This is a genomic window from Saccharopolyspora sp. NPDC050642 (genome assembly GCF_040654735.1).
GTDB lineage: Bacteria > Actinomycetota > Actinomycetes > Mycobacteriales > Pseudonocardiaceae > Saccharopolyspora > Saccharopolyspora elongata.
This window is the reverse complement of sequence record NZ_JBFAIN010000010.1, coordinates 1-114,725: the sequence shown is the minus strand read 5'-3', so window position 1 is coordinate 114,725 and position 114,725 is coordinate 1. Positions and strand designations below refer to the sequence as shown.

Sequence of the window (114,725 nt, the reverse complement as noted above, 5' to 3'; positions counted from 1 at the left end):
GGTTCAGCGCAAGAAGGTAGCCGGGATCACTGAACCGACCGGGTGCGCGCGACGTACACCCGGGCGCGGAGAATGCGGCTGACGCAGGACGGAGTGCGATGAGTGCGAACGAGCGACTGCTTCGTGCGATGTACGAGGAGTACGGAGGCATGCTGACCGCGTTCGTCCTGAGGTACACGGAAGACCGGCAGCGGGCCGAGGACGTCGTGCAGGAGACGCTGCTCCGCGCGTGGCGCAACCTCGATTCGATCGATCCCGCCCGCGGTGACCCCCGGTCGTACCTGTTCTCGATCGCGCGGAACATCCTGATCGACGACTGGCGCGCCGAGCAGCGCCGCCCGCGCCTCGTCCGCGACGATGGGGTCGTCGAATCGCTGCCGGTGGCCGACGACCTGGACCGGCTGCTGGACGGCTGGCTCGTCGGCGAAGCGCTCCAGCGGCTGTCGGCCCAGCACCGCGAAGTCGTGGTGGCGTTGTACTTCCAGGGGCGCAGCGTTGCCGAAGCCGCGGAACAACTGGGGATTCCACAAGGGACCGTGAAGTCCCGCGCCTACTACGCGGTGCGATCGCTGCGAACGGCTTTGGAGGAGATGGGAGTGGTCCGGTGAACGAGGGGCACGCGGAAGTTCGCAAGCTGCTGGGGGCTTACGTGCTCGGCGGTCTGGACCCGGAAGAGCGCCGGCGTTTCGAGGAACACCTCGGCCACTGCGCGGAATGCAGGGAAGAACTGTCCGGTTACGCGGGGCTGCCCGGGTTGTTGCACCGCGCCGGTCCACCACCGGAGCCGATCGAACCATCCGAGCCGGAGTGGGCGAAGCTGATCGAGAAAGCCCGCACCGAACGAGCGGCGCCACCGCGGAAGCGGAAGTGGCTGCTGGCCGTCGCCGCAGTGGTGCTGCTCGGCGTGGGAACCCTCGGCGGCATGGCCGCGGTCTCGTGGGAACCGCAGGGATCCGAGCTGGTGGCAGCTGCGGGCGTGACATCGCACGGGCACGGCAAGCTGGAGAGCCGGCCATGGGGGACGGCGGTTTCGCTGCACGTGGAGAACCTGCCGCCGGACGAACGCTTCGTGGCCTGGGTGGTGGCCCGCGACGGCCGAGCGGAGCAGGCTGCCACGTGGTCGCGGACTCCGACCAGTGAAGCCCGGCTGTCGGGAGCGTCCGCGATTCCCCGGGACCAGGTGTCGCTCCTGCTCGTCACCACGGGAACCGGCCGCCCACTGCTGGAGATGCGCGTATGAACCAGGCACTCGCCCGTCCCAGGGCGAGTGCTCCGCAATGTCAATCGGACCACTTCAACGTCCATCGTCCACATCAGATCGACCAACACCCGCCGGCACACGATCCGACGGCGATCCCATCCGGCGCCGCGAAGTCCTCAACGGACTGACCAACGAGTACACCCGAGCCGCCTGACTCCGATCAGCAAGACACCGGGTCACCCCATGCACCGAGTTATGGCACCGTACGAGGAGCGGGGCAGGGCTGGTCAGGGAGCGGTGTATCCCCCTGACCATCCCGGCGCTCTCAGCCCGACACCTCGCGCAGTGCCTTGCGGCGCCCGTGCCGCCCGACCGACTTGTCCTTCAGGTCGATGCCCTTCGTCTCCGGCAGCGTCAGCACGACGAGGCCGCTGATCAGGCCGAGCGCAATGCTGTACCAGGTGAACGCGCTGGAGATGCCTTGGCTGGCGAAGAACGTCTGCAGGTAGGGGGCGGTGCCGCCGAACAGCGCCACGGCGATCGAGTAGGGCACGGCCAGCCCGATCGCCCGGATCCGGGTCGGGAAGATCTCCGCGTAGACGGCGGGCCCGATGGACGTCGACATGGCCAGGAAGATCAGCGCGATCGACATCGCGAAGAACAACGACCACGCCGACTCGTTGAGCATCGCGTTCAGCGGGAAGCTCAGGATCGAGAGACCGACGACCGCGGTCAGCAGGATCGGCTTGCGGCCGATCCGGTCCGAGAGCGCGCCGAACAGGGGGACGGCGACCAGGAAGACGATCTGCGCCCCGACGCCGGCCCACAACGCCTGAGCCGCCGGCACCTTGATCACGCTGATGGCGTACGCCGGGGCCGAGATCGCCCACACGTAGTAGAGGACGGTCGCACCCACGGTCATGCCGATGACCTGGAAGAGCAGCTTGGGATGCGCCTTGACGGTCTGCCAGATGGCGCCCTTCTCGGTGTGGAGGTGATCCTCGTCCTCGTTACCGGTGGGGTCGTCGTGGATGGCTTCCTCGACGAAGACCTCGGTCTCGTGCATGCGCAAGCGCATGAACAGTGCGTAGAACCCGAACACACCACCGATGATGAACGGAAGCCTCCAGCCGTAGGCGTTCATCGACTCGGGGGTCAGCATCGTGGAGAGCACGGCGGCGAGCAGGGTGCCGGTGAGCTGCCCGATGGTGCCGGAGAAGTAGATGAGGCTGGACCACAGTCCGCGCTTCTCCTTGGGAGCGGTCTCGGCGATGTACGTTTGTGCGGAGGGCAGTTCGCCGCCGTGCGCGAGGCCTTGGGCGAGGCGGGCGAGGACCAGGATGAGCGAGGCGCCGATGCCGATGGTGGCGTAGTTCGGCGAGATGCCGATCAGCAGGCTGCCGCCCGCGGCGAGCGCGACGCACAGCGACATGGAGAGCTTGCGGCCCATCTTGTCGGCGATCCAGCCGAACAATGCGCCGCCGAACGGGCGGGCGATGAACCCGACCGCGAACACGATGAGCGTCTTCAACACGTCGGAGACGGGGTCGCCGCTGTGGAAGAACTGTGAGGCGAAGAACGGAGTGAAGGTGGTGTAGACGCCCCAGTCGAACCACTCCATCGCATTGCCGGAGCCGATGCCGAAGAGCGTGCGGGCCTTGCTCTGGTCAGCGGAAGTCTGGATGTGGCCGCTGGACTGAGGCGTGTCGCTCACGATGTCGCCTCCTCGGCGAATGCGTCCAGCCTGCGGGAGGCGAGGCCGGCGTAGATGGCGGCCGCGTCGGAGAGCACGGCCGGATCGAAGTCCGCGCGTGGCGAGTGGTTCATCGGGGCGGCATCCGGGTCTAGCCCCGGCGGGGTAGCGCCGATGCCGAGGAACGCCCCGGGAACGGCGGCTATGACCCGGGAGAAGTCCTCCGACCCTGACACGGGGTGGGGCATCTCCTGGTAGCGCTCCTCGCCGAGGACGTTGCGGACCACGTCGGCGCCGAAGTCGACCTCGGCAGCCGTGTTGACGGTCGTCGGGTACTCGCTTTCGAACCGGTACTCGACGTCGACGCCGTGCGATGCCGCGACGCCCTCCAGCGTGCGCTGGATCGAGGAGGCGAGCAGGTCCGCGTTCGCCTCGCTGTAGCAGCGAACGGTCGCTTCGAATGTCGCGGTGTCCGGGATGACGTTGCGTTTCGTGCCACCGGCGAACCTCCCGACGGTGATCACGACGGGGTCGAAGATGTCGAAGGTGCGGGTCACCATCGTCTGCAGTGCGGTGACCATCGCCGCTGCCGCGACGATCGGGTCCTTCGCCCGGTGCGGAGCCGACCCATGGCCACCGGCTCCGCGGACGGTGACGGAGAGACCGTGCGACGCGGACATGACCGTCCCGGCCTTGCTGGTGAACAGCCCCGACGGCAGCTGACTGGAGAACACGTGCATGCCGAACGCGGCGTCGACGCGCTTGCCGGCAGCGTCGAGGACGCCTTCCTCGATCATGACACCAGCGCCGTCGAAGCCCTCCTCACCGGGCTGGAACATCATCACCACGTCGCCCTTGAGCGTGTCGCGATGCTGGCACAGCAGTTTCGCGGCGCCGACGAGCGAGGTGGTGTGCAGGTCGTGCCCGCATGCGTGCATCGCACCGTTCGTCGCGGCGAAGTCCAGCCCGGTCTCCTCATCGACCGGCAACGCGTCCATGTCGCCGCGGATCAGCACGGTCTTCGGGTCCGCTGCCTCCCGTCGCCCACCGCGGAGCACCGCGGTGACCGACGTCGTCCTCGTGCCCGTCGTGATCTCCAGGGGGAGTCCCCCGAGCGCGGAGAGCACCGCCTCCTGGGTACGTGGCAGCTCGAGCCCGATCTCCGGATGGCTGTGCAGCCGCTTGCGCAGCTCGGCCAGGTCACCCTGCATCGCCGTGGCATCTTCGAGGAAGGTCATGCCCTGCTCCTTGCCTACTCGCGAATGTCGGTACATCGGATTTGTCTGAATTCGACGGATTTTGATCCTGCGCAAGCCGTTCCGACCCACCGGAGCCGGACCCTTCCGGGGGACGGGCCGCAGCTGTCCGACCGGACGGTATGGGATGCGGCGACCAGTGTCCAGAGTGAAGTGCTGACCTACTCCGCGGTACGCGCGAACGCCGTCGGAGACGGCTTTGACGCGGTGAAGCTCGACCCGTCGCACGCAACGAGTCAGGCATCTGGATGGGGTGGAAGACGATCGAGATGCCGACCCGCCACCAGCTGTCGAGCGGCCGGCTGCGGTTCGCGAGGCCGGCGGCGATCAACTCGACATCCTCCTGGATCTGCACTCGATCGCCAGTGCTGATACGACGATCCCGGTCATGCAGGTCGTAGAGCATCTCGGGATCATGTATTGCGAGGAGCCGACCCGGCCATTGAACCGGGTCGTTCCGGACGCGCGTTGAAAGTTCTTATTTCTTATTCCCAGAACACTTTTGGTTCGGCTTTGCTGTCCACCCGGCCAGATGCATTTCCGGCACGACAGGGTTGGGTCATTCGTGCGAATCTTCGTCGTCGTCCTCATGGGCGACGGTGTGGTCGCCGATGATCGGCTGTGGTTCCGGGCCAATTCGCTGGGGAACGGGAGGAACTTCCACTGGGGCAGCCGAGGCACGGGCAGGTCTCCCTCTATTCGGGGTTTCACCCGTCGCATTGCCGACTTTGCCGGGATTGGATTTGGTGCTCGGGGGCACGGGCCGGGCCGACGCCACCATCGAGTAAGGCCGTGCCGCCACCGCCACCAGTCGTCACCGATCTCATGCACGCCCTGCGGGCGAGGGCCGAACAAGCCCGAGGAGCCAGGGAATCACGCATGCGGCACGTTGGAGGACCTAGACTGCACGGCGTGCCTCGCCTCATCCATCTCAATGGGCCGCCCGGCATCGGCAAGTCGACGCTCGCGCGACGTTATGTGGACGATCACGTCGGTGTGCTCAATCTTGACATCGACCAGCTGCGAGGATTGATCGGTGGCTGGCGCGATCGGTTTGCGGAGACCGGAGAGATCGTTCGGCCGATGGCCTTGAGCATGGCGGGCACGCACCTGCGATCCGGCCGCGACATCATCATGCCGCAGTTCTTGGTGCGATTGAGCGAGATCGAGCGCTTCGCGGCCGTCGCGCACGACAACGGCGCCGAGTTCTGCGAGATCGTGTTGATGGATACCAAGGAACGGTCTGCGGAACGCTTCGCCCGCCGCGGCGGCGACGACGATCCCTGGCACCGCCTGGTCAAGGAGATCGTCGATCGCGAAGGTGGCCCTTCGCGCCTGGCGGCTATGTACGACCAACTCACTGACGTGCTCAGACTGAGGCCGGCAGCCGTCGTCGTAACGAGCGTGGCAGGTGCGGTCGAGCAGACTTACGAGGACCTGGTGGCGGTTCTCGGCTCGAAGCCTTGAACGCGCCTGGCGCCGACCCGATGTTTCCTCTCCCGCACGGGGAGGCGCTCGCGCGAGTGATTCCAGGAGCCCGGCTCATGCGCCTAGCGGGAGTGGGTCATGAGATCCCACCTCCTGCGGTGTGGGATGTGGTCGTGCCGGAGCTGCACAGGCACCTGCTGCGCACCTGACGGGATTGCGCGGGAAGGACCAGATCGAGGGCGCGAAGCATCGTTCGCCACCAAGTGGTTCTTGGAACTCGACCGCAGCATCCCGAGCGCAGACGACCGGGAGTCCGGGATTCAGCCGGGTTCCGGGCCGACGACCGAAACGAACGACACGCACTCGCCCGGGCCGCCACCGAGGTTGTGGGTGAGGCCGTACCGCTTGCCCCGGTGCCGGACTTGGCGCTCCGGTGGTGCTTCGCCGCGCAGCTGCAGCCAGCATTCGAACAGCATTCGGAGGCCTGAGGCGCCGATCGGGTGGCCGAAGCTCTTCAACCCGCCGTCGGTGTTCACCGGGAGGTCGCCGGTGAGGGTGAACCGGGAGTTCAGCGTGTCCTGCCAGGCCTGGCCGCGGGCGGAGAATCCCAGGTCTTCCATCAGCACCAGTTCGGTCGGGGTGAAGCAGTCGTGCACTTCGGCCATCATCAGGTCGTCGGCAGCGGACTCGATGCCGGCCTGGGCGTACGCGTCCTGCGCGGAGCGCACGACCTCTTCGAAGGTGGTGTAGTCGTAGTCCGGGTCGAAGGTGCCGGTGCCCGGCCCGGCGGCGAATGCCAGTGCCTTGATGAACAGGGGCCGGTCGGTGAACCGGTACGCGTCCTCGGCGCGCACGATGATCGCCGCCGCGGCGCCGTCGCTGACTCCGGAGCAGTCGAACACGCCGAGGTCGCCGGCGACCGGGGCGGCGGCCGCGATGGTCTCCTCGGCGACCTCGGAGCGGAACTGGGCGCGCTCGTTGCGCGCTCCGTTGTAGTGGTTCTTCCACGCCACGCGGGTCATCGCGCGTTTGAAGTCTGCTCGCGACACGTCGTACTTCGCCTGGTATGCGGGTGCCAGCAGGGAAAATCGGGCGGGCGCGGTGAGGGTTGTGGCGGTGCCGTCCGACGGCGGGTTGGCGCGGGTCAGGCCCGAGTAGCCGGAGTCCTTGAGCTTCTCCACGCCGAGCGCCATCACCATGTCGTAGGCGCCGGAGGCCACGGCGTAGCACGCGTTGCGAAAGGCTTCCGACCCGGTGGCGCAGAAGTTCTCCACCCTGGTCACCGGCTTGTAGTCGATCTTCAGCGCGGTGGACAGGGTCATCCCGGAGAAACCGGAGTTCATCGTGCCCAGCCAGAACGCGTCGATCTCCGGCTGCTCGACGCCTGCCGAGGCGAAGGCATCCGCGGCGGCGTCGATCACCAGGTCGGAGGTCGAGGCGTCCCACCTCTCGCCGAACCGGGTGCACCCCATGCCGACGATCGCGACCTTGTCCTTGATTCCACGGGAACTCATCGGTGCTGCCCCTCGCTGATCGGCCGGGCCTTCCAGAAGTAGTTGTGCACTCCGTCCGTTGTGGACAACTTGCGGAACGTCATCTCGACCCGGTCGCCGACGGCCGGGGCCGACGGATCGAGGTCGGTCAGCTCGCAGCTGAACCGGCCTCCGCCGTCGAAGTCGACGACCGCGCCGATGACCGGTGGTGCGGGGGAGAATGCGAGGTGGTCCACCGTGAAGGTGACGATCGTGGCGGGCACGTCGGCCATGCGTTCCGGCCGCATGCGGTCGGTCGCGCCGCACCGCAGGCACACCCGCTGCGGCGGGAGGTGCCGCGTGCCGCATTCGGTGCACCGGCTGCCGGTGAACCCGAACTTCCACTCCACCATCCGGCGTGATGCGGGCGCGGCCGCCCGGTCGGGCTCCGGTCTGCGCGGCTCCGCCCGGCGCACCGCGCCGCGCCAGGTGAGGAAGTCCAGGTAGCCGGTCGAGTCGTTGCCGCGGGCGATCTGCTCCGCTACCGGGCGCCGGTGGCGGTGCGTGGAGATGGCTTCGGTGGTGCGGAAGATCAGCGTGTCGGCGCCGTCGGCCAGGACGGTGATCGCCAGGGTCTGCCCCGGCTGCGCCTGGTCGAGCATGGCCGCGAGCAGGATGCCGAGGTGGGCGGTGCCGGTGTAGCCGATCGTGCCGGTGAGATCGTCGGCCACCACGCCGGCGGGGAACCCTGCACTTTTGACGAATGCCTTCACGGCGCGGGGCGCCGAACCGGCGACCGCGACGCGGTCGAGCTCGCCGGCGCTCAGGCTTGTCGATTTCAGCGCATTCTCCAGCGAGGCCGTCGCCGCCGACGTGTATTGCTGCTCGCCGAAGCGCTCCTCCCAGGTCGCCGACCACGGCTGGCCGGGAGCACGCCAGCGGTCGAGGAACTCCGCGCTGGCCGAGCCGCTCCCGAGGAACTCGGCGAGCACTGGCTCGCTGCCGCCGGAGCCGACGACAAGTGCGGCCGCGCCGTCGCCGCTGGTGCGTTCGTCGATGCTGCCGCTCGGACCGCTGCGCAGGTCGGCCAGGGTCACGAGCGAGCGGCCGGGGTGGTGCAGTCCGGCCAGCAGCGCGGCCACGCCGGAGCGCACCGCGCCGTTCAAGTCCGCGGCGATTGCTCCGCGTGCCAGGCCGAGCGCGGCGTGGACGGCGGTGGCGTTCGTCTTGTCCGCATAAGCCGGTGCCGCCGTGGCCAGGAATAGCGCGTCGAGGCGCGTCGGGTCCGAGATGGCCGTGCGGGCCGCTTCCACGGCCATCGTGGTGGAGTCTTCGTCGAAGCCGGCCACCGCGCGGGATCCTGACCCGCTGCCGCGTCCCAGCGCAGCGTTGATGGTGCTGTGCCGTAGCCGCCAGTAGGGAATGTGGGTGCCGTAACCGAGGATGCCGATGCTCATGTCACCTCCGTGACTGATGCAGGCCTTGGTTCAGGAAAGTACATATTCGTTAACTGAAGGGCAAGGGTTCCGGAGGCTCGGTGGCTCGAAGAAGCCTTTTCTGCGCAGGTTTTGGTCGACGAGTGAAGCTCATCTGGATTTGAAGGATGAGTGTTCGTCGGTTAACGCAAGATTCGTGGGCGCCTGCCGTCCGGGGCTGGAGCGCCGTCAGTTGGCGGGGGCCTCGAGGATGGCCGTGGCCAGGGCGGTCAGTTCCCCGGCCAGGTGCGGTCGCCGGGACAGCGCATCGTCCATCGTCACCTCGTTGACCAGGGCGAAGGCGGCGTTGGACCGGAGCCGTGTCTCGTCGGCGGACAGTTCCGGCCGCGCCCTGGTCAGCACGTGCCGGAGTTCGTCGATGTACATCCGCTGCCCGCGCCGGCGGCGGGCGCGCTCGGCCTCGGGCAGCGAGTACATCTGGGTGGCGTTGATGATGATCAGATCGCGGTAGTCGATCGCCAGCCCGGTGTAGGTCTTGATGATCTCCACCGCGGCGGAAGCCGGGTCGGGGGAGCGGCGCAGCGCGCTGCTGATGGCCGCGGCGATCTGCGCGGCTGCCCGGTCGAAGATCGTGACCAGCAGCTGTTCCTTGCTGTCGAAGTGCCGATTCACCGCGGAGGCGGTGATGCCGACCGCGGCGCCGATGTCCTTCAGCGAAACCCCGTTGAAGTCGCGCTCCCGGAACAGCACGGTGGCGGCGGCCAGGATCGCTTCGCGCCGAGACGCGGGCACGAGGTGCGCCGGCTCGCCCGGCCGGTCGGGTTCGGCCGGGGTCGGTTCGTCGCCGGACGGCGGGAGCTTGGCCTCCAGCACGGCCAGGATCAGCGGTTCCACCAGCGGGTCGTACGGGGCGGGCCAGGAGGATCGGGCGAAGGCCGAGCCGATCAGCGCCCCGGCGCAGGCCCGCAGCCGCAGCGCCTTGGCCGGATGCGACCGGCCCGTTTCGGCCGCCGGCAGCAGGTCGTCCCACGACGCGAGCAGCTGCTTGCTGCGGGCCTGGATCCGTGCCTGCTCCTCGGGGGCGAGCTGCGGCATCTGCCGCAGGTGGACGACCAGGCCGTCCGGATCGTTCAGGGCGGCGGCTATCGATGCCCGCGCGATCGAGGCCGGCTGCCGGTCGCCCGCCGCGGTCAGGCGCTCGTGTTCGGCCAGCAGGCGGTCGAGGTAGCCGTCGATGACCTCGGTCAGCAGGGCCTGCTTGCTGGGGAAGTGCCGGTAGACGGCGGGGCCGCTGATGCCGACTGCGGCCCCGATGTCGTCGATGCCGACGCCGGAGAACCCGCATCGGCGGAACAGTCGCGCCGCCGCAGCAAGGATCTCGGCCCGCCGGGCGTCCTTGCGCTGGCTTCGGGTCTGGTTCACTCGCCGCCGTCCTTTCGGGTCGACGCCTGCAGGGTAGCCGAGCGCCACGACCAGCCGAGACCTCGGCCCGGCGCGGCCGGGTGCAAAATCAGTTAACGAGTATTGACCTCATCTTGAGGCGGGGTTACCGTCGATCACGACGCCCGATTCTGGCAGAAGATCATTTATACGACCAGAACTTTGCACTGTTGATGCATCGGCGGTTCACCTCAGAACAAGGGTGGTTAACGTATGTCGACATTGGGAGGCCGGACTGCGGTCATCACCGGAGCCGGCCGCGGCCTGGGGCGCGCGCACGCGCTGCTGCTCGCCGAACTGGGTGCCCGGGTAGTGGTCAACGACAACGGCGCGGATCCCGACGGAACGGGCGCGGACGGCGGCCCGGCCCAGCAGGTCGTCGACGAGATCAAGCGCGCGGGCGGTGCCGCGGTCGCCCACATCGGCAGCGCGTCGAACTGGAACAGCGCGGCCGAGCTGATCGACGTCGCCGTCGACACCTTCGGGAGTCTGGACATCCTGGTCAACAACGCGGGCATCCTGCGCGATCGGACCCTGGCCAACATGTCCGAGCAGGAATGGGATTCCGTGATCGACGTGCACCTCAAGGGGCACTTCTGCCCGCTGCGGCACGCGGCGGCGTACTGGCGGTCCCGGCACAAGGCCGGTCATCCGGTGGACGCCGCTGTCGTCAACACCTCCTCCGGTTCCGGGCTGCGCGGCAATCCGGGCCAGGTGAACTACGCATCGGCGAAGGCGGGCATCGCGATGATGACCCTGGTCGCGGCGCGCGAACTGGAGCGCTACGGGGTGCGGGTGAACGCGATTGCGCCGGTGGCCCGCACCCGGCTGACGATGTCCACTCCCGGCCTGTCCGACCGGCTGACCGCGGCCGACGGCGGCTTCGACAAGTGGGCGCCGGAGAACATCTCGCCGCTGGTGGCCTGGCTGGCCGGTGGTGATTGCCAGGTGTCCGGCCAGGTCTTCAGCGTGATGGGCGGCCACATCGGCCGGCAGCGGGGCTGGGACGAGCAGGAGTCGTTCGACACCGACCGGCGCTGGACCCTCGACGAACTCGACCAGGCGTTGCGCAAGCTGCCCGCCGGCCCACCGGCCTGGGTCGGGTCGGCGTGAGGACCGGAGAACAGCAGGAGGTCACCAGGATGAACGATCCGACGTCGCTGGTCGGCCGGGTGCTGCCGGCCTTCTCCACCGCAGCCGAACGCGGGCAGTTGGCGCTGTTCGCACAGGTGATCGGCGAGGACGACCCGGTGTACCTCGAGGTGGGTGCGGCGCGCGCGGCGGGTTTCCCGGACCTGCCGATCCCGCCGACGTTCCTGTTCAGCCTCGAACTGCGGCGCCCCGACCCGCGAGGTGCGCTGCGCGAACTGGGCGTCGACCTGCGGCAGGTCCTGCACGGCGAGCAGGTCTTCGACTACCACCGGCCCGCCTTCGCCGGTGAGGTCCTGGACTTCGAACCGCGGATCAGCGACTACTACGAGAAGAAGGGCGGCGCGCTGCGATTCCTGGTCCGGCGAACCGAAGTCAGCCGTGCGGGCGAACCGATCGCCGCACTCACCAACACACTCGTCGTCCGCGACTTGGAGTTGACCTGATGAGCACCGCCACCAGCGCCACGATCGAAGTCGGCCACGAACTCCCACCGCTGGAACTGCCGCCGATCAGCCGCACCACGCTCGCGCTGTTCGCCGGCGCCTCCGGTGACCACAACCCGATCCACATCGACCTCGACGTGGCACGCAGCGCTGGTCTCGACGACGTCTTCGCGCACGGCATGCTGTCCATGGCATACCTGGGCAGGCTGCTGACCCGCTGGGTTCCGCAGCACGCGATCCGGACCTTCAACGTGCGGTTCGCCGCGATCACGCCCGTGCACGCGCAGCCCACCTGCACCGGGCGGGTCGTTGAAGTGACCGATGTGGACGGTGAGCGGCGTGCGGTGCTGGAGCTGGCGGTCACCCTCGCGGACGGCACCGCCACCTTGCGAGGCGAGGCAGTGGTGGCCCTTCCGGCAAGTGAGGTGAACTCCCGATGACCACCCGCCTGCCCCGTTGGATGACCGACGACGTGGCGCAGTCGTACGAATCGGCGCGGGCATTCTTCGCCGCGGAGGTCGGTGCCAACGCCCTGCGGTGGGAGGAGCAGCGCCACGTCGACCGGGGGTTCTGGGAGAAGGCCGGCGCACTGGGCTTCTTGTGCGCCTCGATCCCCGAGGAATACGGCGGCGGTGGCGGCACGTTCCTCCACCACGCGGCGATCGCCGAGGCCTACGCCCGCACCGGTGATCGCGCGTGGGGCAACTCCGTCCACAGCGGAATCGTGGCGCACTACCTGCTCGCCTACGGAAGCGAGGTGCAGAAGCGCACCTGGCTGCCGCGAATGGCGTCCGGTGAACTGGTGGCCGCCATCGCGATGACGGAGCCGTGCGCCGGATCGGACCTGAAGGCGATCCGCACCCGTGCGGTCAGGGACGGGGACAGCTTCGTCATCGATGGCAGCAAGACGTTCATCAGCAACGGTTCCAGCGCGGACCTGGTCGTGGTAGCTGCCAAGACCGATCCGTCCGCCGGTGCCAAGGGGATCTCGCTGATCGTCGTGGACACCCGTGAGTGCCCCGGTTTCCGACGTGGCCGGGTGCTGGACAAGATCGGTCAGCACGGTGCGGACACCGCCGAGCTGTTCTTCGACTCCGTGCGGGTGCCTGCCGACGCCCTCCTCGGCACCGAAGGCCAGGGCTTCGCGATGATGATGAGCCAACTGCGCCAGGAACGCCTCATCATCGGCATCAGCGCGGTGGGCGCCATCGAGCGCGCGGTGGAGCTGACGGTCGAGCACGTCAAGCAGCGGGAAGCATTCGGCGCGCCGCTGATCACGCTGCAGAACACCCGATTCCAGCTGGCCGAGTGCGCCACGCTGGCGAAGGTCGCGCGCGTGTTCCTCGACGACTGCATCGTCGACCACATGGCCGGCCGGCTGGACGCCTCGGCCGCCGCGATGTGCAAGTGGTGGCTGACCGAAGTGCAGTGCCAGGTCATCGACAAGTGCTTGCAGTTGTTCGGCGGTTACGGCTACATGCGGGAGTACCCGATCGCGCGGATGTACGCCGATGCGCGGGCGCAGAAGATCTACGGCGGCGCCAACGAGATCCAGAAGGAACTGATCGCCCGTTCGCTTTAGGACATCCGCACGGATGGGAGTGACCGGTGTACTTGACCCAGGGACTGCACCGCAGCCTGCAACAACATCCCGACCGGCCGGCACTGGTCAGGGAGGGCCGGGAGCACACGTTCAACGAGCTGGTCGACCGGGTCGCGCGGCTGGCAGCAGGCCTGCTCGAGCTCGGTCTGCGACGTGGGGACCGGGTGGGCATCCTGTCGGCCAATTCCGCGGCGTTCGTGGAACTCGCGCTGGCCTGCCCGTGGGCGGGGCTGGTGTTCGCTCCGGTGAACGGCCGGTGGAGCCTCGAGGAAATGGCCTACCAGATCGACGACGCCGAGATCGCGGTGCTGGTGGCTGACGAGGCATCGCTGTCCACCGCGTGGCGGCTGCGTGCGCGATGCCCGGCGCTGTCCACTGTGGTCGCCGACGCGCGTACTGCCACAAGCGGGGACACCGTGCACTACGAGACGCTCATCGCGGGCAGCGCGCCGGTGCCGGACTGCCGGATGGGCCGCGACGAACTCGCCGGGATCCTCTACACCGGCGGGACCACCGGAGAGCCCAAGGGCGTCATGATCAGTTCGGGCGGCATCATGACGTCGACCCTCGGCACGATGGCCTCGACCGGCATCGTCAGTCCGGAGCGCTTCCTGCACGTGGCGCCCCTGTACCACCTGGCTGCGCTGGGCGGGGTGTACCAGCAGGTGGCCGTCGGCTCCACGCATTTCGTGCTACCGGGATTCACCGTCGAGTCGCTGGCCGAGGCGATCGAGCGATTCCGCATCACCGGCACCACTCTGGTGCCGACCATGATCCAGCGGTTGGCGGAGCACGCCGAGCGGACCGGTTGCGACCTGTCCAGCCTGCGACACCTCGGCTACGGTGCCTCGCCGATCAGCGAGGCGTTGCTGCGGCGCGTAGTCCGCCTGCTTCCGCAACTGGATCTGTGCCAGCGGTACGGCATGACGGAACTCGGCCCGGTGGCCACCGTGCTCAGCCCCGCGGATCACCGGGACGACGAGCACCCCGAGCGCCTGCGTTCGGCCGGGCGAGCCGCGCGGCACGCCGAGGTCCGTGTGGTCGGACCGGACGACGACGAGCAGGCGGTGGGCGAGATCGGTGAAATCGTGGTCCGCGGCGAGAACGTGATGCTCGGCTACTGGAAGAAACCCGAGGAAACCGAGCGCGCCCTGCGCGGCGGCTGGATGCACACCGGTGACCTGGGCTACTTCGACGAAGCCGGCTATCTCTACGTGGTGGACCGGCTCAAGGACATGATCGTCACCGGCGGTGAGAACGTCTACAGCGCGGAGGTGGAACGGGTGCTGTCGCTGCATCCGGAGATCTCCGCATGTGCGGTGATCGGAGTGCCCGACCTGGAGTGGGGGGAGCGCGTGCACGCGGTCGTCGTGACCGCGCCAGGCGCTCGGCCGAGCGCCCAGGAGATCCGGGAGTTCTGCGCCGCGCGGATAGCGCGGTACAAGGCACCGCGCACTGTGGACTTCGTCGCGGAACTGCCGCGGTCCGCAGTGGGCAAGATCCTCAAGCGCGATCTCCGCGCTCGTTGCGCGACAGGAGAACGCGAGGAGCAGCCTTCCTGATCGATCGCGCACTGCCCGCAGCGCGGTTCGCTGCGTGGTAGTCGGCTGCTCTCAGCTGCCCGCCTTCGACCGGTGCCGCGACATGACGGCGCACGCATCACCAACCCACCTCGAAGGGATGGCTTTTCCGATGACGGCACCGAATACCGGAACAGCGCAGGCGGTGTTGGGCGACGCCACGCGGGGATCGCGGGTGAGGGCGTGGAGCATGACCTTGCTGCTGGTCTTGCTCTACATCGTCAACTGGGCCGACAAAGCCGTGTTCGGCCTGGTCGCCCAGCCGCTGGCCGCAGAGCTCGGGTTGACCGCGTCGCAGATCGGGCTGATCGGCAGCGGCTTCTTCCTGACCTTCACCGTCGGCGGGTTCTTCGCCGGGCTGCTCAACCGGTGGCTGACCATGCGGTGGGTCATGGTCGCGCTGTCGCTGGCCTGGGCGTTGACCATGTTGCCGCTGGTCGTGGTGGCCAGTTTCGCGGTCCTCCTGGTGAGCCGGTTGGCCCTCGGGCTGGCGGAAGGACCGTCCAGCGCACTCATCCACACCGCCGTCTATTCCTGGCATCCGCAGGAGAAGCGGGGCCTGCCCGGGGCGTGGATCTCGTCCGGCGGTTCCATCGCGAAGATCGCTGTCGCGCCGGTGCTGGCGGTCGTGGCTGCGCAATGGGGATGGCGAGCTGCCTTCATCGCGTTGGCCGTGGTCGGCGTCCTTTGGTGCGGATTGTGGTTGTCCTCTTGGAAGGATGGCCCGTACGGGGAAAGCCGAGCCGGTGCCGCGGGGGCGGACGAGGCTACTGCTGTCCCATCGCACGCGGTGCCCTGGACCAAGATCTTCTTCACGCCCACCTTCCTCGGCGGTGGTGTCGCGGTGTTCGCCATGTACGCCCTGGTATCGGTGGTGCTGACCTGGCTGCCGTCGTACTTCGAGGTCGGGTTGGGCTACAGCCGGTTGCAGGCAGGCGCCATGTTCGGCTTCCCGAGCATCGCCGCCATGGTGGCGTTGATGGTGTCCACCTCCATCAGCGATCGGCTGCTCAGCCGTGGCGCGAGCGCACGCGCCCTGCGCGGCGTGCTGCCGGGTGCCGGGCTGCTGCTGTGCGGCATGGCGATGGTGGTGCTGCCGGCGGTCGCGGTTCCGGCAGCGGCGGTGCTGCTGGTTTCCGTCGGGTACGGGCTGGGGGCGATCGTCCTGCCGCTGTTCAACGCGGCGATCTCGCAGATCTGCCCGCCCCGCCAGCTGGCCGGCTCGCTCGGTGTGTTCCTGGGCGTGATGTCGGCCGGCGGACTGATCGCGCCGTATCTGACGGGCGTGATCGTCGATGCGGCCGAGTCCCCTGCTTCTGGATACGCCGCGGCGTTCCAGATCTTCGGTGCGGCCGCCGTCGTCGCCAGCGTGATCGCGCTGGTCGCCGTGAACCCCGAACGCGACGCCGCGAAGGTGCTCGGTCCACGGGACCCCCAGCGAGTTGCCGATCCGGCTCACCGACACCCGTGATGGGACAAGCGCGTACCGATCTGGGAAGGACGGTGGACCCACCATGACCACTGCACGCGGACCTCTGACCGGTATCAGGGTGCTCGAACTCGGCGGAATCGGGCCCGGCCCGTTCTGCGGGATGATGCTGGCCGACATGGGCGCCGACGTCATCCGCGTCGACCGGCCCGGTAGCTCCGGTCATCCCGTCCTACATCGAAACCGCCGCTCACTGGCCATCGACCTCAAAGCCCGCGACGGCGTGGTGGCGGTGCGGAAGCTGGTTGCGACCTGCGACGCCGTCCTGGAGGGATTCCGGCCGGGCGTGGCCGAACGCCTCGGCCTGGGCCCGGACGAACTCCTCGCGGCCAACCCGGGGCTGGTCTACGGGCGGATGACCGGATGGGGGCAGGACGGGCCACTGGCCCAGACGCCCGGCCACGACATCAACTACATCGCCATCGCCGGCGCTCTGCACCCCATCGGCACGGCAGCGGATCCGGTACCGCCGCTGAACCTCGTCGGCGACTTCGGTGGCGGCGGAATGCTGCTGGCCTACGGCCTCACCTGCGCCCTGCTGCATGCCAAGACCACCGGAGTCGGCCAAGTCGTCGACGCCGCCATGGTGGACGGCGCCGCCGCTCTCATGGCCATGACCTACGGCTTCCTGGCCACGGGCACCTGGCAGGACCAGCGCGCCGCCAACCGCCTCGACGGCGCCGCCCCGTTCTACCGCGTCTACCGCTGCGCCGACCAGAAGCACATGGCCGTCGGCTGCATCGAACCGCAATTCTTCGCCGCGTTCCTGGACGTCCTCGGGCTCACCGACGATCCCGACTTCGCCGCCCAGAACGACCGCACCACCTGGCCCACCCAGCACCGCCGTCTCGAAGAGATCTTCGCAGAACAGCCCCGCGACCACTGGGCTGAGCGCTTCACCGGCACCGACGCCTGCACCACTCCTGTCCTGTCGCTGCACGAAGCGCCCGAGTACCCGCACAACACCAGCCGCGGCACCTACCGGGACACCAACGGCATGGTGCAACCCATGCCCGCGCCCCGGTTCACCACCACTCCCGCGGAGTGCCCGAGACCCGCACCGAGGCCGGGACAGGACACTCGAAAAGTCCTCGCCGACGCTGGGCTCACCGACCAGGACGTCGACACGCTCATCAACACCGGCACCGCCATCCAAACCTGAACCCGCAGGCTGGCGGACTCACCGTCAAAGGCAGGTGGCCCGGGCGATGCGGTACTGGTCGTAACGCCGGCGGCGGGCGTGGTTCACGCGCGGCCGTGGAGAGGTTCCAGCTGTGCCGGTGCTTTCTGGGGTGCGGTCGCGGGCTGCGGACTTGGCGCCGCCTCCATGACTTCCCGGCCTCGGGCGTCGACGACCTTCGTGAACAGGTGCTGCGCGGCTCCGAAGATGACGGCCCAGCCGATGATCTGCGCCGACGAATCGAGGGACGTCAACCCGGGTACGAATTCGCCGCGCATGAGCAGGAGCCCGAGCACGGCTGTCAAGGCGCCGGTGGGAAGCTTGAGGCACGCGAGCGCGAGCGGCACGTTGGACGCGGTCGGACTGCCCCGGAGCTGGTGCAGCGCTGCGGCAGCCGTCACCGCCGCCGCGATGAACCCGACTGTTTCGACGACTGCGTAGTCGCCACTCGATGCGGCTAATTCCGAGCTCAAGTCCAGATTTCCGGTGAACGGATGCTGGCCGAGAGGACACACGACTATCAGTCCGCGGGGTGGCTCGACTATTTCTGCGGACGGCACGTTGGGAGTGGGCCCGAAGCAGATCGGCAGCAGTGTCGGGATGAAGGCGGTGAAGAACGCGATCGTGATGGCTATGCCCAGCAGGCCGATGGCCCAACACCACACGAGTTGTGCGAAACTGCGCTCGCGGACGACCTCACGCCGCTGAACCCGGTACGCCTCGCGCACGGCATCGATCACGGTCTGTCGCTGCGACTGGGTAAGTCTTCCGCCCTCGGAGCTCTTGAAGGTCCGTTCGACGGCCAATCGGCGTCTGTCCTCGGGCGGCAGGTTCGCCTCGATCAGCATGAGGAGGTCGGCCAGCATGCTGTGGAGATCTTCGAGCGAAACGATCTGGAGAATGAGGACGTGGGCCGCGTGGATGTGGGCGAGCGAGCTGTCCACCCCGTGAGCCCGCCGCGGCCACCAAGTGCCGCGGACATCTCGCTGAGCGCACTCCAGGTGGGTGCGGGCATGGGCCGCCAACTTCTCGGTGCACAGCTCGCTCGGCGCGGAGCAGTTCTCCGCCCAGTCCGCGAATGCCCGCAGCTCGTCTATGCGGGCGAGCGCTCTGAACCCCCAAGGCCATCGCAGATCAGAGCCTCGTCGTGAAACGGCGTCCTGACCGGTGTTTCGCGCGGAGTTCACGGCTCTCACCTGCACAGCGATCGAGCGGCCGAGGCCGCAGCCCACGCCACCTCCGGATGCCGGATGTCGCAGTGAGCCTGGGCGAACCAGGACAGGTTCCGCTTGATGACGTCGTTGGCGTCGAGGCGGTAGAACACGCCCGGCTGGAACCCGTAGTCCGTGCCCTGCTGGGCCATCGTGACGGTCTGGGCTCCGCTCTGCTGGTAGCCGTCGTAGCCCATCGCTCCCCAGCGGTAGTTGATCCGGTCCGCCAGCTCGGCGCCCTGCCAGGCCAGCCTGCTGGCGTTGGGATACCACCAGCCGACCGCGCGGTCGGCCTCGCTGAACGTGCACACGAGCGGGCCGTCGACCCGGTCGGCGCAATCGGCCAGCACGCCGGCGCCGTCCCGCACCGGAGCTCGCGGTGCGAACGCGAAGTGGCTGAAAGCGCCCTGCAACAGGTACAGGGATTTGACCGGGCTGTTCGCACCACGCCGCTCAGGCGGAAGCCCCCTGAGGGCGAACGAAACGAGCCGGGCGCCGAAGCTGTGGCCGAGGAGGTGCACGCGCACGCCGGGGATGGTGTGCGCCACCTGTCCGAGCAGGGGGCCGAGGCCGTCGCGACCGACCACCCCGGCGCGTTCCTTCATCTCGTAGTAGCTGAGGACCCGCAACGCCTCTCGAGCTCCCCGCCACATTCGCCCGAACGGATTGAACGCCTGTTCACTTCCACCGTCGACGGGTGCGAGGGCCGCCATCGCGTCGAACACCCGTCCCGGTGGTGCGCTCATCACCGCTGCTTCTCCCGCGTCTTCCGGGGCGTTGCTCGAAGTGGTCACGAGTCCTCTCGCCAGGCGTAGGAACTCCAGGAGCCGGTCCCGGTCCTGCGGCTGCCGGTCGAGCAGCTGGCCGATCTGCTCCAGCCGCTCCTCCTGGCTCGGAAAGGCAGGGGAGAGCGATTTCGCGAGGTCGGCGCCGGTGGACATCTCTCCGGTGGGCTGTGGGGACGCCAGAGCCCCCAGGTCGTGCGTCGCCGATGACCGCGGGACCGGTGGGCCGGTGTCGGCCGGGGCATCCTCGGGGAACAGCAACGCGGGCCACAGCACGCCGACGAACCCCGCATGCGCCCTCTGCTCGGTCGAGAGCATCCCCGCGATGAGTCCGAACATCGTCGAGTACAGGTCGCGTGCGCCGCCGAAGGAGCTGTTCCAGCCATGGCTGAAGACGAAGAGCTCGCGCAGCCCCGCGGTTGCGCTGGTCGCGGGCAGATTTCCACCCTGGCGGACCACGCCCTTCGCATCGAACTCGACCTCCCAGTACGGCACATCGCCGAGATGTGACTCCATGTCTCCTCCCCGAGTCGCAGGCGACGTCACACCGGGCCGACCACTCCCATCGCGAAGAGGCGATTCTCGAGGAACTAGAAGGGATCCAGCAGGTCCAGCACGCGGCCCACGGCTCGCGCCGGACTTCAAGGGCTGGACCCGGTGGGGCTAGCGGTCGGTCGGTACGGCGATTTCGCCGTCCTCTCGCATCAGTCGATCCAGGACCTCGTCCGGCATCCACACCCGGTGCGGGTAGTCGGTTCCCCAGGAGTTCAGGATCGGCACGGCACCGAGCTCGTCCGCGCGGGTGTTGCCGAGCACGGCATGCACGTCGTCGACCGATGCCGCCCAGCGGAACACCTTGATGCCGTCGGCCGCGTCGGCGACGTAGCGGGCGCGCTCGGTGTGGTCGTCGTTGGCCTGGGAGTCCGCCCAGTCGACGTGCCCTGCCGAGGCCAATACCTCGGCCGCGGCGCGACAGGATGTTCCGTTGGAGTCGCCCGGGTTGGTCTCGGGCCACTGATCGCGGTCCTTGGCCCGATCCCACAGCCACCAGGCCGTGTACAACTCGTCGTTCAGGATCGTCATGCACCGGGTCCAGGCGAATCCGACGCAGGCGCCCTCGCTTCCCTGGTCGTAGAACTTCCACCACTGCTCGCGGTCCGGTTCGCCGCCGGGTTCCAGGCACACGGCGTGCCCGCCCCGGATCCTGGTGAGCGACTTCGCCCCCTCCCGGGCCACGAACGCAACGCCGTCCTTGCCCGCTTGGGGCCGGTCGAATTCGGTGTACCAGTTGACACCGATCACCACCGGTACCTGTGCGGGTCGGCTCGCGGCGGTCAACGGGTAGTTCTCGACGTGGCGCCAATCGTCGGGGAGGAAACGCCCCAGGCGCTCGTCGTCTGGATCTCGATCGATCGGGCGGTATCGCATGGTTCCTCCACTCGCGCTGTGCAGCTGCCCGTTCGCCCGAACGCGGGCGGGCACGACCAGTAAGCCGGTGGCGCGTGAGCGACATCAATGAGCACATCGATCCAGACAGGATTCAGGCGTGTTCACCTTTCGGCGCCCGTCCCTCGATCTAGAGCACCAGGTTCGAGTAGTCGTCCTTCAACGGCACGCTGTGCGCTCGCGCTTCGAGCCGACCGGACGCCAAGGGGGTTTCGTGCGGTTCGAGGTACTGGAAATCAAGACCCGCGCGTTCTCGCAGTCGTTCCAGCGAGATGCGGTACGTTCCGGCATCGAAGACGGCTTCGAAGGGGAGCATGTCTTCGATGAGTTGCGTTTGCTCGAGCAGGTACGCGGAGACGCGAAGCGCGCCATCGGGTTTGCAGTAGCCGACGACCTTCCAGAACGCCAGGGGGAGCCGGGCGCCCTTGTACAGCGGGTCGTCATCGGTCATGACCGGGCCGGTGAACACGGTCATCTTCTTGTCCGCGAGGTCGGCGTTCTCGAGCACGAAGTTCTCAAGACCCAGCCAGAGCTCTGTCCCCTGGTTGAACTTCTCGTGCTGCGGCGCGCAGTTCGTGAAGTGGAAGGTGTCGTCGTTCGCTCGTGCCAGGTCGTCTCCCCAGACCGGATCGAGCCGCCGGACGAGATGCCCCCGGTCCAGCGCGTTGCGCCGGTAGAGGGACTCGCCGATCTGCTCTGATTCCGCGATGCGGGAGTCGAAGTACCACTTGTCCGCCTGCCGTTCGAAATCGACGCTCCTGCTGCCGTCGATGTTCACCACCGTGTAGTAGGCGAGTTGGCGGCGCCGGTTCACGACGATGCTGAAGTGCGTGTACGGGAGGACGGTGGGATCTCCGCCGGGCGGGGCGTTGTCGATCTTCGCGGCATTGCGGCGCTGTTCGTCGGAGAGTTCCGGTAGCGGTAATTCGGGCCCGAGGAATTCTGGGTCGTACCCGGTGTAGCCCTCGTAGTAGGAGCGGGGGCGGGCGATTTCGAGCGGCGCGCCATCGAGGTACGCGGCCTGAGCGGTCTCGGCGGTGGCCGATGCTCCTACTTCGATCGTGATGTTGAGCGGAACGGACAGCTTGTGTCGAGGTTGCATGATCAGGCCTTTCGATTCGTGGTCCGGTGGCAACCGGCTGCGCCGTGAAATTCCCTCCCGAGGGCTAATCCGGGCGGCAGTCGGAGTGGTGTCTGCCGTTGGGCGGAAAGGCCTGGTGCAGCGTGGAACGAACGAGCACGGAGTGATCCAGGCGTTGCTGTCGGGCCCAAGCAGCGGCCGCGGCACGGCCCCGCAACCCCAGCTTGTCCAGGATGTTGTGCACGTGGTTCTTCACAGTCGCCAAGGCGATGCACAACTGCCGGGAGATCTCCTGGTTGGACAATCCCTGCTCCAGCAGCACGGCGACCTGCGCTTCCCTGCGACTCAGGACCTCCGCGTTCGGACTGGGCTGCAACTCCGCCGACAGCTCGGCCACCCTGCGGCACAGGGCGGCGGCAACGCGCGGCGAACACCGCAACTCCCCATTGGCAACGCTCTCTATCGTCCGAATCAGTTCGGAGATCGAATGTTCCCGGGTCAGGTAACCTGCCGCGCCCAACTCGGCATACGCAAGGACGTCATGTTCCTGATCGGACACGCCCAAGGCAATGATCCGCAGTCCGGGATTCCTCGCCAGCAAGGAGATCACGACACTGGGACCGTCCGGCAAGTCGGCGATATCGAGCAGTACCACTGCGTGCTTGCGCGCGGTCAGATCCGGCTCCAGCTCGTCCGGTCGCGCAAGGGTGGAGAGGACCGCGAATCCGTCGACGTTCTGGAGGACAAGGGCCAACCCTTCCCGGTAGAACCTCGTCGCGGCGACGATGATGAGCTCGATCATTGTGAACCACCCCAGCGCCGCGCCACCGCGGCACTTGGCCGAGAACCCTTCAGTTGGCCGCTAGGCATCGCACGCCCGATTCAGGTTCACGATACCGGGCCGAGGCCTGTGGCGGGTATGGCAATTGGTCCTCGACCGTCGCAGTGAGATCAGGACAGCCACGACTCCACGGCCTCGCGGCCGCTCGGTCTGCCGCAGTCCAGAGCGAGATTATCATTATCTTGCAAAGGGTTTCGGACAACGCGGCCAGGACCTTCGACCGTTGCGCCAGCGCTGGACGTGGTGCCATGTTCGAAACGCATCTGGGCTGGAAAGGAATATTCCAGACCTTGTCGAATTTCCTATTCGCGGAGGATGTTTTCGCCATGACGAAAAGTGCGACGGGTATTCGTGCGGTCTACACCGCCCGTGCCGATGCGGGTCAAGCGAAGGCGATTGCCGCAACCGCGTCCCCGTTCACCATCGAGGTCCGGTTCCTCGGCGGGCTGACCGAGGTGCAGCAGGCCGCGTTCACCCAGGCCGCGGACCGGTGGGTCCGCGTCATCGTGGGTGATCTGCCGGAGGTCGAAATCGATGGTGACGTCATCGATGACGTCCTCATCCTCGCTCAAGGAGTGCGCATCGACGGTCCCGGCAGGATCCTCGGCCAGGCCGGCCCGACGCACATCCGGACGGCCGGCTCAGGCGCCTCGGCCTTCCTGCCCGCGAAGGGCGCGATGTCGTTCGACACCGATGACCTGGAGAAGATGGAGGAAGAGGGCACGCTCGACGACGTGATCACCCACGAGATGGGTCATGTGCTCGGCGTCGGCGGCCAGCTGTGGTCCCGCAAGGAACTGCTCGCCGACGAGGACAGCGACAACCCCACGTTCACCGGCCGGGCCGCGAAGCAGGAATACGGCCGTTTGCGCGACGGCCGACCGAGGGCTGTTCCGGTGGAGAACACCGGCGGAGCCGGCACTCGCGGCAGTCACTGGCGCGAGACCGTCTTCCGCAACGAACTCATGTCGGGGTTCATCGCGGCGAAGAACAATCCGCTCAGCAGGGTCACGGTAGCCAGCCTGCAAGACCTCGGCTACGAGGTGGACATGGGCGCCGCAGAGGCCTACACCCTCCCGAACCTGCTAGAGCTCGCCGAGGAGGGGACGCTGGTCCCGCACGCCGCCCCGGTCGACCTGGGCATCATGCTTCCCACGGTCCCGATGGAACTACCGGCCGAAAGCCTTCGGAGGTAAGGGCCCGTCCGACCGCGGGGAGCGGATCCGGTCGGTGCTCGCCTCGAAGGGGGGATCACCTTGACCGCTGCGATCTTCGGGCTCGTGGGCGTCATCATCGGCGGGCTCCTGACCGGCCTCGTCGATTTCATGCTGGAGCGGCGCAGGGAGCGCAATGACGCCCGAGCAGCGAGCAAGCTCTTGCGGTCCCAGCTCAACGACGCGCGCACTGCGGTGGTGGTCGCGCTGGAAGGTCGGGAATGGCCGCTGGGCTGGAACGACAAGGCTTGGGCTCAGTCGTGGTCGGTCTACTGGTCGGCCTTGGCGGGCCGCATGGCGGATGATGCGTTCCTCAAGCTCGCCGAGGCCTACAACTACATGGAGTTGTTGCAGAGAGGCCTCGCCGATGGCGGCCGGGCGCTGAGCGGCAACGACGAGGAATTCCTGAACGACGTGCGGAAGAGCATCGATGCGGCCGAACCGTTGCTAGCGCGTTGAACAATGCCCGGCTGGTGCGGCACACCGGCCGTGTTCGTGGCCAGATGGATCCTCAATGGATCCGGCTGCTCATTGTCGCAGCACGCGGGCTGCGCCTTACATGGACACGAGGAGCCTGTGCGCCGAGCGCGCAGCTAACCACGAGGAGGCTGAGCAATGACGAACTGCAACACCTACACGGTGCAGGAGGGCGACACGCTCTCCGAGATCGGCGAATGGTTCCACGTTCCATGGAAGGAACTCCAGCGCATCAACAACATAGAGAACCCGAACCTCATCTTCCCCGGCCAAGCGCTGCGCCTGTCGAAGAACGCGAACGTGTGCAAGACCTACACCGTGCGGGACGGGGACACGCTCTCCGAGATCGGTGAGCGGAACCACGTGAAGTGGCAGCGCCTGGGGTACTACAACCACATCGCCAATCCGGACGTCATCCACATCGGGCAGACGATCTGCATTCCGCTCCCGAGAGGCGCATCGACGGCCGAGGCGGAGTGAACGGCTGCAACCTCGTCGGCCGGCGACATCGCCGCACGTGCACCGCCGGCCGACCGCGTGAAGTACCGAATACGGGAGATCAGCTGCCCTTCCTGGCCGTCGATCCCGCGTTCGGGGACCGAGAGCAGGTCGTCGAGCCGGGAACCCTGGGGGTCGTGCGCGCAGCCACTGCACATCGTCTCCCCCCTGGGGCGCTGTGGGGCGGGTGGCGTCGGCTCGCGCGGCCGGACGGTCGCCGTGGGTCGAGGTCGTAGGGGCGACGAGCCGCGAGGGCGGCGAAGAGGAGCTGCAGGAGGCAGAAGAACAGGAGGGCGGCGAGCGCCCAGTCAACGGTGCCGGTGATATCGCGGAGGGTGCCGGTGAGGGCGGGGCCGACCGCAGCGAGCAGGTAGCCATAGCCCTGGGCCATCGCGGACAGCCGGGTCGTTTCGTCGTCTCCGGTGGTGTGCGCGGGTATGGCGGCGAGGGCGGGGGCGAGGGCGGCCATGCCCACGCCGAGCAGCGCCGCCCACAGGAAGGGAGCGGTGGTCGCAGCGACGAGGAGTCCCAGCAGACCGAGACCTCCGCTGCAGGTGGTCAGCACCATCCACATGCCGATGCGCGTGGTGCTGCGGTAGCAGGACGCGGTGATGACCACGGAGGCGACGATGCTGACCACGAGACTGCCAGCACTGAGAGCGCCGGCCTGAACGGCGCTGGCTCCGGTGGCTCGTAGGAGGACCGGCTGCCAGGACAGCAGGGAAAGGGCTTGCAGCGACTGCAGACCCATGAACAGGGTCAGGTACCAGGCCCGAGCGCTTCTGAGGAGAGAGCGGCGCCGGCGGGGCGTATGTGGTGGGGGTGCGGCGTGCGTCGTTCGGGCCAGTGACAGCGGTATCCAGAGGAAGAGTGCGGCCGCGACGGGGAGGATCCAGATCCCCAGTCCCGTGCGCCATCCGAGGATGGTGGTCAGCCAGGGAGTGATCGCGGTCGCCGTGGCCGCTCCGACTCCGATCATGCTGGCCGACAATGTCGTGAGCGCGGCGGTGCGCAGGCCACCGATCTGTCGGCAGACGGCGGGTAAGAGGACTTGCAGGCCTCCGATCGCGCAGCAGGCCAGGATGGTTCCTGCGAGCAAGAGCCACTGTCCGTGGGTGATGCGCACTGCTTGGCCGGCGAGCAGGATGCCGAGGAACACCACGACGCTGGTCTGCGTGCCGCTGCGGCGGCGAAGGGGCGGCACGAGGAGTGTCGTCGCGGCGATGCAGAGGCAGGGCAGTGCTGTGAGGATCGCCACCGCCGTCGTGCTGAGACCCAGCGTCGTGCGGATCTCGGGCAATGCCGCGCCGACCGCGGTCACCGCGATGCGAGCGTTGAACGCGGCCAGCGCGAGTGCCGCGACCGCCAGGACTTGCCACCATATCGGGCGCACCCGAGGTTCGGCGACGGTGGGGATCGGCAGTGTCCGCTCGTTGGCGGACACGGTGGAAGAGGACATGCGCCCCTATGCCTAGGCTGATGGCTGGATGTGCCGGCGCGAGATGTTTGCTGCGCCGGGTGCGGTGGCGAAGAGCTGGTCGGCTCTCGGCTCAAGATCATCATAGGGCTGCCGGTACGAGCGCCTGCCCCGGCCCGACTCCACTGTGGAGGCCCGCTGCGCCGTCGGGTAGGTGGGTGATGATCAGCCCGGTCCGCTCATTCCGCCTCTGCGGTCTCGCTTGAGCACCACGACGTGCAGGTGTGGTTCCCTGAAGCTGGGAGGAAACCCCGAACCGGCGATTCGTCCCCATGGCCCTGACGCGAGCGCTGGAGGTCTCGGGCGCCAGGTGGGGCCGCCTGGTAACACGGTTCGCAGACAGTCCCTGACGCGAAGAGCTTGATTCGCTGGTCGCGGACGCGACATCTCGGATCTGCGATGTCGCGGCAGATGTCGTGGTGTCCGACTTGGCTGCACAGACAGGCGCAGAGCATGGTCGTCCACCTTTCGTTTTATCGTTTTGTGACTTCCTGAGCGCCGATCACCTTCGCCAACGCCCGCGCGGTCGACGGCGCGTCCGTGCAGTGCAACGCCTCGTCCGAGAGGTGCCCCGCCTTGTCCGCACCCATCGACAACGCCTTGCGAATCGCATCCGTGGGCGCTTCGACCTCAGTTCTGCGCACTTGTTCGGGGCCCGCTGCCGCCACGGCGTTCCCGTGACCGTGGCGACAGCGGGCTGCTTCTGCAGGACGGCCAGCGACGTTGGAGCGGAGCCGCTAGCCGCCCTGCGGGTCATCGACGGACGAAGCGGGGCAATGCCGCTTCTGCTCGGTTTCGTGGAAGACCACCTCGACGGGATCGCCGATCGCGACATCGTCCGGGTTGCAGTCGACGATGTTGGTCAGCAAGCGCGGGCCTTCTTCGAGTTCCACGTAGGCGAGCATGTACGGACCCACGCCTCGGTAGCCCTGGCCACGGCGGACCACGGTGAAGCTGTAGATCATTCCCCGGCCGGATGCCGGGAACCACGTGGTCGCGGTGCTGGAGCATGCCGGGCAGACCTGCCTCGGGTACCAGATCACGGCTTCGCGGGAATCGCACCGCTTGAGCAGCAACTCGTGCCGGGTGGTGGCTTCCCAGAACGGCTTGGTCTCCGGATTGACCGCCGGAACCGGTGCGGGAAGTGAACTCATGCGTCCTGCCTCCCGAGGATCAGCGTGCTGCCCGAACGCGACGTGGCACTTGCCCGCGGCGATGGCCGTTGCGGCATGACCGACGTGGGCGAGGTAGGACGATCCACCGGTCTCAGTCGAGTCCATGTAGGACAATCGCAGGCCGAGGTGGTCGGCCATCGAGATCGCACCGAAGCCGGGTGCGTCACCCGCGCAGAAGTACCCGTCGACGTCGGCCATGGTGAGACCGGCATCGGCCACCGCCCCGAGGGCCACCTCGGCGTGGACCTGGGCCAACGACTTGTCGGGGATCTCCCGCAGTGGGTGCTCGTAGGCACCGGCGATCAGTGCCGCTCCCTTGATGCTCAAGTTGATCGGGTTTCCTTCCTGGAGGAGGGCGGACGCGGTTCCGGCTTCGCCTGGAGTCGGAAATCAAGTCGTCGCCTGACCGTTTCCTGCCGCATCAGAGCTTCGCGGGTCGCCTGCTCCTTGGAATTTTTCGGGCTCCAGTGCCGACGGTGCCGCTTCGCGTTCGGGTGCCTTTTGGGGCTCCCGTCATGCCAGCTGTCGCCGCAGCTCGCGCTTGAGGACCTTGCCGGTCGGGGTGAGGGGCAGTTCGTCGACGAGCCGGACCTCCCTGATGCGCTGGTATGGCGCGACGCGCTCGGCGACGAAGGCTGCGAGCCGCTCGGCGAGGTCGGGGTCGGGGGCCGGGGTTCGGGGCACGACGAACGCGATCGGGATCTCTCCCACGCCGGGCTGCGGCGCGCCGACGACGGCGCTCTGGGCGACCTCGGGGTGGCTGCCGAGGATCTCTTCCAACTGCACCGGGTACACGTTGTAGCCCTTGTAGATGATCATGTCCTTGCAGCGGCCGACGACGTGGAGGTTGCCGCGGTCGTCGAACCTGCCGAGATCGCCCGTGCGCAGCCAGCCGTCGACGAACTGGGCGGCGGTCTGCTCCGGGGCGTTGTGGTAGCCGTCGGCGATTTGCGGGCCGTGGGCCCATATCTCGCCGGCTTGCCCGGCCGGGACCGGTTCGCCCTCCTCGTCGCGCAGCTCGACGACCGTGTTGGGTGCGGCGATGCCGACGCTGCCCACCGGTGCGGGGGCTGCTCCGGGGCGGGGGTCCTGCATCGTGAGGATCGTGGTCGCTTCGCTGAGTCCGTACACCTCGGTGACCGTGGCGCGTGGGAACGCTTCGGCGATCCGCCGCAGTGTGGTGGTGTCGATCGGGGCTGCGCCGGACATGATGAACCCGACGCTGGAGAGGTCGCGCGTCGCGATGCCGGGGCTGGACAGCAACGCGTGGAACAGTGCGGGTACCCCGAAAATCCTCGTGACGCCGTACTTCTCGATGTGCTCGAGGAACAGCTCCGGTTCGAAGCGGCCCTCGATGATGCAGGTGAATCCCATCAGCGTGCCGGCGAGAAGTCCGACGAGGCCCGCGCCGTGAAACAACGGTGCCACGGCGAGGGCCACGCCCCGGCCGAGCTCCGATCCCGGCGGCACGGTGCCGGCGACCGGGTCGTAGTAGACGCCTCCCGCGGTATCGAGCGCGGGCACTCCGCCGCACCGGGGGTGGCTGGACAGGAAGAGGTTCGCCACGAGGTTGCGGTGCAGGATCCGGACGCCCTTCGACCGGCCGGTGGTTCCGCCGGTGAGCTGGAGGTGGGCCAGGGAATCCGGGTCGAGCGGGTCGGCGTCGAGCGGCTCGTTGGCGAGCAGGCCGGTGAAGGGGATGGTGCCCGCCGGCGGGCCTGCGTTGTCGGGGGCCGGGGCTGCGTGCGTCGGCGGGACGACCACCGTGAGCCGGACGTCCGGGGTGCGGGCTTCGACGGCAGAGGGGGCGAACGCGGGGTGGGTGACGACCGCGGTCGCTCCGAATCCGGCCAGCTGTTCGGCGAGGACGGCGGTGGGCTGCAGCGGGTTCACCGCACATGCTGCTGCCCCGGCTAGCAGCACGCCGCAGTAGGCGACGGGGAACCAGATCGTGTTGGGCAGGTGAAGTGCCACGACGTCGCCGGGCGCGACGCCGTGGCGGCGCAGGCCCTGCGCGACCCGGCGCGCGCGGTCGTACACCTCGGCGTGGGTGAGGGTGGTGTCCCCGTCGCGCAGGGCGATGCGGTCGGGGTATGCGCGGGCAGCGCCTGCGAGCACTGCGTCGAAGGCGACGTCGGGATGCTCCAGGGTCCAGGCCGGTCGCCTCGGCTGCTGCGTCATCGGCTGCTCCTCGTCGTCAAAGGCTGGCGTACGTGAAATGTTGCATCCCTAGGTTTCAAATACAAGAGGCTTGACAAGTGCGACGATGGGATTAAAAGTAAATTGACATTCGCTTAGTTAGGCAAGTTTGGAGGGACGATGGGGCGCAGGGTCCACGTCGCGGGCGTCGGGATGATCCCGTTCACCAAGCCCGGGAAGAGCGACGACTACCACGTGATGGGCGAGCGGGCGGTGCGCGCGGTGCTCGCCGATTCCGGGGTGTCCTACGACCAGGTGCAGCAGGCGTACGTGGGGTACGTGTACGGCGATTCGACGAGCGGCCAGGCGGCGCTGTACCGGGTCGGGATGACCGGCATTCCGGTGGTGAACGTGAACAACAACTGCGCCACCGGATCGACGGCGCTGTGGGCAGCCCGCCAGGCGGTGGACAGCGGTGCTGCGGAGTGCGTGCTCGCGCTCGGCTTCGAGCAGATGCAGCCGGGGGCGTTGCAGCCGAAGTGGACCGACCGGCCGATCCCGACCGAGCGGTTCAGCGACCTGCTCGACGAGCTGCACGGCGTCGACGACACGTTGCCGCGGGCGGCGCAGTTGTTCGGCGGCGCGGGGATCGAGTACGTGAACAAGTACGGAGTGGACCCGTCGCTGTTCGCGAAGATCTCGGTGAAGGCTCGTCAGCATGCGGCGCGCAACCCCTACGCGGTGTTCCGGGAACCGGTGACCGAGCAGCAGGTGCTGGAGTCGCCGAGTCTGTTCGGTCCGGTCACGAGGCTGCAGGCATGTCCGCCCACGTGCGGGGCGGCGGCCGCGATCGTGTGCAGCGCGGAGTTCGCCGCAAAGCGCGGGTTGCGGACCGACGTCGTGATCAAGGCGCAGGCGATGGCCTCGGACCTGCCGTCTTCGTTCGACGACAAGAGCATGATCCAGCTGGTCGGCGCGGTGATGACCAAGCAAGCGGCCGGGAAGGTGTACGAGGAGTCGGGCGTCGACCCGCGGGACATCAAGGTCGTGGAGCTGCACGACTGCTTCACGGTCAACGAGGTGCTCTGCTACGAGAGCCTCGGGTTGGTGGACGAGGGCGAGTCGGAGAAGTTCGTCCAGGACGGGGACAACACCTACGGCGGGCGGGTGGTCGTCAACCCGTCGGGCGGGCTGATGTCGAAGGGGCACCCGCTCGGGGCGACCGGGCTCGCGCAGTGCACCGAGCTGGTGTGGCAGCTGCGCGGGCAGGCCGAAGACCGCCAGGTCGATGGCGTGACGCTCGCGTTGCAGCACAACCTCGGGCTGGGCGGGGTCGGTGTGGTCACGCTGTACGAGAAGGTCTCATGACGCCCTCGCTCGAGGAGTTCCGGGCAGAGGCGGTGGCCTGGCTCCAGGAGCACGCCGAGCGCCGCCAGGTCGGCGAGGAACCGGTGTGGGGCAAGGGTTCTGACAGCGTCTCGGTGTTCCGCGACAGCTCGCCCGAGCAGGAGCGGGCTTGGATCGAGGCGTTGCGCGAGTGGCAGCGCCGCAAATTCGACGCGGGTTATGGGGCGATCTCCTGGCCGGTGGAGTACGGCGGCCGCGCGCTGCCGCAGGAGTACGCGGACACGTTCGCCGATCTGGAGGGCGGGTTCGTCACCCCGGAGCCGCTCGAGGTGGCTTCGATCAGCCTGAACATCGAGGCGCCCGTCGTGCTCACGGTGGGCACGCAGGAGCAGAAGGAGAAGTTCCTGCGCGGGATCCTGCGGGCCGACTTGCTGGTCTGCCAACTGTTCTCGGAGCCGGGAGCCGGGTCCGACCTCGGGTCGATCGCCTTGCGCGCGACACCGGACGGTGGGAGCTGGGTGCTGGACGGGCAGAAGGCGTGGACGTCGGGAGCGCAGTTCGCCGACTACGGCGTCGTGATCGCTCGCACCAGTACCGACCTGCCCCGGCAGCAAGCGATGACCGCGTTCCTCGTCCCGCTGAAGGCGGCAGGTGTGGACGTGCGCCCGCTGCGGCAGATGACGGGCGGCTCGAACTTCAACGAGGTGTTCTTCGACCGGGTCCGGATTCCGGACTCGTTACGCCTCGGCGAGGTGGGCGAGGGCTGGTCGGTCGCGATGACAACGCTGGGATTCGAGCGGGCATCGTCCTCGCGGGGGGCGTTCGGCGCGTTCGACCACTCGGGTCGCCTGGTGCTGCTGGCCAGGCACCTGGGTCGGCACGAGGACCCGGCGATCCGCCGCGCGATCGTCGACCTGTACGCGCGCAACCGGATGCGTGCGCTGAGCGCGCAGCGGGCCGCGGCGCGTCTGCAGGCCGGCGGTGTGCCCGGCCCCGAGGGGTCGATCGCGAAGCTGACGCTGACCAGGGGTTTGCAGCAGGCCGGCGACATCGCCACCGAACTGCTCGGCCCCGCGCTGGTCGCCGACACCGGCGAGTGGGGCACCTACGCCTGGTCGGAGCTGCTCTGCGGGGCGCCGGGTCTGCGGCTGGGCGGGGGCACCGACGAGATCCAGAAGAACACGATCGCGGAGCGGGCGCTGGGCCTGCCCCGAGAACCACGGGTCGAGAAGAAAGCGGGAAGCTGATGGGAATTCTGGACGGACGAGTCGCGGTGATCACCGGAGCCGGTGGTGGCCTCGGCCGCGAGCACGCGCTGCTGTTCGCCGCGGAAGGGGCGAAGGTCGTCGTCAACGACCTGACCGGCGCGAAGGACGTCGTCGAAGAGATCGAGCAGGCCGGCGGGAAGGCCGTCGCCGTCGAGGGCAGCGTCGCCGAGATGTCGGTGGGGGAGGAGCTGATCTCCACGGCGGTGGACGCGTTCGGCGACCTGCACGTCGTCGTCAACAACGCCGGCGTCATCCGCGACGCGATGCTGTGGAACATGACCGAGGACCAGTTCGACACGGTGACCTCGGTGCACCTCAAGGGCGCCTTCTCGGTTGCCTCACCCGCGGCGCGGTACTGGCGGGCGCAGAGCAAGAAGGGCGAGACCACCGACCGGTCGCTGATCAACACCAGCTCCGGCTCCGGCGTCTACGGCAACGCGGGCCAGTGGAACTACTCCGCCGCCAAGGCGGGGCTGGCGATCCAGGCCGTGGTCGGGGCGGCCGAGTTGGGCCGCTACGGGGCGCGGGCCAACGCGATCTGCCCGGTCGCACGCACCACCCCGGTGATCGCGACGCCCGGGCTCGGCGAGGCCGTGCGCGCGCCTGAGAACCCGGACGAGTTCGACCGCTACCACCCCAAGCACATCGCCCCGCTGGTCAGCTACCTGGCCAGCGCGGGTTGTCCCTTCACCGGGCAGGCCTTCACCGTCTACGGCGGGCACGTCGGCCTGCTCACCGGGTGGGCGCACGGACACGCGATCGATGCCGAGTTCCAGTGGACACCGCAGCAGCTGGCGGAGGAGATGGGCGCGGACTCGTTCCCGAAGTCGATCCCGGTCAACCGCAACCGGATCAAGCGAGTGGGGGCGGCATGAGCTACGAGATGCCGATCGATCGGAGCAAGGTCCGGAGTTCGCCCGCGCGGTGAAGTCGGAGCACCCGGCGCACGACGGCCCGTCCCCGACGATCCCGCCGACGATGCTGACCAGCGCCCGGATGATCTGGGAGCCGGCCGAGCAGTCCGGATTCGCCAAGCTGGGCTTCGACCGGCGGCGGATCCTGCACGGCGAGGAGGAGTACGTCTTCTTCGGCCCGCCGCCGCGGGCCGGTCAGAACCTGACCGCCGAGACGAAGATCGTCAACCGGTACGAGAAGCCCGGCAAACGCGGCGGGAGCATGAAGTTCGCCGTGCTCGTCACCGAGTTCCGGGATGAGAGCGGCCGGTTGGTCGCCCAGCAGAACAGCACGGTCCTGGAGACCGCGCGTCCGCCGAAGGAGGAGGCATGACCGCCCAGAGCACTGTCGTGCCCGAGGCCGGCCAGGAAGCGCCGCCGCGGGTCTTCCCGTCGCTGACCCGTACCGATTTCGTCAAGTACCAGGGCGCCTCGGGCGATTTCCACCCGCTGCACCACGACGAGATCTACGCCCGGGAGAGCGGCTTTCCCAGCGTGTTCTCCGTCGGCATGCTCCAGGCCGGGATGCTCGCCACCTACGTGACCGACTGGTTGGGGGTGGAGGAGATCCGCCGGTTCAAGGTCCGGTTCGTCGAGCAGATGTGGCCGGGGGACGAGCTGCACTGCTCGGCGAAGGTCACCGCGGTATCGCCGGAACCGGGCGGAGGGACCAGGGTCGTCGCAGAGCTTCGCGCCCTGCGCCAGAACGGCAGCCCGGCGCTGACCGGCGAAGCCGAGTTCGTGCTGCCATGACCACGACCGGTTGCCAGACCACGGACTGGCTGCACAGCGACGAGCAGGAGGAGCTGCAGCGCACCGTGCGCCGGTTCCTGCAGAACACGTGCCCGACCACCGAGGTCCGCCGAATCATGGAGACCGACCTCGGCCACGACCCCGCGGTGTGGGCGAGGATGGCTGACGAGCTCGGCCTGCAGGGGCTGATGATCCCGGAGGAGTACGGCGGAGTCGGGCTCGGGGCGGTCGAGCTGGCACTGGTCATGGAGGAGATGGGGCGGGCCCTGCTGCCCGCCCCGTTCCTCGCCAGCTCCGTCCTCGCCGCCGGCGCACTGCTCGCCTCGGACGACGAGGCGGCAAAGCGGAACCTTCTCCCCGGCATCGCGTCGGGGCGCAGTATCGCGACCGTCGCCCCCGTCGACGACCGCGGCGGCTGGGGCCCGGACGGCGCGCGCATCCAGGCGCGCCGCCGCGGGTCGGGTTTCGCGCTCGACGGGGTCGTGACGTTCGTGCTCGACGGGCACGTCGCCGACCTCGTCCTGGTGCCGGCTCGCACCGACAACGGCGTGTCGCTGTTCGCCGTGACGGCCGACGGGCCCGGTGTGACTCGGACCAGGTCGACCACATTGGACAGGACGCGTCCGCAGGCGCGGATCGAGCTGGCCGGCACCCCGGCCTCGCTCATCGGCGTTGAGGGCACCGCCACGTCCTGGCTCGCTCGGGCCGTGGACCGGGCGGCGGTCGCCCTGGCCGCCGAGCAAATCGGGGGCGCGCGGCACTGCTTGGAGGCGAGCATCGGCTACGCAAAGGAGCGGGTGCAGTTCGGCCGGCCCATCGGCTCGTTCCAGGCGGTCAAGCACGCACTGGCCGACCTGTTCATCGAGATCGAGCTGGCTTCGGCGGCCGTCCAGCACGCGGCATGGGCCGCTGAGCACGCATCCGGCGAGCTGCCCGCCGCCGCGGCGCTGGCCAAGGCCTACGCATCGGATGCCTACTGGCACACGGCGGTCGCGAACGTGCACGTGCACGGCGGTATCGGGTTCACCTGGGAACACGACGCGCACCTGTACTTCAAGCGCGCCAAGTCGTCCCAGGTGCAACTCGGGGAACCGGCGGTGCTGCGAGAGCGGCTGGCCCGGGAGATCGGGCTGGCCGCCTTCGCAGGTACCGCGAGGTGAGTCCCGGTCAGCACTCCGGCGGGGTCGTCAGGACGATCTCGCCGGAGTGCAGCCGGGTGATCTCGTCCGGTTCGTACCCCACCTCCGCGAGCACTTCGGCGGTGTGGGTGCCGAGGCCGGGCGCGGGGCGAACCGGTGGTGCGGGCGCGTCGCGGTAGCGCGGTGCGGGAGCGGGCTGGCAGCGACCGGCGACGTCGATGTAGGTGCCCCGGGCGGCGTTGTGCGGGTGTGATGTCGCCTCGGTGAGCGTCAGGACCGGGGCGGTGCAGGCGCCGCGGCCCGCGAACCGCGCCGTCCACTCGTCACGGGTGCGAGCGGCGAGCACGGCGGCGATCCGTTCGGCCATGGCGGGCCAGGCGGCGCGGTCGTGCTGCGCCGCGAAGAGCGGGTCCTCGGCGAGCCCGAGCACGTCGAGCAGGTTGGCGTAGAACTCGGGCTCGACGGCGCCGACCGCGAGGTGGCCGCCGTCGGCGCAGCGGTACGTCCGGTAGTACGGCGCCCCGCCGTCGAGGAGGTTCGTGCCCCGCTCTTCACGCCACGCCCCACGGGAGATGAGTTCGAGGACCGGTCCGAGTTGCAGGGCGGTGCCATCGACCATCGCGGCGTCGACGACCTGGCCGCGGCCGGTCCGAGCGGCGTTCAGAAGGGCCGATGTGAGGCCGAGCGCGAGCAACATGCCACCACCTCCCATGTCGGCGATGAGGTTGAGCGGGACGACCGGGTCGCCGCCTGCCGGCCCGATCGCACCGAGTGCGCCCGCGACGGCGATGTAGTCGATGTCGTGCCCGACTTCTTCGGAGAGCGGCCCGTCCTGCCCCCAACCCGTCATGCGGGCGTAGACCAGGCGGGGGTTGTGCGCCAGGCACTGGTCGGGGCCGAGCCCGAGTCGCTCCGCCACGCCGGGCCGGAAGCCCTCGACCACGGCGTCGGCGGAGCCGATGAGGCGCAGCGCGACCGCCACGCCTTCGGGGCGCTTGAGGTCGACCGCGACGGATCGGCGGTTGCGCAGGAGGGTGGCGGGATTGGCCAGGCCGCGGGATGCCGGCGGGTCCAGTCGGATGACGTCGGCGCCGTGGTCGGCGAGCAGCATTGCGCCGAACGGCGCAGGACCGATCCCGCCGAGTTCGACGACGCGGATGCCGGCGAGCAGACCGCTCGGCGTCGTCGCCGCATCCCCGGTGTTGAATCTATGTTTTCCCATAGATGAAGACGTTAGCACTTGACACCTGCTGCATTGATGATGAAAGTAAATATATATTCGCCTCGAATCGGGAGTTGAGACATGGAGCGAACGGTCTACGACGAGAGCCACGAGTCGTTCCGCAAGGTGATCAGGGAGTTCAACGAGAAGGAGGTAGTGCCCGTCTTCGCGGAGTGGGAGAAGGCGGGCGCGGTCCCCCGGGATTTCTTCCGCCGGCTCGGCGAACTGGGCGTCCTCGGCTTCGACGTCCCGGAGGAGTACGGCGGGCCCGGCCCGACCAGCTTCAAGTACCAGGCGGTCATCAGCGAGGAGATGGCCCGGGCAGGAGTGGCCTGGGGCCACTACGGCGTCAACACCGGAATCGTCCTGCCCTACCTGTTGCGCCTGGCCACCGAGGAGCAGAAGAAGCGGTGGCTGCCCGGGATCGTCAGCGGCGACCTGCTGCTCTCGATCGCGATGACCGAGCCGGGCACCGGCTCCGACCTGGCCGGGATCCGAACCGTCGCCCGTCGTGACGGCGACGAGTACGTCATCGACGGAGCCAAGACCTTCATCACCGGCGCCACGTTGTCCGAACTCATCGTCACCGTCTGCCGCACCTCACCGCCGACGCCCACGGACCGGCGCGCCGGGCTCTCCCTGATCGTTGTCGAGCGCACTCGGGAAGGCTTCGACGTCAGCCGCACCCTCGACAAGATCGGGATGAAGGCCAGCGACACCTGCGAGCTGTCGTACACCGGCGTCCGGGTGCCGGCGGCGAACCTGCTGGGCGAGGAGGGGCAGGCGTTCCGCCACTTGACGGCGAACCTGCCCCGGGAGCGGCTCTCGATCGGGGTGAACGCGACGAGCATGGCGACCGCCGCGCTGCGGCACACGCTCGCCTACGTCACCGACCGCACGGTGTTCGGCAAGCCTCTCGCGTCGTTCCAGAACACCAAGTTCGTGCTCGCCGAGTGCGCAGCCGAGGTCGAGGCCGCACAAGCGCTCGTCGACAAGGGGCTCGAACTCGACGATGCGGGAACCCTCGTCCCCGCGGATGCCGCGAAGATCAAGCTGATCGGCACCGAGACCGCGGGTCGCGTGATCGACAAGTGCCTCCAGCTGCACGGCGGCTACGGCTACGTCCTCGAGTACCCGATCGCGCGGCTCTACGCCGACACCCGCGTCACGCGCATCTTCGGCGGCACGAGCGAGGTCATGAAGACGATCATCGCCAGGTCGCTCGGACTCTGAACCGCCCGGCCGCCCGCGGCGCAATTCCGGTTCACCGTCGAAGAGAACTCCGATGTCGGTCGATCGCACCGCATCACCGCCCATGCTCCGCCGGGACAGCGCGCGGATCAGGGCACGCCCACCTACCTGACCGGTGGGTATGCTGGGCAGGCTGTGGCACACGGGTTGGGAGAGAGATGGTGGCGAGCGCGGAAAGCGGCGGGGCGCGCCCGGCCCGCCGTCCCCGGGACCGCAAGGAGCAGATCGTCCTCGCCGCTGCCACGCTGTTCCGGGAGAAGGGTTTCCACAACGTCGCCCTGGCCGATGTGGCGGGTGCCGTCGGGATCACGGCAGGGGCGCTCTACCGGCACTTCCGCGGCAAGGAGGAGCTGCTCCTGCACGCCGTGCTCAACGGCATCGAGACAACGGATGCGATGGTCCGATCCTCGGCCGGCATCGAGGATCTCATCCAGCGCGCCGGCAGGGCCGCGATCGAGCGCCGCGGGCTCGCCGCGCTGTGGCAGCGAGAAGCCCGCCACCTCGACGACGACAATCGGGCGGACCTGCGCAAGCGGACCCGGGCCACGGCTGATCGGCTCGTCGACCTGGTCGCTGCGGACCGGCCCGACCTCGCCCACCCCGACCAGGAAGTCATCGCATACGCGCTGCTAGCGGTGTTCGTGAGCTTCGGGATGCACCGCATCACCGTCTCGAAGCGCGAGTTCGAGCGGATTCACCGCACGGTGTCGCTCACCATCGCGCGATGCGCATTCCCCACCGAGATCCCACCCGTGCTGCCGGCGCGCCCCGCCGAGCAGGGCGCCGGCGTCGGGCTGCCCCGACGCGAACTGCTGCTGGCCGAGGCCACCCGCCTGTTCGACGAGCGCGGCTTCCAGTCGGTCAACATGGCTGACATCGGAGCCGCAGCCGGAATCGCCGGCTCGACGGTCTACAAGCACTTCCCCAGCAAGAACGACCTGCTCAGCGCCGCCCTGATGCGGGGCAGCGAGCGAATGCACGGCGGGATGGCCCGCGCTCTCGCCGACGGCAGCACCCCACGGGAGACCCTCGACCTGCTCCTGCGCTCGCACATCGACTTCGCGCTGGAGCACAGCAGGTTGATCGGAATCCTGGTCAGCGAGCGCGAGGAACTGCCGGACAAGGAACGGCTCGCCTCCTACCGGGCGCAGCGCGACTACTTCGCGGTCTGGGCGAAACTGCTCACCGAGGTCCAGCCGAACCTCTCGGCGCCGGTCACGAAGATGATCATCGACACCGTGTTCGCCGTCGTGAACAGCCTCGCCCGCATCCGCAGGCTCGCCGAACGCCCCGAGCTGCGCTCCCGCCTGATCGACCTGACCTCGGCGTTGCTGTACCTGCCGGTCACCGTCGACTGACCGACCTATGTGGACGACTTCGTTGAGTTGGTCTCCATTCGGCTGGTTTTCGTTGACATGTGGGGAGAAATCCTGTCCGCGGTAGATGCTGCGGACCGGTGAAAGATTCGATAGAGGTCCAGGAAGCCGTGACCGAGCCGGCAACCGGCTTGGGCGCCAGAACTCGGCTTCACCACCCGCAGAAGAAGTCCATTGTGGAGCAGGTCTCGTTCGTGCCGACCTGCCAGGGGCTTTGCGGGTGCAGGGGTGGAAGGCCAGGCCGCATCGACGCGCAGCTGGGCGTGTTGGTCATCTCGGCTCCCCGGTCCCATCCAGCGTCCGGAACTACCGTCACCTGTTCCATTTCCGCGTGACAGCTGCGTTCGAGCGCGGCTCTGTTGAAGGGACATCCGCATGTCGATGAGGAAGTTGCGCGAGGCTCGCACAACGGCTGCCGGGGCCTCAACCGCCACCCGGCCGGCGATGGCATGGGTCATCACCGGCATGCTCGTCGGGTTGATGATCATCAACTGGGCTGACAAGACGTTGTTCGCCATAGCTGCGCAGCCATTGCGGGAGGAACTCGGACTAACGCCGGCTCAAATCGGCTTCATCGGTAGCGCGTTCTTCTTCCTGTTCGGCATCACCGGGCTCGTCGTAGCCTTTATCGCTGACCGAATGAAGGCGAAGTGGGTGTTGCTGACGCTCGCCTTGCTGTGGTCGGTCACGCAGGTTCCGGTTCTGGTGTCCGCAACCGCAACGGCGCTGCTGGTCAGCCGCATCGCCCTGGGGGCGGCGGAGGGGCCGGCCGGAGCTATGACATCGGTGGCCGCTTTTCAGTGGTTTCCCAAGGAGAAGAGAGCCCTGCCCGCCGCGTGGCTCGCGTCCGGCGCATCGATCGCGAAGATCGCGGTCGCTCCAGTCCTGGCACTGATCGTTGCGGCCTACGGGTGGCGGGCGGCGTTCATGGCCATGGCGCTGGTCGGCGTCGTGTGGTGCGCGGCTTGGCTCCTGATCAGCAGAGAAGAAGGACCATACGCGGCATCGAACGTCGAATCCGCGGACGGCGAGGCCGACGGTCGTCGCGTGCCGTTCCGGCGAATCGCGCTCACCCCGACCTTCCTGGGGGGTACGGTCGGTCTGTTCACGTTGTACGCGGTGGTGGCCGTCGTGCTCACCTGGCTGCCGTCGTATTTCGAGGTAGCACTGGGATTCAGCCGAGTTCAATCCGGATTCATGTTCGGACTGCCGAGCATCGCAGGAATTGTGATCCTCATCCTGGTCAGCTGGTACACCGATCGTCGCTTGGCTCGAGGATCCAAATCGAGGGTCATGCGGGGGTTCGTGGCTGCGGGAGCGCTGGTGGTCGGCGGGATCTTCTTCGCTGTCACGCCGTACGTCGACAATCGGATGCTGGCTGTGGCTGCGGTCGTCCTCGGTTATGGTGTCGTGTCGGTCTCCTACCCGCTGATGGCGGCTGCGATATCGCAGCTGGCGCCGGTGCGGCAGCAAGCGAGCACTCTTGGTGTTTTCAACGCCCTGTTCACGACCGGAGGGTTGGTGGGACCTGCTCTGACCGGAATGCTCGTCGGGGCGGCCAACACGCCTGCCGCCGGGTACGCACTGGCCTTCCAGGTCTTCGGGTTCAGCGCGATGGTCGGCGGCCTGATCATCGCGCTGACGGTGCATCCCGAGCGGGACAGTGCCAAGCTCGCAGAGTAGATCTGTCGTGCCGGCGTCGGCTCCAGCGACTTCGGCCGCCGGCGCACAGGTGGTGGCCACGTCCCGGGACGGCCATCTTCCCCATCCTTGTTGGACGAAGAGGATGGCCGTCCAGGGGGGATCCCTGGTGAAGTCCTTTACTCCGCCAGCTCGGCATCGATGGCGTTCGTGAGTTCCTGGTAGGAGTTCGGGGTGAACTGCTCGCCGTTGAGGAAGAAGGTCGGCGTGCCTTCCACTCCGGCGGCGAGCCCGTCGAGTTGGTCCTTCCGGACGCGTTCGGCTGTGGCCGGATTGTTCAGGTCGGCGCGGAACCGGTCCATGTCCAGGCCGATGTTGCGCGCGTAGTCCAAGAAGAGTTCTTCCTGGGACTCCTGCTTCTCGCCCCACAGCCGTTGGTTCTCGAAGAGGGCCTGGTACATCGGCTCGAACTCGCCTTGGACGGCGGCGGACTCAGCGGCGCGGGCCGCGAGCTCGGCGTTGCGGTGGCTGGGGACCGGGAAGTATCGGACGACGTAGTTGATTCGCCCCCCGTAGTCCTGTCGAAGCTGCTCCAGCGCCGGGTATGCCGCACCGCACGCCTCGCACTCGAAGTCGAGGAATTCGACCAGCGTGACTTTCCCGTCGGCGGACGTGGAGAGGTGATGGCTGTCCGGGTGGACCAGCACTTCCGCGGGCACCGCGCCGGCGACCGGCGGTGAGGATTCCGCAGGGGGAGTGGGCCGGTTCACGACCAGCAACGTGAAGATCACCACGGCGGCCACCCCGATGACAACGAGGGTCAGCTGGAGGTTCCTGCTCATTACCTACCTTTCGGCGGTCGGGCGTGTGCCTCGATCGCGCCCCGGCGGAAGAGGTGTCCAGCCGGACGGGTGCGGGCGTGGGAGCGTTCGGGTTCCGGTCAGCTCTCATCGCGGCACTGCCTGTGGTCGTATCTAACTAAGCTGGGTAGTAGAGTAGCCCATCGAGTCCGGGATGTTCGTTATGCCCCGTTTGGCGGGTGTGGTCACGAGAAGACCGTCGGACGCCGAGGATCGACAGCGCGCTCGGAAATACTGGTTGCCTGGCCAATCGGTTGGTCGACGTTGTCCAGCCTCGCCAGTAGTCCATAGTGGAATTTTGATAGCGATGGATCATCGTACTAAGAGGCATCGTAGACATGGCCGGATCGATGTCGTAACCTTGCCGCGACCTTCTGCGGGTTGCTGTCGGTGACGGTTCGGGGGCTGTTCGAGTGAGTCGTGGTTGTCGGGCGCCGTGTGCTTCGACTGTGGGTCGCTAGGTGATGGGCGCAGGGAGGCGCCGGCCAAGACGAACTCGACGACCTGAACAAGAGCGTGCGCATGGGGGAGCAGCGTGCGGAGGCGGGCGGCCGAAGCGGCCCGGCAGCGGGAGGCGGCGGAGCGCGAGGCGCAACGCAAGCGCGTGGTGTGGCCGGTTGAAGGGCGGATCACGTCGAAGCCGGGCGCTCGCTGGGGCACCACGCAGGCCAGCGGGTTCGGGCTGTGGGTTCGGGTGCGGCACGAGGACGGCACGATCACGGTTTACGGGCATATCAACCGAGCCCTGGTGACCGAAGGGGAGTGCGTCGAAGCGGGCGATGTCATCGCCGAGGTCGGCAACCGGGGGCAGTCGACGGGCCCGCACCTGCACTTCGAGGTGTGGGACGCCGACAGCCGGAAGATGAACCCTTTGAGGTGGCTGCAGAACAACGGCGCCCGGCCGTAATGCCCGAACGCGGTCATTCGAGGTTCGATGTCACCTGCTGGGCGTTGGTGGCCTTGCCGCGGCCGATTCCGGGGAGGAATCTACCGACCCGGGCGGCATAGCCGGTGTACGCGGCTCCGTGGACGCGAGCCAGGTAAGGCTCTTCGACCGCCCGGACCTGGATCTCGATCGCGGCCACCAGGCTGATGAATCCCAGCAGCTGCAGCCAGGTCGGGGTCATCAGGCTCAGCCCGGCGAAGGCGGCGATCATCGCGGTGAAGATGGGGTTGCGCACGAGGCTGAAGGCGCCGCCGGTAACCAGAGCGGTGCGTTCGGTGTTGTCCACGCCGACCCGCCACGAGGACCCCATTCCCGTCTGGGCGGCGATGACACCGAGGAACCCGACGACCGCGACCACGAGCCCAAGCAGTTCGATGACCGGGTCGCGCAGGATCGTCAACGGATCGAGGATGCCGGCGACCGCGAGTGCTGGGGCAGCCGCGCCGAGCACGAGTGCCGCCGCGAACAGCACCGTTCCCCACCAGGTCGCGGATCCGATGCGAGCTGCGGGGCGGCGGAAGCCGCTATCCCCGGTGCGACGTACCTGCAGCCACGTGCGTATCCCGAAGGTCGCCACGAGTCCGAGCAGGTACAGGGTCAGAGCAAGGGCGGGCATGCTGCGTTCTCCGTTTCTTGCCGATCACCAATCGGCTTCCGGGCAGCCGCGGTGATCGGTCGGTTCGATCTGGATGGTCGGGTGCGGATCCCGGTAGTCCTGGCGAAGCAGGTTCTGGGCGCGGTCGAGCACGGCGTGGTGATCGCTTCCCCGGTGCACGCCAGGTGGACCGACGCCACGTCCATCTCGGACGTGAGGGTCCAGACGTGCAGGTCGCGGACGTCCTGCACGCCCGGGGTCTTGGCGAGGTCCGTTCGCGGCGCTTCCGCGTCGAGGTGAGCCGACCACCTCGACGATGAGGTAGGTGGCGGTCAGTGCCAGGGCCGATCGCAATCGTGGCAGGTGACGGGCGCCCGCCCGTGCTGCGGCAATTCCGTGCCCGTGGCCATGCCCACGGCTCATCGCCTACCTCCAGGATCGAATCACATATGCACGCATCACTATGTATTTATGAGTCTGGCGGAGGCTGGCGGAGCGGTCAACCCCGGGGCGCCCAGTCGCCTGTTGCCGCAGGTGCGTGTGGCGCCTTGCGCCTAAGGGCGGTAGTAGGTCCCGGTGGGCGAGGCGGCCACCCCTAGTTCGCGAGATATCGCGAGGATGCTCATGAAGCGTTGGAACCGGCGGGCGCGGTCGCGTACACAGGGGAGAGGTAGTTCCACGATCGCATCAGAAAGGGTTGTATGACATCTCGACGGCAAGAGCCCGACCAGAGCGGCTTGGATGAGCAGCCGGAGAACGAGGATTCGGGGAACTCTGCGTCCTCGGATGATCACCCGGTGTTCGCCGAGGCTGAGGAGGTCGAGCCACCAGCCCACGAGCAGCCGGAAGAATCTGATGCGACCCCCGCAGCGGGAAAGAGGAAGACCGGGCTGATCGTCGGCGTTGCTGCGGCGGTCGTGGTTCTGGCCGGCGGCGCCGGCGTTGGCCTCATGGTCTTCGGAGGTGGTTCGGCGCAATCGGCCGCCGAAGACTACGTGGCGCTTTCGATGAAGGAGACCAAGGACCCTCGAAGCGTCACGGCGGATGATTACCGGCCCATCGTGTGCGAGCAGGCCATGCCGCAGATCGAACAGCTGCAGCAGGTGAAGGAAGAGTTCCTCAAGACAGCGAAGCCAGAGGACCTGGAGCAGCTCAAGGCGGTTCAGGTCTCGGTGAAGAGCGTCCAGGAGAACGGGGACTCCGGCAGTGCCACCGTCGAGTCGGCTTTTCCCGGGCAGCCGCCGGAAAGCTCAGACCTGAAGCTGGTCAAGGAGAACGGCGACTGGAAGCTTTGCGTCTGAGGGGCCTGGATATCCGAGAGGCGCCTCAGGTGTAGTGGTCGTCTGCCGGTCGCATCGCGGGATGGAGCGGGGCCTGGCCTTCTTGAAGGCCGGGCCCCGCACCGCATATCGGGTGACTCAGCTGTCCTCGTGGGGTTGGCCGCTTGCCTCCCGCTCGGGTGACCGGGTGTCCTTTGTCGACGGCGCGGCGTGGCTGAGGGGCTTGCCGGTGAAGCTCATATGCGACGGAAAGGAGCGCGTGTGTTTGTTCTCCGCCTCGATGGCGTGGCATAGATCACCCCACTATGGCTGTTCTGAAACGTCGGTGGTGGGTGCGGCGGGATGCTTGATCTGCTCGCGGAGGATGTCGCCGTGGCCGGCGTGACGCGCGAAGTCCTCGATGATGAGCAGGTAGATGAACCGAAGGTTGACGTCGCCGAGGTCGGGGTGCGTTGTGGTGTCGTCGAGGTCGAAGTCGGCGGCGATCACGCGCGAGCGCTCGCTGGCGCGCTCGAATTCGGCGATCACGTCGGCCAGGGTCTCGTTGTCGTCGACGATGAAACTGGCGTCGCCCGCCGTCGTGCCGCCGTCGCATTCGCTCTTGGGCAGGCGCGCCAGGACGTGCTGGAACCAGATCCGTTCGGCGACTGCGGCGTGCTTGAGCAATCCGATCGGCGTGGTCGGCGACGCAACGAGGCGGCAGCGGGCCTCTGCTTCGGGCAGACCGCGCACCGTGTTGATCAACTCGGCCCGGTTGCGGTCGAGCGTGCTCTCGAGCAAACGGCGTTCAGCGCCGGTGGTGATTCGTGGTATCGACCATGTCATTGTCGGCTCGATTCTGTTGGTGGGGATGGATCTGCCCGTTGTACTTGTGGTTTCGGTTGTCGGCGCCCCGTTTCAGCAGGGGCCGATGACCGCGTTGCGCCGTGGGAGGCGTGTGATCGACGTTCTGGCGCCCTCGTCAGCCGCCTGACGCAGGCGGGTGATTTCCTCGTGCTGGGCGGCCAGGCGCGCGGAAGTCGGTGATTTCGTCGATCGTGCCGGTGGCCTCGGCGAGCCGCTCGCTGACTGCGCGGTTGTCGGCTTTGAGTCGCAAGATCTGCGCGTCGCGGGGGTCCGGGATGTCGCCGGTCTACTGGACCGCGCGCAGGCGTTGCTCGAATCCTACCCCAAGGTGGGCGTAGGGGCGAGCGCCGTAGAAGGCGGTGCGATCGACACCGGCTTCTACGGCAAGGGTCTTGGCATCGCAGCGCCCGCCGGATGGGATCTCGCCGCGCAAGAGTCGGTCGATGGCGGCGCGGATCCGATTCTCGTTCTGGAGACGTTGGGCGGCAGTGATTCTCACGTGCCGACCTCGTTGTCCGCCTTGGGTGTGGTGGCGGCGCCGATGTCGGCGATCACACGCGATGCGCGGTCGTAGTCGGCTTGCAGCCGGCTCTTTCGGTTCATCGGCGCGGCCGAACTACGCCCCTCCGCTTCGTTCTCCTGCGGGCGTGGTCGGCTGGTCCGGCGCTCATCGTCCGCGGAGGAGGGCCACGAGGAAGCTCGAATCGTCGGAGAACGGACGCAGGTCCCAAGTGGACAGCAGCAGGTCGGGCTCGAGTGCTGCTGCCGCCACGTCCTCGAAGAAGTCGGTGAACTCGTAGCCGCGGTCGGCGCCGAAGCCGATCGCGACCCGGCCGCCCGGCGCGAGGTGCGCACGGAGCCGTTTCAGCACAGCACCGCGCGTGGTCGGTGCGAGGAAGGTCATCACGTTCCCGGCGCAGACGATCGCGTCGAACGGTGCGGTGGTGCCCCGGGCGGGAAGGTCGAGTTCGGCCAGGTCGCCGACCATCCAGAGCGGCCCCGGGTGGTCTTGCTCGGCGGCCTCGATCAGGACCGGGTCGACGTCGATGCCGACGACGTCGTGGCCGGCTTCGGCCAACAGACCGCCGACTCGGCCGGGACCGCAGCCGGCGTCGAGGATGCGGGCGCGGCGCGGCACCAGGGCGTCCACGAGGCGGGCTTCCCCGGCGAGGTCGTCGCCGGCGCGAGCCATGGAACGGAAGCGTTCGACGTACCAGGTGGAGTGCCCGGGGTCGGCGGTGACCTTCTGCATCCAGATGCTCTGCTCAACCATGCCTGCATTCTTCCGGAACCCAGTGGGTGCCCAGCGATCGCCGACCGGATGATCACTTCCCGCGCGACGCCCTACTCGGGTGGTGCCGCGCTACCCGCCCTCCACCTCGGCGGCCCAGGGCCTGCGGCTCGCCGAGTTCGCCGTGTTCGGCGTCGTCGCGGTGCTTCTGCCGGCGGGAACAGCGTGGACGTTGCGGCGACAGCATCGAGCCGGCTCTCCCTGGTCACGCGCTCGGGGAAGCCGCGGCGTTTATGCTGAGCCGTATGATCGAGTTCCGGATCGACCGTCGTTCCGGGGTCACCACCTACGTCCAGATCATCCAGCAGGTCAAACAGGCCATGCGGCTGGGCCTGCTCGGGCCCGGTGATCGGCTGCCCACTGCGCGTGAGGTGGTGGAGGCGACGGCGGTCAATCCGAACACGGTGCTCAAGGCGTACCGCGAACTCGAGCGCGAATCGCTGGTCGAGGCCCGGCGAGGGGTCGGCACCTTCGTGACGCGTTCGCTGGCGAGCGACCAAACCTCCGCCGAGGCCCCGCTGCGGCGCGAACTGGCAGACTGGATGAGCCGCGCCAAGAGCGGCGGCCTCGTGATCGACGAGGTCGACGCGCTGTACGCGGCCGTCCGAGACGAGCACTTTCACCCTGGAGGACCCCACGCATCATGATCGCGCTGAGCACCATTGGACTGTCCAAGAACTACGGCGGTCGCCGGGCGCTCCAGGAATGCGCGGTCGATTTGCCCGAGGGCAAGGTGGTCGGGCTGGTCGGCTCGAACCGCGCGGGCAAGAGCACGCTCCTCGCGCTGGCCGCCGGGCTGGTGCGGCCCTCGGCCGGGACGGTCCGGGTGTTCGGGGACGAGGTGCGCGGCCGTTCGCACCCGGAGGCGGCGTATATGCCGCAGCATCGCCCGCTGTACAAGGACTTCACCGTCAGGGAGATGCTCCGGGCGGTCGGCGCCATGAACCAGCGGTGGTCGCGCGACCGCGTGGAGGAAGCGCTGGCGGCCACCGAACTGGACCGCGACGCCCGCGTCGGCTCGTTGTCCCAGGGAACGCGCACGCAGCTCGCGCTCGCGCTCAGCCTGGGACGGCTGCCGAAGCTGCTGCTGCTCGACGAGCCGCTGGCGGACCTCGACGTGCTGGCCCGCGAGGACGTCCTCCGGCTGGTGATGACGGACGTCGCCGATCGCGGGATGACGGTCGTGCTGTCTTCGCATCTGCTGGCGGACCTGCGGGGCGTCTGCGATCACCTCTTGCTGCTGCACGAGGGGCGCGTACTGCTGGACGGCGACATCGAAGGGCTCCTCGATGAGCACAGCGACATCGTCGGCCCCGTCGACGACGGAACCTCGATCACCGGCACGGTGATCCGCACGAGCCGGGCCGGGCGGCAGCAGCGCATGCTGGTCCGGGCCCCTGGCTCGCTCGCGCCGGGCTGGGAGGCGCAGCCGCCCGATCTCGAAGGGCTCGTGACGAACTACCTCCGCGCCAGTCGCGAAACCGCCTGACACCGTTCCGAAGCTCCGTCGTCCCGAGATACCGGGTCGGCGGAGTTCTTTGTGCTCTCAGGCCGAATCGGCGGACATTCGGCGTCGGTTTTGTCGCTCCGCAGCGTGTTGGTCCTACATCAGGAGGGACACAGCTGATCCATGGGACGGGGAGCGCTGACCGGCTCGTGACCGCGCTCGCGGTCGGTTCATCGCCGAAGTGCTAGGGGACCAGGACGCGTCCTGCGGCGAGCACGGAAGCCAGACCACCACCGAGCACTACGGCCGAGGCGGCGACGATGGGCGCCCGCCGGGTCCAAGCGCGTAGCGTCGGCGAGTCGGCGGCGCGGGTCAGCAGTTCGTCGCGACCCCGGAGCACGACGAGCCCGGCAGCGGTCAGGGTCAACGCCATGCCGAGTCCGAACGCGGCGACCATCAGCACCGCAGTGCCGACCCTGCCGGTGAGCAGTCCGCTGAGCAGGACGAGGAACGCCGATGGCGAGGGGAGCAGGCCTCCGGAGGTGCCGAGCAGCACGATGCCGCGCCAAGTGAGCAGGGATTCGCCGGGGAGCGGATGGGAGTGGCCGTGGCCGTGTCCATGTCCATGTCCATGCGGGTGGCCACGGTCGCTCAGGTGGTGCCGGAGCAATCCCACCCCGACGCCCACCACGACGAGGGCCGCGATCAGCTGCAGCCAGCCCGTCAGCGCCGTGATGTCCGGGGCGTTCTCGCTGGCGAGCCACCATCCGACAGCGAGCGTGGCGACGGACGCTGTGTGCATCGAGGCGACGATGATGCCCAGCCATACTGCATCCCGCGCCCGTCCCCGGCCGCCCACGAGAAAGCCCGCGGCGAGCGTTTTCCCATGTCCTGGAGCGCATGCGTGAAAAGCTCCCGCTGCGGCTGAGACGAGGAGCGCCAAGGGCAGTACGACGTGGTGTTCCAGCAGTCCGGAAAGGTCCGTGGTCCAGATCTTGAACGGCTCCCGCGGTCCTGCTGCCGCGCTCGTGTCGCTGCCGCCGCGCGGGCCGAGCGCGAGTGCGCGGGTCGGTTCACCGGCGGTGTGCAGGCCTCCGCCGCCCGACTCGGTGACGGAGATCGTGCGGTACTCCGGGGCGACGTCGTTCAGCACCGTGATCGTCAAGTCGACCGCGGCCACCGGATTCTGGCAGCGGTAGCGGAGGCGGGCGCCGTCCTGGGCGAGGCGCGTGGTGTCCGCGTGGTCCAGCGGGCAGGGCCGGCCGTCCTGGCTCGGCTGGATGTGCGAGCCCAGGTACTGCGCCTCGGACGTGTTGGCCGCGTCCGCCGTTTCGCGGAGTACGGCCAAGTCGTCGTTCGCGGCTGACCAGATGACATCGACCGCGTTGCCGTCGGCGGCGATCCTGGCGACCGGAGGGGTGCCAAAGGGGTGGGCGTCCGCCGAACCGGCGAGGCCGAGCAGCGCCCATGATGCGAACGCGCCGGCCAGCAGGAGGCGAACCGCCTTGGAACAGGCGAGGTCGAGGAAGTGCACGGCAGTATTCCGATCAGGAGTGCCCTGCGGGCTGCTCCACTGCGAGCAGCCCGCAGGGCGGGAGTGGTGTACCGGTTGACCTGTCAGCTGCCGTGACCGCTACCAGCCGGGTGCCGGGCCGCCAGGGCGTGGATCGTGCCGTCGTCGGTGAGGGCGAACACCCAGTCGCCGCTGATGGACAACGCCGAAGCCACGCCGCCGCCGAGGTTGTACTCGGTCAGCTGCTTGCCGGTGGCGCGGTCCAGGACGACCAGGCGTCCGTCCCAGGTGCCCGCGTACAGCAGGTTCTCGGTGACCACGGCGTGCATGGCAGGAGAACCGGGCCCCTCGGTGCACCCCTTCGCCACCCGCCATTCGTCGTCCAGGGGGCTTTCCCCAGGCAGATAGCCGACTGGGGTCTCCCACAGCGGCTTGCCGGGTTCGGCCGCGCTGGTGTCGTAGGCGCGGATGACACCGTCACGGCTCGCGATGTAGGCGATGTCGCCCCAGACGGCGGGACTGGTCAGCGGAGCGGGGCCGGGTTCGCAGGTGCTGGCGCCGCCCACCGGGGACTGCCACAGGACCGCACCGGTCTTGAGATCGTGCCCGCGGGCACCGCTCGCGGTCATCGTCACCAGCTTCGGGTCTCCTCCGGCCGGATCGGTGAGGGCGGGGGAGGAGTGGCTGTCGATGCCGCCCTGGGTGTTCTGGACCCAGAGCTGGCTGCAGCTGGCGAGGTCCATGGCGACCAGCGTGCTGCTGGAGTCGGTGTGCAGGTAGGCGGTGTTGGAGCCGGGCTGGCGGACGGCAGTGCTGTGGAACTGGCCCCAGCTGGTCGCTCCGTTGAAGCCGCCCAGCAGGTCACCGCTGCGAGCGTCGCGGCACTGGATCTTGTTCCAGTTCTGGTAGACAGCGACGGTGCGGTTCTCGCCCTGCAGGTCGAAAACGCTGACCGGGCCGCCGGCGCGGCCGTAGCGGCGCACGGTGTCGCCGTGCCGCTCCTCGTTCTCGATCGTCTGCCAGACGACGTGGCCGTCCTTGGTGTCGAGGGCGTAGATCCGGCCGACGGCGGTGGTCAGGTAGACCTTGCCGTCGTGCAGGGTGGGCGCCGACTCGGCGTCGCCGTCCAGGTAGGTGCGCCAGATTTCGCGGCCGGAGGTGAGGTCGTAGGCGAGCATCATGCTGTGCGGGGAGTCGAACGCCCGTGAGGAGACGATCACCTTGCCGTCGGCGATCACCGATCCGTCGAGGTTGAACTGCTCACCGGTGTTGGCGGCCCAGCGCAGGTCGAGCTCGGCGCCCGGATCGTCCGCGCTCGCGGAGCGCCCCGCCTCGTCGCGCCCCTGACGGGTCCAGTCCTGGCCGCTCTTCGGCTTCGCCGGCTCGTCTTCCGGCACCACCGTGAACGTGTTCTTGATGGTGGGCCAGGCCTGGCCCTTGGTGTCCACTGCGGTCATCTCCGCCGTGTACGTTCCCGGCCGCAGATCGTCGAGGTGGTCGCTGACCCGGGTCCAGGAGATCCGAGCGTCCGGACAAGGCTCCGGGGTGCCACCGGGCGGCGTGTAGCAGTTCTGGATGCCTGTCCGCTTGTTGTCAAGGCCGAACTTCAGCCCGCTTTGCCGCCGCACCGTTCTGCCGCGGTCATCGCGGATGGTGAGGGTTGCCGCGGCCGGAGTGCGGCCGTTGTCCTCGGCGTAGAGCTCGACCCGGATCTTCCCGCCGGCGGCGTGGACGCTGCCCTGGGCGGGACTGACGAGCGCGGCATCATCATTGATGTCGAACTGGCGGTGCGTCCCCATGACGTAGCCGATGTCTTCGTTGCGAGGGGTGCGCGGGTCGTCGGTGATGGACTCGAAGTCGAGGATCTTGTAGTCCGGGCGGGCGCCGTCGATGCCGTAGGTGCCCTGGTTGTTGACCTCGACCGAGCGGTCGAAGGCTCCACGGCGGTACTCAGCTTGCTGGTTGTGACCGGCGGCGAACATCCGCACGTCGTACTTGGCGAGTTCGTCGATGGTCGGCTGCATGCCCGCGCCTGGTCCCCACACCGTGAACAGCGACCGGTGAGCGAAGACGAGCACCTGCTTGCCGGCCGCGTGGCGCTTGAGGTCTTCTCGCAGCCAATCCAGCTGCGGTTTCAGGCCGCTGGAGTCGTAGTTGTCCTCCAGGACGACGATGTGGCGGCCGTTGCGGTCGAAGCTGTACCACTCGGGGCCCATGTTCCGGCGGTAGTACTCCAGGCTGCCGCCGTAGCCCTGGGAGGTTGCGGTGCCGCCGACGTCGTGGTTGCCGATCGTCGGGTAGAAGGGCATGCCGAGCTTTCCGTCGGTGAGGCCCTTCCGCAGGATGTCGTAGCCACCCTGGCGACGTGGCTCCGCGGCGTAGTCGGTGACCGTCAGGTCGCCGGTCGCGATGGCCATCGTCGCACCGTCGACCTCGGACATCGCCTCGACCTGACCGGTCCACTGCGGCAGCGTCGAGCGCGCCGCCTCGTCCCTGGTGTTGGAGACCTCGATGTCGGAGTCCATCACCCATTTCTCGGTGGGGTTGGCGGCGTTCTCGTCCGGCACGAGGGCGAAGTCGATGCCGGTGTGCGGGCCGGCACCGTCGGGCACCTCGTGGAAGAACTGCGGGACGTAGTCCTCGCGCAGCGCTGGGGTGAAGCCGTTGGGGGAAACGATGCTGACGAGATCGGTCTCCCGTCGGGTCGGGTCCATCCACAGGGTGTACGAGCCGTCGGCGCCGGTGGTCGTCCAGACGGCACCGTCGGTGACATCGACGCCGGACATGGGGGCCTCGCCCGGGTCCCGCGCAGCATTTCGGTTGACATCCTCGAAGACCGTGCCCTGCACCGGCACCGGATCGGCGGTCACCGCCGTGTCAGCGGCGAACGATGTGCCGGCAGCGGCCGGCACCAGCGCCGCCGACACGGCGGCACCGGCCGCCACCAGCCGCTTGCGGCGTCGAATCGGGCCGCGCGCCAGCGGCTGCTCGGGCTGCGAGCGGCGGCGGAGCACCCAGCGGATGACCTGCAGCGCGACGACGGCGAGGGCGATGCCAAGCGCCGCGGTGAGCCACGGGAAGGCGAGGCTTGAAGGTGGGGGATGGGCGCCCGACGCATCGACGACCGGGGTTTCCGCGGTCGCATCGACCGTGTTGCCGTCGAACTCGACGACGGCCTGGGTCAGTCCCCCTCCTGAAGCATCGAGGTCAGGTCGAGCTCGTCGACATGACAGCCCCACGCCAGTTCGACCACCACACCACCGGGAACTCCGCCGCCGTCGCCCGCAACACCGGAGCCGGTGGCCGGGCAGGAGGAGGACAGCAGGCGCGCTGCCCAAGCCCCCGCGTTCTCGGGCGACACCACGTCGCGATGGACGATCAGCCGCCCGCTGGTGACGTCGTCCTTGGTGGCGACGACGAGTTCGGCGTGCTGCGGCGACACATGCGCATGTGCGGGCTGCGCACCGAAGCCCAGTGCGAAGAGCAGCAGCACAAGACCGGTCCCGGCTGCTGCACGGATTGGTTTCATGTGCAGGAAGGGTGCAGGTCCAATGAGTCCGGTAGCGGAACAACCGGCGAAACTTCTCCCTCACGACAACCAACTTGTACCGGGAGCGACTCGCGCGAACGAGAGCTCTCCCGAGGAGGTGAACGCAGAAGGCGCTGCCGAATCGTCGGCCTCCATCCGTTGTGGACCTGTCCGCCGCTCAGGGCTTTTCCACGACGGGCAGCAGGAACCCCCGGGAAAGGTCGTCGTTCGGATCCACCACGAGGGTGTTGTACCCGGTCAGGTAGGCGGTGCCTTCCACTGCGGGGATGATCGCAGGCTGTCCCCGCACCGAGGTGGTGCCGACGATCCGGCCGATGAAGGTGGTGTCGATGATGCTGTGGTTCACGAGTTCCCCGGTGACGTCGAGTTCGTCGCGCGCAGCCAGGTCGGCGAGGCGGGCGCAGGTGCCGCTGCCGCACGGTGAGCGGTCGACCTGGCCGTCTGCGAAGACGGTCACGTTGCGTTCCTCGATGCGACCCTCCGCGCTGGAGAGGCGATCGTAGAAGATCACGCCGTAGAGGCTGTTGATCCGCTCGTCCTCGGCGTTGGTCAGGTCGTGGCGAGCGAGGATCTCCGCCTTGATCTCGGCGCTCAGCGCGATGAGCCGGGGCAGGTTCGAGGGGGTGACCGGCAGGCCGAGCCGACCTGATTCGACCACGGCGTAGAAGGCGCCGCCGTAGGCGATGTCGGCTCGGGCGGTTCCCCGGGACGTGGGCACTTCGACGTTCAGGGAGTGGGCGTAGGAGGCGATGTTGACGAAGCGCACGGACGGGTGGCCGCCGTCGTCTTGGATGTGGCAGGTCACGCGCCCGGAAGGGACGTCGAGGACGATCTTGTTCCCTTCGCGTGGGGTGACGTACCCCGTGGTGTAGGCCCAAGTAGCGGCTGCGATGGAACCGTGGCCGCAGGCGGTGCTGAAGCCTTCGCGGTGGAAGAAGATCAGGCCGAGGTCCGCACCGTCGTCGTCGGGCTCGGTGACGAAGCAGCCGTACATGTCGGCGTGGCCGCGCGGTTCGAGGGTGAGCATCGCCCGCGCATCGTCGAGACGAGCGATCGCGTCGTCCCGCTTGTCGAGGATGGTCGAGCCCCGAGGGGGCTGGACGCCGCCCAGCACGATCCGGAAAGGCTCGCCGGCGGTGTGGTAGTCGACGGTGCTGATCAGCTTCGGCCGTCCTGTCACAGGTGTCTCCTTCCTAGGTGGAGCGCGCAACGAGGTACCAGCTGGATCAGGAGGACGCCGCGGGTCGCAGCGGGCGCGTCATCTCGTGCAGCCAAGAGGAGACTTCCGGTGCCAGCAGGTTCCGGAGTTCGTCCTCGACCCTCTCGTGGTACTCGTCGATCCAGTGGATCTCCTCGTCGGAGAGGGCGTCGAGGTCGATCAGCCGCCGGTCGATGGGGGCGAGCGAGATCACTTCGAACCCGCACATCGGGAGCTCGCCTCCCGGCGGCACGACCGGTTCCCCGATGAGGAAGGTGTTCTCCACCCGCACGCCGAACTCGTCGGGGCGGTAGTAGCCGGGTTCGTGCTCGATGATCATTCCGGGCAGCAGCGGAACCTCGTTGCCCCGCTTCCAGTGCATGTACATCGGACCCTCGTGCACCTTCAGGAAGGAGCCGATCAGGTGCGCCGTGCCGGGGCCGTAGTCGAGGCCCGCACGCCAGAAGTGCTGGCGGGCTACGGCGTCGATGTGCATCGCGCCGATTCCGGGCGGGAAGTGCAGCACGGCGTGCGCGATGTGGGCCTTGAGGGCGAGCGTGTGCGCGTGGACGTGCTCCGGGCGAGGCGTGCCGATCGGCACCGTGCGGGTGATGTCGGTTGTTCCGTCGTGGTACTGGGCGCCGCCGTCGATCAGGAACACCTCGCCCGGTTCCAGCGGGACGTTGCTCTCGCTCGTCGGTGCGTAGTGCGGGTACGACGAGTGCGCCCCGACGCAGGCCGCCACCGGAAAGCCCAGTCCCCAGTAGCGTTCGTCGGCCTCGTGCAGTTCGCGATACCGCTGGGCGACGGCGAGTTCGTCCACACTTCCGGTCGGGCCGTTGGTGTCGATCCAGTGCAACAGCTGGACCAAGATCGCACCGTCGCGCCGATGCACGTCGCGCGCCCCAGCGATCTCCTGCTCGTTCTTCACCGCCTTGGCCAGGTGGCACGGATCGCTGCCGTGCACGACCTGCGCGCCGGCCTCGCGCAGCTGGGATTCGATCGCGACCGAGGTGGTCGCGGGGTCCACCAGCGCGCGAGATCCCGCCAAGGTCTTGAGGTGGTCGGCGAACATCGCCGGTGGGTGGATCCGGATGTCGTCGCCCAGTTGTTCGCGCGCTCGGTCGTCCACGGATCCCGGTTCCACGAACAGGTCCACACTCGCATCGTTGTGCAGCACGGCCCGGCTGGGCGGGGCCGGGAGGAAGGGCAGTCCACCGCCGCGCATGTTCACCAACCACGCCGTGTTGTCGCAGGTCGCGATCACCGCCGCCGAGCATCCGCCGCTGAGCTCCCCGGCGATCCGGTTGCGTTTCGAGGCGGAGCTCTCGCCTGCCAGGCGAACCGGATGCACGTGGGCCGGCAGCACCTCGACGGCCGGCCGGTCCTGCCAGATCCCGTCGATCAGGTTCTCCGGCACCGCAACGGTTTCGAAGGACGATTCTCGGCTCAACGCGCGAAGCACTTCGAGCGAGGCGATGGAGTGCAAGGCGGGATCGAAGCCGATCGCACCGCCATCGGCATGCCGGGCGACGTAGCCCTGCCACGGGAGGCCGACCAGGTCGTGGACCTCGAAGAGGTCCTCGGCGCACTGCTGCGCGGCTTGCCTGGTGTAGCGGGCATCGGTGAGCAGCGCGGCTCGATCCAGCAGTACGACCGCGATGCCGGCCGAGCCGCGGAATCCGGTCAGCCACTCCAACCGGCATTCGGCGGCGGGCGTCCATTCGTTGAGGTAGTGGTCTTCGTGCGGGATCAGGTAGCCCGTCAGATCGCGTCGAGACATCTCCGAACGCAGACGAGCAACCCGGTCGCGGTGGTCGGGTGCGCGCAAAATGATCTCCTCGATGCTGTGCGGTGCAGGTCGGGTCAGCCGGTCGCCTCGCTCGACGTGCTGCGCCCGAGTGCCGACCGCGACGGCGGTTGCTGCGGGCTAGCGCCACCGCGACTGGCACGGCACAGGCGCAGGAGCCTGTTCTCGTTGCAAGGAAGGTCATGTGCTGCCAAGCGGTGCGCCCCCCTGCACGACCAGTCGTGGCCGTTGCTGGTCCCAAAGCGCGGCGGGGTCGGCGAACGGATCCCCGTCCAACAGCAGGAGGTCGGCCCGGGCGCCGACCGCGATCCGGCCCAGATCGGCGCGCTGGATGAGTGCGGCGTTGACCGAAGTAGCGGACCGGAGGCAGGCGAGCACGCCTGCGACCTCGGTCTGCAGTCGCAGGCCCAGCAACTGCTCGTTCTCCAGGTCACCCATCAGGTCGGAACCGAAGCCGACTGGAACACCGGCGGCGAGCGCGCGCTCGATCGCCACTCCGCCTGCTTCGAGCACCTCCCGGTTCTTCTCCTCGGCGACCTCGGCGAGGCCGACCTCTGCACCGCGCCGAGCCATCGCGTCGTAGGCGATCAGCGTGGGCACCAGGAAGGCTTCGTGGTCGGCCATCAGCGAGGCGGTCGGTTCGTCGAGCAGGTTGCCGTGCTCGACCGAGCGCACACCGTTGACCACGGAATGCCGGACGGCCTCGGACGAGTAGGCGTGCGCCGCGACGTAACTGCCTCGCCGGGCCGCCTCGTCGGCCACTGCCGCGATCTCCTCGGCGGAGTACTGCGCGGGCAGCAGCGGATCAGCGGGGGAGACCACGCCACCAGAGGCCATCATCTTGATGGCGTGCGCGCCATGCCGGAATCGTTCTCGGACAGCAGCGCGCAGCGGCGTCACACCGTCGACGACCTCGTTCATGTGTCCACCGTGGACGCAGATGTCGAGTTCGGCCGGTCGGCAGTCGCCATGACCGCCGGTCTGGCTCAGCGCAGGCCCGGTGTAGAGGTAGCGCGGTGAGGGGAACAGCCCGGCGTCGATCGCCATGGCGAGCCCGATGTCGCCACCGGCGACGTCGCGAACGGTGGTGAATCCGCGCCGCAGCGCGGCCTCCAGCCTGCGCGCTCCGGCCAGCGCGAGGAAGCTCAGCGGCCCGCTTTCGAATTCCAGGTTGTTCAGGGATATCCCGTAGGCGTGGAAGTGCGCATCGATCAGGCCCGGGAGCACTGTCGCACCCTTGGCGTCGACGACCCTGTCGGCCCGGCTCACCCGCGGTCCGATCTCAGCGATGACACCGTCGGCGACCCGCAGCGATCCCTCGGTCAGTTCGGCGGACCAGCCGTCGAAGATGACAGCGTTCTCGAGCGTCAGGCCCCCTGCTGAGCTGGGCATCGAGTCCCTCCCGTTGATCTGCCCCGAAGCCCATGGGCTGCGGATGCGCCGGTGTGGCCGGTGTGGCGAGGCGTTCGTGCGGCGAACGGCTGAGCGATCTTGAACCCGGTTGCCGAGAGCGGGGCGCGACTTGCTGATCGGCTGGCGCAAGCGGTTGCTACGGGAACCGCATCGAGTGCGCAGGCTCCCGTTCGGCGTCAAACTTCGATCGTTCGGTAAAGTGAACGATCTCACGTTAGGGTACGGGCTCTCGGGTGTCAATCGAGGGCCGGATGATACTTGATTATCCTGCGGCTTTTCCTGGTGTGATTCGAGATTGAACAGGTCGCGCGTGCTGCGGCAACGCGGCGGCGCGTGCGCGCGGGCTGGGCATCAATCGTTCGTTCTATTGACCGGTGCTTGAGGTGGGATGCCGAACGGGCCAGCCCGTCCTCGGATGGCTGAGTCGGCTGCCCGCGATCGTTCGGGTTGCTGGGGCCGGTGCATGCCGATGCGCGCCGTTCGCATCGAGTCCACTGTAGACGTCTTGCGGCCCGCCTCGTGGTCCGTCCGCGCATGCTCCAGGAGGGTGCGGTACTCGGGCGAATACTTCCGCAACGGAATATGAGGCCGGCGTGCGTGCAGGGCACCGATCGCGCAGAAGCGGATGCTCGCTGAGCTGCGGCTTCGCGCGGCCGCTTGACGCCCGGCACCGGCCCAGCGGACGGTCTCTTCCGGTTGTGCATTCGCTCAAGCAGTGGCGACTCGGTTGTGGCGGTTGGACCGTAGCGTGGTCGAGCCCTGCGCAAGCATTCTGTGCCGCACCGAACCGAGCTGATCGGGAGATCGACTGGTGAACGCACAGCAGGACCACCGCGACGCAGACGTCCTCATCGTGGGTGCCGGTGCCTCCGGCGGAGTGGCGGCCCTCGAATTGGCCACGCGCGGGTTCCGCGTGGTCTGCCTCGAGCAGGGCGACTGGGCACTCCCGGATGACTTTCCCGGGGGAAAGCCCGAATGGGAACTGGCCCGCCTGAAGCAGTGGAACCCCAGCCCGAACGTGCGCGGAGCAGCAAGCGACTACCCGATCGACACCGCCGAGAGTCCGATCGAGCCGCTCATGTTCAACGGCGTCGGAGGCAGCACCATCCTGTTCTCCGGTCACTGGGTGCGGGCGTTGCCCTCCGACTTCCGAGTCCGGACCCTCGACGGGGTGGCGGACGACTGGCCGTTCACCTACGAGGACCTGCGCCCGTTCTACGACGAGGTCACCCACCACATCGGTGCGTCCGGGCTCGATGGAGACCCGGCGTACCCGGATGCGCACGCGTTTCCGCTGCCGCCGCTGCCGATCGGCAAGTACGGCCTCGCCGCGGCGAAGGGGATGGACAAGCTCGGCTGGCACTGGTGGCCCGCGCCCAACGCCATCGCCTCGCGGAAGTTCAAGAACCGGCCCGCCTGCCTGAGGTACGGCGCGTGTGAGTCCGGGTGCCCGACCGGTGCGAAGGCGAGCACCGACTTCACCCACTGGCGTGAGGCGATCGCCGCCGGAGCGGTCCTGGTGACCGGAGCCAGGGTGCGGCAGCTCACGGTCGACAACCGTGGTCTGGTGACCGGCGCCGAGTACATCGATCGCGACGGCGCCCTGCACCACCAGGCGGCAGGCGTGACCGTGCTCGCCGCCAATGGGATCGGCACCCCGCGACTGCTGCTCAACTCGACGTCCGCGCAGTTCCCCGACGGCCTGGCGAACTCCTCGGGTCTGGTCGGCAAGCGGTTGATGGTGCACCCCTATGCCTCGGTGTACGGGACCTACGAGGAGGAGCTCGAGACCTGGCTGGGTCCTACCGGGCAGGCGCTGCAGTCCATGCAGTTCTACGAGACCGACGCCGACCGGGGCTTCGTCCGAGGGGCGAAGTGGAACCTGATGCCGACCGGCGGCCCGCTCACCCACACGTTGTGGGAGCCCGGCCAGGACTGGCGCGACGCGTTCGGACCGGCCTTCCACAGCCGGCTGCGGAGTACCTTCGGGCGCTACACCGAGTGGGGCATCACCACCGAAGACCTGCCGGAGGAGCACAACGAGGTCGTCCTCGACCTGGCGACCACCGACTCCGACGGCATCCCGGCGCCGAAGATCCACTACACCATCGGCGAGAACACCGAGCGCATGCTCAAGTTCCACGTCGACCGGGCCATCGAGGCGCACCTGGCCTCAGGGGCCACCGCGGTCCACCCCATCCCGGTCGTCCGCGACAGCGGCTGGCACCTCCTCGGCACCGCCCGAATGGGCACCGATCCCGCCACCTCCGTCGTGGACGAGTACGGCCGCGCCCACGACGTGCCCAATCTCTTCGTCATCGACGGCAGCGTGTTCGTCACCTCGACGGGCGTCAACCCGACCGCCACCATCATGGCCGTCGCGCTGCGGGCGATGCGCCACCTCGCCGACAACCGGCACGACCAGACCACTGCCCACTGAGGACCCCGTGATGCTTGATCCCGAACAGCGACGCACTTTCGCCGCACTCGCCAACGTTCTCATCCCGGCGTCCGAGCCGATGCCGTCGGCCACCGCAGCAGGGGTTCCCGAGGCGTTGATCGATCAGGCCCTGGGCTACCGGCCGGACCTGACCGAAGCCTTCGTCGGCGCGGTGGCCTCGTGCGCCGACCAGGAGCCCGAGACTGCGCTCGACGAGCTCGCCGCGCGCAGTCCCGGCCAATTCCAAACCCTCACCCTGCTCACCGCCGGCGCCTACTTCCTGAGCCCCCAGGTGAATTCCGCCCTCGCCCACGACCCACCGCCGCGCGCAGCGAACGACGACACCGACACCTACGTCGACATGTTGGTGGACGTCGTCGAGCGCGGTCTTCCGACCAGCCGAGCCTGACGAGCGAAGGATCCACGATGACCGAGACACGACCGCAGATCGAGGCGGCTCCCCTGACCGGCGACGACCCGGCGCCGGTCGGTGCCGAGCCGGAAGCGTTGACGCACTTCGTCGACGGCGCTCGCTGGACGGGCACCGGGACCGAGACCTGTCCAGTGGTCAACCCCGCGACGGGGCAGCCGATCGCCCGGGCCCTGTGCGGCACGGCAGCCGACGTCGACCAGGCTGTGGCCGCTGCCAGGACGGCGTTCGCCGACTGGCGCCAGAAGACGCCGAAGGACCGTGCCGATGTGCTGCTCGCGGCCGCGGCCGTGGTCGAGACGCATGCCGAGGAGCTCGCGCGGCTGGAGTCTGCCAACGCAGGCAAGCCGATGCCGCTGGCCAGCGAGGACGTCGCCTTCGCGATCGACACCCTGCGGTTCATGGCCGGGGCGGTCCGTGCTCAGCAGAGCTTGAGCGCCGGTGAGTACGTCGCCGGCCGCACCTCGATGATCGTGCGGGAGCCGGTCGGGGTCGTCGCCGCCATCACCCCGTGGAACTACCCGCTGCTCACCGCAGCCTGGAAGATCGGGCCGATCCTGGCGGCCGGCAACACCTGTGTGCTGAAGCCGTCCGAGCAGACCCCGCTGACCGCTCTGCGACTGGCAGAGCTGCTGGCCGGCGTACTGCCCGCCGGCGTGCTCAACGTGGTCACCGGTGACGGGCCGGTCGTCGGCGAGGCGCTTGCGACCCACCCGGATGTCGCGCTCGTGTCGGTCACCGGCAGCGTCCGCAGCGGCCAGGCGGTGGCCCGCGCGGCCGCCGAGTCGCTCAAGCGCGTGCACCTGGAGCTCGGCGGCAAGGCGCCCGTCCTGGTGTTCGCCGACGCCGACCTGGACGCGGTGGCCGACGGCGTCGCGTTCGCGGGCTTCGGCAACTCCGGACAGGACTGCGGTGCCGCCTGCCGGGTCCTCGTCGAGGAGTCGGTGTACGACGACCTGGTCGCGCGGCTGGTGTCCCGGGCGGAGGCGCTGGCCGTCGGCGACCCGGCGGAGGGGGACCACATCGAGATGGGCCCGCTGGTCTCGCAGGCGCATCGCGACCGGGTGGTCGGCTTCCTGGACCGGGCCCACGCCGAAGGCGTGCGAGCCGCGACCGGCGGCAAGGCACCGGACGGTGACGGTTTCTTCGTCCCCCCGACCGTGCTGGTGGACATCCCGGACGGAGCCGAGTGCACCCGCGAGGAGATCTTCGGCCCGGTCGTGACGGTCGAGACGTTCACCCGCGAAGACGCCGCGGTCTCCGCGGCCAACGGCACGGGGTACGGGTTGTCGGCGTCGGTCTGGACCGAGAACGCGCGGCGGGCCGCCGACCTGCCCGCTCGGCTGGACTTCGGCACGGTCTGGGTCAACGACCATCTCGCGTTCGCCACCGAGATGCCGTGGGGCGGCTTCAAATCCTCCGGCTACGGGCGCGACCTGTCGGCGTACGCGCTCGACGACTACTCGCGCACCAAGCACGTGATGGTCAACCGGATCCGTTAGCGGGGGAAGGAGCGGAATGAGCGAGCAGCTGACAGGGCGGCAGGAGAGCATCGAGTCGGCCACCATCCAGCCCATCCCGCTGGACCAGCGACACGGCACGAACCGGGACATGTTCACGATCTGGTTCGGCACCAACATCATGGTCCTGTCCATCGTCACGGGTGCTCTGGCCACCACGCTCTTCGGCCAGCCGGCCTGGTCTGCGGCCCTGGCGATCGTCATCGGCAACCTGTTCGGTGCGGTCTTCATGGCACTGCACTCCGCGCAGGGCCCGCGTCTCGGCGTACCTCAGATGGTGCAGACCAAGGGCCAGTTCGGCTCCTGGGGCTCCGTGCTGATCGTGCTGATCGTGGTGTGCATGTACCTCGGGTTCTTCATCTCGATCCTGGTCTTCGGAGGTGAGTCCCTCGCGTCCGTCATTCCACCTCTGGGGCAGCGCGGCGGCATCATCCTGATCGCGGTCGTCAGCCTCGCGGCCACCATCTGGGGATACGCGCTGATCCACGCCTACGCGCGGATCATGACCTACGTCTCGGGCACGGTTCTGCTGCTGGCGTTCGTCTGGGCGTTCGTGGTGCACCCGGTCCCAGTCACCTTCTTCCACACCAGCGGTGCCAGCCTGGCCGGGTTCATGAGCATTGTTTCGGCCTCGGCCGTCTGGCAGATCGCCTACGCGCCGTACGTCTCGGACTACTCCCGCTACATGCCGGCGCAGACCGGAGCGAAGCCGGCATTCTGGATGAGCTACTGGGGCACCAGCCTCGGTTCGATCCTGCCGATGTTCCTCGGCGCAGGCATCGGGTTGCTCCTGCCGGACCTGGACCCCGTCGTCGCCCTGACCAAGGCGACCGCGGGGATCAGCGTGCTGGTCGTCGCCGTGTTCAGCATCGGCGTCGCGGCCACGAACGCGATGAACCTCTACTGCGGCACCCTGTGCACGATCACGATCGCGCAGACGTTCGCGCCGCGCTTCACCGCCGGCAGCCGCGAGCGGGCCTGGATCGCCACCGGGCTCGTCGTGGTCGCGCTCGGGGTGGCGCTCACCGCGGGCGACGACTTCGTGGCGACGTACAACAACTTCCTGACGTTGCTGCTCGGCTCCCTGGTCCCTTGGACGGCGGTCAACCTCGTCGACTTCTACCTGGTCAGGCACGGCGACTACGCGGTCGAGGACTTCTTCCGGCGCGACGGCGGTCGCTACGGGTTGGTGAACTGGCCGGCGGTGATCTGCTACCTGATCGGGGTCGCGGTCCAGCTGCCCTTCATGGTCGTCGGTACGGCGTACACCGGGCCGATCGCCAGGCTTCTCGGCGACACCGACCTCTCCTTTATCGCCGGCCTGCTCATCGTCTCGCCGCTGTACTACGTCACCGTCACGGTGCTGGCCCGGCGCACGGCGGGCGCCGGCGAGACCGTCGCGAGCGTCGCGGACGCGCAGCCGCAATCCGAGTAACCGAGCAACCAGATCAACCCCAGAGACGGTTCGTCCGGCGTCTTCCGCCGATCCACCCCACCTCCCATTGAACGGAGCCACCCAACGATGAGCGACCACCAGCCGATCGGTGCCCTCGATTCCACCGCGGTCCCGCGCTTCGCCGGGCTCGGGACCTTCGCGCGGATCCCGGCCATCGACGCCGTGCCCGACTACGACATCGCCGTTCTGGGCGTCCCCTTCGACGGAGGCACGTCCTACCGGCCCGGCGCCCGGTTCGGGCCGATGGGGGTCCGGCAGGCCTCGCGGCACCTGCGGCCGAGGTTCCACGTCGAGCTCGACGCCGCGCCGCTGGAGCAGGTCCAAGTCGTCGACGCCGGCGACGTTCCGTGCACGCCGTACTCCATCGACGAGGCGGTCCACCAGATCGAAGGGTTCGCCCGCGAGGTCGTCGGGAACCGGGATCGGCGCCTGGTGACCATCGGCGGTGACCACACCGTCGCGCTGCCGATGCTGCGCGCGGCGCGGGACAAGCACGGCCCGATCGCGCTCATCCACTTCGACGCGCACCTGGACACCTGGGATACGTACTTCAAGGCCCCGATCACCCATGGGACGGTGTTCCGCCGCGCGTTCGAGGAGGGCCTGCTCGCCGAGGAGAAGTCGATCCACGTCGGCATCCGGGGGCCCATCTACGACCGGCTCGACCTCGTCGACGACGCATCGTTCGGATTCCGGGTCATCCGGGCCGGGGACCTGGACACGCTCGGAATCGACGGAGCCGTCGATGCGGTGCGGCGGCGGGTGGGGGACACCCCGGTCTACCTCTCGATCGACATCGATGTGCTCGACCCGGCGTTCGCACCGGGCACGGGTACGCCGGAGATGGGCGGCTTCTCCAGCCGCGAACTGCTGCACCTGCTTCGCCGGCTCGACGGTCTCAACCTGGTCGGAGCCGACGTGGTCGAGACGGCTCCGGCGTACGACCACGCCGAGATCACGTGCGTGGCGGCCGCGACGGTGGCCTTCGACCTCATCACCCTCATGAGCAAGACCGAGGCGCGTACGTCCGGCCCGTCGTCCGCCGTCTGACCGGTCTGGGCGCCGCAGACGAGCACCATCAGCGCTCGACGGCCGAGCAGCATGTCCAAGCACACTCCGTCAGCTGGACGATGCCGGGTGTAGGCGCGGGCTCGTCTGCCGGCTCTTGTTGCGGAGCGTGCAAACGCACAAGAGCCGTCATACGTCTGTGTAACGTGTGGCCATGGCAATCACGGTGGCGGATCTGCTCGAGCTGCCACACCTGCGGCTGCACCTGCACTCCGGTGCGGGTGGGCTCGGTCGGGAGGTCTCGTGGACGCACACGTCTGACTTGCCCGAGCCGTGGCAGTGGCTGGCCGGTGGTGAGCTCCTGATGACCAACGGCATGTCTTTCCCGGCCGAGGGAGCCCGGCAGCGGGCCCACATCGAGCGCCTGGTGGACGCCGGGGCGAGCGGCCTGGCGATCGGGGAGCGGATGTACTGCCCGCCGCTGACCGATGAGCTCGCCGAGGAGAGCGAGCGGCTGGGGTTCAGCATCTTGACGGTGGACTACCCCATGCCGTTCGTGGCCATCTCGCAGGCCGTTGCCGCCGCGAATCTGCTCGAGCAGTCGGACCGGCTGATCCGGACCGAGCGGATCTACCACGCCATGCAGCGAATGGTGACCCATCGAGGGGAATCATCGGTGCTCTCCCAGGACCTGTCACAGCAGCTGGGCTGCGAGGTGCGCGTCTGCCACCGAGAGTCGGCCCAGCCGTGGTACCCGCAGGACCCGCGCTTCGACCCGGTGCTCACCGAGGCACTGCGCCAGACGGCATCAGGCGCTTCCGATCTGCGCGCCGGTGCGTTCGCGGTCCCCCTGCGGGACGGGCGCGAGCTTCGACTGGTGGACATTCCGACACAGCCGAACGCGGTGTTGGCCCTGGTGTCGATCGACCGCAGCGTGCTCGACGCGATCCTCATGCAGCACGCGGTCACGGTGCTCGCCCTGGAGCTCTCGCAGTCGTTGGCCAGGATCGAGCACGACCGCCGACTGGGCGCCGAGCTGTTGGCCCAGCTGATCGAGGGACAGATCGACGCGCACAGCGGTAGCCGCCAGCTGGACGCGCTCGGCCTGGACGTCTCGCAGGCCAACCTCTTCGCAGTCACCTCCGGTGACATCGCCAAGCTTCGAGAGCTGCACGTCGCGCTGTGGCGGAACGGTGTGCGTCAGCTCGGCGTCCATCGGCGGGGCGTGCTGTACGTCCTCTGCGTCGACGGCGACCAGGCAAACTCCGTGATGCGCGCGAACCTCGGCGATGAGGCGCTGGTGGGGATCAGCGGCCCGATCGCCACCGTCGAGCGGATCCCAGAGGCGGCGCGAGAGGCGGGTTGGGCGGCCCGCGCTGCGGCCGGCGTCACCCCGCACACCTTCAGGTACGGCGACGCCACGCCGCTGCTGGGTGTCGCGGGAATCGACGACGCGAACGCCCTGGTCTTGCGCGTCCTGGGGCAGCTCATCGACTACGAACGACTGCACCAGTCAGAGCTCTTGCACACGCTCGTAGCGTTTTTCGACAACCAGCGCTCCTGGCGGAAGACAGCGGATGCGTTGCACGTGCACCGGCAGACCGTTCTCTATCGGATCCGCAAGGTCGAGGAGATCACCGGGCACAACGTGAACGACACACGTGACATCGCCGAGCTCTGGCTTGCCCTGCAGGCTCGCGCACTGCTTGGAGATGCCTGACTCGGGTTGCCGGTCCATGCCGGTCACGTTGTGAAACCGCCGGGTGGGCTCGTTGATCTCAGTTCGATGCTGAGGTCCTCGCTCTGCGGCGCGGAGTCCGAGGTTGCCGCGCGCTCAGCAGCCTTTCTCGTCGTGGAAGTGATGTGCAGGCGCAGCGGGTGAGACGCCCGCCCGGCGGGCCGTCCCGCGCGAACTCCAGCCCGAGGGGCCGGACTTGATGATCGCCTCGACATCGTCCCTTCCGCGAGTGCCTGATCGGCACTATATTCCGAATAAAATTCACGTTTTGGGGAGTGATCGAGATGAAGGTCCCGCACTTGCCCTCCGATTTCGTCTGGGGCGTGTCCACCGCGGCGTTCCAGATCGAAGGCGCCACCGCGGAAGGAGGCCGGGGACGTTCCATCTGGGACACCTTCACCGCCACTCCCGGCAAGATCGCGCGCGGCGAGCACGCCGACGTCAGCACGGACCACTACCACCGCTACCTCGAGGACGTCGCGCTGATGTCCGACCTGGGGGTGGACGCCTACCGGTTCTCGCTGGCCTGGCCTCGCATCCAGCCCGACGGTCGCGGTCCGGCGAACCCCGAGGGAATCGCGTTCTACGACCGCCTGCTCGACTCGCTCTGCGAAGCAGGCATCGACCCGGTCGCCACGGTCTACCACTGGGACACCCCGCAGGCGCTGGAGGACCAGGGCGGGTGGCTCAGCCGCGATACCGCCGAACGGTTCGCCGAGTACGCCGCGATCGTCGGCGAGCGCTTCGCCGACAGGGTGAAGATGTGGATCCCGCTCAACGAGCCGATGGTCATGTCGATCTTCGGCTACGGCATCGGCGAGTACGCGCCGGGCAAGGCGCTGCTGCTCGACGCGATTCCGACCGCGCACCACCAGCTCCTGGCGCACGGCCGGGCCGTGGCGGCGTTGCGGGCGGCGGGCGCCCGCGCGGTGGGAACCGCGAACAACCACAGCCCGATCTGGGGTGAAGACCCGGAGCCGGTGTCCTTCTTGGATGCGTTGATCAACCGCTTGTTCGCCGATCCGATCCTGCTCGGCAGCTACCCCGAGGTGCTGCATGATCGGCTTCCCGACGGCTTCGCCGACGACCTGCCGGCAATCGCCGCGCCGCTGGACTTCTACGGCGTCAACTACTACGAGCCGATGGCCGTCCGCGCGCCTCGGACCACCGGCCCGCTACCGTTCGAACTCGTTCCGGTCGAGGGCTATCCGATGACCACCAACGGATCGCCGGTAGTGCCGGACGGACTGCGCGAGCTGCTCGTCCTGCTCCACGAGCGCTACCCGGAGATGCCGCCAGTGCACATCACCGAAAACGGTTGCAGCTTCGACGAAATCCACGACTCCGACCGCATCGACTTCCTCGCCCGCCACCTCACCGCCGTGCGGGAGGCCGTGGACGCCGGTGCGGACGTGCGCGGCTACTTCGTCTGGTCGCTCCTGGACAACTTCGAGTGGTCCAAGGGGTACGCGTCGCGGTTCGGCCTGGTGCACGTCGACTACGACACGCTCGTGCGCACCCCGAAGGACTCGTTCGCCTGGTACCGCGACGTGATCAAGCGGTCGAGATGACCGCATTCGCCGAGCCCCGAACCCCGGTCCGCGCCGGGTGGACGACGTTGCTCTTCCTGGCCAATCTCGGGCTGTGGCTGGCGTTCTACGCGCCGATCCAGGTACTGCTGCCCCGGCAGGCGGAACTGCTCGCCGGTGTGGACAAGGAGGTCGTCTTCGGCGTGGTCACCGGGGTCGGCGCGGCGGTGTCGGTGGTGGTCAACCCGCTGGCGGGCATGCTTTCCGACCGCACCACCTCGCGGTTCGGCCGCCGGCACCCGTGGACGCTCGGCGGCGCGCTCGTGGGGGCGGCGGGGCTGACGGTCCTCGTCGCGGCGGGCGACGTGGTGACCATGACGGTCGGGTGGTGCCTGGTGCAGGCCGGGCTCAACGCGATGCTTGCGAGCCTGGCGTCGGCGCTGCCGGACCGGGTTCCGGTGACGCAGCGGGCACGGATCGGCGGACTCGTCGGCATCAGCCAGATGCTGGGCACCGTCGTCGGCGCGCTGGTGGTGACGGTGCTGATCACTGGGCTCGCCGGTGGTTACCTGGCGTGCGCGGCACTAGTCGTGCTCGCGGCAGCGGCGTTCGTGCTGCGCACCCCGGACGCCATGCTGCCGACGAAACCCGCAGGCGGGCTGGCCACCGCAGCGCGGCGGCTTTGGGTGTCGCCGCGCAGGTATCCCGACTTCGCGTGGGGCTGGGGCTGCCACTTCATGATCAACCTGGGCAACGCCTTCGGCACGCTCTACCTGCTGTTCTTCCTAGGTGACGCCGTGCGCCACCCCGATCCGGAGACGGGCCTGCTGGTCCTGATGGGCCTCTACGGTGCCGCGCTCGCCGTCGGCGGGGTCGTCGCGGGAGCGCTGTCGGACCGCACGGGGCGGCGCAAGCCCTACATCCTGACCTCGTGCGCGCTGATGGCGCTGGCCGCGCTGCTGCTGGCCGCGTGGCCGACGTGGACCTCGGCGCTGTGCGCCGCTCCGCTGCTCGGACTGGGTTTCGGGATCTACTGGGCGGTGGCGCTGGCACTGCTGACGCAGGTGCTGCCGACCGCCACCGACCGCGCCAAGGATCTCGGCGTGGTGAACATCGCGAACTCGCTGCCCCAAGTCGTCGCCCCTGCACTCGCCACGCCGGTCCTGGCCCACCTCGGCGGCTATGCCGGGCTGTTCACCGCATCGGCGGTGGTCACCCTGCTCGCGGGCGTGCTCGTCACCCGCGTGCGCGGAGTCGCCTGACTCGTCCCGATCATCCAGTCGGGTTGGGTGATGATCTTCCAATACGTGCTCGACACTTCGTCTTCCGCGGCTCAGCTCGACAGCGACGCCCGGAGCCGGGACCGGGGCTTCCTGCGTGCAGAGGAAACGGGTGCCCATGTTGATTCCGTCTGCTCCCAGGGCGCCATTGAGGACACCGTCGATCAACAGCCCCAGAACCTGAAGCGGAACAGTCAGCGACCGGTGAACTTCGGTGCGCGCTTCTCCAGGAACGCACGGGCTGCTTCGACGGAGTCTTCGGTGTGGGCCGAGTCCACGACGCGATCGACCTCGCGCGGCAGGTACTCGCTCAGCGGCGACAGCAGGGCGTCGTTGAGGTTGGCCTTCATATGGCGCACGGCCAGCGGTGCGAAGGCGGAGATCTGCTGGGCCACGCGGGTGACGTGGGAGGCCAGCGCATCGGCGGGCACGACATCGTTGAGCAGGTTCCACTCCAGGGCTTGCGCGGCGGTGAACTTCTGGGGGACCAGGAACAACTCGCGGACCTTCTGCGGTGCGGCTACCTGACTGGCGAACCACACCGCCGCCATGTCACCCGAAATGCCGGCGGTGAGGAAGGCGGTGTTGAACTTCGCGATGTCGGCGGCGTAGCGCAGGTCGGTCGCCAGCGCGAGCCCGAGGCCAGCACCGGCGCACGCCCCGTTGATCGCCGCGATGGTGACCTTGGGCATTCGGTGCAGCAGCTCCACGCAGCGGCTGCCGTCGAGGACGTGATGCCGGTCGCGATCCTTGGAAATCCGGGACAGCCCGCGGGTTTCCGGTGGCGAGGCGAGGTCGGCACCGACGTTGAAGTAGCCGCCGCAGCCGGTGAGGATCACCACTCGGACGTCGTCGTCGGCCGCGGCGGTGCCCAGCACCTCGGCGAGCTCCTTCATGAACGATTTAGACACCGCGTTGCGCCGTTGCGGCCGGTTCATCGTGATGGTGGCGACCGAATCGTTCACTTCGTAGCGCACTTCGGCTGAATCCACGGACATCTCCTCGGCTTGTCGAGCGGACTGGCCACCATGCAAGTTCACTTCCGGTCGCCGCACCAAGACGGTTCCGCAAGCCGACGCATAGGGCCGGCCTATGCGAGCCATCAGGGGCTCGTCGTTGATCTGCGGTTCGCGTCGGCGTTTGCTCGGTGACAGGTTCGGCCTGCTTCGTCCAACGGACGACACCGGGCCCTGATGCCGGCCCGCGGTACCGGAAGTCGGGCCAAGCCGGCTTCCAGCTCGTGCAGGGCATGATCGCGGATTCGCAGACGCTTCTGCCGAGACGTGCGGCTGTTCCGGCTGTGCGCGGGCACCAGCCGGATCCATCAGCTCACCATCGCCGAACTCGCCCACGCCGACCATCGCGTCGGCTGTGTCTGCGACCATTGCCGCTTCCTATGCGGTTGACGCCGTTTGCGTCTTGGTCGTCTCGCTCGCGCAGATCGTTCAATACCACCGATCCCCAATGGCGTGGAGGCAGGATGACGATCGACGAGCAGTTGTTGAACGGCCGCAACGGGACGGCCGTTGGACGCAGCCGGACCAGCGCCTGGGCGGTCGTGCTGTTGTGCATGTCGTTCATGCTGATCAACTTCGCGGACAAGGCGGTGATCGGGTTCGCCGGAGTCCAGATCCGTCAGGACCTCGGGCTGTCGGCGGAGCAGTTCGGGCTGGTGCAGAGCGCGTTCTTCTGGCTGTTCGCGGCCGGTGCGATCCTGGTGGGCTTGCTCACCAGCAAGATCAGCCCGCGGTGGATCGTGGTGGCGCTGATCGTGGTGTGGACCTTGACGCTGGTTCCGCTGGTCGGCGCGGTCGGATTCGGCACGCTGCTGGTGTGCCGGATCATCCTCGGTTTCGCCGAGGGCCCGGCGGCGGCGTTGGTGATGTCGATCGCGCATTCCTGGTTCCCGCCGGACAAACGTGCATTGCCGTCCGGGGTGATCAACGCGGGGACCTCGCTCGGGCCGCTGCTGGCGGCGCCGACCCTGACCTGGGTGATCTCCGCGTTCGACTGGCACGCCGCGTTCATCGTGCTCATCGCGGCGGGGTTGGTCTGGTTGGTGCTCTGGCTGCCATTCGGTCGGATGGGCACCGAGAGAGCCACCACCGTCGCCGCGGTCGGCGCCCTGCCGGAGCGGGTGCCCTACCGGGTGCTGTTCACCCGTCCGACGATCATCGGACTCGGGTTGTTGATGTTCCTGGCTTACTGGGGCACGTCGTTGAAGGTGTCGTGGCTGCCGTTGTTCCTGCGCGAGGGCCTCGGTTACAGCGCCACCGCCACCGGGTACCTGGTGACGTTGCCGTACGCGGTCGGGGTGCTGGCCAACATCGGTTTCGGGTTGTTGTCGAACTGGCTGAGCGCGCGCGGGGTGTCGAACCGGCTGGCGCGGGGCTGGCTGGCCGCCGGGCTGGTGGTCGCCAACGGGCTGTCGATGTTGGGCTTCGCGTTGCTGGGGCAGAGCGGCTTGCAGATGTTGTTCGTGGTGCTCGGGTTCTCGCTGTACTCGGCGGCATTCGCGATCTCGTTCGCGGCGGTGTCGGACGTGGTGCCGGCCAAGCAGCGCGGGGTCGTCTTCGGGTTCGTCATCGGCTTCTACAGCTTGGGAGGTGTGCTCGCGCCGATGATCATGGGCTTGTTCGTCGGTGCGGGGGAGACCCCGGCGGCCGGCTACAGCTCCGGGTTCACCTTCACCGGTGCGTTGATGGCGATCGGATGCATCGCGGCGGTGTGGCTCATCCGTCCGGAGAAGGACACGGCCGAGTTGGTGGCGCGATACGCAACTCGCGGCTGAGCATCGACCGGCCCACGCCATGCCGTTCGGGCCGACACCAATGGGACTCCGACCAGGAAGGCATCGCAGGGGCAGCTGCTCGGCCTCGCCCGATGGGCTCGCGACGCGGGCGAGAACGATTGGAGATCAAGGTGGATCTGACACCGTCCCCTCGGGCGGCCGAAATCGTGGAGCGGGTCCGCTGTTTCCTCGACGAGGAGGTGCTGCCCGCCGAAAGTGCTCGAAGTGACGCCTCGTCAGGCGGTCGAAGCCCGCTGCACCGCGAGATCGCGCAGTGCCCGCGCGGACGGTGCGAGGTGACCAGGACGGTGCATCAGCGCCTGCGGCAACGAGATCGGTGGCGCCAGAGACCGGACGACGGCACCCCGCACCTCTGCGAGGTCGGCGCTGCGGCGGCCGGTCCACGCCATCCCGGTGCCGGCCAGCACCAGCGGGATCTGCATGGACCGGTTGGCGGTGACCACTCCGAGCCGAGTGCGCATGCCGGCGGCGCGCAGTCGCTCCTCGACGGCGAGCCGGGCGACCGCCCCGCCGGGCGCGGCGACCACCGGTAGGTCGGGGATCTCCGCGAAGGGCAGCGGGTCGGGCAAGTCGGGCCGCGTGTGCGGAGGCATGACGACGCACAACTCGGTTCGCCCGATCACATGGGTGGTCAGGCCGGGCACGTCGTGCGGCCCGGCCGTCGGCAGATGGCAGAAGCCCAGCTCCACGCGCCCCTCGTGCACCTGTTGCAGCAGGACTTCTTCGTTGTCGGGTTCGGTCACCCGCACGGTGACGCCGGGATGATCGCGTCGGAAGGCGCCGATCAGCTCGATCAAGGGCTGCTCGAACACCGGGTAGATGGCGGCGAGTTCGAGCGTGCCGGACGGGGCGCCGGACACTTCGGCGACGGATGCGCGGGCGGTGGCCAGGTCGCGCAGGATCTGCCGCGCGGGTTTGACGACCGCCTCGCCGGCGGGGGTGAGCACGAGCCCACTCCCGACCCGGTGGAACAGCGGAGTTCTGAAATCACGCTCCAGCGCCCGGATGGTCTGCGACACCGCGGGCTGGGTGAGTCGACGGGCGATCGCGGCCTTGCCCAGGCTGCCGTGCTCCACGACGGCCAGGAACACCTCGGCTTGCCTGAAATCCACGCAAACCTCTCTCCCGCCGATTGGTCCGTTCGGGCGAGCCTAGTCGCCCGGTCGGTCACCGGCCGTTGGCTATTGTCGAGGTCATGGATTCGCGGCAGTTGAGGTACTTCGTCGCTGTTGCGGAGCACGGGGGAGTCACCAAGGCCGCCAAGGCCCTGCAGGTCGCCCAGCCGACCTTGACGCAGGGCTTGCGCGCGCTGGAGCGGGATCTGGGTGTGGAGCTGTTCCACCGGGTCGGCCGGGGCATGGTCCTCTCCGCGGCCGGGGAGGCCCTGCTGGGGCCCGCGATGCAGGTCGGAGGCGGCCTGGCAGCCCTGGTGGACAAGGCCAGGAGCATCGCCCGGCTCGACGGCGGCTGGCTGAACCTCGTGACGAGCCCCGGCCTGGGTGTTGATCCGCTGACCGGCATCATCGGCATGTTCCGGGCCCGGTATCCGAAGGTGTGCGTCAACGTCCTCGATCCCGGCACGACCTCGATCAACGAGCTCCTGCGCACCGCCGCCTGCGAGATCGCGATGACGTTCCTGCCCGCAGCGGTGACCGGGATGGTGTCGGTGCCGCTGGGCGTCCGGCGATTGCTGCTCGTCCTGCCACCGGAGAGTCCCATCGGCAGTCGGATGCCGGTCCGCCTGGCGGAGCTCGCCGGACTTCCCCTGGTGGCCGGTCCGCGCGGCAACCCGATCCGGGACCTCCTCGAAGTGAGCTGTGCCCCGGGAGCGCCGCTGAACATCTCGGTCGAGACGGAGTCGGAGGAGCACGCCCGGGACCTCGTCCTGGTGGGCGCTGGTGCGGCGCTGCTCCCCCAGTCGCTGGCCGAGCAGGCCGGGTTGCGCGGGGCGTTGGTCCGGCGTACCGATCCCGTGCTCGAGCAGCGCATCGGCGTGGTGCACCGCAGCGGACCGCTCTCGCCCGCGGCAGTCGCTTTCGTCGACCTGAGCAGCGAGTTCGCCGCTGCGCAGGACCTCTGATCGGCGTCGCCTATCCCTGTAGGCGACAACTCGTCTTGGACGGCTCCGCAGCCTGGTCGGTTGACTCGCCGTTATCGACGTCGATCATCGGAGGTGCCGATGCGGACATGGCAGGTTCAGCAGCCCGGCGAGCCGGAGCGAGCGCTGCGGTTGGTGGACATCCCGACACCTCGGCCGGGCTCGGGAGAAGTGCGGGTGAGCGTCCGCGCGGCCGCCCTGGGGTTTCCGGATCTCCTGCTGTGCCAGGGGAAGTACCACGACAAGCCGCAGACGCCGTTCTCGATCGGCGGTGAGGCCGCCGGGACCGTTCAGGAGGTCGGCGATGGCGTCGACGAGTCGCTGGTGGGCTGCCGGGTCGTCGTCACGCCGGGCCAGACCACGGCCGGGCTGCTCGCGGAGGAGGTGGTCGTTCCCGTGCAGCGGTTGCTGCCGCTTCCTGACGACATGAGCTGGGAGGAGGGCGCTGCGCTGTTCGTGGCTTACCAGACGTCGCACATGGCGTTGTTCCGCCGTGCCGGGCTCGCCAAGGGCGAGACGGTGCTGATCCACGGCGCGGCCGGCGGCATCGGCAGTGCCGCGGTACAGCTCGGCAAGGCGGCGGGGGCGAGGACGGTCGCGGTGGCCGGTGGTGCCCGCAAGGCCAAAGCGTGTGCCGATCTGGGGGCCGATGTCGTCGTCGATCATCACGAGGACGACTTCGTCGCGGTGACGAAGGAGGTCACCGGCGGTCGCGGTGCCGATGTCATCTACGACTCGGTGGGCGGTGAGGTCTTCGACCGGTCCCGCAAGTGCATCGCGGTGGAGGGACGGCTGCTGGTGGTCGGATTCGCCAGCGGCACGATTCCACAGCTGCCGGTGAACCACGCATTGCTGAAGAACTACTCGGTCGTGGGTTTCCGGACCAGGCCGTTCCGGGACGACCCCGCCTATTGCCGGGAGATCCACGACGAACTGCTGCGCTACCGGGAGCAGGGCTTCGTGCAGCCGCTGGTGGACGGGGCCACCTTCGACGACGTCCCGGGAGCGCTGCGCCGGATCGCCGATCGAGACGTCCTCGGCCGCCTCGTGGTGACTGTCGACCGGAATGACGCGTAGATCGTCTGGAACAGTGCGAGAAGGGATTCATCATCGATGAGCGCACCTCTGAAAGGCGTCAAGGTCGTCGACTTCGGTCAGTACATCGCTGCCCCCGGGGCGGGCGCACTGTTGGCGGGCCTGGGTGCGGATGTGATCAAGGTCGAGCCCCTGGGCGGGGAGTCGGCCCGCAACATCGGGAGCTTCGGCGACGGGATGCTCCGCGCCTACAACCGGGGCAAGCAGGCGATCGCGCTCGACCTGCGCCATCCGCTCGGACGGGAGACCGGGCACCGGTTGGCCTCCGGTGCCGACGTAGTCGTGCAGAACATGCGGCCGGGCGCGATGGAACGGATGGGACTCGGCGCCACGCAGCTTCGCGAGCGGAACCCGGCGTTGGTGTACGCCTCGGTCAGCGGGTTCGGAATGCACGGTCCGTCCCGGCAGCGCCCTGGTCTCGACATCGCTGCCCAGGCAGAGAGCGGCATCATGTCGCTCACCGGCGCGGCCGGCGGGGACCCGCAGCGCGTGGGGCTTGCGCTCGTCGACGCGGCGACGTCGCACGCGTTGGCCCAGGCGATCCTCGCGGCGTTGTTCCGCCGCGAGCGCACCGGGGACGGAGCGGAGATCGAGATTTCGCTGCTGGAGGTGGCGATCCATCTGCAAGCTCCGAACTTCGCCGAGTACTTCGCCACCGGAACCATTCCGACGAGACGGGGCAACGGGCAGGCGACGGTCGCTCCGGCAGCCGACCTGATCCGCACCAGCGACGGCTTCGTGGTCCTGTCGGCCTACACGGACGCGCATTGGGCGACGTTGTGCCGCTTGATCGAGCGCATCGACCTGCTCACTGATCCCCGTTTCGAGACGAACGAAATGCGGGTGGCCAATCGTCGGAAGTTGTTGCAGGAATTGGGCGCGGCGCTTTCCGCACGGACCACCGAGGACTGCGTCCGCTGGTTGTCGGAGAACGGTCTGGTCGTAGGCGCGGTGCGCAACTACGAGCAGGTGCCGGAGGCCGCTGACGTCGTCGCTGCGGGGATCTTCGCCCGCGGACGGGACGCGGATGGCGGCGAGGAAACGTACGTCGGGCTGCCGTATCACTTCATGGGCTGGACACCGGAAACCTCTGCGCCGCCCCCGGCGCTGGGCGAGCACAGCATCGCCGTCCTGGAGCAGGCGGGTTTCAGCACGGATGAGGTGACGGCACTGGTAGCCCGGGGAATCGTGCGAGATGGCAGACGAGGCAGTGCGCTCGCAGGATGACTTCAGCCGTGGCGTTCAGCGGAGCTGAGTGCCAAGTCCAGGAATGCCTGGGCCGGCGGTGCGAGGTGCCCGCGGCGGCGGAGCACGCCGTGGGACAGCACCACGGGGGGATCCAGGGAATGCACCGCGACGTCGACGGATGGGCTGCCCTGCGCGGAGGCCCGGGTGGTCCAGGCCATTCCGAGCCCGGCGGAGACCAATGGCAGTTCCAGATCCCGGTGTTCGGTCACCACGCCCAGAGAGGTGCGTACTCCCGCGTTGCGCAGCGCGTCTTCGACGGTTTGACGGGCTACGGCACCACGGGACACCGCGATCACAGGCAGCTCGGGCAACTCGGACAACGGGACCGGGTCGTCGAGCTGCGCGGAGAGCTCGACCGGCACCGCCAGGCACAGTTCGTCCTGGCCCAAGACGGTGATCTCGAGCTCGGGTTCTGGGCGCGAAGGGCTGCTCTCCGGGGCGGGCAAGTAGCCGAAACCGAGTTCTACCCGCCCCTCGCGGACCCACTCGGCGAGTTGTTGTTCCGAGTCGGCCTCCGTGATGCGCTGCGGTATTTCGGGGTGCAGCTCGGCGAACGCGCTGACCAGCTCCACCAGCGGGTGGTGGATGCAGCCCGGGATCGCCGAGATCTGCAGCTGCCCGGCGTCCGCACCGGCCAGTTCTGCGGCCGATGCGCGGACGGTGCCGGCGTCTCGGAGCACTTGCCGGGCCGGTTTGACCAAGGCGCTACCCGCCGGGGTCAAGGCGACGCCGCGGCCGACGCGGTGGAACAACTCGATCCCGAGCTCCTGCTCCAGGGCCTGGATCGATTGCGTGAGCGACGGCTGTGCGAGGTGCAACGCCGCAGCGGCGCGCACGATTCCGCCATGCTCCACCACTGCCAGGAAGCACTCCAGTTGGCGAAACTCCACGGACGCCTCCCACCACCGGCCCGGACGAACACCGTTGCACCGATACTAAGAACTGCATCTAAGCTGCCCTCGTGGACGTTCGCCAGCTCCGGTTCTTCCTCGCGGTAGCCGAGCACGGCAGCGTGACGAGCGCAAGCGAAGCGCTCTACACCGCTCAGCCCGCGTTGTCCCAGGCCATTCGGGCGTTGGAGGAGGAGCTGGGCACCGAGCTGTTCCACCGGATGCCGAGAGGCATGGAGCTGTCCGCTGCGGGTGCGGCGTTGCTCGGGCCGGCGCATCAGATCGCGCGCGGCATCGCCGACGTGCACGACACCGTGCATGCGATCGCGGAGCTGAGGCAGGGACGGCTTGACGTCGTGGCACCTGCCGACCTCGCGCTCGACCCGTTGGTCGGTCTGGTGGCGCGGTTCCGCGCGGCGCATCCCGGTGTCTGGGTCAACCTGCGGGACGTCGGCGAGCTGGGGGATACCGCCACCGTCGTGCACAGTGCGGGCTGCGAGGTCGGGGTCGGCTACCTGCCGGTGAAACAAGCGCAGGTCGTCACGCATGTGTTGGGCAGGCGGGAGTTGTCGCTCGCCCTTCCCCCGGGGCGTCGTCGCCGACGCTCGGTGGCGCTGCGCGAAATCGCCGGTGTGCCGCTGATCCTTCCGCCACGGGGAACGGTCGTCCGCGATCTCGTGGAAGCGGCCTGGGGCGACTTGGGCATCGAGCCGCGAGTGGTGATCGAGACCGATCACCTGGGAAGCGTGCACCGGCTGGTGCGCGCCGGTGTCGGGGCCGCTTTCCTGCCTCCTGCGTTCGCCGAGCGAGCCGCGTCTTCCGGTGTGGTCGTCGTCGGCACGACACCGACTCTTGGACGGGACTTCGGTCTCCTGCACCGAGATGCGGTGTTGTCCCCAGCCGCGCGCGCGTTCGTCGCGCTCGCCGCAGAGCCACGGGGACGCGACTTGTAGCGATAGCCGCTCCCTATTCGGTCGACAACGATCTCGTCATGGACCGGATGCCCGGCGGCTGGTTTGAATGTCGCCACGTCGGGCAAGTGCGCCGACCGGGGGTCGTGTGCTGCACGGCCCACCGTCGTCCGTCATGAGGAGCAGACATGCCGAATCCCATCGCGCGCGGCGCGCTGCGAACCCGGCTGTGCGACAGGTTCGGGATCGAGTACCCGATCTTCGCCTTCGCGCACAGCATCGAAGTGGTGGCTGCGGTGACCGAGGCAGGTGGGTTCGGGGTCTGGGGAGCGACCCGCAACACCCCCGAAGAGATCGCCGACGGGCTCGCCGCACTGCACGCCCGCCTCGGTGGGAAGCCGTTCGGGGTGGACCTCGTGCTTCCGCAGGGCATGCCGGAGCTGGACGATCGGGAAGCAATCGAACGCGAGATTCCCGCCGAGCACCGCGCCTTCGTGGGTGACCTCCGCACCCGGTACGGCGTGCCCGAAGACGGGCAGTCCGGGATGCGCTCCCGTTTCGTGCGTTCGGAGCAGGTCGCGCGGCGGCAGATCGAAGCGGTGCTGGCATCGCCGGTCGCGATGTTCGCGATGGGCATCGGTAGCCCACCGGAGACCATCGGCCGCGCCAAAGCTACTGGGAAGACCGTGGTCTCGCTGGTCGGCACGCCGAAGCATGCGCGGCGTGCACTAGAGCTGGGAGCCGACCTGCTCGTCGCGCAGGGTTACGACGCGGGTGCGCACACCGGCACGGTAGGAACGTTCTCCCTGGTGCCGAGAATCGTCGACATCGCCGGCGACGTTCCGGTGCTGGCAGCGGGCGGTGTGGCGACCGGTCGGCACGTTGCCGCGAGCCTGGCGTTGGGCGCCGCCGGGGTGTGGACCGGGACCGCGTGGCTGGCCACTCGCGAACACGCCATGGAACCCGAGATCGTGGCAAAGCTGCTGCAGGCGGATGTCGATTCCACGGTGATCTCGCGAGCGGACAGCGGGAAAACACTACGGCAGATCAAGACCAAGTGGTCCGAGGAATGGGCGGCTGACGACGCGCCGGCGCCGCTGCGGATGCCGTACCAGGACATCCTCGTCGGCGATCTGCTGGGCGCGATCGACCGGCATCGGGTCGAGCCGTTGATGCACAGCCCCGCGGGGCAATCGGTGGGCTACGTGACCGGAGTCGACAGCGTCGCCGAGGTGATGTCGCGCCTGGTGGCGGAATGGCACGCCGCTCTGGATGGGCTGGTCGGCGATTCGGGGGAGATGGCGTGAGCCTCGCGGAAACCGCAGAGCAGAAGCAACTCCGGGATTGGCTGCGCAGGCTCCTGCACGACCACGCCCCGACGTCGGCGACTCTCGCGGTGATGGAAACCGATGCTGCCCACGACAGGCAGCTGTGGAAGCTGATGGCGTCGCAGCTCGGTCTGCAGGCCATGCTGGTGCCGGAGCAGTACGGGGGTGCGGAATCCGGCGTCGCTGACATCGCCGTCGTGATGGAGGAACTCGGGCGTGTGGCGCTACCGAGCCCCTTCTTGCCCAGCGCCGTGCTCGCCACGCGACTGCTGGTCGACGGTGCGACGGACGCTGCACAGGCACGGCTGCTACCGGGCCTGGCCAGCGGGGAGAGCATCGCCTGCGTGGTGCTGCCCGGCGACATCACCGCGACGCGCCATGGTGACCAGTGGCGGTTGAACGGCCGCAGCAGGCCTGTGATCTGCGGCGACGTGGCAGACATCGTGCTGGTCGTGGCAAGCGTTCCAGGAGGTCATGCACTGTTCGAGGTCCGCACCGGAGCGAACGGGCTTTCCCGCCAACGTCTCCCCAGCCTGGACTTGACCCGCACCTTGGCGGACCTGCATTTCGCGGCCGTGCCCGCCAACCACATCAGCGAGCTCGGAGATGTCACCGCAGCGGCGGAGTCCGCGCTGGACATCGCCCTCATCGCGTTGGGCGCGGAGCAGGTCGGCGGCGCACGGCACTGCCTGGACCGGGCGGTCGAGTATGCCGCCATGCGAACCCAGTTCGGCCGTCCGATCGGATCGTTCCAGGCGGTCAAGCACGCTTGCGCGAACATGCTGGCACTCGTCGAACCCGCTCGTTCCGCGGTGCTCTTCGCCGCCCATGCGGCCGATGCCGCCGATCCGGAGCTCCCGGCCTTGGCGAGTGTCGTCAAGGCGCACTGTCCCGAGGTCTACCTGCAGGCCGCGGCGGAGACGATCCAGCTGCACGGGGCGATCGGATTCAGCTGGGAACACGAGGCACACCTGCACCTCAAACGTGCCAAGAGCGGCCAACTGCTGTTCGGCGACGCTCGCCACCACCGGGAACGAATGCTGTCGTTGGCCCTGGACCGCTGGAGCTGATCTCATTGGACACACCGGACATGGACTCGTTGCAGCGCCTGCAGGCCGAGGTCGCCGACTGGCTGGACCAGCACGGTGCCGGCGGGCAGCGGCTGGAGTACGCGCACGAACCCTACGAACACGAACTGAGCCCGGCTGAGCGGGACTGGATCGACGTGTTGCGCGCCGGGCGCTGGCTATGCCTGTCGTGGCCCGCCGAGTACGGCGGGCGGGGACTTTCCGCAGCGGAATGCCTGGTGGTGGAGGAGGAGTTCGCCCGGCGCGGGCTGCGCCGTCCACTGCTCGGGATGGGGGAGACCCTGCTGGCACCCGCGGTGCTGGCGCACGGCACCGAGGAGCAGAAGCGGCGGTTCTTGCCGCCGATCCTGGCTGGTACCGACGTGTACTGCCAGGGCTTCTCCGAGCCCGGGTCCGGATCGGATCTGGCGAGCGTGCGCACGACGGGTGTCGTCGAAGACGACCACTTGCGCATCGACGGCGAGAAGATCTGGACAAGCGGTGCGCAGCAAGCCAACATGATGTTCCTGCTGTGCCGCACTGATCCCGACCCGGAGGCCCGGCACCGCGGCCTCACCTACGCCATCGTGTCCATGGCCGGCAACGGGTTCGACATCCGGCCGATCCGGCAGGCCGCGGGGGCACACGGGTTCGCGCACGAGTTCATCACCGGCGCCCGCACACCGCTCGACAACGTCATCGGCGGTCTCAACCGGGGATGGTCCGTCGCGATGACCACTTTGGGCGCCGAACGCGCCGGTGCGGCCGCCACCCAGCACTTCGGCTACCAGCGCGAATGGGAAGCCCTGGCGCAACGACTGCGGGACACCGGGCGGCTGGACGACCTGTGGGTGCGCCAGGAGCTCGCGCGGCTGCACCTCGGTGTGCAGCTGATGCGCGCCAGCGGAAGGCGCATCGCCGACAAGCTCGTCGCGGGCGAGTCGGTGGACGAGCTGCTGGCCGTGGACAAGCTCAACTGGTCGGAGTTCCACCGCGATTTCGGTGAGACCGCCCTGGATCTGCTCGGCGAGCAGGCGGCGGTGCGCCCGGCAGGACCGGGATATGCGCTGGACCGGTTCCAACGGGTCTTCCTGGAAAGCCGCGGCCGCCGAATCGCCCGTGGCACCAACCAGATCCAGCGCAACATCATCGCCGAGAGAATCCTCGGACTTCCGAGATGACGATCCTCGAGCGGAAAAGGGCGCGGATCAGGGCGGGCGCGATGGCAGGGCAGGAACAAGACGTGCAGCCGGTCCACCAGTTGGTGCGTGAGCGCGCCGGACTGGCCGTGGCCTTGCTCCGCCGGTACCTGATCGTCCTGTGCTGTCGCGCCCGCACGGCTCGCTCCCGCGTGGTGAAAGCCTTGCCGATGTCGCGGAGCACCAACGATGTCCGGGTGTTGCGGCGCGCAGTGACTACCGCGAGCCGGGTGCGCACTGGTGCTTTCCGCAGAGCGGTTTCGACCAATGATCGCGCATTCTCCTAGTTCTGGGACAGCGCCAGCGCCCCGCCGAGACCGATCAACGTGGTGCCGCTGGCGACCTGCTGGCGGCGCCACCAACGCGGATTCCGGGCCATGCGGGCCGACAGCGGACCCGCGAAGGCGGCGACGAGCAGATCGGAAATCAGCACGAACGCCACGAAGACGGCCCCCAGCAACAGGAAGACCAGCGTGGTCGAACCTCGCTCCGGGTGCACGAACTGGGGTAGGAAAGCCAGGAAGAACATCGCCGTCTTCGGGTTGAACACCTCGGTGATGAAGCCCTGCAGCACCGCGGACCCGCGCTGCCGCGGCGCTTCCGGCGGCTGCCCGCCGACGGCCGTGCGCATCTCCCACAACGCGCGGGCACCGAGGTAGATGAGATAGGCCGCACCGACGAGCTTCACCACGGTGAACGCCACAGCCGAGGCCGTCAGGAGCGCCGACAGCCCGACGGCCGCCGCAAGCGCGTGCACCGAAGCGCCCAGGGTGTTGCCGAAAGCGGAGAACACGCCTTCGCGGGAGCCACCTCGGATGCTTCGGGCCAGCACGTAGAGCATGCCGGGACCGGGCACGAAAGCGATCAACAGCACAGACCCGAAGTAGGCCCACCACTCGGCGAAGTTCGGCACGCATCGAGCCTACTGGTCGCGCGGGTCATCTTGCCTGACGGTGCGCGTAGCGGAACCTCAGGCGCCTTCTCGGCCCAGGGGCCCCGACTTTTGTATCACCAATACGCACGGCTGCGTGGGAGATCGCCAGCTGCCTACCCCTGCCCCTCCCGCCGTATCCGGGCCAGACTCCGGTTTCTGCGTGGTCAGCAATGCACAAATCGACACGGATACCAATTCCAGTCCCGGGCCGGATGCCGCTGGTGCGGCGGAAGCTGTTTGTGCTTCGTGAATGAACGTCGCCGATCAGTAAACGTAGACGTACTGATTGAGGACGTTGATCGAAGGCGTCGGATGGCTCTTGGTGGTGCCGCCAGGGCCCACTTGGATGTACCGAGGTAGCGATCACTCCGCTGATCTGGGGTTCTTGCGCTGGTTGGCCTTGAAGCGTGCTTTCTTCTGACGATTCCCGCACGTGTTCATGTCACACCATTTGCGGGTGCGACTTTGGCTGGTGTCGAAGAAGGCGGCTTGGCAAGTTGGTGATGCGCACAAGGCCAATTTTCCGTCTCGTTCGCCTGCGATGATGCTGATCGCGTCGTCGGCGATCACGCTGAGGGCATCTTCTACGCAGGAAGCCGAGCTGAGCCGCCATCGCCGCTTGCCCTCGGGCGTCAGGATAGCCGCGGCCCGACCCTGGGCGCTGCAGTCATTGATGACTTGGACAGCAGATGCGGGGAGAGCGTCCTGGATCGCGGCCGCTGTCGCGGCGGCGTGAATCGACTCCCTCAGTTCCCGAGCGAGTTCGAGCTGGGCAGTGGTGCAGGAGTCCACGGCGAGGCCGTTCACCGCCAGCCAGTCGACGAGTCGGTGCGGCGTGGGAATGCGCTCCACAGCGTCGCCACGACGCTCCGTCAGCGTCGCCGTGAAGCTGGTCGCTAGCACGTTACCGAGGCGAAAGTCAGGGAACCCAGCACGCATGGAACCACCTTAGCTGGTTGCACGCTGGCATGGAGGCATGTTAGAACCGCCTAAGCCGGTTCGCGATAGGTCGTAGCCGGTGCCGCGATGACCAGGAGGTCTCATGCCCCGTCCAACCAGCGACGTGCAAGCATTTGAAGCCCACGCGACTGACGCTGAGCTCGACGATCTGCGCGCGCGACTAGCCGCGGCGCGGCTACCGGAGGCCGAGACGGTCTATCGCGCCGCGCCCGACCCTCGTCGATGGGAACAGGGCGTTCCTCTCGCCGACCTCGTCGATGTCGTGAACTACTGGCGCACCGGGTACAACTGGCGGTCGTTCGAAGAGCGCCTCAACCGGATCGGCCAGTTCCGCACGACCATTGATGATCTGGGAATCCACTTCCTGCACCGCCGATCCGCGCGCGCGGATGCCACTCCTCTGATCTTGACGCACGGCTGGCCAGACAGCATTGCGCGGTTCGTCGATGTAGTAGACGAGCTGGCGGATCCGAAAGATGCAGACGCGCCGGCGTTCCACGTCGTGGTCCCGTCGCTACCGGGCTTTGGTTACAGCGACAAACCGGCCACCACCGGGTGGGGAACCGAAAAGATCGCGGCCGCATGGGTGGAACTGATGGAAAGGCTCGGCTACAGCAAGTTCGCAGCCCACGGCGGCGACTGGGGAGGTAATATCACCACGGTTCTCAGCGGCAGGTTCCCGGCGCACGTTCTCGGCATCCACACAACGTTCGCGGAGGGACCGCCCGGGTTGACAACGGACGGGCTGACGGCGGTCGAGCGCAAGTGGACCGAGGAAACCCGCGATTTCTGGCGCCACCGCGCGGCGTACGCGAAGCAGCAGGCGACCCGACCGCAGACCATCGGCTACTCGCTCGTCGACTCACCGGTCGGGCTTCTTGCCTGGATCCTCGACAAGTTCGCCGAGTGGTCGGACACCGAAGACAGCCCGTTCGAGACGATTTCCAGAGACCGCGTACTTGACGACGTCACCCTGTATTGGCTGACGCGGACCGGCGCATCGGCGGCCCGCATTTACTACGAAAGCCACAACTCGCTGGACCCCGAACTTCGGGTCGACGTCCCGTCAGCACTCACTATGTATCCCCGCGACGTCGAGAAGTGTCCGCGCCCCTGGGCGCAGGAGCGGTACCGGCAGATCGTCCGATGGAGGGTGCCCGAAACCGGGGGACATTTCCCGTCGCTGGAGGTTCCCGAGTATTTCGTCAAGGATCTGCAAGAGGGCCTCGCGGCAGTGCTGGCCGCCAATCGGTGAACGCGGCTGGGTGCCGGCACTCGATCACCGCCTGATCCGGCTCAAGGCGTTGGCCGGGCCGGCGGTCCCGATCACGCGTGCGTCTCGCGCAACGGCGAGCGCGGCGCTGCCCACGCCCCCGGTGGCGCCGCTGATGACCAGTGTGGTGCTGTTCCCGACGCCGAGCAGGTCAAGCACGGGCGTGGCCGCTTCGATGGCGGTTGGTAGCGCGGCAGCGCCGGGGAAGTCAAGAGATGGTCGGCCCGGAGGGCGACCAGCTGCTGGCCCGAGCGCTGGTCGACCTCTATTCGCGCCTGGCGATGAGCCCGCAGGGGGCGGCCGCGGTGCGAGCCGGGGTCGGCAGCGCTTACGAGGGCGGCTGACGCGAACTCGGCCCTGCTCGGCTCGATTCTCGCATTCCTGTCCAAAGAGGACGGCGCCTGCGCGAGCCCGGACTTGCGATCATCTCTGGCGGCGCTTTTCGCGGCGCCGCTCCGTGAAATGCCGCTTCTTCGACGCCGCACCGCAGGTGCCCATGGCGCACCAGGTGCCGGAGCGGTTCTTCGACGAGTCGTAGAAGACCCAGCGGCAGGCCGAATCGCGGCAGGTCTTCAGCCGGGCGAGCTCGCCCGTGGACCGCGCCGTGAAGGTGTCCGCCAGCAGCGTGGCCAGCGCGTGCTCGATGCCCTGCTGGGCGACCGGCCGGAGAGCTAGCTCCTGGCCCCCGGCGGTGCGCACCCGCAGGGGCAGTGTCATCGCGGCCTCGTCCAGCGTGCGGAGCGCGTCGCTGTCGTCTGCCTCGCTCGCGTCGTTGTGCCGCGCGAGCAGGGCGCGAAGGCCCTCGCGGACCACGATGGCGCGCTCCAGGTCGTCCGCGTCGACCCGGGCGCGCGGTTGCAGCAACCCCTGCGCGCTCATCCAGTCTCGCAGTGCAGCGGGCGAGGACAGCTCGTCGCGGAAGTCGCCGGTCTCGCGGAAGTTGATCCGAGTGTTGACGAACTCCTGCACCCGGTCCAGCGGGGCGGGCGCGGTCGGCCGGTCCTCGGGGCGCTCGTAGGGGAGGTCCACCCCCGAAGGTTACCGCCGAAGGGCATTGACTGGGCACATGTGACCACCCATCATGGATGAGTGGTCACAAAGACGACGCATTCCCAGCAGGTGGATCGCCTCGCGCGTTGGCTGGTGGGCGGCGGGATCGTCGTGACTGCGCTGAGCCTGCGCTCCGCGGTCACCAGCCTGGGCGTGGTGCTCGACCAGGTGCGTGCGGCGCTGGCGATGAGCGCGACGCTGGCCGGGGTCGTCACCGCCCTGCCCGTGATCTGCTTCGCGGCGTTCGGCGCGCTGGCGTCGGCGCTGTCCCGCCGAATCGGGGAGGCGCAGCTGGTCCTCGGCGGGGTCGCGGTAATCGTCGTCGGCCTCGCCTGGCGGGCGGTCGCGGGCGGTTCGGCGAGCTTCGTGCTCGGCAGCACGCTCGCGCTGGCCGGCATTGCGGTCGCCAACATCATGATGCCGGTGCTGATCAAGCTGTACTTCCCGCGCCGTGTCGGCCTGATGACCGGGGTCTACTCCATGGGTGCGGCCGCCAGCGTCGCGCTGCCCGCCGGGGCCACCGTCGGGATCGGCGAGGCGACCGGGTACGGCTGGCGGGGCGGCCTCGGGAGCTGGGCCCTCGTCGCGGCGGTCGCGTTGGTGCCGTGGGTGATCTTGCTCCGGCGGCGCCGCGCGCCGGCCGACGAAGAACCGGTCCCGCACCGGGTGCACCCGCCGACGGCCCTGCTCCGCAGCCCCACCGCGCTGGGCCTCGCCGCGTTCTTCGGACTCCAGGCGCTCAGCGCCTACGCCGTGATGGGCTGGCTCCCGGCGATCCTCATCGGCGCCGGTATCGCGGCGGACACCGCGGCCCTGATGCTTTCCGCGTCGGCCCTGGCGGCGATCCCCATCAGCCTGGTGCTTCCCCGGTTCGCCGCGAAGAGCCGCAGCCAGCGGCCCTACGTCGCCGGGATCGTCCTCGGTGGACTCGCCGGATACACCGGCCTGCTGCTCGCCCCGGCGGCCGCACCCTGGCTCTGGGTCGTGCTGCTGGCCTGCCTGCACGGAGCTTTCCCGCTCGCGATGACGCTCATTTCGCTGCGCACCCGCGAGGCGTCCACCGCCGCTCAGCTCTCCGGTTTCGCGCAGAGCGCCGGGTACGCGCTCGCCGCACTCGGCCCGCTGGCTATCGGTGCCCTCAACGACCTGACGAGCGGCTGGACCGCACCGCTGCTCCTGCTGATCGCGTGCCTGGTCGTCGAGCTGGTCGCCGGGTTCGTCGCCGCGCGGCCGCGGCACGTCGACGACGAGATCGCGACCGCGGTCCGCTGAGCCGGGCTCCCGAGGTGGCTGGATGGGCCCGTTGTGCTCGACTTTCCCGATCTCCCGGTGCGCGCGGTGCTTGACGACGTCACCGACGCCTTGGCGCGGCGGTCCTGGTAGCCGTCGGGCACCGGCAAGACGACGCTCATCCCGTTGGCATTGGCCACGACGAACTGGTCCGCAGTGGCGCAGAAGCGCCTGTCGATGGTGTCGAGCCGGGTGTCAAGAGGCAGTCCTGCGCAGTCCAGCCCGAACAGCCAGTTGCTCGAACACGTCTGCTCTTGCGGAGTAGTCGTGCAGTGAGCGTGGGCCGGTAGGAAGGTCAGTGATCGAGGGCTTTCCTGGACAGTTCGTCCCATTCAGGGCGGACCGCGGTGAAGTCCGGGCCGCAGCCTCGCTTGTAGACCATCAGCGTGCGCTCGAAGATGATGACGATTTCGGAGCGCTGGTTGAAGCCGGTGGTGCGCACCGTCACGATGCCGATCTCGGGCCGGGACCTGGATTCCCGGATGGAGAGGACCTCGGATTCGGAGTAGAGGGTGTCGCCTTCGAAGACCGGGTGCGGCAGGCGGACCTTGTCCCATCCGAGGTTGGCGAACACGTGTTGCGACAGGTCGGTCACCGACTGGCCCGTGATCAGCGCGAGGGTGAACGTCGAGTCGACCAGCGGGCGCTCGAACTCGGTCTGCGCCGCGTAGTGGGCGTCGAAGTGGATGGGGGAGGTGTTCTGCGTGAGCAGGGTGGTCCAGATGTTGTCGGTCCGCGTGATGGTGCGTCCCAAGGGGTGGCGATAGGCGTCCCCGACCTGGAAATCGTCGAAGTAGCGGCCGGTCCAGCCGGGCACGTAGTTCTTGTCAGCCGTCATGGCGTCAGTTTGCCGGTCCGGAGACGCCACTGACCACTTCGGATCGATGGCCGTTCGCTATGGCATCGATGCGCGTCGCGCATGGACCTCTCAGCGTTTGATCAGCGGATGATCGTGGACGAACTCGATGAAGCGCGCGACCGGTGGGGATTGTTGGCGGGTGCTCAGCGTGGCGAACCCGGCTGTCCGCACGGCGCCGGAGTCCTTGATGAACAGCTGCTTGGTGCCCTTCGGCAGGGGACCAGGGGTGGGGACGGGCAACACCGCCACGCCTGCACCGGATGCGACGAGGCCCCAGAGGGTGGGGATTTCTGTTGCCTCCACGACAACCGCAGGTGTGAAGCCGGCCTTGGTGCATAGCGCGTCGAAGATCTGGCGCAAGCCGAACTCCGGGCGCAGCGCCACGAAGGTCTCGTCCGAAACTCGCGCCAAGTCGATCTTCTTCGCGTTCGCCAGCGGATGCTGGTCGCCGACCACGAGGCGGAGTGGTTCCTCGGCGATCGGGTGCCAGTGGATGTCCTCGTCCCGCGGCTGCGGGCTGCAGATGGCCGCATCCACCGACTCGTGGCGCAGCATGTCCAGCACTTGATCGGCGGGGCCGCCTTCGAGCAGGAACTGCGTGGACGCAGCTTGCTGCCGGTATTCCTGCATGAGGCGTGGCACCAGCCAGGAGCCGAAGGAGGTGACGAATCCCAGTGACACGACGCCGCTCTGCGGGTCGAGCATCGCGCCGATCCGCTGCTCGGCCGCGTCGATTTCCCCCAGGACGCGCGCGGCGTGTGCCCGGACGACCTCGCCGTACCGGTTGAGCCGGAGGCGCTTGCCGGTGCGGTCGAAGAGGCTGGTGCCGAAGTGCTTCTCCAGCCGGTTGACGGCACGCGACAGGGTGGGCTGCGTGATGTGCAGCCCCTCGGCGGTGCGGGTGACCTGTTCGGTTTCGGCGAGTGCGACGAACCACTCCAGGTCTCGAATCTCCATGCCGGAATGATGCGCGCGACGCATGGTTCTGGCAAGAATCCGTCATTGGACTTGTCTGCGCAGGTCTCCGCAGCATGTTCGTCATGCAACACAACCACTCTTCCGAGCAGGCTGCTGGCGTCCTTTCCGGTGTCGTCGTCGTATCGTTGGAACAAGCGGTCGCCGCGCCGTTCGCCACCCGGCAGCTCGCGGATCTCGGTGCTCGGGTCATCAAGGTCGAGCGCCCCGGAGCGGGCGACCTGGCCCGCGGCTACGACACGACGGTCAAGGGGATGGCCAGTCACTTCGTGTGGCTCAACCGGGGCAAGGAGAGCGTCGAACTCGACGTCAAGTCGGCAGCCGGCCGGGAGGTCCTCGGCAGGCTGATCGACCGGGCAGACGTGGTCGTGCAGAACCTCGCGCCCGGAGCGGCCGAACGCCTCGGTGTCGGGGCTGCGGACCTGCGGCAGGCGCGACCTGAGCTGATCACCTGCGACATCTCCGGGTACGGGGCGGGCGGCCCCTACTCCGGGCAGAAGGCCTACGACCTGCTCATCCAGTGCGAAACCGGCTTGGTCTCCATCACCGGTACCGAGGAGACCCCGTCCAAGGTCGGCCTCTCCATCGCCGACATCGCAACCGGCATGTACGCCTACACCGGCATCCTCACCGCGCTGCTCGAGCGGCAGCGATCGGGGCGAGGAGCGGCGCTGGAGGTGTCGATGCTGGAGGCGCTGGGGGAGTGGATGGGCTACCCCTTGCACTACACGTGCTACGGCGGCACCGCGCCTGCGCGGGCCGGTGCCAGTCACGCCACGATCGCGCCTTACGGTCCGTTCACCGCAGGGGACGGCGTGACCATCAACCTCGGCCTGCAGAACGAGCGCGAGTGGAAGCGGTTCTGCGACGTGGTGCTGGAAAATCCGGATCTGGTTTCTGATCCGCGGTTCGCGGACAACAGCTCCCGCGTGGCCAACCGAGCCGAGCTCGACGGCATCATCGCGGGCATCTTCGCGACCTTCGGCTCGGACGAGGCCCTCCGCCGCTTGGATGCGGCCCCGATCGCTTACGCCCGCCAGCGCACCGTGGCGGAGTTCGCCGAGCATCCGCAGTTGCGCGCCCGCGACCGCTGGCGTCCCGTGTGGACACCGGTCGGCGAGATCGAAGCGCTCGTGCCACCGGTCACCGTCGCTGGCAACGAGGCGCTGATGCGCCCGGTACCCGCACTCGGCGAGCACACCGAATCCGTCCTCACCTGGCTCGACGAGCAGTAGCCGACACCCCTGGGCGGGCCCGTGCCTGCCTTGCGACAAGGAGGCTCAGCAATGGTGCTGACCACGGCCTTGGCCGGATTGATCATGGTTTTTCTCCTCGGGTCGCTGCGGCCGGTGAACATGGGGGCGATCGCGCTCGTCGCGGCGTTCCTGCTGTGTTCGCTGAACGGCATCGCTACCGGCGACCTCCTCGACGAGTTCCCGGTGTCGTTGCTGATCACCCTGGTCGGGGTGACGTTCCTGTTCGGCATCGCCAAGTCCAACGGGACGATCGACTGGCTGGTCAGGCTGGCCATGTCCGCCGTTCGCGGCCGCAAGCAGCTCATGCCCTGGATCGTGTTCCTCACAGCTACCGCGCTCGCCGCGATCGGTGCGGCGTCACCGGCCGCCGTGGCGATCGTGGCGCCGATCGGGATCGCCTTCGCCGTCAAACACCGCGCCAGTCCCCTGCTCAACGGGCTGATGGCCGTCAACGGCGCGGCGGCCGGCAGCTTCTCCCCGGTCGGAGTGCTCGGCACGATCGCGCTCGGTGCGGCCGCCGAGCACGGGTTGACGATCGATCCGCTCGTGCTTTTCGGCGCTACCTTCGGCTTCAACGTGATCGTGGCGCTCGGCACCGTCGTAATCTTCCGAAATCACGGGATCAGTGCCCTCGAGCAAACTGATGATCTCCCGGATGGAGCTGGCATCGGTGGGGCAGTTGCGACGCGGACGCGGCCGGAGACCCGCGTCCGCGTGGAGCAGGTCGTGACGCTGACCGGGATCCTGGCGATGGTCGTCGCCGTCACCGGGTTCGGCGTGGACACGGGTGTGGCCTCGTTGAGCGTCGCGGTCGTGCTCGCTTTGCTGTTCGGCAAGACGGCGCAGGCCGGGGCGACCAGCATCGCATGGCCGGTCGTCTTGCTGGTGTGCGGCATCGTCACCTACATCTCGGTCATGGAACAGCTCGGCGTGGTGGATGCGTTGGGTCAGGGTGTGACGGCGGTAGGGGCGCCGCTGGTGGCTGCCTTGCTGCTCTGCCTCATCGGTGGCGTGGTTTCGGCGTTCGCTTCGACCACCGGAATCTTGGGAGCGCTCGTACCGCTGAGTGCTCCGCTGCTCCTCAGTGGACACCTCGACGCGACTGCGCTGCTCGCGGCGCTGTGCGTGTCGTCGTCGGTGGTCGATGCAAGCCCGTTCTCCACCAACGGAGCCTTGATCGTGGCCAACGTGCCTGAGCACCAGCGCACCGCGACGTACCGGGTGTTGCTGTTGTGGGGTGCCGCTCTGATCATCGTGGCCCCGCTCGCCAGCTGGGGGATGCTCGTCGTGCTTCTCTAACCGGCGTGCTCGACGAAGACCTGGTCCTCACCGACGGATTCTCCCGCCAGGGCTTTCAGTTCTGGATCAGGTCTGCGCAGCGTTCGCCGATCATGATCGAGGGGGCGTTGGTGTTGCCGCCGATGATGGATGGCATCACCGAGGCGTCCGCGACTCGGAGGCCGTCGATGCCGAGGACCTTGAGGTCCGGCCCGACCACTGCTCGTTCGTCCGCGCCCATTCGGCAGGTCCCCACCGGGTGGTAGACGCTGTGCACGTAGTCCGGGAGGACCCGGCGCAGTTCCTTCTCGTCCGAGTACTGCTGGCCCGGTCCGATCTCGCCCTGGTTGTCGCCGACGCCGTCCATCACCTCTCGCACCATCTTGATGCCTTCGAGAAGCACGTCGCTGTCCTTGCCGACCTTCAGGTACGCGGGGTCGATCAGCGGCGCGGCCAGCGGGTCCGCGCTGGACAGGCGAACGGTGCCGCGGCTTTCGGGGTAGATCAACGTCGGGAAGACGCTCTGCCCGGGCTTCGTCGAAGGCGGTCGCACCGCCTTGTCGGAGTCCTGGTTCGGAATCGGGTAAACCCAGTACAGGCTCAACAGCTGGAGGTTCGGGACCGAACCGGCGTGCGACGTGCGCACGAAGCCGGTCGCTTCGAACTGCGAGCCGCCGGCCCAGCCAGAGCCGGGGCGGAACCACTCCCGGGCGAGGCCGCGCGCGAAGTACGACGGGGTCGGCCTGCGCAGGGCCGAGTCCATCCGGAACGACACCGGCACGAAGAGGTGATCGTGGAGGTTGTCCCCGACCGGCAGGTCCGCCCGCACCTCGATGCTGTGCTCGCGCAGGTGGTCCGCCGGGCCGATGCCGGACAGCATGAGGAGCTGAGGGGAACCGAACGCTCCAGCGGACAGGATGACCTCGCGCCCAGCCCTGATGACGCGTCGGCTGCCGTTCCTGCCGATGACCTCCACCCCGGTAGCGCGTGAGCCGTTCAGCACCACCTTGGAAACGGTCGCATTGGTGACGATGGTGAGATCGTCCACCGGATCGTTGTGGAGGTATCCCTTCGACGCGGAGTACCGCACACCGGGATCGGCGCTGAGCTGGACGGCCGCGATGCCCTCCTGGCCTTCCGCGTTGTAGTCGTCGAGCATCGGCACGTCGAGGCGGCTCGTCGCCGCGTCCATGAAGCCCCGCGCGGCCTCGGTCAGGCCGTCTTGCTTCCGGACGCGGATCGGACCGCCCGCCCCCCGGAAGTCGTTCGCACCGCCCTCCCAGTGCTCCAGGCGCTTGAACGTCGGCAGGACGTCGTCGTACGACCAGCCCTTGCAGCCGTCGTTCGCCCAATCGTCGTAGTTCTCGCGGTTGCCCCGGACGAAGAGCATGCCATTGACCGAGCTGGATCCGCCCAGCACCTTCCCACGGGTCTGGGGAATCTTGCGGTTGGCCGCATGCTCCTGGGGGACCGACTTGTAGCCCCAGTCGAAGAACTTCTTCAGCTGCGGCGTGGAGTGCACCACCGCGATGGCACCCGGGATGCTCAACAGGCTCTTCAACGGCCCTCGGTCGTCCCGGGCCCCGGCTTCGACCAGGATGACGCTGGATCCCCGCTCGGCGAGTCGTCGCGCCACGGCACATCCGGCGCTGCCCGCGCCCACAACGACGTAATCAGCCTCAGACATCCCGACGCCTTTCACCGCAAGCAGACCTTGTTCGGACGAGTGGCAGTTCAAGCGTTGGTCAGGTTAGAACACGTTCTAGATACTTGTCCATACGCACATCGCAGAAACCGAGCCTGACAGCACTGGCAACACGCGGATTCCGATCAGGTTGATGCGCCACCTGTGGAACAGGTTCTGCGCACTAGTTCGCGGCGCGGCGAGGCGCGGGGACCTGCGAGCACTCCGCTGCCTGATCGGCCACGGCATAGCCGGCGATGTCCAGAACAGCACGGTCGGTCAACATGTCGACCGGACCGGTATCCACCGCAGCCGACTTGACGGCCGAGTTGCGTGTGCCGCGCAATCATCTGCGGTGCTGCGCCCGGCATGTTGGACTCCATTGTGGACCCATCGTGCGACGCGCTCGGTGGCGCGCTGCGGTGGCTTACAGGCTGAGTTGAGCCGCCGTGGCCGCCTTGGCGGTCAAGGTCATCGCCGTCACCGGCATCGACCTGTCGCTCGCGCAGTGCTAAGCCGCCTCCGCCGCGTGGGGCCGGATTCCCGGTGCGCACTTCACCTGTCGATTAAGACGATGACGTCAGTGGTGACCGAAATTAACTAGGTGTGGGAATCGGGCGCCTTCCTGCTCGTCGTTCCCCGTCAATCGATCGCGCGGCAGACCGTGCGGCAGAGTGGCCCAGGCCCCCGCGAAATGCTCAGCTGGGCGCGGCTAGCCCCGCAATCACGGGCTTTGTGCCAGAGCTACGCTGTCGCTTCCACTGATGGTGGTGGAAGCGATGAGGTCGTCGACGACATCGGGGAAGCTGGCGCGGCGTCGGTAGGTGAGGCACTGGCGGTCGGCACCGTTGCCGTCGGCGCGTAGTCGTGACCATCCGGACCGCACCAGCTCCAGGTCGCCGTGGTGTCGCAGCGCAGGCTCGATCCACGTCAGGAGCTGATCGACCCGGGCCGTCACGGGAATCAGGCTGGTGGCGGGCAGGTCGACGCTTTCCCAGGCCAAGCCGTCTCGTGCGGCACGCCAGCAGGCCGCGCGCACGATCTCCGACTGTGGACGCGGTGCCGGCTCCCCGGCGTCGATGGCTCTCAGCGCGGTCGCGACCATGGCTCTGACGATCGCGGAGAGCAGGACGGTCTCATCGGCGGTCGCAACGGCATCGGCCACCCGGATCTCCAGGGTCGGCACATGGCTGGAGGGTCTGATGTCCCAGTACAGCCCGCTGCGGTCCATGACGGCACCGGTCTCGATGACCCCGTTGACGAGCTCGTCGAAGTGCGCGGGAGACTCGAAGAACGGCGGCGGACCGGCGACCGGCCAGCGTGCTAGAGATATCGTTCGCCAACTCGCATAGCCGGTGTCCCTGCCGGCCCAATACGGCGAGTTGGCCGAGAGGGCGATGAGGACCGGAAGCCAGGGGCGCACGTGGTTGCTGACCTCGAGAGCCTGGGGCAGGTCTGACACGCCGACGTGAATATGGCAGGCGCAGGCGGTGTGCGCGTCGTCCAGCGCACGGAAAGTCGCGATGCTCTGCGCATACCGTGGCCCTTCGGATATGGGCGGGGGACCAGACAGGCCCAGGACGGGAGATCCGCTGGAGATGACCCGCAAACCGTAGCGACCCGCCGCGTCGGCGACAGCGGCCCGCATCGACCGGATTTGCTCGCCGAGGCCATCCATGGCGGTTGCGGTTCGGTCTGCGCCTCGACCTGGTAGCGGGTCAGTTCGGTGGTCACTCGTTCGCCGAGTCCGGAGGAGGACGCCCGAGTCACGACCTTCTGCCCTTGCGGGGCCACTTTCCGCGTCGCCGGATCGACCAGCAAGTACTCCTCTTCCACCCCTACGGTCAGCAGGCCCGGCGTTGCCGCAGCCGTGCGGTGCTGACCGCAGTCGGAGGAGAGGCGGTCGTCCGTGTCATCGCCCCCACGCTCCACAGCGGTCATGTTGCCACGGAAAAAGACGACCTGCAGTGTGCGGGAGCAAGTTTCCGGTCGGCGTGAGGAGCGGGAATGCGTGAGCGACGGAAGAAACGATGCGGGTCAAAGATGGGCGTGGCAGCTCTGCTGCTCACCGAGGCGGAGCGCCTCGTCGGCGAGCAGGGGCACGGCCGAGCCTGGCTCGCTGTCGCCACTGGCAACGCCCGCGCGCCACTTTTGCCAACGCCAGGGCTGGACCGACGAAGGCCCGTTCGACTACCCCGCGGAAGGCCCGGACGGGCCGATCCAGGTCCCGTGCCACCAGTACGTCAAACACCTGGCCGACCGACTAGGCGAGGACAGCCTACAGTCCCGAATCCCGGACAGGATCAGCCTTCCCGCAACTCCGGCTGAGCATGCGACTCAGTCGGCGGACGTCGTTCCGGGATCGTCCTCGTCCTCGGCCGCGTAATCGTCCTCGTCCTCGAACCTCTCGTTGATCTCCTCGATCGCGTGTCGTGCCGCCATCGCCAGGTGGCGGGGGCACAGCCAGGCGTCAGGTGCACTGACGTCGGCGGGCTCCGCGAACTCTGCCGGCGCGTAGAGGTGATTGAGGTGCTGCTGCAGGTCCCGGCTCTCCGCGGGGTGCGCATCGCCGTGGGTGCACTGACCTTCCGCCGGGTCGGAGTCCACTGTGGATAGGATGTCCCGGATGTCCTTCGACACGCCGTAGGGCATTTCCACGATCTCGACGCACCACGTGGCGATCAGCAGTGGAACGGTTCGCTCGACCGGATCGGCGTCCGCCGCCAGTGCCGCGTACCGGCGGGCTGCCCACAGTCCTGCCTCCTGCACGTCGCGATGCTCGTCGAACTGGTTGTCCTCGATCAAGGCGGTCAACGAGCCGATGTCGATTCTTCCGTCGGGGCGCAGGAATTCCGCGTCGAGGCGCGCGGTGTCCCGGCTGCCGAACAGCGTCTCCCGCCCCTGCCGCAACTCGCCCAACGCCGTCTCGGCGAGGCCGCGGAGGAAGGCGGGGCACAGCCAGTTCCGCACCGGGAGCGGGTCCTCGTCGTGCCATGCCGCGAGGCACGCCCTGCCGCCCGGACTGCGCAGCCGGATACCGTCCGCGGCCGTGCCTGCAGCGTCGAAGCCCGTTTCGGGGTGCTCGTCCGGCGCGTGGGCGCAGGTGCCGTCCCCGAGTTGGGGCAGCACCCCCTCCAGGCCCTCGATCATCTCGTCGAGCACGGACGACGTCCGGATCCGGCCGGAGACCGCGTACCAGCAGCTGGCGTACATCGTCACGACGTAACCGGCCCGCACACCGCGAGTCGGGTGGCTGGGCAACGAGCCGGCCAGGTATTCCAAGGTCCAGCGCGGGTCGGCGTACGGGTAGTCGTTGAGGATGCCGTCCAGGTCCTTGATGTCCGACTCGTCGTCGCGGGGCAGGTCCTCGGGCAGTTCACCCGCGGAGAACGGGGCGATCACGTCCGCGGTGATCCGGGCGAAACCGGCGACGTTGGTCGGGCACCACCACTCCTCGTCGGCCCGCAGCCGCTCCAGATCGCCGAGATCGGGGCCGTGGCACCAGATGTCGTCGTCCTCCAGTTCGGCCACCACCTTCTCGTACGGGTGCCCGCGATGACCGCACGACCGGTCCCGCAATGCCCGATCGGCGGCCAGCAGCGCGTCCACCACGACGTCCGCGACACCGTCGCCGGGCCGCCAGGCGACGTACTCCGACATCGCCGCCAACCCGAAGGTCCACAGTGGAGCTCGTTCGCCATCGGGATCATCGGTCAGCAGGCGGGCGCACTCCAACACGAGCGAGTCCGCCTCGGCGCCATCGGAGTTGGCGTGGACGGAGCGCCAGGAGCCGATGCGTTCGGCCAGCTTGTTGATCACGCCAGGTGTGACGCCGGGCGAGGTCGGGAGGTTCCCTCCCAGCGCCAGGCAGGCTCCAGCTCGGCGGAGCGGCTCAGGTCGAGGCGGAGACGGTTCGGCGCCAATGCTCGGCCGCCTGGACCATGTCGCGGCGGAGGTGGCGGAAGAACTGGCTCGTGGCGCTCAGCCGGGCCCCGGCCGGAGTCGTGCTTCCGAGTAGATCCGCTCCTCGCCTGGTCAGGTCCGCCCACATCGCCATCGACTGGACGCTGGCCGGCCACGCCTGGTACCAGACGTGCTCATCGATCACGTACCGCTCCCGGGAAGGAGACACGGCTGCTCTCTGCGGTAGCCTCCTGCTCTCCCAAGAGCGGACCATCCGGCTCACCGACTTCCAACGTCACTGGCTGCACATCCACGACTCACCATCGGGAGCACTCGCGTGATTACCAAGATCGCATTGATCACGGGCAATGAGGGCAAAGCGCGCGAGTACGCGTCCTTGCTCGGCACCCCCGTCACCCCGGTCTGCGAGGACTTGGTGGAAATCCAGTCACTGGATGTCACCGAAGTGGTCCGCCGCAAGGCTGCAGAGGCCTACCGCCTGCTCGGCTCCCCAGTGCTCGTGGATGACACCGGTCTCACGCTGGATGCGTGGAACGGCTTCCCCGGCGCCTTGATCAGGTGGGTTCTCAAGGCGCGCGGGGTAGACGGCGTTCTGACGATGGTCGGGGACGATCCCGCTCGTGCCGCGACGGTCACCACCGCGATCGGCTACGCCGATGCCCACGGCGATGTGCAGGTGTTCACCGGGAGCCTGCACGGGACAATCGCCCCAGAACCACGTGGCGACAACGGCTTCGGCTACGACTCCATCTTCGTCCCGAGCAGCGGTGACGGACGGACCTACGCCGAAATGCTGCCTGAAGAGAAGAACGCGATCTCCCAACGACGCCTTGCGGTCGACGCACTCCGGAAAGGGCTCGATCTCGCCCCGACGAATGCCTAACCGCGACCCTGCACGGCTTCAAAATGGTTTCACGGCCTGTGGTCTGGGGTTTCGCCGGGGCTGTCAGGCTGCTCGGTGGTATTCGTCGATGAGGCCTGTCACAGCCTCTCGACGTTCGATCCGGGCCGTCGGCAATGGCGTCGAGAGGCGCGAGCTGGTTTCGGCCTCGGTGGGGCCGGGTCTACTTCTGACCGGCGTCGTCGGCGTCTTCCAGATACCACCGGTGTGGCGCGATCAGGTCGCTGACGGCCGGTTCGGGTCCCCATGAGCCGGGGGCGTACGGCCGTAGCGGTGGTGGATTCTCGAGCAACGGTGTCGATGCCTCCCAGATGCGTTCGATGCCATTCGACCGGGTGAACAGCGACTGGTCGTCCAGCATGGCGTCCAGGATCAAGCGCTCGTAGCCCTCGAGCCCATGCTCCTGGCAGAAGGAGTCCGCGTAGCGGAAGGTCATCGCTTCTGGTGCGAGTTGCATGGTGGGGCCGGGCTCTTTCGCGAGGAAGCAGGCGGCGATCCACCCGGGGTCCCCGAAGTCGATCACGATCCTGTTGCCCCGGTTCTTCTCCTGCCAGGGGAGATCGGTGGGGAACATCCGCAGGGGCGGCTCGCGCAGGCCGAGGATGATCACCTCGTGGTGTTGTGCGAGTTTCTTGCCGGAGCGCAGGTAGAACGGCACGCCGGCCCAGCGCCAGTTGTCCACCTCCAGCCGCAGCGCGGTGAACGTCTCGGTCTGCGAATCGGGGGCGACGCCCGGTTCGTCGCGGTAGCCGTCGTACTGGCCGCGTACGACGTGCCCGGGTTCGATGGGGCGCAGCGCTGCGAAGACCTTGTCCTTCTCGTCGCGCAACGGCTGGGCGGCGAGCGAGACGGGCGGCTCCATCGCCACGATGCCCAGCACCTGGATCAGATGCGTGACGATCATGTCCCGGAAAGCGCCGGTGCCTTCGTAGAAGTGGGCGCGGCCCTCGAGGCCGAGCGTCTCGGGCACGTCGATCTGCACGTGGCTGATGTGCTCCCGGTTCCAGATGGGTTCGAACATGCCGTTGGCGAACCGGAGGGCGAGGATGTTGTCCACCGATTCCTTGCCGAGGAAGTGATCGATGCGGAAGACCCTGGATTCGTCGAAGACGGCGTGGATCGTCTCGTCGAGCGCTCGCGCGGAAGCGAGATCCGTGCCGAAGGGCTTCTCCACGATCACCTTCGAGTTCGCCGCCAGATCCGTGTCGCCGAGCATTCCGATGACGGATCCGAACGCCGTGGGCGGAACGGCCAGGTGGAAGATCTTGCGTGGCTGCCCGCCGAGGGCGTTCTCGGCTGCCCGTACGGCCGCGAGGAGCGGGCCCGCATCCGGTGGGTCCGATGCCGCGAAGGACAGCGAGTCCGCGAAGGACTCCCACACCGGCCCGGACGGCTCGCAGCGTCCGAAGGTGGCGACCGCATCGCGCGCGTGTTCGCGGAACGCATCGTCGTTCAGCGCGGAGTGAGCCCGCCCCGAGCCCACGATGCGGTAGCCGTCGGGGAGGAGGCCCGCCCAGGCGAGGTGGAACAGTCCGGGAAGCAGCTTGCGCTTGGCGAGGTCGCCGGTGGCGCCGAAGAGCACGATCACGTGGTCGTCCGGGCGTGTCACGATCAGCTCCTCTTCTCGGCGTGATGTTGTTCAAGTGCCTGCCACGACGGCTGATGCAGGAGGGGCGTGATGGACATCTTTCGGCCCTCGGTTCGGTCAGGGGGAGGAATGGGCGAGTGCCTCCCGTTGCGCGGAGATGCAGGCCAGGAGGTCGTTCCAGGAGGCGACGAAGGAAGCCGCGCCGTCGCTCTGGAGCTTGGCCGCGAGCGCTGCGACATCCACGCCTGCGTCGGCGAACCGCGCCAGCGTCGCGTCGCAGCCATTGCCGTCGACGGGCATGGGCTCGCTCACTTCGCCGTGATCGTAGAAGGCCTTGAGCGTCTCGTCGGGCATCGTGTTGACCGTGAACGGTGCGGCGAGTCCGTGGACGTACAGCGTGTCCGGCGCGTCGGGGTCCTTGGTCCGGGTACTCGCCCACAGCAGGCGCTGCATGCGTGCGCCGGCGTTCTCCAGGCGTTGCACCCGGTCCGAGTCCATCAGGGCGCGGTACATCCGGTACGTGTCCTGTCCGACCGCGAGGCCGAGCCGGTCCCGCAGCTCTTCCGGTACTTCGCTGCTGACAGCCGCATCCCAGCGGGACATGAAGACGGAGGCCACCGAGCCCACAGCGGGATCGAGTCCCCGCTCCGCCCGTCGCTCGACGCCTGTCAGGTACGCGTCGGCGGCAGCCCGGTAGTGGTCGGCCGAGAACAGCAGGGTGACGTTCACCGGTATGCCCGATGCGATGCACTCGGTGATGGCCGGGAGACCTTGGGCGGTACCGGGAATCTTGATGAACAGGTTGCTCCGGTCGGCTCGCGCGTGCAGTGCCTTCACCGCTTCGACGGTCCGTGCCGTGTCGTACGCCAGGAGGGGCGAGACCTCCAGGGACACCCAGCCGTCCACACCGTCCGTCCTCTCGTGAATGGACAGGAAGAGATCCGCAGCTCGCCTGAGGTCCTCGATGGCCAGCTCGAAGAAGAGCTCTTCATCCGGCTGTCCCGACGCCGATTTGGCGCGGATGGCCGCGTTGTACGAGCCGGAGGAGATGGCCTTGTCGAAGATCGAGGGGTTCGACGTCAGACCGGTGACCGCGTAGTCGTCGATGTAGTGCTGGAGCCGGCCGGAGTCGAGCATGTCGCGGGTGATGTTGTCGAGCCACAGGCTCTGCCCGAGCTCGTGCAGGGTCTGAGTCGCTTTCACGTCATCGCCTCCTAGGTCCGAGCCACCAGTTCGCGTGCCACCTGTGAAACGCGATCGGGGGTGAATCCGAACTTCGTGAGCAGCTGTTTGAGGGGTGCGGAGGCGCCGAAGGTGTGCATGCCGATGATGGCCCCGCCGGCGCCGACGTACCGGTCCCAGCCGAGCGTCGAGGCCCCTTCCACCGCGACCCTCGCCGTCACCGTCGGCGGCAGCACCTGAGCGCGGTATTCCCGCGGCTGGCGGTCGAACAACTCCCAGCACGGCATGCTCACCACCCGGGATGCGATGCCCTCGTCGGTGAGCTCGTCATGCGCGGCCAAGGCGAGCGGTACTTCGGAGCCGGTGGCGAGCAGGATCACCTCGGGCTCGCCCGAGGGCACGTCCGCCAGCACGTAGGCACCCCGCGCGACACCGCTGGCCGCCCCGAGCCGACTGCGGTCGAGGGTGGGAAGGGCCTGTCGGGAGAGGATCAGCGCTGCGGGCTCCCGGCGGAGTGCGGCGACCACTCGCCAGGTTTCGACGACCTCGTTGGCGTCGGCGGGGCGGAAGACGAGTAGCCCGGGTGTTGCGCGTAGCCCGGCGAGCTGCTCGACGGGCTGGTGAGTGGGTCCGTCCTCGCCGACGCCGATGGAGTCGTGGGTGAAGATGTGGACGGTGGGGATCTCCATCAACGCGGAGAGGCGGATGGCGGCCTTGGCGTAGTCGGAGAAGATCAGGAATCCGGACCAGTACGGGCGGAGCTTCGTCAGCGCCATTCCATTGGCGACGGCCGCAGCCCCGTGCTCCCGGACGCCGAGGTGCAGGTTGCGACCGAACCGGTCGTCGGGCTGGAAATCGCCCGCTCCGCCGAACGTGAGCCGGGTCTTGGTCGACGGTGCCAGGTCGGCGGACCCGCCGAGTACCCAGGGGATCGCCTCGGCCACGGCGTTCAGCACCTGGCCGGACGAATCGCGAGTCGCCAAGCCCTTCGGGTCGGCCGGGAAGGTGGGCAGCGCGGCGTCCCAGCTGTCCGGGAGCTCCCGACGCTGGATCCGTTCCAGCTCCTCGGCGAGGTCGGGATGTGCGCTGCGGTACGCGTCGAACGTCTTCTCCCAGGCCGTGCGCAACTTGGCGCCCCGCGCTCCGATGCCCTGGGCGAACCAGTCGGGCACGCCGTCGGGGATGTGGAAGTCCGCGTCCGGTGGAATTCCGAGGACGTGCTTGGTGGCTCTGACCCCCTCCGGTCCGAACGGCGCTCCGTGTGCTTTCGGTGAGTCCTCGACCGGCGAGCCGTAGCCGATGTGACTGTGCACCAGGACCAGGGTCGGACGCCCGGTCTCGGCCCGGAAGGTGTGGAAGGCGCGGCCGATCTGACCGAGGTCGTTGGCATCGGCAACGGTGGTCACGTTCCAGCCGTAGGCCAGGAAGCGGGCGGCGACGTCCTCGGTGAAGGTGATGTCGGTGTGGCCCTCGATGGTGACCCTGTTGGAGTCGTAGATCCAGCACAGGTTGGACAACTGCAAGTGCCCGGCCAGCGACGCCGCCTCGGAGGAGATGCCCTCCATCATGCAGCCGTCGCCGGCGAGCGCGTACACGTCGAAGTCGAAGAGCGTGAAGTCTTCACGGTTGTACCTCGCCGCCAGCCACTGCCCGGCGATCGCCATGCCGACCGAGGTGGCGACCCCCTGGCCGAGCGGGCCGGTGGTGCTCTCGACGCCGCTCGTCCACCGGTACTCGGGGTGACCGGGGCAGCGCGAATCGAGCTGCCGGAAGGACTTCAGGTCGTCGAGCGCTACCGACGGGCGGCCCAGCACCTCGTAGTCGGGATCGACAGCGCGGACGCCGGTCAGGTGCAGGAGCGACCAGAGCAGGGCAGAGGCGTGGCCCTCGGAGAGCACGAAGCGATCGCGGTTCGGCCAGATGGGATCGGCGGGATCGAAGCGCAAGAACCGCTGCCACAGCGCGTACGCGACAGGCGCCATGCCCATGGGAGTTCCCGGGTGCCCGGAATTCGCCTTCTGGATCGCGTCCATGCACAGTCCGCGAATCGTGTTCACCGACAGCGTGTCCAGATCGGTCATCGCTACGCCCCCCGTGCTCTCGATGGCGGTCCACGCCTGTGCCGCATCGACGAGCCTGGTCAAGGGCGGGGCCGCGGCCTCGCGATGAGGCGGGTCACCGGTTCGGAAGGAACCGCCTCGGCAGGCCGGCTGCGTGGATGTTCGGCCGAGGATTGGCCATCTCGTGACCGAGCGTAAGTCTGCCCGTACCCCCGCTCAACTCCTTGGCCGCACGTCCGGATCTCCGGACGGGGTCGCGGTGCGTGGCTGCGTACGTGCGCGCGGTGCGGATCGGCGGTCGGTTGAGGCTTAAGGCTCTTTCGATCGATCGCGAAAACCTCAATCGTGGTGTGGAACCGGGTCCTGCCGGAGCGAATCGGCGCGCGGGGCGGGGCCGGTCAGTTCGTGCACCGAGCCGATGTGGCGTTGCGGTGCGCGCAGGACTGCGTTGACGGCGATGGGGGAGGTGCGGCCCGTTCCGAAGGGCAGTGCCAGCGCCTCGTGGTCGCGGATCGATTGCGCGGCGAGCACGGAGAACAACGGGTTCTCGAGCAGCACCGCGGGTCTGATGTGGACCGCCGGGACCGCGGACCAGTCGATGACGTGTTCGGCCAGCCAGTGCAGGCGTTGCTGGTGGTGAAACAGTCGCACGAACGTTCGGTTCGGTCGGCTGAACGGGCCAGGTCAGTCCACAGTGGATGAAACCGGGATGTGCGTGGGGCAGTTGGACGGCAGGACGGCCGTGCCGACCGGTGGTGTCGGCGCGGCTGCCGCGGTCGTCGCGGCCGTCATGGGTGGTCTGCTCGTGGCGGTGGTGACGGTGAGCGTCGCGCGGACGTTGGTCATCACCCGTGCGCGTCCCGGCGGGCTCACGCGTTTGGTGCGCCGGTCGGTGGATTCGCTCTTCGTGCTGCTCACCAGGTCGGCGCCCGATTACCCGACGCGGGACCGGATTCTCGCCGCGCAGCCGGTCACCTTCCTCGCCGTCATGCTGGCCACGTGGCTCGCGGGTTACTTTCTCGGCTACACCCTTCTGCTGTTCCCGTGGGAGCCGGGTCTGGCCGAGTCGGCTCGGGAGGCCGGTTCGTCGTTGTTCACGCTGGGGTTCGCCACCACCGCCACCGCCGGGCCGAGCGCCATCGATTTCCTGGCGGCCGGAACGGGGCTTCTGATCGTGGCCCTCCAGATCGCCTACCTGCCGACCTTGTACTCGGCGTTCAACCGCCGCGAGACCGAGGTGACCTTGCTGGGGGCGCGGGCTGGATCTCCGCCGTGGGGGCCGGAGCTGCTCGTCCGCACCAGGTACGGCATCCAGCTAGGCGAAGACGACCTCACCGAGTTGTACCGGCTCTGGGAGAGGTGGGCGGCCGACATCGGCGAGAGCCACAGCAACTACCCGGTCCTGGTCTGGTTCCGGTCCCCGCAACCGCGCCATTCGTGGCTGGTCGGGCTGCTGGCCGTGCTGGACTCGGCGGCGCTGCTGCTCGCGCTGTGCCCGAGCCGGGACCAGATCGAGCCGCGGCTGTGCCTGCGGATGGGCTTCACCGCTCTGCGGCAGATCGCTTTCGCCGTAGGCATTCCGGTCGATGAGGATCCCGATCCGGACTCCGGAATTGAGCTGTCGTACGGCGAATACCGCGCGGCGGTCGCGCGGCTGACCGAGGTCGGGTTCCCGGTGGAGCGGACTCCGGAGGAGGCGTGGCCGCACTTCCGGGGCTGGCGGGTCAACTACGAGTCCACCGCGTACGCGCTCGCGGCGGCGACCGACGCCGTGCCCGCCCTGTGGTCCGGGCCGCGACGCTGGCCCAGCCGTCCGATCCCGCCGGTGCGCCCGCCGGACCGGCGCCCCGGGGGTGGGAATCGGGCCTGAGCTCGATGAACTCGCGGCTCAGCCACCGGGCGTCGGCCGGATCCGGCGGCGGGCCGGAGCGCGCCCCGCGGGCTGGCGGGGCGCGGGGTTCTCCGGCGGCGGTGGTATCGGCATGGTGATCGGCCGGCCCTGGTCCAGCAAGATCGGCGTGCCGTGGTGCGAGGTCTGCACCGGTTCTCCGTGGCGCAGCGCGTAGGTCGCCTCGTCGCGGTGGATGGTGACGCAGATCCGGCTGCCGGCGAAGCACATCCGGAACGAGATGCGGCTGAGCACGGGCGGCAGCCGGGGCGCGAAGCTCAGCTCGCTGCTGTGGTCCCGCATCCCGCCGAACCCGGCGACCGCCGCGATCCACGCACCGGCAAGTGCGGCGATGTGCAGGCCCTGGCGCACGTTCTGGTAGATGTCGTGCAGATCTGCCAGGGCCGCCTCGGCGAAGTAGTCGTAGGCCAGTTCGAGGTGGCCCACCTCGGCGTTGAGCACCGCCTGCACGGATGAGGACAGCGATGAGTCCCGCACGGTCAGCGCCTCGTAGTACGCCACGTTCCTGGCCTTCTCCTCCGGGGTGAAGGCGTCCCCACGCAGGAACATGGCCAGCACCAGGTCCGCTTGCTTGACCACCTGCTTGCGGTAGAGGTCGAAGTACGGGTAGTGCAGCAGCAGTGGATAGTCCTCCGGGGGCGTGTTCGCGAAGTCCCAGTGGGCGTGCTTGGTGAACCCCTCGGACTGCACGTGCACGTCGAGCGCGTCGTCGTAGGGCACCACCATGCGGTCGGCCGCGTCACGCCAATGGGCCGCCTCCTCCTCGTCCACGCCCAGCTCGCCGGCCAGTTCCGGGTGCCGCTCGCAGTGGGCGGCCGCCTCGTGCAGGTTCCGCTGAGCCATCAGGTTGGTGTAGACGTTGTTGTCGACGACGGCTGTGTACTCGTCGGGGCCGGTGACCCCGTCGATGCGGAACCGGCCGTGCGCGTCGTGGTGTCCCAACGACGTCCACAGCCGTGCCGTCTCCACCAGCAGTTCCAGCCCGGCGGAGGCCTCGAAGTCCTCGTCCCCGGTGGCCGCGAGGTAGCGGGCGGTGGCGTCGGCGACGTCCGCGTTGATGTGGAACGCCGCCGTACCGGCCGGCCAGTAGCTGGAGCACTCATCGCCGTCGATCGAGCGCCACGGGAACGCGGCGCCGGCCTGGCCGAGCTGAGCGGCCCGGTTCCGCGCCTTGTCCAATGTGGAGTGACGCCATTGCAGCGCGTTGCGGGCGGCTTCCGGGACGGTGTAGGTCAGCAGCGGCAGCACGAAAGATTCGGTGTCCCAGAACGCGTGCCCGTCGTAGCCGGGCCCGGTGAGCCCCTTCGCCGGGATCGCCCTGGTCTCCCCGCGGGCACCGGCCTGCAGCACGTGGAACAGCGCGAACCGGACCGCCTGCTGCAGCTCGGCGTCACCGTCGATCTCCACGTCCGCGGCCTCCCAGAAGTCGTCCAGGTAGGCGCGCTGCTCGTCGAGCAGGCCCTGCCAGCCGCTCTGCCGGGCGCCGGCCAGCGCGGCCTCCACCTGGGCCCGCAGGGCTTGCGGGGATCGCTGGCTGGACCAGCCGTACGCGACGTACTTGGTCAGCGAGAGCCGCTGCCCCTGGGGCACCTCGGCGGCCGCGGTCAGCCGGGCCAGGTCGCCCTCCGTCCGGTTCTCCGTCCACACCGGACCGGGCGCGTCCACCTCGTGGTCCATCGCCGCCGCCATGCGCAGGCCGGACCGGCGCGTGTGGTGGCCCAGCACCGCGCGGTTGCCCTCGCCCACGGCGAAGTCCGAGATCAGCGCGCCCTCCAGGACGGCGGCCACTCGCGGATCGTCGACGTCCCGCTCGATGGGTTCGTTGGCCTGCAACTCGGACTGCACCACGAGCGGCGCGTGCCCGTCCAACGGCTCGACCTCGTAGTGGATCGCGGCGATGGCGCGCTGGGTGAACGAGACCAGCCGCTCCGAGGTGATGCGCACGTGCCGGCCGGTGGGGGAGACCCACTCGGTGCTGCGGCGCAGCGTCCCCGACCGGAAGTCGAGCACGCGCTCGTGGTGCGGGGCCGAGCCGTAGCGCATGTCCACCGGTTCGTCCTCGACCAGCAGCCGGATGATCTTGCCGTCCGTCACGTTGACCACGGTCTGGCCGTCTTCCGGGTAGCCGTACCCGGCCTCGGCGTAAGGCAGCGGTCGCCGCTCGTAGAAGCCGTTCAGGTAGGTACCGGGCAGGCCGCGCGGCTCGCCTTCCTCGAACGAACCGCGGAATCCGATGTGGCCGTTGGACAGGGCGAAGGTGGATTCGGTGCGGCGCAGGGCGTCCAGGTCCAGCCACCGCCACCGCAGCTCCCACGGGGCGACCTCGTATCCCGGTAGTCGGGAAGTCGTCACGTCCACCACCTCGTCCTTCAGCGGTCCGCGACCAGGAGGTCGGCCAGGTCCGAGACCACGACGTCGGCTCCGTGCGCCCGCAACTCGTCCGCGTGGTGGGTGCGGTCGACGCCGACCACCCACCCGAACCCGCCGGCCCGGCCGGCCTGCACGCCCGCCAGCGCGTCCTCGAAGACCGCCGCCTCGGCCGGCGCGACGCCGAGTGCCCGGGCCCCGGCCAGGAAGGCGTCCGGCGCCGGCTTGCCGCGCAGCTTCTGCTCGGTGATCACCAGGCCGTCGATCCGCGCTTGCACGAAGCGGTCCAAGCCCGCTGCCTCCAGCACCGACGCGCCGTTCTCCGAGGAGGTGACCACGCCGATGGCGAGTCCGGCGTCCCGCGCCGCCTCCAGGTAGCGCACCGAACCGGGATAGGGAGTCACCCCGCGTTCGAGGATGATCGTCTGCAGGGTCTCGTTCTTCCGATTGCCCAGCCCGTGGATCGTTTCCGAGGCCGGTGAGTCGTCGCGACGCCCTTCGGGAAGGGAAATGCCGCGGGAAGCGAGGAACTGGCGCACGCCGTCCGCCCGCGGCCGCCCGTCCACGTGCTCCAGGTAGTCGCGTTCGGTGAACGGCGAGAAGCGCTCACCCTCCCGCTCCCGCAGGAACGCGTCGAAGGTCTGCTTCCAGGCCGCCATGTGCTGTGCGGCGGTGCTGGTGAGCACGCCGTCGAGGTCGAAGAGGCAGGCCGTGATCCGCTCCGGTGCCACGCGGAACCGCTGCGTGGCGCGGCTCGGCACGGGCTGGTCCATGCTCGAAAGTTTTCCGAGCGCACAGGACTCTAAACGTGGACCGCCCGAGCGTGGCCGCGCCACCCGAGTTAGGCGCTGTCCGCGCGGGCCGCCGACTGGTGGGGATGGCTCCCGCAGCTCGTAGTTCGTCGAGCCCGGCGGCGTCGAGCCCAGCTCGCCGAGCACGGCCTCGGTGTGTTCGCCCAGGTCAGGAGCGCGGGCACCTTCCGCTCTTGGTCGAGCAGCTCGCGCCACTCGGCAGGGGCAGTGCTGCGAAGGCCTTGTCCAGCAGCGCGACGGCTGGGGCACTCGGGTGCTGCGCCAGGCCGCTGTTCGTCGCCCAAGACGAAACCTGCGCCTGGGTGTGGCTGCCGTTCGGCTCCCGCAGCGAGCTCTCCTGGGACCTGCTGGCGAGCGCGATCGAGGACGGCGACCCCACGGCACGCGCAGCCGCCGGCGGGAACATCGAGCCCATGTGACCACCGGTGAGGAGGCCCGAAGACGTGGCAGCCGCCGTTACGCGACGCGGTCGGTGGCCGTGCGCCGGACGAAGTCCATGTGCCAGTTGGTGATCCAGGTCCGCCCGTTGTCGAGGGAGAACGCCTGCTCCCAGTGGGCGCGGTCGGTGGTGATGCCGGACCAGGTGAAGCGCGCCTTGACCTTGCGGCCGTCGTGTTCGTCGTCGCCGTGGAAGACGCCGGTGCCGTCAGCGCCGAAGCTGCCGGTGACGGGTGGGAAGAGGGTGCCGGTGCGCTTGCTGGCCCAGTACAGCGACCACTGTGCGGTCGCTGGGTCGAACAGCCGCAGGGTCAGCCCGGAGAAGCCCTTGGTCGGGAACTCGATCTCGTCGAAGTTGGCGGCGCCGGCGAAGTGGCAGGAGGCGCGGGTGATGCCGGGGAACTCCTCCCAACGGTCGTCGCCCTCCGTCGGGTCGAGGAAGTCCTTGCGCCAGCGGTTGGCGACGTCGTAGGTGCCGGTGAAGAACGCGAAGTCGTTGTTCGTCATGCCGCAGACGCTAGGACCGGTCCCCTGACATCCTGTGTCAGCGGACCGGCCGCAGATTTCCGACCATGCGCGCCGGTCGACTCCTCGGTGGATTCCTGCTGCGGCGCTTGCGGGAGGCGGGTATCTCGCACCTCTTCGGGGTTCCCGGCGACCTCGAACAAGACAGCGTCGCCTCTCCCCACGACCTGCTGGCCGATGATCCGAAGCCAACCGAGGAATCACCGGAAGCCCGTTGGGAAACGACGGCAGCCACCTGCTCACGGTCCGATAGATCCGCTCGGCGGAGGAACGGATCACCGGTCTAGCACTGCTGCGGCACCGATGGGTGTCGCAGTGGTGCGCCGACGGCGTGCAGGTGCCGCAGGACCAGTGCGTAGGAATGGAACAGGCCGCACTGGCTGTACGACACTCCGCGGCTGGTGCAGAACTGGCGCACAAGCGGCTGGGCGTGGCGCAGGTTCGGCCGCGGCATGCTGGGGAAGAGGTGATGTTCGATCTGGTAGTTCAGGCCACCGAGCAGGAAGTCCACGAACCGGCCCCCGCGAACGTTGCGGGAGGTGAGTACCTGCTTGCGCAGGAAGTCCAGCTTGTCGGCCGCGGACAGGGTCGGCATGCCCTTGTGGTTGGGCGCGAACGCACAGCCCATGTACACGCCCCACAGCCCCTGATGTACCGCGATGAACGCCACCGCCTTGAGTGGTGACAACACCAGGAACACCACCACCAGGTAGCCCACCACATGAGCGGCGAGCAGAGCGGCTTCCACTCGGTGCGCCTTCACCTCCCGCCGCAGCACGGCCCGGATGCTGCGAACGTGCAGAACGATCCCCTCCAGCATCAGGAGAGGGAAGAACAAGAACGCTTGGTACTTGGCCATCCACCGGAGAGCGCCGCGCTTGGTGCGAGACTGCTCGGCGGTGAACGCCAGCGACTGAATGTCGATGTCGGGGTCGGCATCCTCGTGGTTCGGATTGGCGTGGTGACGCCGGTGCTTGCCGACCCACCAGCCGTAGCTGATTCCCGTCAGACAGCCGTGAACATGACCTACCAGATCGTTGGCCTGGCGGGAGCGGAAGATCTGGCGGTGCCCGGCATCATGTCCGATGAAGGCCAGCTGAGTGAACACTCCCGCCAAGGCCACCGCAGTGACCAGCTGCCACCACGAATCACCGAGCAAGACGAACGCCACCGCGCCGACCGCCAACACCGCGCCGTTGAAGGCCATCTTCACCGCGTAGTAAACGCGGCGAAGATCGAGCAAACCACGCTGCTTGACCATCTGAACCAACTCGGCGAAGTCACTGCCCCGCCCTGTGCCCGCGCCGCCCGGACATGCGTCGTCCTGTTCGCCCACGGTCTCCACGGCGTCACCCGAGCTACACCGCCGGGCCCGCCGTTGTCCGCCAGCATCGGGCGCTGCATCGGAAGTCATGATCGCCCCACCAGTCCTATGGCCCATCTCGCCTAGCGACTCCCACGCCCCCCATGGGTGTGCTCAGCAGCTTAATCCCGGCCCAGAACCACCGCAGGCGACTGCTTGTTCCGCAAAGACCGAGGACACCCCGAAACCATCAGCACACCGGCACCTCTGCCACGTATCACCACAGGAGTGTCGCTGTTGGCCAACAGACCCAGTTCTTCAGTGTCCGCGGAACCTGTTGAAACGAGCCGAGACCGCAGCCAACGTCCCCAGCCGGCTCTCGAATGCGCATCTGCCACAAGCGTCGCGGTGCATGGAGGGATCTGTCCTTGCCGGACTAGAATTCTGCTCAGCAGTCGACTTGCACCATGTGTCAGCAGGGACGTCACCCTGCCATCGAGCGCGCACCTGAGGCCGCCATCCGAGGACGGCAAATCCCGTCCCAGGGCTTGTGTTCGGAAGGAGGTGTGCGATGCCGGTACTGCAGTTCGACCCGTTCCGCGACATCAACCGGTTGGCCAACGAGGTGCTCAGTGCGGCCCGCGCGCCGCAGCCCATGCCGATGGATGCCTACCGCCGCGGTGAGGAGTACGTCGTCGAGTTCGACCTACCAGGCATCGAGGGCGAGTCCCTGGAAATCATCGCCGAGCACAACACGCTGACAGTGCGTGCTCAGCGCAGCCCGACCGAGTCCAGCGGTTCGGAAGTCAGCTGGGTGGTCGCCGAACGCCCCACCGGCACGTTCGCCCGGCAACTGCAGCTCGGCGGAGCCCTGGATGTCGACCGCATCCAGGCCGAGTACCGCAACGGGGTGCTGACCCTGCGGATCCCGGTAGCCGAGCAGGCCAAACCCCGCCGCATCAGCGTCGGCCGAAGCGACGAACCCCGCACGATCGCCGGGCCCACCGAAGGCTCCGACGGCTAAGCAGGTCGGCTCTCCTCCAGCGGACCACCGTGCCGGCTCGACTCTGGACCAGAGGATGAGACCCAGGCGTGTACTGGGAGGCACCGGAACGGCACATCGGTGCGCAACGAACGAGCGGCGCGCCATGTCGACAGTGGGCGTGGCTGCACCAGCAACTGCCTCAACATCGCAGTCGGCGTCGAGCTCGGCGGTGAGCCAGGCTCAACCAGAGACGTACACCATCGACGATGCTGGCGTTCGCTTCACTGGTGCCAGCGCTAGGGAGATCTGGGGTGCTGGTCCACGACTCGCCCGGCCACGGACTTGGAGATATCGAAGCCGCGGCCCGTCGCTGCCGTAAACCGCCCACGCGCTCTCCATCGACAGACCGCCGCGGTGGACGCCTGGCCCACCGGAGTTCGCGTTCAGCGTGCGCCACAGGTGCAGGGCCGGCTGCGTACTCTCGTTGACCCCGATGCTCGGCAGCCCGATACCGGGGCTGATCGTCATGCCGTACAGGTCCAGCCCGTCGAACGAGGACTGCGCGCCGCCACCCGCACCGCCGCAGTGATCCATGAAGAACACCACTGTCGGCGCCTCGTCGCGACCGGTTCCGACCAGCGGAGTCAGCCCGGACGCAAGTACGAATCGGGGCTTCTGTGGCGCTAGTGAAAATGAGATCACGGCAGCTTTGCGGCGGTGGGTAGGCGGGGCTGAACGTGGTCGGCTCGTGTTGCGCCGCCGCGGAAGATGGAGGGCGATGTAGCTTCGGGCTAATTCCTCTGCGAGGCCGATGCTTTGAGAAGTGTGATGAAGTCTGCTGGGGCGTGGGAGATTATGTGAACGCGGGGTAAGTTTTCAGCATGACTCCTGATCGTGTTGGTGCCGCACCGTTTACAGAGCTGATCGCGCTCGAGCGGGTGGAGGAGAACCTGTACCGCGGCACCTGCCATCCGGGTGCCCCGTTGACGGCGTTCGGCGGGCATGTGGCCGCGCAGTCGCTGATCGCTGCGGGGTCGACGGTGCCGGCTGAACGCGCGGTGCACTCCCTGCACGGATATTTCATCCGTGCAGGGAGAACTGGCCGTCCGATCGTCTACCAGGTGGACCGAACCCGTGAAGGCGCCTCGTTCACCACTCGCCGCGTGGTCGCTGTCCAGGACGGTGAAACGATATTCAGTCTTTCTGCTTCGTTCCAGAGGCCGGAGGACAGCGAGGAGCACCAGGTTGACATGCCTGCGGTGCCCCAGCCGGACCAATTGGCTGCCGGGTGGAGTGTCGAAGAGGAAGCGGAGCACGAGATCTTCCAGGGAGCGTTGGAAACCCGGCGGGTCACCGACCTGAACCCGGAGTTCGATACCGGGCTGGGGCCGCAGCAGAAGATGTGGGTACGCGTGGTCGGAGAGCTCCCCGATGTGCCGTTGGTGCATGCCTGCGCTTTGACGTACACCTCGGATGTCCGGCTGGCGTCGACCGCATACCTGCCCTATGCGAGCTCTCCTGTTGCGCCCCGGATGGCTTCGCTGGACCACGCGGTGTGGTTCCACCGGCCGTTCCGCGCCGACACCTGGTTGTTGTTCACGATGGACAGCCCCAGCTATGCGTCTTCCCGAGGTTTGACGCGTGGTCAGTTCTTCGCTCAGGACGGCCAGTTGGTCGCCTCGGTCGTGCAGGAAGTCTTGATCCGCCAGCGGCGAAGCTGATCCTTGATCTCGGTCGAGCTGGGCACCTCGCTGCGCGAGTAGCCTCGGGCAGCGAGGGCGCCGCTCGGTCCGGGGTGCTACAGGGCGAGCGATTTCGCGATCACGGTCTTCTGGACTTCGTTGGTGCCGTCGTAGATCCGCGAGACGCGGGTGTCCGCGTAGAGCCGGGCGATCGGGTATTCCCGCATGTAGCCGTAGCCGCCGTGCAGTTGGAGGCACTCGTCGATGACGCGCCCGGCCATCTCGGTGCCGAAGAGCTTCAGCTTGGCAGCGTCCGCGGCGGTCAGCTCGCCCCTGTCGTGGAGGTTCATGGCCCGGTCGACCATCGCCTGGGCCGCCTCGATCTCGGTGGCGCACTCGGCGAGGACGAACTTGGTGTTCTGGAAGGAGGCCACCGGTTTGTCGAAGACCTTGCGCTCCTTGACGTAGTCGGTGGTGAAGTTCAGCGCCGCGGTGGCGGTGGCGCACGCGCCGAGCGACTGCCCGCCCGGCTGGCGGAGGCCGATGGACGCGAGGACGTCGACGTGGTGATCCTCACCGGCGCCGATGGGATCGCGAAAGCGCAGTCGCCCGAGGCCGCCCTGTCCGAGGGGACAGGTGGCGACGAAGAGGACGGCAACCCGTTCGCCGTTACAATTTATCGGGTATTCACATCTTCTGGAGGTGACTCTCGGTGAGCGAGCAGAGTGCCGAGGGCGGCGTGCGGCGGCGCCCGAAGGATCGCAAGCAGCAGATCCTGGCCCACGCGCGCGACTTGTTCGTCGAACTCGGTTACCACAACGTCACCATGGGGGCGATCGCAAGTCGCGTGGGGATTGCGCCGAGCGCGTTGTATCGACACTTCGCCAACAAGGCGGTACTCCTGGAGGCGGTGATCGAGGACAGCTTCGGTGATATCGCCTTCCCGGAGGGAGACGCCTCTTTGGAGCTTGTGCTCGTTGATGCCAGCGCACTTGCCGTCGCCCGCCCGTTGGGGGTGCTCTGGTCTCGAGAGGCCCGACACCTGCCTGAGGAATCACAGGCGGCGCTGCGCGACACGTTGCGTCAGTCCGCGCAGGGATACGTACGGCTGCTCCAGCGTGATCGCCCCGATTTGTCCGCTGCTCATGCGGAACTCCTCGCATGGGGGATCCAGTCGGTCATGGCAAGCCCGAGCTACCGATCGGTTCGAATTTCTGGATCTGATCACGCTGATGCCCTCGTCCGCGCGGGACGCGCGATCGCCGCTTTGCCTTTGGACTCCGGCTCCGGCTCCGGCACAGGAGAGGGGCCGGCCGTGGGCAAGACTGGGCTGCGTCCTGTGTCGCGGCGGGAGCGCCTGCTGCTGGCTGCGAATCGTCTGTTCGCCGAGCGGGGCTACCACGAAACGTCGCTGGATGACATCGGCGCCAAAGCGGACGTGACTGGTCCGAACCTGTACGGCTACTTCGACAACAAGGCCGCCGTGCTCAAGGCGGTCATTGAACGCGGCACGCATTCTCTGTGGCTGGATCTGGAAGAAGCGTTGAGCAGAACGGAGGATCCGCACGAGGCCTTGGTTGCGGTCGCCAACGCATACGTGTCGCGGTTCGCTGCTCGGCCACGCTTGGGGCGCCAGCTGACAGGTGAGCCCGAAATCGAGCAGCTCGCCGCCGGCTACCAGCGCGAGTACGTCGCCGAGTGGGTGGCGCTGCTGCAGGCCACCCGTCCGGAGCTGGACCGCAAGACTGCCCGCCTGCTGATACACATCGCGATGGCCGTCGCCGACGACGTCATTGCGACGAGACATCTGCACACCGTCGCCGGATTCACCGCGTATCTCGCAGCCATGATCATGGCAGTGCTGGAGTCCTGAGACCTGCGCAGCAGCACGCGAGCCATGGAACCGCCAGGTACACGCCATTCGCGGCTAAGGGGTCCTTGCATAATGATCTTTGTCTGGCATGGTGGTGGCTGGAGTTGATCACGTTTCGATCGTTGGGAGCGTGGGATGGCTCGCCCGAAGCC

At 68.3% G+C, this 114,725-nt stretch carries 104 protein-coding genes and 2 pseudogenes; 58 read left to right on the top strand and 48 right to left on the bottom strand.

The features are described 5' to 3' along the window. Positions 1–98 precede the first annotated feature (98 nt). Together AB0H93_RS18080 and AB0H93_RS18075 are read left to right on the top strand one after the other, a co-directional pair. A complete protein-coding gene (locus tag AB0H93_RS18080) occupies positions 99–608 on the top strand; it encodes a sigma-70 family RNA polymerase sigma factor (RefSeq protein ID WP_358573665.1) in 510 nt (169 codons plus the stop codon). Further along, positions 605–1,240, top strand: coding sequence for a zf-HC2 domain-containing protein (locus AB0H93_RS18075; RefSeq protein WP_358573663.1), 636 nt, complete (start codon positions 605–607; stop codon positions 1,238–1,240). The genes AB0H93_RS18080 and AB0H93_RS18075 overlap by 4 nt, the downstream gene beginning before the upstream one ends. Before the next feature lie 286 nt (positions 1,241–1,526). Here the strand turns inward: AB0H93_RS18075 and AB0H93_RS18070 are convergent, their stop codons facing one another. Beyond that, the gene (locus tag AB0H93_RS18070) at positions 1,527–2,915 is read right to left on the bottom strand and encodes an MFS transporter (RefSeq protein ID WP_358573661.1); all 1,389 of its coding nucleotides are present in this window, start codon (positions 2,913–2,915) and stop codon (positions 1,527–1,529) included. Then, on the bottom strand, positions 2,912–4,132 hold the full coding sequence (locus tag AB0H93_RS18065; protein WP_358573658.1) for a M20 family metallopeptidase: 1,221 nt from the start codon (positions 4,130–4,132) through the stop codon (positions 2,912–2,914). The genes AB0H93_RS18070 and AB0H93_RS18065 overlap by 4 nt, the downstream gene beginning before the upstream one ends. A gap of 271 nt (positions 4,133–4,403) precedes the next feature. On the opposite strand from AB0H93_RS18065, the gene AB0H93_RS18060 reads away from it, so the two are divergent. Together AB0H93_RS18060 and AB0H93_RS18055 are read left to right on the top strand one after the other, a co-directional pair. Continuing rightward, the gene (locus AB0H93_RS18060) at positions 4,404–4,622 is read left to right on the top strand and encodes an enolase C-terminal domain-like protein (RefSeq protein WP_358573656.1); all 219 of its coding nucleotides are present in this window, start codon (positions 4,404–4,406) and stop codon (positions 4,620–4,622) included. Between the two features lie 440 nt (positions 4,623–5,062). Further along, the gene (locus AB0H93_RS18055; RefSeq protein WP_358573654.1) at positions 5,063–5,617 is read left to right on the top strand and encodes an AAA family ATPase; all 555 of its coding nucleotides are present in this window, start codon (positions 5,063–5,065) and stop codon (positions 5,615–5,617) included. Positions 5,618–5,898: 281 nt separating this feature from the next. Here the strand turns inward: AB0H93_RS18055 and AB0H93_RS18050 are convergent, their stop codons facing one another. From AB0H93_RS18050 to AB0H93_RS18040, 3 genes are all read right to left on the bottom strand, one after another. Continuing rightward, positions 5,899–7,092, bottom strand: coding sequence for an acetyl-CoA acetyltransferase (locus AB0H93_RS18050; protein ID WP_358573652.1), 1,194 nt, complete (start codon positions 7,090–7,092; stop codon positions 5,899–5,901). After that, entirely contained in the window at positions 7,089–8,507 is a 1,419-nt protein-coding gene (locus AB0H93_RS18045) for an OB-fold domain-containing protein (RefSeq protein ID WP_358573649.1), read from the bottom strand. Before AB0H93_RS18045 ends, AB0H93_RS18050 begins: the two co-directional genes overlap by 4 nt. 207 nt (positions 8,508–8,714) lie before the next feature. Then, positions 8,715–9,908, bottom strand: coding sequence for a TetR/AcrR family transcriptional regulator (locus tag AB0H93_RS18040; RefSeq protein WP_358573646.1), 1,194 nt, complete (start codon positions 9,906–9,908; stop codon positions 8,715–8,717). A 231-nt stretch (positions 9,909–10,139) separates the two neighbouring features. On the opposite strand from AB0H93_RS18040, the gene AB0H93_RS18035 reads away from it, so the two are divergent. The 7 genes from AB0H93_RS18035 (at position 10,140) to AB0H93_RS18005 (ending at position 17,355) form a co-directional block, all read left to right on the top strand. Next, entirely contained in the window at positions 10,140–11,039 is a 900-nt protein-coding gene (locus AB0H93_RS18035; RefSeq protein WP_358573644.1) for an SDR family oxidoreductase, read from the top strand. Positions 11,040–11,068: 29 nt separating this feature from the next. Further along, a complete protein-coding gene (locus tag AB0H93_RS18030; protein ID WP_358573642.1) occupies positions 11,069–11,521 on the top strand; it encodes a MaoC family dehydratase N-terminal domain-containing protein in 453 nt (150 codons plus the stop codon). Continuing rightward, positions 11,521–11,961, top strand: coding sequence for a MaoC family dehydratase (locus AB0H93_RS18025; RefSeq protein ID WP_358573640.1), 441 nt, complete (start codon positions 11,521–11,523; stop codon positions 11,959–11,961). Before AB0H93_RS18030 ends, AB0H93_RS18025 begins: the two co-directional genes overlap by 1 nt. Then, on the top strand, positions 11,958–13,103 hold the full coding sequence (locus AB0H93_RS18020; RefSeq protein ID WP_358573638.1) for an acyl-CoA dehydrogenase family protein: 1,146 nt from the start codon (positions 11,958–11,960) through the stop codon (positions 13,101–13,103). The genes AB0H93_RS18025 and AB0H93_RS18020 overlap by 4 nt, the downstream gene beginning before the upstream one ends. A gap of 26 nt (positions 13,104–13,129) precedes the next feature. After that, entirely contained in the window at positions 13,130–14,686 is a 1,557-nt protein-coding gene (locus AB0H93_RS18015; protein ID WP_358573636.1) for a long-chain fatty acid--CoA ligase, read from the top strand. Positions 14,687–14,894: 208 nt separating this feature from the next. Further along, on the top strand, positions 14,895–16,175 hold the full coding sequence (locus AB0H93_RS18010) for an MFS transporter (protein ID WP_358573634.1): 1,281 nt from the start codon (positions 14,895–14,897) through the stop codon (positions 16,173–16,175). A gap of 43 nt (positions 16,176–16,218) precedes the next feature. Then, the gene (locus AB0H93_RS18005; protein WP_358573632.1) at positions 16,219–17,355 is read left to right on the top strand and encodes a CaiB/BaiF CoA-transferase family protein; all 1,137 of its coding nucleotides are present in this window, start codon (positions 16,219–16,221) and stop codon (positions 17,353–17,355) included. 83 nt (positions 17,356–17,438) lie between these two features. On the opposite strand, the gene AB0H93_RS18000 is transcribed toward AB0H93_RS18005, so the two are convergent. The 5 genes from AB0H93_RS18000 to AB0H93_RS17980 all read right to left on the bottom strand — a co-directional run bounded on the left by AB0H93_RS18000 (position 17,439) and on the right by AB0H93_RS17980 (position 22,698). Continuing rightward, positions 17,439–18,317, bottom strand: coding sequence for a hypothetical protein (locus tag AB0H93_RS18000; protein WP_358573630.1), 879 nt, complete (start codon positions 18,315–18,317; stop codon positions 17,439–17,441). A 248-nt stretch (positions 18,318–18,565) separates the two neighbouring features. Beyond that, positions 18,566–19,885 carry a hypothetical protein gene (locus AB0H93_RS17995; protein WP_358573628.1) on the bottom strand — a complete coding sequence of 440 codons (1,320 nt, stop codon included), beginning with the start codon at positions 19,883–19,885 and terminating at the stop codon, positions 18,566–18,568. 147 nt (positions 19,886–20,032) lie between these two features. Then, on the bottom strand, positions 20,033–20,797 hold the full coding sequence (locus AB0H93_RS17990) for a hypothetical protein (protein WP_358573626.1): 765 nt from the start codon (positions 20,795–20,797) through the stop codon (positions 20,033–20,035). A gap of 148 nt (positions 20,798–20,945) precedes the next feature. Next, positions 20,946–21,917, bottom strand: a complete 972-nt coding sequence (locus AB0H93_RS17985; RefSeq protein ID WP_358573624.1) for a DNA/RNA non-specific endonuclease — start codon at positions 21,915–21,917, stop codon at positions 20,946–20,948. Positions 21,918–21,981: 64 nt separating this feature from the next. Next, positions 21,982–22,698 (bottom strand): response regulator transcription factor, encoded by a 717-nt coding sequence (locus tag AB0H93_RS17980; RefSeq protein ID WP_358573622.1) that lies wholly within the window; start codon positions 22,696–22,698, stop codon positions 21,982–21,984. A 143-nt stretch (positions 22,699–22,841) separates the two neighbouring features. Between AB0H93_RS17980 and AB0H93_RS17975 the strand changes: the two genes are divergently transcribed. The 3 genes from AB0H93_RS17975 (at position 22,842) to AB0H93_RS17965 (ending at position 24,908) form a co-directional block, all read left to right on the top strand. Further along, positions 22,842–23,933: a leishmanolysin-related zinc metalloendopeptidase gene (locus AB0H93_RS17975; RefSeq protein ID WP_358573620.1), complete on the top strand. Its 1,092-nt coding sequence runs from the start codon at positions 22,842–22,844 to the stop codon at positions 23,931–23,933. Between the two features lie 60 nt (positions 23,934–23,993). Further along, positions 23,994–24,410 carry a hypothetical protein gene (locus AB0H93_RS17970; RefSeq protein ID WP_358573618.1) on the top strand — a complete coding sequence of 139 codons (417 nt, stop codon included), beginning with the start codon at positions 23,994–23,996 and terminating at the stop codon, positions 24,408–24,410. 156 nt (positions 24,411–24,566) lie between these two features. Continuing rightward, positions 24,567–24,908, top strand: coding sequence for a LysM domain-containing protein (locus AB0H93_RS17965; RefSeq protein WP_358573616.1), 342 nt, complete (start codon positions 24,567–24,569; stop codon positions 24,906–24,908). A gap of 79 nt (positions 24,909–24,987) precedes the next feature. Here AB0H93_RS17965 and AB0H93_RS17960 read toward each other — a convergent pair whose 3' ends face one another. From AB0H93_RS17960 to AB0H93_RS17945, 4 genes and pseudogenes are all read right to left on the bottom strand, one after another. Beyond that, a complete protein-coding gene (locus AB0H93_RS17960; protein ID WP_358573614.1) occupies positions 24,988–26,370 on the bottom strand; it encodes an MFS transporter in 1,383 nt (460 codons plus the stop codon). Between the two features lie 530 nt (positions 26,371–26,900). After that, positions 26,901–27,020, bottom strand: a pseudogene (locus tag AB0H93_RS17955) (electron transfer flavoprotein subunit beta); the annotation flags it as partial. A 120-nt stretch (positions 27,021–27,140) separates the two neighbouring features. Next, on the bottom strand, positions 27,141–27,905 hold the full coding sequence (locus AB0H93_RS17950) for an OB-fold domain-containing protein (RefSeq protein WP_358573612.1): 765 nt from the start codon (positions 27,903–27,905) through the stop codon (positions 27,141–27,143). Between the two features lie 186 nt (positions 27,906–28,091). Beyond that, positions 28,092–29,759 carry a class I adenylate-forming enzyme family protein gene (locus tag AB0H93_RS17945; RefSeq protein WP_358573609.1) on the bottom strand — a complete coding sequence of 556 codons (1,668 nt, stop codon included), beginning with the start codon at positions 29,757–29,759 and terminating at the stop codon, positions 28,092–28,094. Between the two features lie 138 nt (positions 29,760–29,897). Here AB0H93_RS17945 and AB0H93_RS17940 point away from each other — a divergent pair, with 138 nt between their 5' ends. From AB0H93_RS17940 to AB0H93_RS17915, 6 genes are read left to right on the top strand one after another with little or no spacing between them, the layout of a single operon-like run. Then, entirely contained in the window at positions 29,898–31,085 is a 1,188-nt protein-coding gene (locus AB0H93_RS17940; RefSeq protein WP_358573607.1) for a lipid-transfer protein, read from the top strand. Continuing rightward, the gene (locus AB0H93_RS17935) at positions 31,082–32,311 is read left to right on the top strand and encodes an acyl-CoA dehydrogenase family protein (RefSeq protein WP_358573605.1); all 1,230 of its coding nucleotides are present in this window, start codon (positions 31,082–31,084) and stop codon (positions 32,309–32,311) included. Before AB0H93_RS17940 ends, AB0H93_RS17935 begins: the two co-directional genes overlap by 4 nt. After that, entirely contained in the window at positions 32,311–33,207 is an 897-nt protein-coding gene (locus tag AB0H93_RS17930; protein ID WP_358573603.1) for an SDR family NAD(P)-dependent oxidoreductase, read from the top strand. The genes AB0H93_RS17935 and AB0H93_RS17930 overlap by 1 nt, the downstream gene beginning before the upstream one ends. Then, the gene (locus tag AB0H93_RS17925) at positions 33,095–33,619 is read left to right on the top strand and encodes a MaoC family dehydratase N-terminal domain-containing protein (protein ID WP_358573601.1); all 525 of its coding nucleotides are present in this window, start codon (positions 33,095–33,097) and stop codon (positions 33,617–33,619) included. The genes AB0H93_RS17930 and AB0H93_RS17925 overlap by 113 nt, the downstream gene beginning before the upstream one ends. Then, complete coding sequence (locus AB0H93_RS17920) at positions 33,616–34,038, top strand: MaoC/PaaZ C-terminal domain-containing protein (RefSeq protein WP_358573598.1); 423 nt, start codon at positions 33,616–33,618, stop codon at positions 34,036–34,038. The genes AB0H93_RS17925 and AB0H93_RS17920 overlap by 4 nt, the downstream gene beginning before the upstream one ends. Beyond that, positions 34,035–35,198, top strand: coding sequence for an acyl-CoA dehydrogenase family protein (locus AB0H93_RS17915; RefSeq protein WP_358573596.1), 1,164 nt, complete (start codon positions 34,035–34,037; stop codon positions 35,196–35,198). The genes AB0H93_RS17920 and AB0H93_RS17915 overlap by 4 nt, the downstream gene beginning before the upstream one ends. Before the next feature lie 7 nt (positions 35,199–35,205). On the opposite strand, the gene AB0H93_RS17910 is transcribed toward AB0H93_RS17915, so the two are convergent. Next, the gene (locus AB0H93_RS17910) at positions 35,206–36,399 is read right to left on the bottom strand and encodes a CaiB/BaiF CoA-transferase family protein (RefSeq protein WP_358573594.1); all 1,194 of its coding nucleotides are present in this window, start codon (positions 36,397–36,399) and stop codon (positions 35,206–35,208) included. 81 nt (positions 36,400–36,480) lie between these two features. Here AB0H93_RS17910 and AB0H93_RS17905 point away from each other — a divergent pair, with 81 nt between their 5' ends. The 3 genes from AB0H93_RS17905 (at position 36,481) to AB0H93_RS17895 (ending at position 40,709) form a co-directional block, all read left to right on the top strand. Then, positions 36,481–37,632 (top strand): acyl-CoA dehydrogenase family protein, encoded by a 1,152-nt coding sequence (locus tag AB0H93_RS17905; RefSeq protein WP_358573592.1) that lies wholly within the window; start codon positions 36,481–36,483, stop codon positions 37,630–37,632. 179 nt (positions 37,633–37,811) lie between these two features. Further along, positions 37,812–39,008, top strand: coding sequence for a TetR family transcriptional regulator (locus AB0H93_RS17900; RefSeq protein ID WP_358573590.1), 1,197 nt, complete (start codon positions 37,812–37,814; stop codon positions 39,006–39,008). Between the two features lie 393 nt (positions 39,009–39,401). Next, positions 39,402–40,709 carry an MFS transporter gene (locus AB0H93_RS17895; protein WP_358573588.1) on the top strand — a complete coding sequence of 436 codons (1,308 nt, stop codon included), beginning with the start codon at positions 39,402–39,404 and terminating at the stop codon, positions 40,707–40,709. Between the two features lie 137 nt (positions 40,710–40,846). Here AB0H93_RS17895 and AB0H93_RS17890 read toward each other — a convergent pair whose 3' ends face one another. After that, on the bottom strand, positions 40,847–41,509 hold the full coding sequence (locus AB0H93_RS17890) for a thioredoxin domain-containing protein (RefSeq protein WP_358573586.1): 663 nt from the start codon (positions 41,507–41,509) through the stop codon (positions 40,847–40,849). A gap of 553 nt (positions 41,510–42,062) precedes the next feature. Between AB0H93_RS17890 and AB0H93_RS17885 the strand changes: the two genes are divergently transcribed. Further along, entirely contained in the window at positions 42,063–42,434 is a 372-nt protein-coding gene (locus tag AB0H93_RS17885) for a M23 family metallopeptidase (protein ID WP_358573584.1), read from the top strand. Between the two features lie 13 nt (positions 42,435–42,447). Here the strand turns inward: AB0H93_RS17885 and AB0H93_RS17880 are convergent, their stop codons facing one another. Further along, entirely contained in the window at positions 42,448–43,089 is a 642-nt protein-coding gene (locus tag AB0H93_RS17880) for an isoprenylcysteine carboxylmethyltransferase family protein (protein WP_358573581.1), read from the bottom strand. Between the two features lie 776 nt (positions 43,090–43,865). Here AB0H93_RS17880 and AB0H93_RS17875 point away from each other — a divergent pair. Further along, positions 43,866–44,369, top strand: coding sequence for a hypothetical protein (locus AB0H93_RS17875; RefSeq protein WP_358573579.1), 504 nt, complete (start codon positions 43,866–43,868; stop codon positions 44,367–44,369). A 282-nt stretch (positions 44,370–44,651) separates the two neighbouring features. On the opposite strand, the gene AB0H93_RS17870 is transcribed toward AB0H93_RS17875, so the two are convergent. Beyond that, on the bottom strand, positions 44,652–45,173 hold the full coding sequence (locus tag AB0H93_RS17870; protein WP_358573577.1) for a DinB family protein: 522 nt from the start codon (positions 45,171–45,173) through the stop codon (positions 44,652–44,654). On the opposite strand from AB0H93_RS17870, the gene AB0H93_RS17865 reads away from it, so the two are divergent. Both AB0H93_RS17865 and AB0H93_RS17860 read left to right on the top strand, forming a co-directional pair. Continuing rightward, complete coding sequence (locus AB0H93_RS17865) at positions 45,082–45,321, top strand: hypothetical protein (protein ID WP_358574004.1); 240 nt, start codon at positions 45,082–45,084, stop codon at positions 45,319–45,321. The two genes, AB0H93_RS17870 and AB0H93_RS17865, sit on opposite strands and share 92 nt — an antisense overlap. A 9-nt stretch (positions 45,322–45,330) precedes the next feature. Beyond that, entirely contained in the window at positions 45,331–45,768 is a 438-nt protein-coding gene (locus AB0H93_RS17860) for a hypothetical protein (RefSeq protein WP_358573574.1), read from the top strand. Between the two features lie 93 nt (positions 45,769–45,861). Here the strand turns inward: AB0H93_RS17860 and AB0H93_RS17855 are convergent, their stop codons facing one another. Beyond that, the gene (locus tag AB0H93_RS17855) at positions 45,862–46,467 is read right to left on the bottom strand and encodes a class I SAM-dependent methyltransferase (protein ID WP_358573572.1); all 606 of its coding nucleotides are present in this window, start codon (positions 46,465–46,467) and stop codon (positions 45,862–45,864) included. Between the two features lie 263 nt (positions 46,468–46,730). On the opposite strand from AB0H93_RS17855, the gene AB0H93_RS17850 reads away from it, so the two are divergent. Next, a complete protein-coding gene (locus AB0H93_RS17850) occupies positions 46,731–47,132 on the top strand; it encodes a GntR family transcriptional regulator (protein WP_358573570.1) in 402 nt (133 codons plus the stop codon). Beyond that, positions 47,129–47,974, top strand: a complete 846-nt coding sequence (locus tag AB0H93_RS17845; RefSeq protein WP_358573567.1) for an ABC transporter ATP-binding protein — start codon at positions 47,129–47,131, stop codon at positions 47,972–47,974. The genes AB0H93_RS17850 and AB0H93_RS17845 overlap by 4 nt, the downstream gene beginning before the upstream one ends. Positions 47,975–48,176: 202 nt before the next feature. Here the strand turns inward: AB0H93_RS17845 and AB0H93_RS17840 are convergent, their stop codons facing one another. The 6 genes from AB0H93_RS17840 to AB0H93_RS17815 all read right to left on the bottom strand — a co-directional run bounded on the left by AB0H93_RS17840 (position 48,177) and on the right by AB0H93_RS17815 (position 57,395). Beyond that, a complete protein-coding gene (locus AB0H93_RS17840) occupies positions 48,177–49,466 on the bottom strand; it encodes a sulfite exporter TauE/SafE family protein (protein WP_358573564.1) in 1,290 nt (429 codons plus the stop codon). Positions 49,467–49,549: 83 nt separating this feature from the next. Then, a complete protein-coding gene (locus AB0H93_RS17835) occupies positions 49,550–52,684 on the bottom strand; it encodes a PQQ-binding-like beta-propeller repeat protein (protein ID WP_358573562.1) in 3,135 nt (1,044 codons plus the stop codon). Further along, entirely contained in the window at positions 52,627–52,974 is a 348-nt protein-coding gene (locus AB0H93_RS17830) for a hypothetical protein (RefSeq protein WP_358573560.1), read from the bottom strand. The genes AB0H93_RS17835 and AB0H93_RS17830 overlap by 58 nt, the downstream gene beginning before the upstream one ends. Before the next feature lie 178 nt (positions 52,975–53,152). Continuing rightward, complete coding sequence (locus AB0H93_RS17825; protein WP_358573557.1) at positions 53,153–54,175, bottom strand: proline racemase family protein; 1,023 nt, start codon at positions 54,173–54,175, stop codon at positions 53,153–53,155. Between the two features lie 46 nt (positions 54,176–54,221). Further along, entirely contained in the window at positions 54,222–56,024 is a 1,803-nt protein-coding gene (locus AB0H93_RS17820; protein WP_358573555.1) for a M24 family metallopeptidase, read from the bottom strand. Between the two features lie 159 nt (positions 56,025–56,183). Next, positions 56,184–57,395, bottom strand: a complete 1,212-nt coding sequence (locus AB0H93_RS17815; protein WP_358573553.1) for an amidohydrolase family protein — start codon at positions 57,393–57,395, stop codon at positions 56,184–56,186. Positions 57,396–58,227: 832 nt separating this feature from the next. Between AB0H93_RS17815 and AB0H93_RS17810 the strand changes: the two genes are divergently transcribed. From AB0H93_RS17810 to AB0H93_RS17775, 8 genes are all read left to right on the top strand, one after another. Continuing rightward, positions 58,228–59,856 carry a GMC family oxidoreductase gene (locus AB0H93_RS17810; RefSeq protein WP_358573550.1) on the top strand — a complete coding sequence of 543 codons (1,629 nt, stop codon included), beginning with the start codon at positions 58,228–58,230 and terminating at the stop codon, positions 59,854–59,856. A 10-nt stretch (positions 59,857–59,866) separates the two neighbouring features. Further along, the gene (locus AB0H93_RS17805; RefSeq protein WP_358573548.1) at positions 59,867–60,265 is read left to right on the top strand and encodes a hypothetical protein; all 399 of its coding nucleotides are present in this window, start codon (positions 59,867–59,869) and stop codon (positions 60,263–60,265) included. A gap of 17 nt (positions 60,266–60,282) precedes the next feature. Then, on the top strand, positions 60,283–61,788 hold the full coding sequence (locus AB0H93_RS17800) for an aminobutyraldehyde dehydrogenase (protein WP_358573546.1): 1,506 nt from the start codon (positions 60,283–60,285) through the stop codon (positions 61,786–61,788). Positions 61,789–61,804: 16 nt separating this feature from the next. After that, on the top strand, positions 61,805–63,241 hold the full coding sequence (locus AB0H93_RS17795; protein WP_358573544.1) for a cytosine permease: 1,437 nt from the start codon (positions 61,805–61,807) through the stop codon (positions 63,239–63,241). Positions 63,242–63,328: 87 nt separating this feature from the next. Further along, complete coding sequence (gene speB / locus AB0H93_RS17790; protein ID WP_358573542.1) at positions 63,329–64,312, top strand: agmatinase; 984 nt, start codon at positions 63,329–63,331, stop codon at positions 64,310–64,312. Positions 64,313–64,484: 172 nt separating this feature from the next. Then, positions 64,485–65,990: a PucR family transcriptional regulator ligand-binding domain-containing protein gene (locus AB0H93_RS17785; protein WP_358573539.1), complete on the top strand. Its 1,506-nt coding sequence runs from the start codon at positions 64,485–64,487 to the stop codon at positions 65,988–65,990. Positions 65,991–66,292: 302 nt separating this feature from the next. Further along, entirely contained in the window at positions 66,293–67,579 is a 1,287-nt protein-coding gene (locus AB0H93_RS17780) for a GH1 family beta-glucosidase (protein ID WP_358573990.1), read from the top strand. Continuing rightward, complete coding sequence (locus AB0H93_RS17775) at positions 67,576–68,799, top strand: MFS transporter (RefSeq protein WP_358573537.1); 1,224 nt, start codon at positions 67,576–67,578, stop codon at positions 68,797–68,799. Before AB0H93_RS17780 ends, AB0H93_RS17775 begins: the two co-directional genes overlap by 4 nt. A gap of 212 nt (positions 68,800–69,011) precedes the next feature. Here the strand turns inward: AB0H93_RS17775 and AB0H93_RS17770 are convergent, their stop codons facing one another. Beyond that, positions 69,012–70,169, bottom strand: coding sequence for an enoyl-CoA hydratase-related protein (locus tag AB0H93_RS17770; RefSeq protein WP_358573535.1), 1,158 nt, complete (start codon positions 70,167–70,169; stop codon positions 69,012–69,014). Between the two features lie 128 nt (positions 70,170–70,297). Here AB0H93_RS17770 and AB0H93_RS17765 point away from each other — a divergent pair, with 128 nt between their 5' ends. Continuing rightward, positions 70,298–71,608 carry an MFS transporter gene (locus AB0H93_RS17765; protein WP_358573532.1) on the top strand — a complete coding sequence of 437 codons (1,311 nt, stop codon included), beginning with the start codon at positions 70,298–70,300 and terminating at the stop codon, positions 71,606–71,608. Positions 71,609–71,844: 236 nt separating this feature from the next. On the opposite strand, the gene AB0H93_RS17760 is transcribed toward AB0H93_RS17765, so the two are convergent. Further along, a complete protein-coding gene (locus tag AB0H93_RS17760; RefSeq protein WP_358573530.1) occupies positions 71,845–72,741 on the bottom strand; it encodes a LysR family transcriptional regulator in 897 nt (298 codons plus the stop codon). Between the two features lie 83 nt (positions 72,742–72,824). On the opposite strand from AB0H93_RS17760, the gene AB0H93_RS17755 reads away from it, so the two are divergent. The 3 genes from AB0H93_RS17755 to AB0H93_RS17745 all read left to right on the top strand — a co-directional run bounded on the left by AB0H93_RS17755 (position 72,825) and on the right by AB0H93_RS17745 (position 76,049). Continuing rightward, positions 72,825–73,709, top strand: coding sequence for a LysR family transcriptional regulator (locus AB0H93_RS17755; RefSeq protein WP_358573528.1), 885 nt, complete (start codon positions 72,825–72,827; stop codon positions 73,707–73,709). Between the two features lie 99 nt (positions 73,710–73,808). Continuing rightward, positions 73,809–74,804 (top strand): NADPH:quinone oxidoreductase family protein, encoded by a 996-nt coding sequence (locus AB0H93_RS17750; protein ID WP_358573526.1) that lies wholly within the window; start codon positions 73,809–73,811, stop codon positions 74,802–74,804. A 36-nt stretch (positions 74,805–74,840) separates the two neighbouring features. Further along, complete coding sequence (locus tag AB0H93_RS17745; protein ID WP_358573524.1) at positions 74,841–76,049, top strand: CoA transferase; 1,209 nt, start codon at positions 74,841–74,843, stop codon at positions 76,047–76,049. A 2-nt stretch (positions 76,050–76,051) separates the two neighbouring features. On the opposite strand, the gene AB0H93_RS17740 is transcribed toward AB0H93_RS17745, so the two are convergent. After that, on the bottom strand, positions 76,052–76,960 hold the full coding sequence (locus AB0H93_RS17740; protein ID WP_358573521.1) for a LysR family transcriptional regulator: 909 nt from the start codon (positions 76,958–76,960) through the stop codon (positions 76,052–76,054). 71 nt (positions 76,961–77,031) lie between these two features. Between AB0H93_RS17740 and AB0H93_RS17735 the strand changes: the two genes are divergently transcribed. The 5 genes from AB0H93_RS17735 (at position 77,032) to AB0H93_RS17715 (ending at position 81,752) form a co-directional block, all read left to right on the top strand. Further along, a complete protein-coding gene (locus tag AB0H93_RS17735) occupies positions 77,032–77,913 on the top strand; it encodes a LysR family transcriptional regulator (protein ID WP_358573519.1) in 882 nt (293 codons plus the stop codon). Between the two features lie 146 nt (positions 77,914–78,059). Further along, positions 78,060–79,178: a nitronate monooxygenase gene (locus AB0H93_RS17730; protein ID WP_358573517.1), complete on the top strand. Its 1,119-nt coding sequence runs from the start codon at positions 78,060–78,062 to the stop codon at positions 79,176–79,178. After that, a complete protein-coding gene (locus tag AB0H93_RS17725; RefSeq protein WP_358573515.1) occupies positions 79,175–80,269 on the top strand; it encodes an acyl-CoA dehydrogenase family protein in 1,095 nt (364 codons plus the stop codon). The genes AB0H93_RS17730 and AB0H93_RS17725 overlap by 4 nt, the downstream gene beginning before the upstream one ends. 20 nt (positions 80,270–80,289) lie before the next feature. Beyond that, a complete protein-coding gene (locus tag AB0H93_RS17720) occupies positions 80,290–81,447 on the top strand; it encodes an acyl-CoA dehydrogenase family protein (RefSeq protein WP_358573513.1) in 1,158 nt (385 codons plus the stop codon). Next, positions 81,444–81,752, top strand: a complete 309-nt coding sequence (locus AB0H93_RS17715) for a hypothetical protein (protein WP_358573510.1) — start codon at positions 81,444–81,446, stop codon at positions 81,750–81,752. Before AB0H93_RS17720 ends, AB0H93_RS17715 begins: the two co-directional genes overlap by 4 nt. On the opposite strand, the gene AB0H93_RS17710 is transcribed toward AB0H93_RS17715, so the two are convergent. Both AB0H93_RS17710 and AB0H93_RS17705 read right to left on the bottom strand, forming a co-directional pair. Continuing rightward, positions 81,749–82,378: a LysE family translocator gene (locus AB0H93_RS17710; RefSeq protein WP_358573508.1), complete on the bottom strand. Its 630-nt coding sequence runs from the start codon at positions 82,376–82,378 to the stop codon at positions 81,749–81,751. The two genes, AB0H93_RS17715 and AB0H93_RS17710, sit on opposite strands and share 4 nt — an antisense overlap. 384 nt (positions 82,379–82,762) lie before the next feature. After that, the gene (locus tag AB0H93_RS17705) at positions 82,763–83,338 is read right to left on the bottom strand and encodes a CGNR zinc finger domain-containing protein (RefSeq protein WP_358573506.1); all 576 of its coding nucleotides are present in this window, start codon (positions 83,336–83,338) and stop codon (positions 82,763–82,765) included. A 103-nt stretch (positions 83,339–83,441) separates the two neighbouring features. Here AB0H93_RS17705 and AB0H93_RS17700 point away from each other — a divergent pair, with 103 nt between their 5' ends. Beyond that, a complete protein-coding gene (locus AB0H93_RS17700) occupies positions 83,442–84,614 on the top strand; it encodes an epoxide hydrolase family protein (RefSeq protein ID WP_358573504.1) in 1,173 nt (390 codons plus the stop codon). Between the two features lie 48 nt (positions 84,615–84,662). Here the strand turns inward: AB0H93_RS17700 and AB0H93_RS17695 are convergent. Next, positions 84,663–84,851 (bottom strand): annotated as a pseudogene (locus AB0H93_RS17695) (NADP-dependent oxidoreductase); the annotation flags it as partial. Here AB0H93_RS17695 and AB0H93_RS17690 point away from each other — a divergent pair. Next, complete coding sequence (locus tag AB0H93_RS17690; RefSeq protein WP_358573502.1) at positions 84,848–84,976, top strand: hypothetical protein; 129 nt, start codon at positions 84,848–84,850, stop codon at positions 84,974–84,976. The pseudogene AB0H93_RS17695 and the gene AB0H93_RS17690 overlap by 4 nt on opposite strands. Positions 84,977–85,055: 79 nt before the next feature. Here AB0H93_RS17690 and AB0H93_RS17685 read toward each other — a convergent pair whose 3' ends face one another. Further along, a complete protein-coding gene (locus tag AB0H93_RS17685; RefSeq protein ID WP_358573499.1) occupies positions 85,056–85,661 on the bottom strand; it encodes a CGNR zinc finger domain-containing protein in 606 nt (201 codons plus the stop codon). A gap of 60 nt (positions 85,662–85,721) precedes the next feature. Here AB0H93_RS17685 and AB0H93_RS17680 point away from each other — a divergent pair, with 60 nt between their 5' ends. Next, complete coding sequence (locus AB0H93_RS17680; protein WP_358573497.1) at positions 85,722–86,954, top strand: MFS transporter; 1,233 nt, start codon at positions 85,722–85,724, stop codon at positions 86,952–86,954. Positions 86,955–87,267: 313 nt separating this feature from the next. Here the strand turns inward: AB0H93_RS17680 and AB0H93_RS17675 are convergent, their stop codons facing one another. Together AB0H93_RS17675 and AB0H93_RS17670 are read right to left on the bottom strand one after the other, a co-directional pair. Further along, a complete protein-coding gene (locus tag AB0H93_RS17675; RefSeq protein WP_358573494.1) occupies positions 87,268–87,810 on the bottom strand; it encodes a MaoC family dehydratase in 543 nt (180 codons plus the stop codon). A 90-nt stretch (positions 87,811–87,900) separates the two neighbouring features. Then, entirely contained in the window at positions 87,901–88,788 is an 888-nt protein-coding gene (locus tag AB0H93_RS17670) for a LysR family transcriptional regulator (protein ID WP_358573492.1), read from the bottom strand. Between the two features lie 74 nt (positions 88,789–88,862). Here AB0H93_RS17670 and AB0H93_RS17665 point away from each other — a divergent pair, with 74 nt between their 5' ends. Both AB0H93_RS17665 and AB0H93_RS17660 read left to right on the top strand, forming a co-directional pair. Further along, positions 88,863–90,041 carry a CaiB/BaiF CoA-transferase family protein gene (locus AB0H93_RS17665; RefSeq protein ID WP_358573490.1) on the top strand — a complete coding sequence of 393 codons (1,179 nt, stop codon included), beginning with the start codon at positions 88,863–88,865 and terminating at the stop codon, positions 90,039–90,041. Between the two features lie 51 nt (positions 90,042–90,092). Next, on the top strand, positions 90,093–91,361 hold the full coding sequence (locus tag AB0H93_RS17660; RefSeq protein WP_358573488.1) for an SLC13 family permease: 1,269 nt from the start codon (positions 90,093–90,095) through the stop codon (positions 91,359–91,361). Positions 91,362–91,416: 55 nt separating this feature from the next. Here the strand turns inward: AB0H93_RS17660 and AB0H93_RS17655 are convergent, their stop codons facing one another. The 4 genes from AB0H93_RS17655 to AB0H93_RS17640 all read right to left on the bottom strand — a co-directional run bounded on the left by AB0H93_RS17655 (position 91,417) and on the right by AB0H93_RS17640 (position 97,156). Further along, positions 91,417–93,027 carry an FAD-dependent oxidoreductase gene (locus AB0H93_RS17655; RefSeq protein ID WP_358573486.1) on the bottom strand — a complete coding sequence of 537 codons (1,611 nt, stop codon included), beginning with the start codon at positions 93,025–93,027 and terminating at the stop codon, positions 91,417–91,419. 721 nt (positions 93,028–93,748) lie between these two features. Further along, positions 93,749–94,702 (bottom strand): YbdK family carboxylate-amine ligase, encoded by a 954-nt coding sequence (locus AB0H93_RS17650; RefSeq protein ID WP_358573484.1) that lies wholly within the window; start codon positions 94,700–94,702, stop codon positions 93,749–93,751. Between the two features lie 659 nt (positions 94,703–95,361). Continuing rightward, positions 95,362–96,843 carry a hypothetical protein gene (locus AB0H93_RS17645; RefSeq protein WP_358573482.1) on the bottom strand — a complete coding sequence of 494 codons (1,482 nt, stop codon included), beginning with the start codon at positions 96,841–96,843 and terminating at the stop codon, positions 95,362–95,364. A gap of 73 nt (positions 96,844–96,916) precedes the next feature. After that, positions 96,917–97,156 (bottom strand): hypothetical protein, encoded by a 240-nt coding sequence (locus tag AB0H93_RS17640; protein WP_358573480.1) that lies wholly within the window; start codon positions 97,154–97,156, stop codon positions 96,917–96,919. Positions 97,157–97,264: 108 nt separating this feature from the next. On the opposite strand from AB0H93_RS17640, the gene AB0H93_RS17635 reads away from it, so the two are divergent. After that, complete coding sequence (locus AB0H93_RS17635; RefSeq protein ID WP_358573478.1) at positions 97,265–97,831, top strand: non-canonical purine NTP pyrophosphatase; 567 nt, start codon at positions 97,265–97,267, stop codon at positions 97,829–97,831. Between the two features lie 181 nt (positions 97,832–98,012). On the opposite strand, the gene zwf is transcribed toward AB0H93_RS17635, so the two are convergent. The 4 genes from zwf to AB0H93_RS17615 form a co-directional block, all read right to left on the bottom strand. Beyond that, positions 98,013–99,458, bottom strand: coding sequence for a glucose-6-phosphate dehydrogenase (gene zwf, locus AB0H93_RS17630; protein WP_358573476.1), 1,446 nt, complete (start codon positions 99,456–99,458; stop codon positions 98,013–98,015). A gap of 96 nt (positions 99,459–99,554) precedes the next feature. Then, positions 99,555–100,640, bottom strand: coding sequence for a transaldolase (gene tal, locus AB0H93_RS17625; RefSeq protein ID WP_358573474.1), 1,086 nt, complete (start codon positions 100,638–100,640; stop codon positions 99,555–99,557). A gap of 11 nt (positions 100,641–100,651) precedes the next feature. After that, the gene (gene tkt, locus AB0H93_RS17620) at positions 100,652–102,700 is read right to left on the bottom strand and encodes a transketolase (protein ID WP_358573472.1); all 2,049 of its coding nucleotides are present in this window, start codon (positions 102,698–102,700) and stop codon (positions 100,652–100,654) included. A 318-nt stretch (positions 102,701–103,018) separates the two neighbouring features. Next, entirely contained in the window at positions 103,019–103,330 is a 312-nt protein-coding gene (locus AB0H93_RS17615) for a hypothetical protein (protein ID WP_358573470.1), read from the bottom strand. A 64-nt stretch (positions 103,331–103,394) separates the two neighbouring features. Between AB0H93_RS17615 and AB0H93_RS17610 the strand changes: the two genes are divergently transcribed. Further along, on the top strand, positions 103,395–104,549 hold the full coding sequence (locus AB0H93_RS17610; RefSeq protein WP_358573468.1) for a hypothetical protein: 1,155 nt from the start codon (positions 103,395–103,397) through the stop codon (positions 104,547–104,549). Positions 104,550–104,567: 18 nt separating this feature from the next. On the opposite strand, the gene AB0H93_RS17605 is transcribed toward AB0H93_RS17610, so the two are convergent. Continuing rightward, on the bottom strand, positions 104,568–106,940 hold the full coding sequence (locus AB0H93_RS17605; RefSeq protein WP_358573466.1) for a glycosyl hydrolase family 65 protein: 2,373 nt from the start codon (positions 106,938–106,940) through the stop codon (positions 104,568–104,570). A 17-nt stretch (positions 106,941–106,957) separates the two neighbouring features. After that, on the bottom strand, positions 106,958–107,728 hold the full coding sequence (locus tag AB0H93_RS17600) for a beta-phosphoglucomutase family hydrolase (RefSeq protein ID WP_358573464.1): 771 nt from the start codon (positions 107,726–107,728) through the stop codon (positions 106,958–106,960). Between the two features lie 212 nt (positions 107,729–107,940). Here AB0H93_RS17600 and AB0H93_RS17595 point away from each other — a divergent pair, with 212 nt between their 5' ends. After that, positions 107,941–108,186 carry a hypothetical protein gene (locus AB0H93_RS17595; protein WP_358573462.1) on the top strand — a complete coding sequence of 82 codons (246 nt, stop codon included), beginning with the start codon at positions 107,941–107,943 and terminating at the stop codon, positions 108,184–108,186. A gap of 37 nt (positions 108,187–108,223) precedes the next feature. On the opposite strand, the gene AB0H93_RS17590 is transcribed toward AB0H93_RS17595, so the two are convergent. Further along, positions 108,224–108,712 carry a hypothetical protein gene (locus AB0H93_RS17590; RefSeq protein WP_358573460.1) on the bottom strand — a complete coding sequence of 163 codons (489 nt, stop codon included), beginning with the start codon at positions 108,710–108,712 and terminating at the stop codon, positions 108,224–108,226. A 301-nt stretch (positions 108,713–109,013) separates the two neighbouring features. Beyond that, positions 109,014–109,991, bottom strand: coding sequence for an acyl-CoA desaturase (locus AB0H93_RS17585; RefSeq protein WP_358573988.1), 978 nt, complete (start codon positions 109,989–109,991; stop codon positions 109,014–109,016). 613 nt (positions 109,992–110,604) lie between these two features. Between AB0H93_RS17585 and AB0H93_RS17580 the strand changes: the two genes are divergently transcribed. Next, positions 110,605–111,057: an Hsp20/alpha crystallin family protein gene (locus AB0H93_RS17580; RefSeq protein ID WP_358573458.1), complete on the top strand. Its 453-nt coding sequence runs from the start codon at positions 110,605–110,607 to the stop codon at positions 111,055–111,057. A 201-nt stretch (positions 111,058–111,258) separates the two neighbouring features. On the opposite strand, the gene AB0H93_RS17575 is transcribed toward AB0H93_RS17580, so the two are convergent. Continuing rightward, a complete protein-coding gene (locus AB0H93_RS17575) occupies positions 111,259–111,720 on the bottom strand; it encodes a hydantoinase B/oxoprolinase family protein (protein ID WP_358573456.1) in 462 nt (153 codons plus the stop codon). Between the two features lie 179 nt (positions 111,721–111,899). On the opposite strand from AB0H93_RS17575, the gene AB0H93_RS17570 reads away from it, so the two are divergent. Then, positions 111,900–112,739: an acyl-CoA thioesterase II gene (locus tag AB0H93_RS17570; RefSeq protein WP_358573454.1), complete on the top strand. Its 840-nt coding sequence runs from the start codon at positions 111,900–111,902 to the stop codon at positions 112,737–112,739. A 77-nt stretch (positions 112,740–112,816) separates the two neighbouring features. On the opposite strand, the gene AB0H93_RS17565 is transcribed toward AB0H93_RS17570, so the two are convergent. Next, positions 112,817–113,245, bottom strand: a complete 429-nt coding sequence (locus AB0H93_RS17565; protein WP_358573985.1) for an acyl-CoA dehydrogenase family protein — start codon at positions 113,243–113,245, stop codon at positions 112,817–112,819. 18 nt (positions 113,246–113,263) lie between these two features. Here AB0H93_RS17565 and AB0H93_RS17560 point away from each other — a divergent pair, with 18 nt between their 5' ends. Both AB0H93_RS17560 and AB0H93_RS17555 read left to right on the top strand, forming a co-directional pair. After that, positions 113,264–113,416, top strand: a complete 153-nt coding sequence (locus AB0H93_RS17560) for a hypothetical protein (RefSeq protein ID WP_358573452.1) — start codon at positions 113,264–113,266, stop codon at positions 113,414–113,416. Next, complete coding sequence (locus AB0H93_RS17555) at positions 113,413–114,573, top strand: helix-turn-helix domain-containing protein (RefSeq protein ID WP_358573450.1); 1,161 nt, start codon at positions 113,413–113,415, stop codon at positions 114,571–114,573. Before AB0H93_RS17560 ends, AB0H93_RS17555 begins: the two co-directional genes overlap by 4 nt. The last annotated feature ends 152 nt before the right edge of the window (positions 114,574–114,725 follow it).

Coding starts and splice junctions, on each gene's coding strand:
- AB0H93_RS18045 (WP_358573649.1), bottom strand. CDS start 8,507: ATGAGCATCGGCATCCTCGGTTACGGCACCCACATTCCCTACTGGCGG.
- AB0H93_RS18005 (WP_358573632.1), top strand. CDS start 16,219: ATGACCACTGCACGCGGACCTCTGACCGGTATCAGGGTGCTCGAACTC.
- AB0H93_RS17815 (WP_358573553.1), bottom strand. CDS start 57,395: ATGCCCAGCTCAGCAGGGGGCCTGACGCTCGAGAACGCTGTCATCTTC.
- AB0H93_RS17745 (WP_358573524.1), top strand. CDS start 74,841: ATGAGCGCACCTCTGAAAGGCGTCAAGGTCGTCGACTTCGGTCAGTAC.
- AB0H93_RS17665 (WP_358573490.1), top strand. CDS start 88,863: ATGTTCGTCATGCAACACAACCACTCTTCCGAGCAGGCTGCTGGCGTC.
- AB0H93_RS17720 (WP_358573513.1), top strand. CDS start 80,290: ATGGACTCGTTGCAGCGCCTGCAGGCCGAGGTCGCCGACTGGCTGGAC.
- AB0H93_RS17765 (WP_358573532.1), top strand. CDS start 70,298: ATGACGATCGACGAGCAGTTGTTGAACGGCCGCAACGGGACGGCCGTT.
- AB0H93_RS17925 (WP_358573601.1), top strand. CDS start 33,095: ATGCCGAGTTCCAGTGGACACCGCAGCAGCTGGCGGAGGAGATGGGCG.
- AB0H93_RS17920 (WP_358573598.1), top strand. CDS start 33,616: ATGACCGCCCAGAGCACTGTCGTGCCCGAGGCCGGCCAGGAAGCGCCG.
- AB0H93_RS17880 (WP_358573581.1), bottom strand. CDS start 43,089: ATGCCCGCCCTTGCTCTGACCCTGTACCTGCTCGGACTCGTGGCGACC.
- AB0H93_RS18080 (WP_358573665.1), top strand. CDS start 99: ATGAGTGCGAACGAGCGACTGCTTCGTGCGATGTACGAGGAGTACGGA.
- AB0H93_RS17795 (WP_358573544.1), top strand. CDS start 61,805: ATGAGCGAGCAGCTGACAGGGCGGCAGGAGAGCATCGAGTCGGCCACC.
- AB0H93_RS17910 (WP_358573594.1), bottom strand. CDS start 36,399: ATGGGAAAACATAGATTCAACACCGGGGATGCGGCGACGACGCCGAGC.
- AB0H93_RS17775 (WP_358573537.1), top strand. CDS start 67,576: ATGACCGCATTCGCCGAGCCCCGAACCCCGGTCCGCGCCGGGTGGACG.
- AB0H93_RS17690 (WP_358573502.1), top strand. CDS start 84,848: ATGGTCGGCCCGGAGGGCGACCAGCTGCTGGCCCGAGCGCTGGTCGAC.
- AB0H93_RS17990 (WP_358573626.1), bottom strand. CDS start 20,797: ATGCGATACCGCCCGATCGATCGAGATCCAGACGACGAGCGCCTGGGG.
- AB0H93_RS17845 (WP_358573567.1), top strand. CDS start 47,129: ATGATCGCGCTGAGCACCATTGGACTGTCCAAGAACTACGGCGGTCGC.
- AB0H93_RS17890 (WP_358573586.1), bottom strand. CDS start 41,509: ATGAGCAGGAACCTCCAGCTGACCCTCGTTGTCATCGGGGTGGCCGCC.
- AB0H93_RS17785 (WP_358573539.1), top strand. CDS start 64,485: ATGGCAATCACGGTGGCGGATCTGCTCGAGCTGCCACACCTGCGGCTG.
- AB0H93_RS17750 (WP_358573526.1), top strand. CDS start 73,809: ATGCGGACATGGCAGGTTCAGCAGCCCGGCGAGCCGGAGCGAGCGCTG.
- AB0H93_RS17670 (WP_358573492.1), bottom strand. CDS start 88,788: ATGGAGATTCGAGACCTGGAGTGGTTCGTCGCACTCGCCGAAACCGAA.
- AB0H93_RS17895 (WP_358573588.1), top strand. CDS start 39,402: ATGTCGATGAGGAAGTTGCGCGAGGCTCGCACAACGGCTGCCGGGGCC.
- AB0H93_RS17985 (WP_358573624.1), bottom strand. CDS start 21,917: ATGCAACCTCGACACAAGCTGTCCGTTCCGCTCAACATCACGATCGAA.
- AB0H93_RS17855 (WP_358573572.1), bottom strand. CDS start 46,467: ATGGTTGAGCAGAGCATCTGGATGCAGAAGGTCACCGCCGACCCCGGG.
- AB0H93_RS17570 (WP_358573454.1), top strand. CDS start 111,900: ATGACTCCTGATCGTGTTGGTGCCGCACCGTTTACAGAGCTGATCGCG.
- AB0H93_RS17660 (WP_358573488.1), top strand. CDS start 90,093: ATGGTGCTGACCACGGCCTTGGCCGGATTGATCATGGTTTTTCTCCTC.
- AB0H93_RS17935 (WP_358573605.1), top strand. CDS start 31,082: ATGACGCCCTCGCTCGAGGAGTTCCGGGCAGAGGCGGTGGCCTGGCTC.
- AB0H93_RS17715 (WP_358573510.1), top strand. CDS start 81,444: ATGACGATCCTCGAGCGGAAAAGGGCGCGGATCAGGGCGGGCGCGATG.
- AB0H93_RS18065 (WP_358573658.1), bottom strand. CDS start 4,132: ATGACCTTCCTCGAAGATGCCACGGCGATGCAGGGTGACCTGGCCGAG.
- AB0H93_RS17730 (WP_358573517.1), top strand. CDS start 78,060: ATGCCGAATCCCATCGCGCGCGGCGCGCTGCGAACCCGGCTGTGCGAC.
- AB0H93_RS18020 (WP_358573638.1), top strand. CDS start 11,958: ATGACCACCCGCCTGCCCCGTTGGATGACCGACGACGTGGCGCAGTCG.
- AB0H93_RS17945 (WP_358573609.1), bottom strand. CDS start 29,759: ATGACGCAGCAGCCGAGGCGACCGGCCTGGACCCTGGAGCATCCCGAC.
- AB0H93_RS18050 (WP_358573652.1), bottom strand. CDS start 7,092: ATGAGTTCCCGTGGAATCAAGGACAAGGTCGCGATCGTCGGCATGGGG.
- AB0H93_RS17700 (WP_358573504.1), top strand. CDS start 83,442: ATGCCCCGTCCAACCAGCGACGTGCAAGCATTTGAAGCCCACGCGACT.
- AB0H93_RS18010 (WP_358573634.1), top strand. CDS start 14,895: ATGACCTTGCTGCTGGTCTTGCTCTACATCGTCAACTGGGCCGACAAA.
- AB0H93_RS17905 (WP_358573592.1), top strand. CDS start 36,481: ATGGAGCGAACGGTCTACGACGAGAGCCACGAGTCGTTCCGCAAGGTG.
- AB0H93_RS17805 (WP_358573548.1), top strand. CDS start 59,867: ATGCTTGATCCCGAACAGCGACGCACTTTCGCCGCACTCGCCAACGTT.
- AB0H93_RS18030 (WP_358573642.1), top strand. CDS start 11,069: ATGAACGATCCGACGTCGCTGGTCGGCCGGGTGCTGCCGGCCTTCTCC.
- AB0H93_RS17870 (WP_358573577.1), bottom strand. CDS start 45,173: ATGACATGGTCGATACCACGAATCACCACCGGCGCTGAACGCCGTTTG.
- AB0H93_RS17915 (WP_358573596.1), top strand. CDS start 34,035: ATGACCACGACCGGTTGCCAGACCACGGACTGGCTGCACAGCGACGAG.
- AB0H93_RS17755 (WP_358573528.1), top strand. CDS start 72,825: ATGGATTCGCGGCAGTTGAGGTACTTCGTCGCTGTTGCGGAGCACGGG.
- AB0H93_RS17705 (WP_358573506.1), bottom strand. CDS start 83,338: ATGCGTGCTGGGTTCCCTGACTTTCGCCTCGGTAACGTGCTAGCGACC.
- AB0H93_RS17590 (WP_358573460.1), bottom strand. CDS start 108,712: ATGACGAACAACGACTTCGCGTTCTTCACCGGCACCTACGACGTCGCC.
- speB (WP_358573542.1), top strand. CDS start 63,329: ATGAGCGACCACCAGCCGATCGGTGCCCTCGATTCCACCGCGGTCCCG.
- AB0H93_RS17930 (WP_358573603.1), top strand. CDS start 32,311: ATGGGAATTCTGGACGGACGAGTCGCGGTGATCACCGGAGCCGGTGGT.
- AB0H93_RS17580 (WP_358573458.1), top strand. CDS start 110,605: ATGCCGGTACTGCAGTTCGACCCGTTCCGCGACATCAACCGGTTGGCC.
- tkt (WP_358573472.1), bottom strand. CDS start 102,700: ATGACCGATCTGGACACGCTGTCGGTGAACACGATTCGCGGACTGTGC.
- AB0H93_RS17600 (WP_358573464.1), bottom strand. CDS start 107,728: ATGGACCAGCCCGTGCCGAGCCGCGCCACGCAGCGGTTCCGCGTGGCA.
- AB0H93_RS17940 (WP_358573607.1), top strand. CDS start 29,898: ATGGGGCGCAGGGTCCACGTCGCGGGCGTCGGGATGATCCCGTTCACC.
- AB0H93_RS17965 (WP_358573616.1), top strand. CDS start 24,567: ATGACGAACTGCAACACCTACACGGTGCAGGAGGGCGACACGCTCTCC.
- AB0H93_RS18035 (WP_358573644.1), top strand. CDS start 10,140: ATGTCGACATTGGGAGGCCGGACTGCGGTCATCACCGGAGCCGGCCGC.
- AB0H93_RS17780 (WP_358573990.1), top strand. CDS start 66,293: ATGAAGGTCCCGCACTTGCCCTCCGATTTCGTCTGGGGCGTGTCCACC.
- AB0H93_RS18025 (WP_358573640.1), top strand. CDS start 11,521: ATGAGCACCGCCACCAGCGCCACGATCGAAGTCGGCCACGAACTCCCA.
- AB0H93_RS17980 (WP_358573622.1), bottom strand. CDS start 22,698: ATGATCGAGCTCATCATCGTCGCCGCGACGAGGTTCTACCGGGAAGGG.
- AB0H93_RS17655 (WP_358573486.1), bottom strand. CDS start 93,027: ATGTCTGAGGCTGATTACGTCGTTGTGGGCGCGGGCAGCGCCGGATGT.
- AB0H93_RS17800 (WP_358573546.1), top strand. CDS start 60,283: ATGACCGAGACACGACCGCAGATCGAGGCGGCTCCCCTGACCGGCGAC.
- AB0H93_RS17830 (WP_358573560.1), bottom strand. CDS start 52,974: ATGAAACCAATCCGTGCAGCAGCCGGGACCGGTCTTGTGCTGCTGCTC.
- AB0H93_RS17650 (WP_358573484.1), bottom strand. CDS start 94,702: ATGGATGGCCTCGGCGAGCAAATCCGGTCGATGCGGGCCGCTGTCGCC.
- AB0H93_RS17850 (WP_358573570.1), top strand. CDS start 46,731: ATGATCGAGTTCCGGATCGACCGTCGTTCCGGGGTCACCACCTACGTC.
- AB0H93_RS17995 (WP_358573628.1), bottom strand. CDS start 19,885: ATGGAGTCACATCTCGGCGATGTGCCGTACTGGGAGGTCGAGTTCGAT.
- AB0H93_RS17675 (WP_358573494.1), bottom strand. CDS start 87,810: ATGACGGCTGACAAGAACTACGTGCCCGGCTGGACCGGCCGCTACTTC.
- AB0H93_RS17585 (WP_358573988.1), bottom strand. CDS start 109,991: ATGGTCAAGCAGCGTGGTTTGCTCGATCTTCGCCGCGTTTACTACGCG.